This window comes from Pseudoalteromonas sp. L1 (assembly GCF_021728095.1).
Classification (GTDB): domain Bacteria; phylum Pseudomonadota; class Gammaproteobacteria; order Enterobacterales; family Alteromonadaceae; genus Pseudoalteromonas.
Window position 1 is genome coordinate 173015 of sequence record NZ_JAKKCT010000001.1, and the last position, 115343, is coordinate 288357.

General features: G+C 41.3%; 99 protein-coding genes and 1 tRNA gene (2 of these 100 running past the window's edge). 69 read left to right on the forward strand and 31 right to left on the reverse strand.

Annotated features, from left to right (window positions below):
• The 6 genes from L3V38_RS00775 to L3V38_RS00800 form a co-directional block, all read left to right on the forward strand.
• On the forward strand, positions 1 to 1934 hold the 3' portion of the coding sequence (locus L3V38_RS00775; RefSeq protein WP_237118084.1) for an MMPL family transporter. It extends 697 nt beyond the left edge of the window; only the last 1934 of its 2631 coding nucleotides appear in the window; its start codon lies off the left edge, out of view; the stop codon is at positions 1932 to 1934.
• Between the two features lie 401 nt (positions 1935 to 2335).
• Positions 2336 to 2926, forward strand: coding sequence for a transcriptional regulator BetI (gene betI, locus L3V38_RS00780; protein WP_237118085.1), 591 nt, complete (start codon positions 2336 to 2338; stop codon positions 2924 to 2926).
• A 1-nt stretch (position 2927) separates the two neighbouring features.
• Complete coding sequence (gene betB, locus L3V38_RS00785; RefSeq protein ID WP_237118086.1) at positions 2928 to 4391, forward strand: betaine-aldehyde dehydrogenase; 1464 nt, start codon at positions 2928 to 2930, stop codon at positions 4389 to 4391.
• Complete coding sequence (betA, locus tag L3V38_RS00790; RefSeq protein ID WP_237118087.1) at positions 4391 to 6061, forward strand: choline dehydrogenase; 1671 nt, start codon at positions 4391 to 4393, stop codon at positions 6059 to 6061. The genes betB and betA overlap by 1 nt, the downstream gene beginning before the upstream one ends.
• A 129-nt stretch (positions 6062 to 6190) precedes the next feature.
• Positions 6191 to 7408, forward strand: a complete 1218-nt coding sequence (locus L3V38_RS00795) for a BCCT family transporter (RefSeq protein ID WP_130150399.1) — start codon at positions 6191 to 6193, stop codon at positions 7406 to 7408.
• Positions 7409 to 7420: 12 nt separating this feature from the next.
• On the forward strand, positions 7421 to 8128 hold the full coding sequence (locus tag L3V38_RS00800) for a TorF family putative porin (RefSeq protein WP_237118088.1): 708 nt from the start codon (positions 7421 to 7423) through the stop codon (positions 8126 to 8128).
• 70 nt (positions 8129 to 8198) lie between these two features.
• Here the strand turns inward: L3V38_RS00800 and L3V38_RS00805 are convergent, their stop codons facing one another.
• The 3 genes from L3V38_RS00805 to L3V38_RS00815 are packed head-to-tail and all read right to left on the reverse strand — an operon-like array spanning position 8199 to position 10550.
• Complete coding sequence (locus L3V38_RS00805; RefSeq protein ID WP_237118089.1) at positions 8199 to 8414, reverse strand: hypothetical protein; 216 nt, start codon at positions 8412 to 8414, stop codon at positions 8199 to 8201.
• 49 nt (positions 8415 to 8463) lie between these two features.
• A complete protein-coding gene (locus L3V38_RS00810) occupies positions 8464 to 9354 on the reverse strand; it encodes a dienelactone hydrolase family protein (RefSeq protein ID WP_237118090.1) in 891 nt (296 codons plus the stop codon).
• A gap of 47 nt (positions 9355 to 9401) precedes the next feature.
• On the reverse strand, positions 9402 to 10550 hold the full coding sequence (locus L3V38_RS00815) for a hypothetical protein (RefSeq protein WP_237118091.1): 1149 nt from the start codon (positions 10548 to 10550) through the stop codon (positions 9402 to 9404).
• 111 nt (positions 10551 to 10661) lie between these two features.
• Between L3V38_RS00815 and L3V38_RS00820 the strand changes: the two genes are divergently transcribed.
• Both L3V38_RS00820 and L3V38_RS00825 read left to right on the forward strand, forming a co-directional pair.
• Positions 10662 to 11126 carry a MarR family transcriptional regulator gene (locus tag L3V38_RS00820; protein WP_130150404.1) on the forward strand — a complete coding sequence of 155 codons (465 nt, stop codon included), beginning with the start codon at positions 10662 to 10664 and terminating at the stop codon, positions 11124 to 11126.
• A gap of 87 nt (positions 11127 to 11213) precedes the next feature.
• A complete protein-coding gene (locus L3V38_RS00825; RefSeq protein WP_130150405.1) occupies positions 11214 to 11963 on the forward strand; it encodes an RIO1 family regulatory kinase/ATPase in 750 nt (249 codons plus the stop codon).
• Positions 11964 to 11995: 32 nt separating this feature from the next.
• Here the strand turns inward: L3V38_RS00825 and L3V38_RS00830 are convergent, their stop codons facing one another.
• From L3V38_RS00830 to L3V38_RS00860, 7 genes are all read right to left on the reverse strand, one after another.
• Entirely contained in the window at positions 11996 to 13408 is a 1413-nt protein-coding gene (locus tag L3V38_RS00830; protein ID WP_237118092.1) for a family 43 glycosylhydrolase, read from the reverse strand.
• 246 nt (positions 13409 to 13654) lie between these two features.
• Positions 13655 to 14125: a hypothetical protein gene (locus tag L3V38_RS00835; protein WP_237118093.1), complete on the reverse strand. Its 471-nt coding sequence runs from the start codon at positions 14123 to 14125 to the stop codon at positions 13655 to 13657.
• Positions 14125 to 15276, reverse strand: coding sequence for a PepSY-associated TM helix domain-containing protein (locus tag L3V38_RS00840; protein ID WP_237118743.1), 1152 nt, complete (start codon positions 15274 to 15276; stop codon positions 14125 to 14127). Before L3V38_RS00840 ends, L3V38_RS00835 begins: the two co-directional genes overlap by 1 nt.
• Positions 15277 to 15376: 100 nt before the next feature.
• Positions 15377 to 16216, reverse strand: coding sequence for a mechanosensitive ion channel domain-containing protein (locus L3V38_RS00845; protein WP_237118094.1), 840 nt, complete (start codon positions 16214 to 16216; stop codon positions 15377 to 15379).
• 34 nt (positions 16217 to 16250) lie between these two features.
• Entirely contained in the window at positions 16251 to 16958 is a 708-nt protein-coding gene (locus L3V38_RS00850) for an LrgB family protein (protein ID WP_237118095.1), read from the reverse strand.
• On the reverse strand, positions 16948 to 17301 hold the full coding sequence (locus tag L3V38_RS00855) for a CidA/LrgA family protein (RefSeq protein ID WP_237118096.1): 354 nt from the start codon (positions 17299 to 17301) through the stop codon (positions 16948 to 16950). Before L3V38_RS00855 ends, L3V38_RS00850 begins: the two co-directional genes overlap by 11 nt.
• A gap of 69 nt (positions 17302 to 17370) precedes the next feature.
• On the reverse strand, positions 17371 to 18162 hold the full coding sequence (locus L3V38_RS00860; RefSeq protein ID WP_130150412.1) for a crotonase/enoyl-CoA hydratase family protein: 792 nt from the start codon (positions 18160 to 18162) through the stop codon (positions 17371 to 17373).
• 269 nt (positions 18163 to 18431) lie between these two features.
• On the opposite strand from L3V38_RS00860, the gene L3V38_RS00865 reads away from it, so the two are divergent.
• The 5 genes from L3V38_RS00865 (at position 18432) to L3V38_RS00885 (ending at position 24526) form a co-directional block, all read left to right on the forward strand.
• Positions 18432 to 19634, forward strand: coding sequence for an efflux RND transporter periplasmic adaptor subunit (locus L3V38_RS00865; protein ID WP_237118097.1), 1203 nt, complete (start codon positions 18432 to 18434; stop codon positions 19632 to 19634).
• 9 nt (positions 19635 to 19643) lie between these two features.
• A complete protein-coding gene (locus L3V38_RS00870) occupies positions 19644 to 22754 on the forward strand; it encodes a multidrug efflux RND transporter permease subunit (protein ID WP_237118098.1) in 3111 nt (1036 codons plus the stop codon).
• Positions 22755 to 22860: 106 nt separating this feature from the next.
• Positions 22861 to 23181: an HI1450 family dsDNA-mimic protein gene (locus L3V38_RS00875; protein ID WP_130150414.1), complete on the forward strand. Its 321-nt coding sequence runs from the start codon at positions 22861 to 22863 to the stop codon at positions 23179 to 23181.
• A gap of 71 nt (positions 23182 to 23252) precedes the next feature.
• On the forward strand, positions 23253 to 24035 hold the full coding sequence (locus tag L3V38_RS00880) for a DUF481 domain-containing protein (protein WP_237118744.1): 783 nt from the start codon (positions 23253 to 23255) through the stop codon (positions 24033 to 24035).
• Positions 24036 to 24049: 14 nt separating this feature from the next.
• Positions 24050 to 24526 carry a hypothetical protein gene (locus tag L3V38_RS00885; RefSeq protein WP_130150416.1) on the forward strand — a complete coding sequence of 159 codons (477 nt, stop codon included), beginning with the start codon at positions 24050 to 24052 and terminating at the stop codon, positions 24524 to 24526.
• A 70-nt stretch (positions 24527 to 24596) separates the two neighbouring features.
• On the opposite strand, the gene L3V38_RS00890 is transcribed toward L3V38_RS00885, so the two are convergent.
• Both L3V38_RS00890 and ygfZ read right to left on the reverse strand, forming a co-directional pair.
• Positions 24597 to 25082 carry a peptidylprolyl isomerase gene (locus tag L3V38_RS00890; RefSeq protein WP_054554327.1) on the reverse strand — a complete coding sequence of 162 codons (486 nt, stop codon included), beginning with the start codon at positions 25080 to 25082 and terminating at the stop codon, positions 24597 to 24599.
• A gap of 12 nt (positions 25083 to 25094) precedes the next feature.
• On the reverse strand, positions 25095 to 26006 hold the full coding sequence (gene ygfZ, locus L3V38_RS00895; protein WP_237118099.1) for a tRNA-modifying protein YgfZ: 912 nt from the start codon (positions 26004 to 26006) through the stop codon (positions 25095 to 25097).
• 120 nt (positions 26007 to 26126) lie between these two features.
• Here ygfZ and L3V38_RS00900 point away from each other — a divergent pair, with 120 nt between their 5' ends.
• Entirely contained in the window at positions 26127 to 26378 is a 252-nt protein-coding gene (locus tag L3V38_RS00900; RefSeq protein WP_237118100.1) for a succinate dehydrogenase assembly factor 2, read from the forward strand.
• A gap of 374 nt (positions 26379 to 26752) precedes the next feature.
• On the opposite strand, the gene nadB is transcribed toward L3V38_RS00900, so the two are convergent.
• Complete coding sequence (nadB, locus tag L3V38_RS00905; RefSeq protein ID WP_237118101.1) at positions 26753 to 28375, reverse strand: L-aspartate oxidase; 1623 nt, start codon at positions 28373 to 28375, stop codon at positions 26753 to 26755.
• Between the two features lie 400 nt (positions 28376 to 28775).
• Between nadB and rpoE the strand changes: the two genes are divergently transcribed.
• From rpoE to pdxJ, 10 genes are all read left to right on the forward strand, one after another.
• Positions 28776 to 29357 (forward strand): RNA polymerase sigma factor RpoE, encoded by a 582-nt coding sequence (rpoE, locus tag L3V38_RS00910; protein WP_036969086.1) that lies wholly within the window; start codon positions 28776 to 28778, stop codon positions 29355 to 29357.
• A 1-nt stretch (position 29358) separates the two neighbouring features.
• Positions 29359 to 29985, forward strand: coding sequence for an RseA family anti-sigma factor (locus tag L3V38_RS00915; protein ID WP_237118102.1), 627 nt, complete (start codon positions 29359 to 29361; stop codon positions 29983 to 29985).
• Between the two features lie 4 nt (positions 29986 to 29989).
• Positions 29990 to 30946 carry a MucB/RseB C-terminal domain-containing protein gene (locus L3V38_RS00920; RefSeq protein WP_130150421.1) on the forward strand — a complete coding sequence of 319 codons (957 nt, stop codon included), beginning with the start codon at positions 29990 to 29992 and terminating at the stop codon, positions 30944 to 30946.
• 3 nt (positions 30947 to 30949) lie between these two features.
• On the forward strand, positions 30950 to 31399 hold the full coding sequence (locus L3V38_RS00925) for a SoxR reducing system RseC family protein (RefSeq protein WP_130150422.1): 450 nt from the start codon (positions 30950 to 30952) through the stop codon (positions 31397 to 31399).
• Positions 31400 to 31469: 70 nt separating this feature from the next.
• Positions 31470 to 33257, forward strand: coding sequence for a translation elongation factor 4 (gene lepA / locus L3V38_RS00930; protein ID WP_237118103.1), 1788 nt, complete (start codon positions 31470 to 31472; stop codon positions 33255 to 33257).
• A gap of 25 nt (positions 33258 to 33282) precedes the next feature.
• Positions 33283 to 34218 (forward strand): signal peptidase I, encoded by a 936-nt coding sequence (gene lepB / locus L3V38_RS00935; RefSeq protein ID WP_062569659.1) that lies wholly within the window; start codon positions 33283 to 33285, stop codon positions 34216 to 34218.
• A gap of 2 nt (positions 34219 to 34220) precedes the next feature.
• The gene (rnc, locus tag L3V38_RS00940) at positions 34221 to 34898 is read left to right on the forward strand and encodes a ribonuclease III (RefSeq protein ID WP_062569660.1); all 678 of its coding nucleotides are present in this window, start codon (positions 34221 to 34223) and stop codon (positions 34896 to 34898) included.
• Positions 34888 to 35820 (forward strand): GTPase Era, encoded by a 933-nt coding sequence (gene era, locus L3V38_RS00945; protein WP_130150424.1) that lies wholly within the window; start codon positions 34888 to 34890, stop codon positions 35818 to 35820. Before rnc ends, era begins: the two co-directional genes overlap by 11 nt.
• 16 nt (positions 35821 to 35836) lie before the next feature.
• Positions 35837 to 36523 carry a DNA repair protein RecO gene (gene recO, locus L3V38_RS00950; protein ID WP_237118104.1) on the forward strand — a complete coding sequence of 229 codons (687 nt, stop codon included), beginning with the start codon at positions 35837 to 35839 and terminating at the stop codon, positions 36521 to 36523.
• Positions 36524 to 36566: 43 nt separating this feature from the next.
• A complete protein-coding gene (pdxJ, locus tag L3V38_RS00955; protein WP_062569663.1) occupies positions 36567 to 37298 on the forward strand; it encodes a pyridoxine 5'-phosphate synthase in 732 nt (243 codons plus the stop codon).
• A 220-nt stretch (positions 37299 to 37518) separates the two neighbouring features.
• Here pdxJ and L3V38_RS00960 read toward each other — a convergent pair whose 3' ends face one another.
• Together L3V38_RS00960 and barA are read right to left on the reverse strand one after the other, a co-directional pair.
• On the reverse strand, positions 37519 to 37845 hold the full coding sequence (locus L3V38_RS00960) for a hypothetical protein (RefSeq protein ID WP_237118105.1): 327 nt from the start codon (positions 37843 to 37845) through the stop codon (positions 37519 to 37521).
• A 48-nt stretch (positions 37846 to 37893) separates the two neighbouring features.
• The gene (gene barA / locus L3V38_RS00965) at positions 37894 to 40662 is read right to left on the reverse strand and encodes a two-component sensor histidine kinase BarA (RefSeq protein ID WP_237118745.1); all 2769 of its coding nucleotides are present in this window, start codon (positions 40660 to 40662) and stop codon (positions 37894 to 37896) included.
• Positions 40663 to 40742: 80 nt separating this feature from the next.
• Here barA and rlmD point away from each other — a divergent pair, with 80 nt between their 5' ends.
• The 5 genes from rlmD (at position 40743) to eno (ending at position 48216) form a co-directional block, all read left to right on the forward strand.
• Positions 40743 to 42068, forward strand: coding sequence for a 23S rRNA (uracil(1939)-C(5))-methyltransferase RlmD (gene rlmD, locus L3V38_RS00970; RefSeq protein WP_237118106.1), 1326 nt, complete (start codon positions 40743 to 40745; stop codon positions 42066 to 42068).
• 8 nt (positions 42069 to 42076) lie between these two features.
• Positions 42077 to 44236: a GTP diphosphokinase gene (gene relA, locus L3V38_RS00975; RefSeq protein WP_237118107.1), complete on the forward strand. Its 2160-nt coding sequence runs from the start codon at positions 42077 to 42079 to the stop codon at positions 44234 to 44236.
• Positions 44236 to 45036 carry a nucleoside triphosphate pyrophosphohydrolase gene (gene mazG, locus L3V38_RS00980; RefSeq protein WP_130150429.1) on the forward strand — a complete coding sequence of 267 codons (801 nt, stop codon included), beginning with the start codon at positions 44236 to 44238 and terminating at the stop codon, positions 45034 to 45036. The genes relA and mazG overlap by 1 nt, the downstream gene beginning before the upstream one ends.
• A gap of 146 nt (positions 45037 to 45182) precedes the next feature.
• A complete protein-coding gene (locus L3V38_RS00985; protein ID WP_062569668.1) occupies positions 45183 to 46817 on the forward strand; it encodes a CTP synthase in 1635 nt (544 codons plus the stop codon).
• A 100-nt stretch (positions 46818 to 46917) separates the two neighbouring features.
• Positions 46918 to 48216: a phosphopyruvate hydratase gene (gene eno, locus L3V38_RS00990; RefSeq protein WP_062569669.1), complete on the forward strand. Its 1299-nt coding sequence runs from the start codon at positions 46918 to 46920 to the stop codon at positions 48214 to 48216.
• A 49-nt stretch (positions 48217 to 48265) separates the two neighbouring features.
• Here eno and mutH read toward each other — a convergent pair whose 3' ends face one another.
• Positions 48266 to 48937 (reverse strand): DNA mismatch repair endonuclease MutH, encoded by a 672-nt coding sequence (gene mutH, locus L3V38_RS00995; protein WP_237118108.1) that lies wholly within the window; start codon positions 48935 to 48937, stop codon positions 48266 to 48268.
• A 541-nt stretch (positions 48938 to 49478) separates the two neighbouring features.
• Between mutH and rppH the strand changes: the two genes are divergently transcribed.
• The 17 genes from rppH to L3V38_RS01080 all read left to right on the forward strand — a co-directional run bounded on the left by rppH (position 49479) and on the right by L3V38_RS01080 (position 65529).
• Positions 49479 to 49997 (forward strand): RNA pyrophosphohydrolase, encoded by a 519-nt coding sequence (gene rppH / locus L3V38_RS01000; protein ID WP_062569670.1) that lies wholly within the window; start codon positions 49479 to 49481, stop codon positions 49995 to 49997.
• A gap of 33 nt (positions 49998 to 50030) precedes the next feature.
• Positions 50031 to 52307, forward strand: a complete 2277-nt coding sequence (ptsP, locus tag L3V38_RS01005) for a phosphoenolpyruvate--protein phosphotransferase (RefSeq protein WP_130150432.1) — start codon at positions 50031 to 50033, stop codon at positions 52305 to 52307.
• Between the two features lie 338 nt (positions 52308 to 52645).
• Positions 52646 to 53455 carry a sulfite exporter TauE/SafE family protein gene (locus L3V38_RS01010; RefSeq protein ID WP_193987656.1) on the forward strand — a complete coding sequence of 270 codons (810 nt, stop codon included), beginning with the start codon at positions 52646 to 52648 and terminating at the stop codon, positions 53453 to 53455.
• Positions 53456 to 53469: 14 nt separating this feature from the next.
• Positions 53470 to 54273, forward strand: coding sequence for a prolipoprotein diacylglyceryl transferase (lgt, locus tag L3V38_RS01015; protein ID WP_237118109.1), 804 nt, complete (start codon positions 53470 to 53472; stop codon positions 54271 to 54273).
• Between the two features lie 13 nt (positions 54274 to 54286).
• On the forward strand, positions 54287 to 55138 hold the full coding sequence (locus tag L3V38_RS01020; RefSeq protein WP_237118110.1) for a thymidylate synthase: 852 nt from the start codon (positions 54287 to 54289) through the stop codon (positions 55136 to 55138).
• Positions 55139 to 55162: 24 nt separating this feature from the next.
• Positions 55163 to 56044: a UTP--glucose-1-phosphate uridylyltransferase GalU gene (galU, locus tag L3V38_RS01025; RefSeq protein ID WP_130150436.1), complete on the forward strand. Its 882-nt coding sequence runs from the start codon at positions 55163 to 55165 to the stop codon at positions 56042 to 56044.
• A gap of 432 nt (positions 56045 to 56476) precedes the next feature.
• Complete coding sequence (locus tag L3V38_RS01030; protein WP_237118111.1) at positions 56477 to 57040, forward strand: SPOR domain-containing protein; 564 nt, start codon at positions 56477 to 56479, stop codon at positions 57038 to 57040.
• Positions 57041 to 57146: 106 nt separating this feature from the next.
• Positions 57147 to 57734 carry an SPOR domain-containing protein gene (locus L3V38_RS01035; RefSeq protein WP_237118112.1) on the forward strand — a complete coding sequence of 196 codons (588 nt, stop codon included), beginning with the start codon at positions 57147 to 57149 and terminating at the stop codon, positions 57732 to 57734.
• 134 nt (positions 57735 to 57868) lie between these two features.
• The gene (locus L3V38_RS01040) at positions 57869 to 58459 is read left to right on the forward strand and encodes a DUF4402 domain-containing protein (RefSeq protein ID WP_062569678.1); all 591 of its coding nucleotides are present in this window, start codon (positions 57869 to 57871) and stop codon (positions 58457 to 58459) included.
• Positions 58460 to 58495: 36 nt separating this feature from the next.
• Positions 58496 to 58954 carry a DUF4402 domain-containing protein gene (locus L3V38_RS01045; protein WP_130150439.1) on the forward strand — a complete coding sequence of 153 codons (459 nt, stop codon included), beginning with the start codon at positions 58496 to 58498 and terminating at the stop codon, positions 58952 to 58954.
• A gap of 9 nt (positions 58955 to 58963) precedes the next feature.
• A complete protein-coding gene (locus tag L3V38_RS01050) occupies positions 58964 to 59791 on the forward strand; it encodes a fimbria/pilus periplasmic chaperone (RefSeq protein WP_237118113.1) in 828 nt (275 codons plus the stop codon).
• Positions 59792 to 62785, forward strand: coding sequence for a hypothetical protein (locus L3V38_RS01055; RefSeq protein ID WP_237118114.1), 2994 nt, complete (start codon positions 59792 to 59794; stop codon positions 62783 to 62785). It begins immediately after the preceding gene.
• Between the two features lie 16 nt (positions 62786 to 62801).
• Complete coding sequence (locus L3V38_RS01060; protein ID WP_237118115.1) at positions 62802 to 63401, forward strand: SPOR domain-containing protein; 600 nt, start codon at positions 62802 to 62804, stop codon at positions 63399 to 63401.
• A gap of 57 nt (positions 63402 to 63458) precedes the next feature.
• Positions 63459 to 64052: a FlgO family outer membrane protein gene (locus tag L3V38_RS01065; RefSeq protein WP_193987650.1), complete on the forward strand. Its 594-nt coding sequence runs from the start codon at positions 63459 to 63461 to the stop codon at positions 64050 to 64052.
• Positions 64053 to 64064: 12 nt separating this feature from the next.
• Positions 64065 to 64745 (forward strand): FlgO family outer membrane protein, encoded by a 681-nt coding sequence (locus tag L3V38_RS01070; protein ID WP_062569684.1) that lies wholly within the window; start codon positions 64065 to 64067, stop codon positions 64743 to 64745.
• Between the two features lie 3 nt (positions 64746 to 64748).
• On the forward strand, positions 64749 to 65390 hold the full coding sequence (locus L3V38_RS01075; protein WP_062569685.1) for a FlgO family outer membrane protein: 642 nt from the start codon (positions 64749 to 64751) through the stop codon (positions 65388 to 65390).
• A gap of 64 nt (positions 65391 to 65454) precedes the next feature.
• Positions 65455 to 65529: transfer RNA gene (locus L3V38_RS01080), tRNA-Arg, on the forward strand.
• 87 nt (positions 65530 to 65616) lie between these two features.
• On the opposite strand, the gene L3V38_RS01085 is transcribed toward L3V38_RS01080, so the two are convergent.
• From L3V38_RS01085 to L3V38_RS01105, 5 genes are all read right to left on the reverse strand, one after another.
• Entirely contained in the window at positions 65617 to 66126 is a 510-nt protein-coding gene (locus L3V38_RS01085) for a hypothetical protein (RefSeq protein WP_237118116.1), read from the reverse strand.
• A 52-nt stretch (positions 66127 to 66178) separates the two neighbouring features.
• A complete protein-coding gene (locus tag L3V38_RS01090; RefSeq protein WP_237118117.1) occupies positions 66179 to 66736 on the reverse strand; it encodes a hypothetical protein in 558 nt (185 codons plus the stop codon).
• A 230-nt stretch (positions 66737 to 66966) separates the two neighbouring features.
• Entirely contained in the window at positions 66967 to 68034 is a 1068-nt protein-coding gene (locus L3V38_RS01095) for a zinc-binding dehydrogenase (protein WP_205989523.1), read from the reverse strand.
• Between the two features lie 199 nt (positions 68035 to 68233).
• Entirely contained in the window at positions 68234 to 69655 is a 1422-nt protein-coding gene (gene nhaD, locus L3V38_RS01100) for a sodium:proton antiporter NhaD (RefSeq protein WP_237118746.1), read from the reverse strand.
• A gap of 240 nt (positions 69656 to 69895) precedes the next feature.
• On the reverse strand, positions 69896 to 70624 hold the full coding sequence (locus L3V38_RS01105) for a glutathione peroxidase (RefSeq protein ID WP_237118118.1): 729 nt from the start codon (positions 70622 to 70624) through the stop codon (positions 69896 to 69898).
• Positions 70625 to 70739: 115 nt separating this feature from the next.
• Between L3V38_RS01105 and L3V38_RS01110 the strand changes: the two genes are divergently transcribed.
• Positions 70740 to 71639, forward strand: a complete 900-nt coding sequence (locus tag L3V38_RS01110; RefSeq protein ID WP_237118119.1) for a LysR substrate-binding domain-containing protein — start codon at positions 70740 to 70742, stop codon at positions 71637 to 71639.
• Here L3V38_RS01110 and L3V38_RS01115 read toward each other — a convergent pair.
• Positions 71622 to 72779 carry a flagellar assembly protein FlgT gene (locus L3V38_RS01115; RefSeq protein WP_237118747.1) on the reverse strand — a complete coding sequence of 386 codons (1158 nt, stop codon included), beginning with the start codon at positions 72777 to 72779 and terminating at the stop codon, positions 71622 to 71624. The genes L3V38_RS01110 and L3V38_RS01115 overlap by 18 nt on opposite strands.
• 144 nt (positions 72780 to 72923) lie before the next feature.
• Here L3V38_RS01115 and L3V38_RS01120 point away from each other — a divergent pair, with 144 nt between their 5' ends.
• The 3 genes from L3V38_RS01120 to L3V38_RS01130 all read left to right on the forward strand — a co-directional run bounded on the left by L3V38_RS01120 (position 72924) and on the right by L3V38_RS01130 (position 76171).
• Positions 72924 to 73382: an LPP20 family lipoprotein gene (locus L3V38_RS01120; protein ID WP_062569692.1), complete on the forward strand. Its 459-nt coding sequence runs from the start codon at positions 72924 to 72926 to the stop codon at positions 73380 to 73382.
• A 120-nt stretch (positions 73383 to 73502) separates the two neighbouring features.
• Positions 73503 to 74210, forward strand: coding sequence for a transglutaminase-like cysteine peptidase (locus tag L3V38_RS01125; protein ID WP_237118120.1), 708 nt, complete (start codon positions 73503 to 73505; stop codon positions 74208 to 74210).
• The gene (locus L3V38_RS01130; RefSeq protein ID WP_237118121.1) at positions 74204 to 76171 is read left to right on the forward strand and encodes a LapD/MoxY N-terminal periplasmic domain-containing protein; all 1968 of its coding nucleotides are present in this window, start codon (positions 74204 to 74206) and stop codon (positions 76169 to 76171) included. Before L3V38_RS01125 ends, L3V38_RS01130 begins: the two co-directional genes overlap by 7 nt.
• On the opposite strand, the gene L3V38_RS01135 is transcribed toward L3V38_RS01130, so the two are convergent.
• From L3V38_RS01135 to L3V38_RS01150, 4 genes are read right to left on the reverse strand one after another with little or no spacing between them, the layout of a single operon-like run.
• Complete coding sequence (locus L3V38_RS01135; protein WP_130150451.1) at positions 76168 to 76755, reverse strand: response regulator transcription factor; 588 nt, start codon at positions 76753 to 76755, stop codon at positions 76168 to 76170. The genes L3V38_RS01130 and L3V38_RS01135 overlap by 4 nt on opposite strands.
• A gap of 38 nt (positions 76756 to 76793) precedes the next feature.
• Positions 76794 to 78215, reverse strand: coding sequence for an HlyD family type I secretion periplasmic adaptor subunit (locus L3V38_RS01140; RefSeq protein WP_130150452.1), 1422 nt, complete (start codon positions 78213 to 78215; stop codon positions 76794 to 76796).
• A complete protein-coding gene (locus L3V38_RS01145) occupies positions 78212 to 80350 on the reverse strand; it encodes a type I secretion system permease/ATPase (protein ID WP_237118122.1) in 2139 nt (712 codons plus the stop codon). Before L3V38_RS01145 ends, L3V38_RS01140 begins: the two co-directional genes overlap by 4 nt.
• Positions 80351 to 80381: 31 nt before the next feature.
• Positions 80382 to 82400, reverse strand: coding sequence for a TolC family outer membrane protein (locus tag L3V38_RS01150; protein ID WP_237118123.1), 2019 nt, complete (start codon positions 82398 to 82400; stop codon positions 80382 to 80384).
• 242 nt (positions 82401 to 82642) lie between these two features.
• Here L3V38_RS01150 and L3V38_RS01155 point away from each other — a divergent pair, with 242 nt between their 5' ends.
• Positions 82643 to 93364: an Ig-like domain-containing protein gene (locus L3V38_RS01155; RefSeq protein WP_237118124.1), complete on the forward strand. Its 10722-nt coding sequence runs from the start codon at positions 82643 to 82645 to the stop codon at positions 93362 to 93364.
• A 277-nt stretch (positions 93365 to 93641) separates the two neighbouring features.
• On the opposite strand, the gene L3V38_RS01160 is transcribed toward L3V38_RS01155, so the two are convergent.
• The 3 genes from L3V38_RS01160 to flgA form a co-directional block, all read right to left on the reverse strand.
• Positions 93642 to 94073: a flagellar protein FlgN gene (locus tag L3V38_RS01160; protein WP_130150455.1), complete on the reverse strand. Its 432-nt coding sequence runs from the start codon at positions 94071 to 94073 to the stop codon at positions 93642 to 93644.
• Complete coding sequence (gene flgM, locus L3V38_RS01165; RefSeq protein WP_130150456.1) at positions 94066 to 94386, reverse strand: flagellar biosynthesis anti-sigma factor FlgM; 321 nt, start codon at positions 94384 to 94386, stop codon at positions 94066 to 94068. Before flgM ends, L3V38_RS01160 begins: the two co-directional genes overlap by 8 nt.
• Positions 94387 to 94464: 78 nt before the next feature.
• Entirely contained in the window at positions 94465 to 95169 is a 705-nt protein-coding gene (gene flgA / locus L3V38_RS01170; RefSeq protein ID WP_130150575.1) for a flagellar basal body P-ring formation chaperone FlgA, read from the reverse strand.
• A 142-nt stretch (positions 95170 to 95311) separates the two neighbouring features.
• Between flgA and L3V38_RS01175 the strand changes: the two genes are divergently transcribed.
• The 17 genes from L3V38_RS01175 (at position 95312) to fliD (ending at position 113666) form a co-directional block, all read left to right on the forward strand.
• Positions 95312 to 96244, forward strand: coding sequence for a chemotaxis protein (locus L3V38_RS01175; RefSeq protein ID WP_130150457.1), 933 nt, complete (start codon positions 95312 to 95314; stop codon positions 96242 to 96244).
• 21 nt (positions 96245 to 96265) lie between these two features.
• Positions 96266 to 97096 (forward strand): protein-glutamate O-methyltransferase CheR, encoded by an 831-nt coding sequence (locus L3V38_RS01180; protein ID WP_130150458.1) that lies wholly within the window; start codon positions 96266 to 96268, stop codon positions 97094 to 97096.
• Positions 97097 to 97232: 136 nt separating this feature from the next.
• On the forward strand, positions 97233 to 97643 hold the full coding sequence (gene flgB, locus L3V38_RS01185) for a flagellar basal body rod protein FlgB (protein ID WP_062569702.1): 411 nt from the start codon (positions 97233 to 97235) through the stop codon (positions 97641 to 97643).
• A gap of 2 nt (positions 97644 to 97645) precedes the next feature.
• Positions 97646 to 98077, forward strand: a complete 432-nt coding sequence (gene flgC / locus L3V38_RS01190; RefSeq protein ID WP_062569703.1) for a flagellar basal body rod protein FlgC — start codon at positions 97646 to 97648, stop codon at positions 98075 to 98077.
• 13 nt (positions 98078 to 98090) lie between these two features.
• Entirely contained in the window at positions 98091 to 98771 is a 681-nt protein-coding gene (locus tag L3V38_RS01195) for a flagellar hook assembly protein FlgD (RefSeq protein WP_130150459.1), read from the forward strand.
• A 56-nt stretch (positions 98772 to 98827) separates the two neighbouring features.
• A complete protein-coding gene (gene flgE / locus L3V38_RS01200) occupies positions 98828 to 100195 on the forward strand; it encodes a flagellar hook protein FlgE (RefSeq protein ID WP_130150460.1) in 1368 nt (455 codons plus the stop codon).
• A 193-nt stretch (positions 100196 to 100388) separates the two neighbouring features.
• Positions 100389 to 101153, forward strand: a complete 765-nt coding sequence (locus tag L3V38_RS01205; protein ID WP_062569706.1) for a flagellar basal body rod protein FlgF — start codon at positions 100389 to 100391, stop codon at positions 101151 to 101153.
• A gap of 21 nt (positions 101154 to 101174) precedes the next feature.
• On the forward strand, positions 101175 to 101963 hold the full coding sequence (flgG, locus tag L3V38_RS01210) for a flagellar basal-body rod protein FlgG (protein ID WP_062569707.1): 789 nt from the start codon (positions 101175 to 101177) through the stop codon (positions 101961 to 101963).
• Between the two features lie 15 nt (positions 101964 to 101978).
• Positions 101979 to 102662, forward strand: a complete 684-nt coding sequence (flgH, locus tag L3V38_RS01215) for a flagellar basal body L-ring protein FlgH (RefSeq protein WP_130150461.1) — start codon at positions 101979 to 101981, stop codon at positions 102660 to 102662.
• A gap of 12 nt (positions 102663 to 102674) precedes the next feature.
• Entirely contained in the window at positions 102675 to 103769 is a 1095-nt protein-coding gene (locus tag L3V38_RS01220; RefSeq protein ID WP_130150462.1) for a flagellar basal body P-ring protein FlgI, read from the forward strand.
• A gap of 125 nt (positions 103770 to 103894) precedes the next feature.
• Positions 103895 to 104851, forward strand: a complete 957-nt coding sequence (gene flgJ / locus L3V38_RS01225) for a flagellar assembly peptidoglycan hydrolase FlgJ (protein ID WP_237118125.1) — start codon at positions 103895 to 103897, stop codon at positions 104849 to 104851.
• A 13-nt stretch (positions 104852 to 104864) separates the two neighbouring features.
• Positions 104865 to 106862 (forward strand): flagellar hook-associated protein FlgK, encoded by a 1998-nt coding sequence (flgK, locus tag L3V38_RS01230; RefSeq protein WP_237118126.1) that lies wholly within the window; start codon positions 104865 to 104867, stop codon positions 106860 to 106862.
• 2 nt (positions 106863 to 106864) lie between these two features.
• Positions 106865 to 108118, forward strand: a complete 1254-nt coding sequence (gene flgL, locus L3V38_RS01235) for a flagellar hook-associated protein FlgL (protein ID WP_130150465.1) — start codon at positions 106865 to 106867, stop codon at positions 108116 to 108118.
• A 234-nt stretch (positions 108119 to 108352) separates the two neighbouring features.
• A complete protein-coding gene (locus L3V38_RS20240) occupies positions 108353 to 109759 on the forward strand; it encodes a flagellin (protein ID WP_130150466.1) in 1407 nt (468 codons plus the stop codon).
• Positions 109760 to 110227: 468 nt separating this feature from the next.
• Positions 110228 to 111646 (forward strand): flagellin, encoded by a 1419-nt coding sequence (locus L3V38_RS01250; protein WP_237118127.1) that lies wholly within the window; start codon positions 110228 to 110230, stop codon positions 111644 to 111646.
• 125 nt (positions 111647 to 111771) lie between these two features.
• Positions 111772 to 112182, forward strand: coding sequence for a flagellar protein FlaG (locus L3V38_RS01255; RefSeq protein WP_237118128.1), 411 nt, complete (start codon positions 111772 to 111774; stop codon positions 112180 to 112182).
• A 44-nt stretch (positions 112183 to 112226) separates the two neighbouring features.
• Positions 112227 to 113666 carry a flagellar filament capping protein FliD gene (gene fliD, locus L3V38_RS01260; protein ID WP_237118129.1) on the forward strand — a complete coding sequence of 480 codons (1440 nt, stop codon included), beginning with the start codon at positions 112227 to 112229 and terminating at the stop codon, positions 113664 to 113666.
• A 280-nt stretch (positions 113667 to 113946) separates the two neighbouring features.
• On the opposite strand, the gene L3V38_RS01265 is transcribed toward fliD, so the two are convergent.
• Together L3V38_RS01265 and fliS are read right to left on the reverse strand one after the other, a co-directional pair.
• Positions 113947 to 114279 carry a hypothetical protein gene (locus L3V38_RS01265; RefSeq protein WP_237118774.1) on the reverse strand — a complete coding sequence of 111 codons (333 nt, stop codon included), beginning with the start codon at positions 114277 to 114279 and terminating at the stop codon, positions 113947 to 113949.
• Complete coding sequence (fliS, locus tag L3V38_RS01270; protein WP_062569718.1) at positions 114236 to 114637, reverse strand: flagellar export chaperone FliS; 402 nt, start codon at positions 114635 to 114637, stop codon at positions 114236 to 114238. Before fliS ends, L3V38_RS01265 begins: the two co-directional genes overlap by 44 nt.
• A gap of 307 nt (positions 114638 to 114944) precedes the next feature.
• On the opposite strand from fliS, the gene L3V38_RS01275 reads away from it, so the two are divergent.
• Positions 114945 to 115343 carry the 5' end (the start) of a sigma-54 dependent transcriptional regulator gene (locus L3V38_RS01275; RefSeq protein WP_237118130.1) on the forward strand. Its footprint extends 1041 nt past the window's final position, so the window shows 399 of its 1440 coding nt (coding positions 1–399); the start codon lies at positions 114945 to 114947; the stop codon falls past the right edge of the window.

Genomic DNA, 115343 nt, shown 5'->3' on the forward strand with positions numbered 1-115343 from the left:
AGTTAAGTATTTTAGAAGACGATGCAACAGGGCAAGTGCGCGCCTATGAGGCATTCAAGCAACTGGTTGCAGATTATCAAATTGCTCACCCAGAGTTAAAAGACGATATTTATATTAGTGGTGTGCCAGTCTTTTTTGCAGCTCAAAAGCAGGTAATAGACCATGATTTTGCGACCTTGCTACCCATTGTTCTACTGTTGATAACCGTTATTTTAGCTGTATTTTTCAGAACTATTTTAGGGGTTATTATCCCGTTAATTAATGTTGTGATGTGTACCATATGGACCATGGGTATGATGGCTGTGGTAAACGCTCCATTGGATGTAATTACGGCTATTTTACCTGTTTTTCTAATCACGATTTGTTTATCGGATGCCATTCATGTCATGGCTGAGTATTATCATCAGAAAAAGATTGTTAAATCACGCTTAGTTGCAATTCGCAGTGCAATGATACTCATGGCTTCTCCTGTTGTTTTAACGACAATTACAACGTGTTTAACGTTTATTGTGTCAACCTCATCAAGTATCGAGAGCCTCAGAAACTTTGGGTTATTCATTTCATTCGGTATGTTTGTAGCCTTAATTATTTCACTCTTATTAATCCCTGCATTACTGGCTCTTTTTCCGAAAAAAGACATTTTTAAACAGCAGCACGCGCAAAGTAGTAGTGACGTTAGTAAAAAGTACTTTATAAGTCGATTATTAGTCGCTGCACTGACGCCTGTCATGGCAAATAGAAAAATGTTTACAGTCATTTTCATTGGCTTATTTATTGGGTCTGGCTTTTTAGCGTCAAAGGTTCGAGTTGACGACATGGGTTCTGGTTATTTTCCAAAACAAAGTGATTTTCGTATCTCAGATGATTTTATAAATAATCATATAGCAGGCACGAGCCCTGGTTGGATCGAAGTAGATACCGGCAAAGATAATGGCGCTTTAACAGTTGAAATCAGTCACTTCATTGACCGTTTAGAGCAGCATATCCATCAGCATGAAACAGTGAACTATAGTTATTCTCTGGCACGTTATGTGAGACGAATAAACTACACGCTTAATGATTTTAACCCTGAATATAACCGTCTACCAGAAGATGTTGAACGCTTTATTGAGATTGATGAAGACACACAAGAGCCCTATGAGATCAGCATTTCAGGGAGCGACATTATTAGGCAGTCTATTCTTATGTTTGAAAATAGTGGTGGTTCAGATGTAACGAATGTATTGAGTGAAGATTTCTCTAAAACAGTATTACTCTATACGCTAGGGACCACGGTGGCTAATGATTATCAAGCATTTTTAGATCATACCTTACCGTGGATCGAAGCAAATAAACCAGAGGGTGTCACCATTACCCACGCGGGCTCCCCTATTATTTGGACCGCGGTGTTAGATGCCTTGGTTAAGAGTCAAACGGTCAGTGCATCGATAGCATTATTAACTGTTTTACTTGTGATGATGGCTTGGTTTAGATCGATACGTCTTGGTTTAGCTGGAACACTACCGTTATTATCAACGGTGATGATCTACTTTGCGCTTATGACGCTGTTAAATATTGAGCTAAATATTGGTACTGCCATTATTTCATTCTTAGTACTGGGGATTGTTGATTATTCAGTGCATTATATATTAAGAATTCAGCATGAAATTAAGAATGGTTTTACAATCAATCATGCGCTGGTAAATGCAATGAGAGTAAGTGGTCGCGCAATTATTGCAAATGTCTTAGTGTTTAGTATTGGCTTTATCGCGTTATTATTTTCACAGCATCAAGCCCTTATCGACCTAGGAGCCTTAGTTGGTTTATCGCTGCTCATTAGTGGCTTAGTCACGCTGTTTGTTATTACTTTATTTGCGCCGTGGTTCTTTAAAGACCAGTTAAACGCATCGCAATTGAGCAGGACAATGGCCGTAATGAATGAGGCCAGAACATAAGTTTTTAATCTACCCACGTACTTTGTCGTTGCGCTTTCGTTTAATAATAGCGAAAGCGCATCGATGGAGTACTTTTTTGAGTGCATTGTGCATACCTCTGGCACAGCAACTACACTTACCAAATTAGCCTAATTTAGCAACATACAAAGTGCTATCTCATAGTGTCTGCGAAAAGAATAAAAATCTCGTTATTAACATGATTTGGCCATAATTCATGCTTTTTAATCTTAATTTTGAAAAAATTTAGAACTTTTTTATATCCCGAATAATAAGCCTAATAACAATCGCTTAGCTGAAGTGAGTGATGCCGTTTTGTTGTTGTTTACAATTTGTCAACCTTGAATTGCCAAGATGATTACCTTAACCTTTATTTTAATTGAACGTTCAATCAATAAAAAATTATGCCGAAAGTTGGAATGGAACCTGTTCGTCGTCAGCAGTTAATTGACGCCACAATAGAGTCGGTTGCAGAGCTTGGTTTGCAAGGCACCACCATAAATAGCATTAGTAAAAAGGCAGGCTTGTCGTCTGGCATTATCAGTCATTATTTTGGTGGTAAGCAGGGCTTAATTGAAGCCACTGTGCGTTATTTATTGACGAGTTTAAAGCAAGCTCTGATGAATCAAGTAACGGCGCAGACCAGCCCAGAGCAACGATTAATGTTTATCGTTGAAGCAAACTTTTCGCGCATTCAGCAGCAAAGCAATAACACCAAAACCTGGTTGAGCTTTTGGGCGCATTCAATGCACGACGCCCAGTTGCATCGCTTACAAAACGTAAATAGTAAACGTTTATTTAGTAACTTATTAAGTTCATTCAAACAGTTAATGAGCGATAGCGATGCCAACTTAGCTGCTGAGTTAAGTGCAGCCATGATCGATGGTTTATGGCTAAGAGCCGTATTAAGTAAGTCAGACCAAGATCAATTCGAACATTGTGAGCAATTAGCTAAAGACTACATTCGTTCACTGATAAAACAGTATGGAGCCTAAAATGACCACACCTGTTTACGAAAATTTTATTAATGGCCATTTTCTAAAGAATCAAACTGGCGATACCTTTGCAGTTAAGAATCCTGCAACGGATGAAGTGATTTATCACGTTGAAATCGCTGATGAGTTTATTCAAAACGCGGCAATCGAAAGCGCAAAACAAGGGTTTGCAGCATGGTCTGCAATGACGCCAATTGAGCGTAGCCGTATTTTATTAAAAGCCGTGGCAATCTTACGCGAACGTAACGATGAACTGGCAAAAGTAGAAGTACTTGATACGGGTAAGCCTTGGCAAGAAGCTGAGTGTGTCGATGTTGAAACAGGTGCTGATGTTATCGAATATTTTGCTGGTCTTGCTCCTGCGCAAGTGGGTCAGCAGCAAATGGTTGGCAATGATTTTTACTACACACGTAAAGAGCCTTTAGGTATTTGTGCCGGTATTGGCGCATGGAACTACCCACTACAAATTGCGTGTTGGAAATCAGGCCCTGCACTGGCTGCGGGTAATGCGGTTATTTTCAAACCTTCTGAAGAAACACCACTTGGTGCAATTAAACTTGCAGAGATTTTCATCGAAGCGGGTGTACCTGCTGGCGTATTCAACGTTGTGCAAGGTGCTGCTGAAGTAGGGCAATGGTTAACAGCAAACCCAAATATTGAAAAAGTGTCGTTCACTGGTGAAGTGGGCACAGGCAAAAAAGTAATGGCAAGTGCTGCTGGTTCACTGAAAGATGTGACCATGGAGCTTGGCGGTAAGTCACCGTTATTAGTTTTTGATGATGCTGATGTATCACAAGCTGTTAGTGCGGCAATGCTAGGTAATTTTTATACGCAAGGCGAAATCTGCACTAACTGTACGCGCATTTATGTGCACAAAAATGTTTATCAGCAGTTTATTGATGAGCTGAAAACACGCACTGAGCAAAATATTATTGCTGGCGATCCAATGGATCCTGAGGTGAATTTAGGGGCGCTTATCTCTAAAAAGCACCAAGAGCTTGTACTTAGCTATATCGATAAAGGTATTCAAGAAGGTGCAACCTTATTAACCGGCGGTAAGGCTCTGTCACCTGCATCAGCACCTAGTGGCTACTTTGTTGAACCGACTGTTTTTGTCGACTGTAAAGACGACATGACCATAGTGAAAGAAGAGATCTTTGGCCCAGTAATGAGCGTGTTGGTGTTTGATGATGAAGATGACGTTATTCAGCGTGCAAACGATACCCACCTAGGCTTAGCCGCAGGTGTGTTCACTAAAGATATTCAGCGCGCACACCGCGTGATCCACCAATTACAAGCCGGTATTTGTTGGATAAACAGCTATGGTAATTCACCTGCAGAAATGCCAGTAGGCGGTTATAAGCAATCAGGTATCGGCCGTGAAAACGGTATCGAAACCTTGGATCACTATACCCAAACTAAATCGATTTATGTGGGTATGAGCAATATAGAGAGTCCATTTTAATGAGTACACAGAACTATGATTACATCATAGTCGGTGCTGGCTCAGCAGGCTGCGTGTTGGCAAACCGACTATCAGCAGACCCTTCTAATAAGGTGTTACTACTTGAAACGGGTGGTAGCGATAAAAGCATTTTTATAAAGATGCCTACCGCGCTATCAATCCCAATGAATACCGACAAATATGCATGGCAATTTCATACTGAGCCAGAGCCATATTTAGATAACCGCCAGATGCACTGCCCACGAGGTAAGGTGTTAGGTGGCTCGTCATCGATTAACGGCATGGTGTATGTTCGTGGTCATGCCAAAGATTTTGATGAGTGGCAGCAACACGGTGCTAAGGGTTGGGATTACCAAGCATGCTTACCGTACTTTAAACGTGCTGAATCATTCTACTTAGGTGGTAACAGTTACCGTGGCGATAGCGGCCCATTGGGGGTTAATAACGGTAATGAAATGGCTAACCCGCTTTATAAAGCCTTTATCAAAGCGGGCCAACAAGCAGGTTATGCGCAGACTGATGACTACAATGCAGCCCAGCAAGAAGGCTTTGGGCCAATGCATATGACAGTTAAAGATGGCGTAAGAAGCTCTGCCAGCCGTGAGTATTTAGACCCAGTTAAGTCACGTAAAAACTTAACGCTAGTCACTGGTGCTTTAGCTGAAAAAGTTTTGCTAGAAGGCAAAAAAGCCGTTGGTGTTGAGTATTCAGTATCTGGCTCTAAGCAGCAAGCACTTGCAGCAAAAGACGTTATTTTAAGTGCGGGCCCAATTGGCTCACCGCATATTCTGCAATTATCAGGGATTGGTGATAAAGACATCCTGAGTGAAGCGGGTGTTGAGGTTAAACATCACTTACCAGGTGTTGGCCAAAACTTACAAGATCACTTGGAGTTTTACTTCCAATATAAGTGTAAGCAACCAATTACTTTAAACGGCAAATTAGGTCTTGTTTCAAAAGGGCTCATAGGTGCGCGTTGGTTATTAAACCGCTCAGGTTTAGGGGCAACGAATCACTTTGAATCATGTGCATTTATTCGCTCAAAACCGGGCGTTGAATGGCCAGATATTCAGTATCACTTTTTACCAGCTGCAATTCGTTATGACGGTAAGAGTGCCTTTGATGGGCATGGCTTCCAAGTTCATGTTGGTCATAACAAACCAAAAAGCCGTGGTGCAGTAACGATTAAGTCTGCGGATCCACAGGTTGCACCAAAGATCCAATTTAACTACTTACAGCATCAAGATGACATTGAAGGCTTTAGAGCTTGCGTACGTCTAACTCGTGAGATTATCGAACAAAGTGCGTTTGATGAGTATCGCGATGATGAAATTCAACCAGGTAAAGATGTTCAAAGCGATGCACAAATCGATGCCTTTGTTCGTCAAGCGGTTGAGAGTGCTTACCATCCGTCTTGTTCGTGCAAGATGGGTGAAGACGAGATGGCCGTGGTTAACTCGCAAACTCAAGTACACGGTATCGAAGGTTTACGGGTTGTGGATTCATCTATCTTCCCAACCGTTCCAAACGGTAATTTAAATGCGCCAACCATTATGGTGGCAGAAAAAGCGGCTGACCACATTTTAGGTAAGCCTGTGTTATCGGCATCAACTGCAGATGTTGCTATGGAAAAACAATGGCAATCAACGCAGCGTAGTTCGGAGATCTAATAAGGCCACCCGCAGTTTCGGCTGTGGGGCTTGCAGTGGCGCGCATCACGAGTTGTTTGTGATGCGTTAATGCGAGGAATAAAACTGGAGAAACAATGAAGTATTATTACTTATTTTGGGGGGGTAACTATGACCTTTTGGCTTAGTGCTGGCATCATTTTTACCCTGTTAGCAATTGCGGTTATTTTATTTAAATGGGGTACGGTAAGGTGTGTTGGCGTCACACCAGTTAGAACGTTTACGTTCATTGCAATTTTATTTACATCGGGCCTAGATGTTGGCTTGATTATGTTTCCACTGACAGAGTTTGCAGGTTATGCAGACATAAAAGCAAGCCCAGAGTATGCGTTTGCCAATCCATTAGCCATCGAGTTTGGTTTTTGGGGCTTCTTGATCTGGGGATTTTATTTCCTTACGTGCTTTTATTTCTGTGTAATAGAACCCAAAGTAAAGTTCTTCGAAATTGCTTGGGTAAAACTAATTAATAACATCGTTATTATTGGTACATGCGCATTTACTGCATTTTTACTGCTGTCGAATTTACCTTGGTATTTACCGTCGCTTGGTGATGGTGAGTCAATTATTCCGACATTTTACTTAATGGTGTTTGCAGCAATTTGCTTTGCTGTGTATTCGAGCACGGACATTAAGTATGTACGCTTTTTAAGTATTTCTACTACTTGGTTGTTTATCGCTTTAATTGCCTTTATGTGGTTTGGTGCCTTTGTGGGTTCTGATGCACAAACATCAGCGTTTGTTGATAACCTTGCGTTGATTGGTGGCTATTTTGGTAATATTGATGAATTTGTATTACCGCTGAATGATTACCATGCCTTTTATCTATTTTGGTGGTTTGCTTGGAGTATCATGATTGGTCAATTTACCTCGCGTTTTGTGGGTGGCCTAAAGACTTACCAAGTTCTGGCAGCCATGCTGATTTTCCCATCTATTCCAATCGCAATTTGGTTTAGCGTTTTATATCAATATCATGAAGCGGGTATTGCTACAGCAGGCCTGAAAAACATCGCTATGGTGTTTGTCGGTGTGGTGTTTGTGATCAACTCACTTGATTCTTTGATCCGTTTATACACAGATAACCTAAACTTAACGGTGAAACGTTTTGGTAAGTTTAATTATATTGCCTTAAATGTGGTGGCGCTTTCATTGTTGACCCTGTTGTTTAAGTTCGACTTTTTACAAATCCAATGGGTTGGTGCGTTAGTGATTGCGTTATTTTTTGGCTGCGCTGTGTTTATTGGCTACAGCAAGTTAAAAACGGTGAAAAATATCGAGGGTTCACCAAAAGACAACAAATTAGATTACACAAAAATAGAAACAGTTAGCTAAGGGGAAATCAACATGACAACAAGACAAACACTACTCGCAACAGCGTTGCCATTGGCATTATTATCGACATCAGCGATGGCTGATTTATCAACTACAGTGACACTTGCATCAGATTACACCTTTAATGGCGTGAGCCAAACGCAAAATGATCCTGCTATTCAAGGAAGTCTAGACTATGCGTTTGCAGACTCGGGTATGTATGTGGGGACGTGGGCCTCAAATGTGGATTTTGGTGAGGGGACAGATATCGAATGGGATGCGTATTTTGGTAACTACGCGCAGATTAATCAAGCATTGAGCGTTGATTATGGTATTGCCTACTATTCATATCATGGTGAAGGTCATTCAAGCGATGGTAACTACCCTGAGGTTTATACTAAATTTGGTTATGCCAGTAGCTTAGGACAAACTGAGCTTAACTTTTGGTATAGCTGGGATTACTTTGGTTCTGGCGCAGGGCATGTAATTTCTATGCTTGCGCATACCTTTGAAATTGCACCAAATCACGCAATCCGTGCAAGCTTTGATATTTCAAATTCACTTGATGGTGATAAGTACACATGGGATGGCAGTGATAAGTCATATAACCACTATCGTATAGCTTATCAAACAAGCTTTGCAGGTTTTGACTTTGAGCTTGCCGGTGAAAATACCAGCCTTGATTGGGATACCGCAGACGAGCGCATTGTTGCGTCTATCTCGCGTAGCTTTGATTTATAAATACAGTTTTATAAGTAAAGCTTTAGTAACGAAACGGCTAACCTTGGTTAGCCGTTTTTCTACTTGATAACTAGATTTCTTCGCCTTCATGCTGCATCGCTAAATCATCAAGCTCAGCAAGGGTGTAGTCAAAGCCGCTATTATCGACTTCGTAGCGTATTTTTACACCGAAACCACCTTGGCAGAGACTTGCGGTGACTTTAGCCACTGACCAGTGTTTAAGCTTGTTTAAAAACCGATTAGCGGTTTGCTGTGAGTCAAAGCGGTAACTGATTTGCGATTCCATCTTTTTACTAGCCTACAAATTTTTCCGAGAGTGTATGAAATTGCCTCGATTAAATCAATTGCTCGTTAAAGAATGCAAGTGTACGTTGCCATGAAAGCTCAGCTTGTTTTTCATCGTAACGCGATGTGGAGTCATTATGAAAACCATGATTCGCTTTTTCGTACATGTGCATAGTATAAGGTACTTGGTGGGCTTTTAAGTCACTTTCATATTCTGGCCAAGTATCATTCACGCGTTTATCGAATTCAGCTAAGTGGACAAGTAATGGTGCTTTTATGTTTTCTCTAAGCTCTTTAACAGCAGGGGTGCCGTAATAGGGGACGCCTGCATTAATGAGCTTGCTCTCAACAGCAGCGAGGTAGTTAACCATATAACCGCCAAAGCAAAAGCCTACCGCACCTAGTTTGCCATTACTGTTTGGATGTTCTTTTAAGTACTTCGCGGCGGCCACGAAATCTTGTTGGATTTTTTCTCTGTCCATTGAGCGCTGCATAGCACGCCCTTCATCGTCATTACCTGGATAACCGCCAAGTGGGTGCAATGCATCTGGGGCAAAGGCAATAAAACCCGCTTTAGCAAGGCGGCGTGCAACATCTTTAATGTAAGGGTTTAAACCTCTATTCTCATGGATGACTAATACGATAGGATGCTTGTCAGATAAGTTGGCGGGCTCAACTAAATAGCCTTTACCTTCACCGTGACCTTTGAATGAATTGAAGGTTTTGTAACTGGCTTTGATATCAGGATCATTAAAGGAGACCTGTTCAGCTAATGCATAGTTTGGCAACAAGGCACTACTGAGAACAGCCATTGAATAACCTAGTGCAACTAGGCCGCCTAGTTTTTTCATAAAGGTACGGCGGTCTATCAAGCCATGGGCGTATTCATCGTACCAATCAAATGCTTCTTGAGGAATGTGACGACTATGTTGGTTACTCATTGTTAGCTCCTTTATAATTGTGAGTATCAACATAGCTCAAAAAACAATCAATTAATAGCGCGATTTTTTGTTTCAATTAATACATCAATGAAATGGCGATGCCAAATTGCTTTAAACGCTTTATTGAATAAATACAAAAAGATGAGTGGCATTAACAATAACTTGAGAATGAGTAATGATAATAGGTTAAGAAAGTCGATAAAAAGATCTTCAACGGCTGCTACCATATTTCCTATCCCTGTGGTAACGGTGTCGATAATTTTACTCACTTTACTCGCATCATTTGTGTTGAGTTGCTCATTTATTTCCACGAGTTGCTGGTTTAGCGCATCTTTTTCTTGATTAAGTGTCCCTTGTTGAGCGGATAAAGCGTGTAGCTTAGTTGTTATTTGCTGTTTTTTGGCGAGCAGCGGCTTAGCTTGTTCAAGTTCAGTAAACGTTAAACGCTCAGAAAGGCTGCGTGTAGACTGAATAGTGTCAATCTGGGAATCCAGTTCTGCCAGTTGCAGTTTTAACTCAGTCGCTTGCTGGTGGTTTGTTATCTGTTGTTGATTCAAGACATCGAGTTTATCGAACACGGCTTGCTTTTGACTATCAACTTTAGCTTTGAGTTGTGCTGATAATGCAGAAGTTTGTGTAGCATTAGCGCTGACAGTATCAACTTTTTCACTGACCAGTTGGCTTTGTGAGTTAATTTGTTCATCTAAAAAAACTTGGCTGATAAGTCCTGTGCTTAAGACGATAGCGGGAACGAGAAAGCGAATTAAAATAAGGCTTGCCAGAAGTTTGTGGCGAAGATTTGGATAGATATTGCGCCATTCACAAAAAAGGTAAGCAATGACTGAAATAGTAAATACGCTATTAAAAATCACACCAGATGAGATCGTGTATAAAATTCGCTGTAAAAATAGTGAACCTATTGCAAGGCGCATAGCATCTGACATGTACTCAGCCAGATCATTAACAGGATCAAGTAGTTGTGCTGGCTGAATACTCGCAATACCAATGCCCACTTCGGCAGATTGTAATAACGAAATAGCGGCGTTAATTGTACGAGACGAGGCATACACCACGGTTGACTGCACTAAAGCGCTATCGATAAAACTCATTATATAATGTTGGAACTGCTCTAACCAGCACAGTAACAAGAGTACAAAAAGACCTAAATACTTTATAATGTGCTGTTTACTAAGCATACTACCCCCGAAGTTTAAATACCTGACTCACGCTACACCAATTATGACTAAGATTGAATTATTTTAGGTATTAACTGTCAATGAATTGCTATTAATCTTTGTTGAGGAAATATGAAAGAATCTGCATCAATTGGACAGTGCCGCGCTGAAGATTTAGACCCAGTCCAAGACTTAGGGCGTTTAGTGTCTTATTTACGCTCCAACTTAGTTACGCATCTTGATAACGCTCTTGAAGATAAAGAGCTAACATCAGCTCAATATATTGTGGTGGTATTACTTGCACGAGGTAAAGTAAACACTTTAGCTGAGCTATGTGAGCACATGGTGTACGACCGTGGGGCCATGAGTCGTTTAATCACTCGCCTAGAAGATAAAGGGTTGGTCGCTAAAAAACAGTCAGTTGAAGATAGGCGTTCAACTCTTTTATGTCTTACAGAGAAAGGCCAACAGCTTTACCCTGAAATTTTACCCGCAGTTAATGAGATATATCGAAAAGCGCTCGCTGGCTTCTCTGAACTAGAGCAAAATCAACTTGCTAGCTTGTTGTTTAGAGCAATTCATAATTTAAAAGCATAAATTTCTCTAAGCGGTACATTGTCGCCGCTGACGCATTTTGATAATATAGTTGCCTAGGCATTTAATTTTAACAAGTGACAGGTTGCTATGTTCGAATCATCTTTGCTCGCGCAGCTTCAGGCTCAATTCCCTACTCATCAATTTAGCCATGAAAGCTTGTCTATTGTTCATACCGGTCGGTTCGCTAATGCCATAGTTTATCGTTACAAAGACTCGCAGTTTGATTTCATTATCAAAGACTTTCAGCATAGTCCTTGGTGGGTAAGAAAAACCATTGCGCCGCTTTTTATTAATCAAGAGTACAAGGGACTCGCACGCCTGCAAGATGTAGACGGAGTAGTAGATAATTTTTGCCGTTTATCGCCAATTGCTATTGCTTATGACTTTATTGAGGGCACACCACTTAAGCAGCTTGCCCAACAGCAAGCACATTTGCCAGCTCGTTTTTTCAAAGACTTCGAACGTATGGTAGCGAAAATGCACCGTCGTGGCGTGGTACACCTTGATTTACGTAATCTGGGTAATGTGATTTGTTCAAAAGAGGGTAAGCCTTATATTATTGATTTTCAGTCGGCGATTCGTTTTTCACGCTTTCCGCGTTGGTTACAGCGTTTTATGCGTGGTGCTGATATGAGTGGGGTTTATAAAGCGTGGCAAAAACTGGCAGGTGACTCATTACCACAGGCGAAGGCTGATTATTTGCATGACTTTAATCATGTGCGTAAACGTTGGATTTTTAAAGGCTACCCTTTGCATCGTGCGTATGTGTGGTGCGGTGGCGTGGTGACACAGATATTAAATTCTGAGTTTATTCGCAGTATTTTAGAACGATTTTAAAAAGCGCGTTTGCACGCGCTTAGTGGGGAGAACTAGTATTTAGGCCAGCCATTCGCATCCCAATTAAGGGTGCTGATGAGCAATTTGGGTGTGCCATTATCGCCTGCATCATAAGCATGACGAACAATTACATCGGTATTTAGAATGTCCTGTCCACCAGGCCCTACCCATTGGCTATTACCCGCATCAAGAATGCTACCGCCGCTGGCTAACATGTCGGTGCCATTTTTATCTAGATACGGACCTCGAATGTCGGTAGAGCGCCCGTAAGCAATACGGTATGTGCTATTTGTGCCATCACAGCATTTGCCAACCGACACAAACAAATAGTAGTAGCCTTGGCGATACACTATGGTCGGCGCTTCAATACCACCTGAGCGACTTGCTAATGAGTAGATTTGACCAAATGGTTTCATTGTCATTGGGTTAATACGCGTTAGTTTAATACCCGAATTCCATGAGCCAAATGCAAGCCAAGGTGCACCATCTTTTGCCACCACAAGATCAGGGTCAATCGCGTTGTAATCATTGCTATTAGTCGTGTTAATGACTAAACCATCATCACGCCAATCACCGGTTGCTACACTGCTTGCTGAGGTAAGGCCAATTGCACTGACACGTGAACCAAAGGTCGAAATAGCATAATAGAGCCAGCTGCGGCCATTGTAGCTTTTTAATTCAGGCGCCCAGACATCAATTCCATCATGATCTGGCACATAGTTACTCCACCAACTCAAACCATTTGAAAAAATTGGCAGCGCATCATTCCAATCCACGCCATTGCTTGAATATTTACCGTAAATACCTGGGCCTGTTTGAAATATCCACCAAGTACCATTCTCGTAACCAATGGTAGGATCGTGGGTAACTAAATTGCCTGTGAGTGGCCAATGATCAGCAGCACCATTGGTGGTCGATGGATCAAAGGGAGTGGATTCAACATTGGCAAGTTTGGTGAGTTGCCATTGCTGCGCATCGCTGCCGTTGTAGCTCCACTGACTAATGTTCGCGCCATCGTTACCATCGAATCCATATAAGTCGAGAGCCTTACCACTGTTTAAGTTAATAAAGCTAACATAACCGCTGCCTTCATCATTAATTTGCCAGTGTTGGCTAGCAATGTTTGCATATTCATACTGCACCACATTACCGCCATCGGCCGTTGAAAAATCAAACACTTCGAGGGCTTTACCACTGTTTAAGTTAATAACCGAATAGTTGCTGCCACCTATGTTGGTAATTAACCAGCGCTGCGTGTCGTGATTTGTGTCAGCCCACTGACTGACATTCGCACCATCATTGGTTTGCGCGCTAGCTACTTCTACAAACTTAGCGCTGTACTTTGATTTAATCGTGTATACGCCATTATCAATCGCATAAGCACTGGGAAGTATGAGTGTTGTTGCAAAGCTGAGCGCTGCAAGCGCTTTTCTTGAAAGTATCATTGTGTCTCCAAATCATTGTTATTGAGCTTTCCTTGTGTGTTTAGCTCCTTGGATGAGTTCTGACCAACATCAATTGAAGGCATTGATGTTGATAAAAAACTATTTATAATACTTTATTATATTATTACTTTTGTAAAGGTGTTGAATGAAAATAATTAACAAAAATTTTACTTTTGATTGTTTTGGAGGAGATAAAGGTTTTTTCAGAGATATAAAAAAGCCACTCGGTGAGTGGCCTTTCAGATATTATTGACTAATAAACTGGCTGGGAATATCCCATTTGAGGGTATGCAGTTGGCCTTGCCAAGTTTGTATGGTGATCCACAGTTTATCATCTGCTGAGATGGTTTTAGGAGCTATCGCGTGGGCATGCTGACCGTGACTGGTGCCATGCATTATGCCTTCTTCATCTTTTGCAAATACTGTTAGTGGTAAAGGTGCTTGGCCAATATTTAAATATGCCTGACGAACATTGCTTATGTCACCTTGATTAAAGGCGATAAAGAAATCTTTAACATACTCATTGTGGTGTGAGTAAGGAGCATCTTCATTCAGTGGCATTGGCGCGATTTTAAATTCGCCCACTTGTTGCTCTTGCCAAAGTGCAGGAAACTGAGGGTTTAATGACTGATAAATAAACCACACAGGCAAAGCGAGTACCACAGCATGTAAAACATACTTTTTACGTTGCCACCAAGTCGCTTGTAAACGAGCCATTAGTTTGCCTCCTGAACGTTATTTACTGGCGCAGCCTGACGCGCTTTTACTGGTTTATTATTAACTAATTTAGCGGCATACATCATAAAGCCAGTGATTGACATACCACTTAAAATCAAACCAAAGATAAACCAAATAACCTTTGTCCACAGGCCGCCAATATTACCGTAATGAAGTGGATCAGTTATATGCGAAATGGTTTGTAGCCCCGACATTGTTTCAGGACTTTTACTTGCTGCAATTTCACCCGTCCAAGGATTGATTGACGTTGAGTAAGCGTAGTTATCGTAGAAGATAGTATCGCCACTGCCCATAATATTAAACATGCCGCGGTTATGCTCTGGTAGCATCACATAGCTAGGTTTGAAATCTGGGTATTTCTCTTTGGTAATAGCCAGTGCCGCTTTTAAATCGGTAGGCGGTGTTTGTTTGTCCGCAGGTAAAGTTGAAACCGCCACTAGCGGCGCGTGCTCTTCTATGTCTATTTCGTTATGCCACATGATGGCTTGTACTAAATACCACAGGCCTGTGAGTGCCATTACTGCCATAAACCAAATTGACCACACGCCACTTAGGGTATGTAAATCTTTAAGAAAGGTTTTTTTACCTTGATTAAAACGCAGCTTAGGTTGACTGAATGCACGCCAAAAGTTTTTATAAATCACTAAGCCTGTTACTAGTGCACCTAAAATGACAAACGCCATGGCGCTGACTAAGTAGTAACCTATGCTGTAGCCTTCTTGCCAAGGAAAGAATAGCCAGCCGTGTAGGGTACGCATAAATTCGATGAATGAGATAGTGTCATTAACCGCTTGTACTTCGCCTGTGTATTGATTGACGTAAGCCACAGCATAAGGTTTGTCGGTATCAGTGAAAATAACCGCATTAACCAAGTAAGGCTCATAGGTGAGCACACTCATTACATCGGCGGTCGGGTAGGCTTTCTCAACGCTATTAATAACTTGATCAACCCCCAGTGCAGGTAAGTCATTTGGGTTGTTTGCACGTGCTTCACTGTTAGTAAGCCAAGTAAGCTCATGGCTTATCACAGACACAGTGCCTGTGACACAGATAAAGCAAAATAGCACCCATACTGGGAGCGAAAACCAACCATGTAGTTGGAACCAAAGACGTTTACTCATGGTAAAAATAGCCCGACGTTAATTGATGATAGTAATTGTTATCATTTAAATTGTACTACAATCTTTTGAACAAACACAATCTCTGTCGACAAGCTGCAAAAAAGGCGCCTTAAGCGCCTTTATCATTAGTTTGATTGAGAGTAACAATCCGTTGTGGGAAAGGTATTTCGATATCCGCCCCTTGGATTGCCTTAAATACATTACGATTTATCGCTAATTTAGTCTCAATAATTTTGGTGGTTGGTACCCAAAAACGATAGCTCAAGGTGACACCGCTTTCGGCAAAGCGCTCAATACCGACTTGTGAGTGTGGTGTATCGGCAACCAGCTCATGATCGTTTAAAACGGTCTCGATCAGCTCAATAGCCAAGTCAGCATTTGCATCATAAGCTATATCAATTTCGCCTTTTACGAGTGAATAGCTAAACGAGTTATGCAGAATTTCGCCAACAATATGTTTGTTAGGAATGGTGATTTCGACTTTTTCTTCGTTAATCAAAATAGTGTAGCCGAGCTCAATTGTTTTAACTTGTCCGCTCACCCCTTTTACTTCAATTGTATCGCCTACTACAAAAGGCCGCGTTGCAATAATTGCAAGCCCTGCACCATAATTTGAAAGCATTCCTTGCAGTGCTAAACCTGCACCTAATGAGGCGGCACCTATAGCAGCCACAAAAGGAGTAACACTGATGCCTATTTTACCCAGCGCAATAATGAGGAACATGATGATCAGCAAGACTTTTATAACATTGCTGATAAAGTTTGTGAGGGTAATATCTATATTATGGCGCTGCATTAAGGCTGCCACCATATTTGATACTTTTTGTGAAATCCACAAGCCAAATACCAAAATTAAGATCGCACCCACTATTTGCATGCTGTAGGTCACTAAATATTCGGTGATCAGGTTATAGTATTTTTCCACTTGTTGTAATTCTGCGTCAATCATGGCTTTTCCTAACAAGGTTTACTGCTGGTCATTACTATATCAGATGTTGAATGGCGGGGTAGAGTAAGGGGACGATTAAAGCGCTTAATAGCGCACTCAATGCCATAGCTACAGATGCAAAAGCGCCAGCCTTCGGTTGCTCTGTTATAAGAGAAGCAGTGCCAATAGCATGACAAGCAGTGCCAATTGCGACACCTTTAGCTTGTGCATTATGTATATTTATTAGCGAGAAAATTAAATTACCGAAAATTGCCCCAAGTACACCAATAAAAATCACCATAGCCGCTGCTAAAGAAGGAATACCGCCAAGTGCATCGGTAACCAGTAAAGTGATAGGTGTGGTTACTGACAAACTAGCCAAGGATGCACTAAGTTCTGCAGGCGCGGAAAACAAAGCGCAAATAATCGATGCAACCAGCGTGGCATTGATTACCCCTAAACTGCAACTTATCAGAATTAACAGTAGATTCTTTTTAACATGTATAAACTGCTGATAAAGCGGTAGAGCTAAAGCCACAATAGCGGGTTCAAGTAACCAACTTAGCACATTAGTGTGCTCAGCGAATGGAGCGTAGGGGAGTTTGAGTATCATTAAACACGCTGCAATTAGCACAATTGCCCAGCAAACTGGGTTGGTAAGTGCTTTTGCAATAGCATGGTGTGTTTTAGTGTTTAAAAAACGCAGTGCTAGGAAAAGAGCAATAACTAATGGAACGCTTAACCACCAAAAGCTAGCTGTCATTTTCACGCCCCTTAAAGTAAGCGATAACAGAGCCAATCAATACAACGCTTGTCAGTGGCACAACAATAAAGATAGTCAGTAATAAAGGCCAGTGCTCAGCAATTAAACCTAAGTGTTCAATAATCCCGACCCCCGCAGGAATAAAAAACAATGGCATATAATTGAGTAAAGGGCTGGCTGTCGGCTTTAAATGGTGCTCTTTTACTATACCTGTTAAAAGTAATACGAGTAACAAGACCATACCGAGTAATGGAGCTGGAAAACTGCTTTCAAACAAAGCCGTTAAATACTTAGCAACGGCTAAACAAGCAAGAATAATGGCGCTACTGATTAGGTATTTCATGAGTCAGGATAATTGCGAATAAAGTACAACTACATCATACCCTTGTCAGCTGTACTATGCGACTTTAGCTTACCATGATTTAGCATTATTAAATTGGACATCTTCAGCGCCTTTGGCTTTCGCAATTGCCTTTTTGGTATTCGGATTCATTAGTAAGCGAATTTGGCTCCAAGTTTCTTTAGCAAGAATTTTACGTTGCTGTGAGCGATAGCTTTGCTGAGTAATGCGTTTAATTGCTGCGAGTGTATCGGGTGAGCGGGCCATCAATGTTTCAAGTACAGCATCGGTTTGTTTATCGACATCATCAGTCAGTTGCGTAACCAAGCCATATTCTTTAGCGTCTTCAGCCGAAACGGGCCCTGCATGGCTTGCAAGCCAAAGTGCTTGGTCACGCTTCATTAAGCCTGCAAGCACAACGTTAGCCCCCATATCAGGACACAAACCCCAGCGAGCCTCCATAATTGCTAACTTTGCGTTTTTATCGACAATACGGTAATCAGCCCCGAGCGCGATTTGCATACCGCCGCCAAAGCAATGCCCGGTAATTTTAGCTATCACCGGGATACTTAAGTCTTGCCAACCTAACACCACTTTTTGCGCGAGGTTTTGGTTTCCTGGTAACCACTTGAATAATAGTTTGATGATATTACTCGGCTTTTTCATCACCGCAGCAACATCAAGCCCAGAGCAAAAGTGCTCGCCTTCGCCAGAGATCACCACAGCACGCAAACTACGATCGTTTTTAATTTTTTTGATTACATTTGAAAGCTCCACAAACATAGCAAAACTGAGTGCATTTTGTTTCTCGGCACGGGCAAGGCTAACCCAAGCGACCTGTTGTTTTATTTCTAGTTTTATCATGGTAACTCCTCTGACCTGTTTGCTAGAGCTTACGAACTAATCACATGTATGTAAAGAAATGCTGATGTGTGACAAAGAATTAGGTGATTTATTAAAAAAGAGTAACTTCGTCATATATTTGGTTACAAATTGATGTATATTTTTAAAACAAAGATGCTGGTTTACAGCTAGTTCGGTTTTGCGATTAATAAGATACTGCTTCAAATTTTCGCAAAATCCCATGACACGACTAGACTTAGCTTTAAGTCGCGCTACAAGGAGTAAAAAATATGCTGATGCGCAATACACAACGCATGCAAAAGCTATCAACTGAATCTATAACAACAACAGTATATGCATTGGCATTAAGTGTCTTACTTACAGGTTGTTCAGATGACAAGTCTCAGCAGCAAGCAACACCACCCCCTGCTGTCTCTGTATACAATGTAAATACACAAGAGGTCGGTAACTACCGCGAATTTGTAGCACGAACCGAGGCATTTCAAGAGGTTAAAATTAGAGCGCGAGTTGAAGGTGAGCTTATTGAGCGTCACTTTGACGAAGGTTCGTCTGTTGAAAAAGATCAGTTATTACTTCGTATTGACCCTTCAGAGTATCGTTCAACGGTCACTGAAGTTGAAGCTGATTTAAAAAGCCGTATCGCAGCGGCCAGTGCAGCTGAGCGAGATTTAAAGCGCGGCAAAGATGTTGCGTCACAAGGGTTTATTTCTCAATCTGACCTCGACAAATTAACGACCAATTTTGAGCAAGCAACTGCGGCGGTTAAAGCGGCAGAAGCAGAGCTTGAGAAAGCGAAGTTAAATTTAAGCTATACCGAAATTAAAGCGCCATTCAGTGGGCGCATTGGTAAAGTAAATTATGATGTTGGCAATATTGTTGGGCCATCATCAAATGAACTTGCAGAGCTGACAGATGTTAACCCTATCTATGTGAGTTTTCAGGTAGAAGAGGCAGATTACATTAGTTATCGTCAACAGCACCAGACACCGTCAGGTCGCGACCCGCGAGATGTACCAATAGATTTAACACTACGCTTACCGAATAATTCGACCTTTCCTGCAAAGGGTGTATTAGATTTTGCTGATACTAAAATTAACCGTAATACTGGTACGGTTGAACTTAGAGCCTCGTTTGATAATCCCGATGGTATTGTGATGCCAGGGTTATTTGTCACTTTAATCGTAGAGAGTACCAATAAAAAAGAACTTGCACTGATCCCACAAGTCGCCGTGCAAGAAAATCAACAGGGTAAATTTGTACTGGTTGTTGGTGATGATAATAAAGTCGCCATGCGTATTGTTGAACTTGGCCGCCGTATCAATGCCATGTGGGTGGTTGAATCAGGTCTTGAAGCTGGGGAAAAGGTGATTATTGAAGGCCTGCAAAAAGTACGGCAAGGTGCAGAAGTTAAGGCTGTGGAAAAGAAAGTAGATGCCACAACAGGCACTATTTCTAATAAAGCAAACTCTTAGGAGTATGAGATGATTAGCAAAACATTTATATCTCGCCCTAAGTTTGCACTGGTTATATCTATTGTTATTACGATTGCGGGCTTAATATCGATGGCTTTATTGCCGGTTAATATGTACCCGCAAATCACCCCGCCACAAGTACAAATTACAGCCAGTTATCCTGGTGCGAGTGCGCAAATAGTCGAAGAGTCCGTTATTAGACCTATTGAAGAACAGGTCAATGGGGTTGAAGATATGATGTATATCGAGTCAACTTCATCTAATAACGGTACTGCGAATATAACCGTTTACTTTAAAGTCGGCACTGATACGGACATAGCACAGGTTAATGTGCAAAATCGTGTCGCACTGGCTGAGTCAGGTTTGCCTGAAGAAGTGAAGCGTCAAGGGGTGTCGGTTAAGAAAAAATCAAGCTCAATGCTTTTAGGTATTAACCTTTATTCAAGCAAAGATAATATTGATGCTATTTTTCTAAGTAACTACGCGACAAATTATTTAACTGAGCCTTTAGGGCGTATCAATGGTGTGGCCTCAGCAGAGGTTATGGGGGAGCAGACGTACTCGATGCGATTATGGCTGCGTCCCGATAGAATGGCTTCTTTAGAGTTTACGGTGGCGGAAGTACAAGCTGCGTTACAAGAGCAAAACACCATAGTGGCGGCCGGTAAGTTGGGTGCGGCACCAACAGGGCCTAGCCAGCAATTTGAATACTCAATTCAGGCGAAGGGGCGTTTAAAGACACCAGAGGAGTTTGGTCAAACTATTATTCGCGCAAATAAAGATGGTAATTTTGTGCGTTTAAATGATATCGCGCGCATTGAAATGGGAGCCGCGAGCTACAGTACGACCGCCAAATTAAACCAGCAAGATACTGCGTTTATTGTTATTTATCAGCTAACTGAGGCGAATGCGACACAAGTTGCTACCGATGTTAAAGCGCGTATGGAGGAGCTAGCAAAGCAGCTACCTGATGGTATTGAGTACTCAATTCCTTATGATACAACTGAATTTATTAACCGTTCAATTGAAGAAGTGGTAATAACACTTGTACAAGCCGTTGGTTTGGTTATTTTAGTGGTGTTTTTGTTTTTGCAAAATTGGCGCGCAACACTGATTCCTACCGTTGCGATTCCGGTGTCTTTGGTGGGTACCTTCGCATTTATGATGATGATGGGTTATTCCATCAACCTAATTACGCTTTTTGGTTTGGTGCTGGCAATCGGGATTGTGGTTGATGATGCTATTATCGTTATCGAAAATGTTGAGCGGATCCTAAAAGAAGAAAAACTACCAATAAAAGAAGCCGTTACTAAAGCAATGGAGCAGGTATCAGGCCCCATTGTTGCAACCACCCTTGTGTTATTAGCGGTATTTGTGCCTGTTGGATTTATGCCAGGGATCACCGGAGAGCTTTATAAACAATTCTCCGTAACGATTTCATTCGCTGTACTTATTTCATCTGTTAATGCACTTACTTTAAGTCCTGCGCTGTGTGCTTTGCTATTAAATGAAAAAGCTATGAAACCAATAAAGTGGTTGGCTCCTTTCGAAAATGTGATCACACGCTCAACCAGCGGGTATAGCAAAGTAATTAATTTTATCTTAAAGCGCTCTGCGCGAATGGCACTTTTCGCTGTGGTGATTTTTGCTGCCGCAGGGTGGCTTGTAAAAACGGTTCCTACAGGATTTGTACCAGCAGAAGATCAAGGCTTTTTGTTCGTTGATGTGCAGTTGCCAGACGCAGCAGCAAGTAATCGTACTCAAGAGGTGATGCATAAATTAGGGGATATTGTAAAAAATGAACCCGCAGCGACTGATTTTATAGCTGTGTCTGGGTTTTCCTTACTAGGTGGTGCAGGTTCAAATAATGCATTAGGGATTGTGGTGTTAAAAGACTGGGAAGAGCGAACTAGCTCTGAGCTTGGTTTGCGTGCGGTACTAACACGTTTAATGGGGCAGTTTTGGGCGATGCCAGATGCACAGATAATGGCATTTAACCCCCCATCAATCCCAGGGCTAGGTACCAGTGCTGGTTTTGAATTTAGGTTGCAAGATAGTGAAGGGCGTGAGCCCGCTGAGCTTGCCCAGGTATTAAATGGACTTATTTATGAGGCAAATCAGCGTCCAGAGCTTTCTAATGTATACAGCACATTTAGAGCAAATGTGCCGCAATACTTTTTAGAGATTGACCGCAATAAGGCCAAGGCCCAAGGGGTGGCACTTAGCGATATTTTCTTAACTTTACAGGCACAATTAGGATCATTGTATATTAATGACTTTAATCAATTTAGTCGCACATACAGAGTGATCATGCAGGCGGAGAGTCGTTTTCGTCAAAACCCTGCCGACTTACAATATTACTATGTGCGTAATGATGAAGGTGCAATGGTGCCGCTTACCACGCTTGCTAAGCTTGAGCCAATCCTTGGCCCAACCAGCTTAACGCACTTTAATTTATACCGCAGTGCGAGTATTAGCGGGCAGCCCGCAGCGGGTTACTCAAGTGGTGATGCGATAAAAGTCATGCAAGAATTAGCTGAGCAGCTGCCAACGGGTTATGTTTATGAATGGGCTGGGCAATCTAAACAAGAAATAGAAGCAGGTAATGTTGCACCGATTCTATTTGGTTTAGCGGTTGTTTTTGTTTATTTATTCTTAGTCGCACAATATGAAAGTTGGACGATTCCATTTTCGGTCATTGCGGCCGTACCACTGGCGTTATTTGGTGCAATGCTTGCGTTATATGTAATTGGTATGGAAAACAATATCTATGCACAAGTGGGTCTTGTGTTGTTAATTGGCCTATCAACTAAAACTGCTATTCTGATCGTTGAGTTTGCTATGGAAGAACGCTCAGCGGGTAAAGGAATTCTCGAAGCAGCATTAAATGCGGCGAAAATGCGTTTTAGAGCGGTGCTAATGACAGCCCTCTCGTTTGTGCTTGGCGTATTACCTTTAGTATTTGCAAGCGGTGCAGGCGCTGGAAGTCGAATATCACTGGGTGTAACTGTGCTGTTCGGTATGTTAGCTGCTACGATATTTGGTACATTGTTGGTGCCATTATTTTATACCCTTGTGCAGGGGATGCGTGAAAAAATAAAAGGGCAAGCATCTTCATAGCCTTCAGCGAAAAATAAAAAAGTCAGGGTAACCTGGCTTTTTTTTTGGTAAAACTCAAAAGAGGTTTGTTATCATAGCTTAATTCAAATATCAGAGGGTTTTGGTCATGGCTGGTCCACGCTTATACAGTGAAGAAGAAGTAACACATCAGGCGTATGATATATTTTTAGAATTAGCACCTGACAACTTAAGCGAGCAAGATATTGCTGACTTTAATGAACACCGCGAAGAGCTCGGTTTTATTGAAGAAGGTGAACCGGATAATCAATGGCAAGATTTTGTTGCATTAGAGATTGAACCTGAGCTGTTTGTGCAAGTCTTAGTAGGACTTGAGTTTGATAATCAAGATATTCTGTTTGCCAAAATTTTAATTAGCCGAGATAAAGATGCGCCTTTTTGTCATATTCTTTGGAAAGATAGCGAATAAATTTTCCGCCGATGTTTGATTTAATCCCGAGTTGCTTTTATACACTAAAACGTGCGCTTTTAGTCGCTTTTATGCTGACTAGCTGGCAGGTTGCCGCTGTTGATCCATTTGAAGATTTTCATGAGTATGGTCAGCTATCTGAAGAAGAAATCCATAAAATCCATAAGGGCGAGATGCTTTATGGGGATATGGAATTTGGCTTTATGATTAGTAGTGGTAATACACATTCAACCAGCTTTAAATATAAAGGTAACCTGTATCAGGATTTTGAAAAATGGCGTAACCAATTCAAAATAGACACCCTATATAAACGAGACCGTAATGACGAAACTGGTGATGATGAAGTTTCAGCTGATCGAATCTTTATATCAGGGCAGGGTAACTACAAGCTAAACGTTAAAAATGAATCTTTCTTTATTTATGCTGATTATGAAGAAGATGAGTTTAGTGGCTTAGAGTTTAAAAGCACTGTGGCTACAGGTTATGGTAATCGCATATACCAAGGTAGCAAGAACAAGGTTGATATAGATGTTGGGCCCGGCCTTTACCGCTCAGTTGCCGATGAAGATATGGCAACCGAAGAGGATGAAACTAAAACCGGCTACTTATTGCGCTTAGCTCTGCAGTGGGAGCGCACGGTATCTGCACGCACACGTTTTAACCAAGATGTAAGTTATGAGCAATCTATGTCTGGGTTAAACTCGCGACTAAAATCAGAAACCTCGCTGATCAGCAAAATCATGGGTGATGTATCGCTTAAATTTACCTATATGTACCGTTATAACTCAAAACCAGAGGAAGACAAGCTTAAGTATGATTCAGAGCTCAGTGCAACCTTTGTTTATAGCTTTTAATTAGAGAATTCTTTATGTATCAACATAAGCAATATGCACTATTTATCTTTATTGTTTTAGGCTGGATAGGCGCTTTTATTGCCTTAGCTTGGAATTTAATTGGCGCCGATATACCTCTTATGGTGTTTAGCGCAATTCTAGTGCTGGTGGGCTTTTTGTTCCATGGCTTAACAATAAAAGTAAGTGATAAAACGGTAAGTTGGGCATTTGGGCCAGGTGTGTTTGGTAAAACCGTTAGCTTTGATGAGATTGAGTCTGTTCGAGCGGTAAGTAACTCATTTCGGCATGGTGTAGGTCTGCGCATTACGCATGATGGGTGGGTTTATAGTGTTTCAGGGTTCAGTGCAGTCGAACTGGCAATGAAAGATGGTACATATTACCGTTTAGGCACCAATGATCAAGCTGGTTTACTTGCTGCGCTTAAAACGCATATAACTCAGCCTGAAGCTATGCCAAAAGCAAAGGAAGAAGTGAGCGCAGAACCTGAGTAAGTGATACGCTTCTGTAGGGCATAGTGTAGATATAAAAAAAGCGCCAATGGCGCTTTTTTTATAGTCAGGTTTAGTGGCTGTGACCACAACCACCTTCGCCGTGCACATGACCGTGTGCAAGCTCCTCTTCTGTGGCATCGCGTACTTCGAGTACTTCAACATCAAAGTGAAGCGTAATACCTGAAAGAGGATGATTACCATCGACAATCACGTCTTCATCTTGGATTTCAATGATCATGACTGATTGATCGCCTGCATCAGTTGTTGCTCTAAATTGCATACCTACTTCAATTTCCATGCCTTCGAACATCGACTTTGGCACTGCTTGCATTAGGTCGTCGTGACGCTCACCATAGCCTTGTTCTGGCTCTACAGTCACACTGAATGTATCACCGGCTTCTTTACCGAGTAGCGCGTTTTCAAGACCTGGGATTAAAAATCCTGTGCCCACGATAAACACCAGTGGTTCACCATCGAAAGAATTGTCGATGGTATTTTTGTTATTATCCAATACTGAATAATGCATTTTTACCACTTTGTTTGCTGCTACGATCATAGTCATTCCTATTTATTCATCTTCGAGAGAGTAAGGTAGAGCTTGAATTGATAGCTCAACCTGAGGGAGGTGTTTTGCACGTAATACGTGGCCTGTTTCATTGTCATTTGGTAAGACTACAAGGCCCACAAGAGTGTGCGTTTGTTGATTATAACTTTGGCTGATAAGCTTGCCTGCACGGCGCCAGTTTTCGCCCATTTGTGTTTCAAGCTCTAGTTCATCGAGTAAACCATCGGCTTTACCTGCGACGATATACATGGCGCGTTTATTTTTTCCGAGATACTTCATACGGGCGACGGTTTCTTGCCCTGTATAACAGCCTTTTCTGAAGCTAATACCACCTATAGCCTGTAAATTAACCATTTGCGGTACATATTCGCCAATAGCATCTTCATTTAAAGAGGGTTCAGCGGCAGTGATTGCTGCTTCTTGCCACATGCTGTCATTATCAAGTGCGGTGATATCGTCAGGTAAGCTAAAGTCATTATTTACCATCAATAATACGCGGTTTTCTGCAAGCTTTAGTGCTTTGCCTCCTGCAAAATCAACAGCAGTCTGAGTATCATTAAAATGGATATTCAATAACGCGAGGGTTGAGGTAAGATCTTCACCGGTTAAGCCAATAAGCGGTTTATCAGATTGCTCAATCTCAACTTGAGAGAATACAGCATACTTTTTTAATTCGACCAAAGATTGTGCTACCTCAGGTTTAGAGCCAACTAGGTAGTAGCTATCTTGGTATGTAAATAGCTTGAACACACCCCAAAGTTTACCTTTGGCATTACAGTGTCCTGCCCATAAGAAGTTATCGTTACTTAGCTTATTGATATCTTGAGTAACTTGCCCGTGAAGGTATGACAGCTTATCTTTACCTGAAAGGCTAATAAGCGTATGAGATAATGGGCATGCGTAAACAGTCGACATAAAAACCTTCTTTACGATATAAGTGAACCCTAATGATAACTTAGTTAGGGTGGCAATTTAAATAGCTGTTTATTCGATTGCAATTTGTTAAACTGCAGACAAATAAGTACGAGGTTTAAAATGACTGAAATTCACAGTAAAGAACGCATTCGTTGGGCGTGCCGCCGTGGTATGCTCGAACTTGATGTTTTATTCATGCCATTCGTTGAACAAGCGTTTGACTCACTATCTACAGAGCAGCAAGCTGTATTTCAACGCCTACTTGAGTGCGATGATCCTGATTTATTTGCATGGTTTATGGGTCACGAAGAATGTAAAGATGCAGAGCTCAAGAGCATGGTGACGCTTATTTTAGACCGAGTTCGTGTATAGGTTTACCGTCAAAAATAACTTCCCAGACCACAAACCTTTTGTGGTCTTCTTTTGTTTTCTAGCCCTATTATTATACTTTTCTTATAGTCATATCTTATCAGAGCTTTTAGCCTGTTTTGCTTGCCTTGTGATTGGTGTTGTTTGTTTTAAAAAAGTAAAACAAGCACAGCCCAGTGAGGGAGTTATTATTTTGCAGCAATCGCAGTTAGGTTTTTTTAATGAACAATTACAACTGCAAGGTAAAATAAGTCCCAAGAGCTATGTATTTGCAAATCATGTAGTTATAAGATTAATTGGCTTTTATCAATCACACTGGCTGATTATCTCGTCAGCCAGTGTTGATGAGCTAAGTTTTTCTCGTTTGCGACGAGCGGTTATTGCAGTGCAGCAACCAGCTTAGGTGTTAATATAGTCGGTGTGGGGTTTTCAGTTTGATTTGGGTAGTCGATTGTATAATGAAGCCCGCGGCTTTCTTTACGCTCAAGGGCACTACGAATAATCAGCTCCGCAACTTGTACCAAGTTACGAAGTTCTAGTAAGTTATTTGTAACCCTAAAGTTTGCATAGTAATCATGGATTTCTTGCTGCAGTAATTCAACGCGATGCAGTGCGCGTTCTAAGCGCTTGGTTGAGCGCACAATGCCCACGTAATCCCACATAAATAACCTTAGCTCATGCCAGTTGTGGGTTATAACGATTTCTTCATCTGAGTTAGTGACACGACTTTCATCCCATAAAGGTAATGGTTCTGGCGCAGGTGAGGTGTCAATTTTGCTTAAAATGTCTTTTGCCGCAGCATGGGCAAACACAATACACTCAAGTAATGAGTTACTCGCCATTCGGTTTGCACCGTGAAGACCTGTATAAGCGACTTCACCCACGGCATATAAATTATCGAGATCTGTTCGACCATTAAAGTCAGTCATGACACCACCGCACGTATAATGCGCGGCAGGGACGACTGGAATCGCTTCTTTCGTTATATCAAGACCAACACTTAAGCACTTTGCGTAGATAGTTGGGAAGTGCTCAATAATAAAATCTTTATCTTTGTGGCTGATATCTAAATAGACACAGTTTGCACCAAGGCGTTTCATTTCAAAGTCGATAGCGCGAGCGACAATATCACGAGGCGCAAGCTCTTCGCGCTCGTCAAAATCTTTCATAAAGCGTGTGCCATCAGGGCGTTTTAAATACGCACCCTCACCGCGCATTGCTTCTGTGATCAAAAAGTTTTGCAGCTCTGGGTGATATAAACTCGTCGGGTGGAATTGGTTAAATTCCATATTCGCCACTCGACAACCAGAGCGCCACGCCATCGCAATACCATCACCACTCGATACATCTGGGTTAGAGGTATATAAGTACACTTTGCTTGCACCGCCAGTTGCAAGCGCGACGAACTTAGCAGCAATCGTTTCTACTTTTTTATCTTCACAATTCCAGACATATAAGCCATGGATATGCTTTCCTTTTTTGCCAAGGCTTTTATCGCTGATCAAATCAATCGCATTGTAGTTTTCTAATAACGTGATGTTAGGGTGTGCTTGTACTTGGCTGATAAGTGTTGTTTGTACAGCACGACCCGTTGCATCAGCAGCGTGCAGAATGCGGCGATGACTATGGCCGCCTTCACGGGTTAGGTGAAAACGTTCTTTGCCCTTTGAGTCAAATTCCATGTCAAAAGGCACACCTTGCTCAATAAGCCACTTTAAACACTTTTTAGCGTTGCTTGCAGTGTAGTGAACCGCATCACGGTCACACAGGCCACCACCTGCATCAAGTGTATCCTCAACATGAGATTCAATGCTGTCATTTTTCTTATCAAAAACCGCCGCAATACCGCCTTGTGCATACAATGTAGAGCCTTCTGTAAGTGCCCCTTTACTTAATACGGTTACTTTACAGTGATTAGCGAGTGATAAGGCAAGGGAAAGGCCTGCGGCGCCGCTGCCAATGATAGCGACATCAGTAATGTGATGTTTATTTTGGTTCATGTCTGTGGTCTTAGCGGTTACAATGCTCAGCTGATAGTGCAAAAGTTTGAGCAAAAATATTTTGATATGATATATGTATATGTACCATATTTGCTGTAGCACTATTAGTTATTTTAAATGTTATACCAATCTTATTAGATTTTTTGTCATATAAACAGTGTACTATCAACTGTTTTGCACAAATGTAGAATAGCTTTGAATTAGAATAGCTGTTGATTTTAAAGCTATTTTTGAAGTTTTACGCAAATAAGAACGGTATAACTCAATATATTTGCATGCTATCTTATAAAAAAAACATTTTAAACTGAACTTTTATATTCATCGTGCAGTCAGAGTTTGTGTAAACAATGGCGAGTATATGAATAGCAAGCAAGAATCAAACAGAGGAGTACCGGCTCGAATGAGCGAGCAGGATTTGGATTTAGCGCTAGTTAAAAGGGTCCAGCAAGGAGATAAAAACGCCTTCAACCTATTAGTTAGAAAATATCAGAATAAAATCGCAGGCTTGATCTCACGTTATGTGTCGAATCAAGGTGATGTTGCTGATGTCGCTCAAGAAGCTTTTATTAAAGCTTATCGGGCGTTACCTAACTTTAGAGGGGACAGCGCCTTTTATACTTGGTTATACCGTATCGCCGTAAATTGTGCTAAAAATTACTTAGTTGCTCAGGGCCGAAAGCCCCCAGCGAACGATGTTGATGCAGAAGAAGCTGAGTTTTATGACAGTGCAGATGCAATGCGTTCTAACGCATCGCCAGAGAATCTGTTACTCAGTGACGAAGTACGTGCTGTAATTTTTAATACAATTGATAGTTTGCCTGAAGATCTGAAAACTGCGATTACCCTTCGAGAGATAGAAGGGATGAGCTATGAAGAAATAGCCGTGGTTATGGATTGCCCCGTGGGAACTGTACGTTCACGTATATTCCGTGCCCGCGAAGCGATTGATAATAAATTAAATCCATTAATAGGTGAGTCTTAGTATGACAAAAGCAGACGTTAACAAGTTGGATAACGAGCAGCTATCCGCGTTACTTGACGGCGAACAGCAACTAACCGATGAAGCGATAACAAAAGATGATGTCGCGACATTTGGTCGTTATGCGATGATCGGTGATGCAATGCGTGCTGAGGCAAATAACAGCGCTTTTAACTTTGATATTGCCGACGCCGTTGCAGATGCACTTGAACACGAACCTGTCTATGCCGATTTCGCGAATAAAACAAATACACCAAAAAGCGAAGAAATCGTGGCAGCAACAGGTACTGACAATGTTGTCGCATTTAACTGGCGCCGCCCATTTGCACAAGTTGCTATCGCAGCAAGCGTTGCAATGTTCGCGATAGTGGGCGTACAAACATTGCCGCAAAACAGTGAGTCACCTGAAAGTGACATTCCATTGCTACAAACAACCCCATTGACTGGCGTGGCATCACCGGTGAGCTACTCATCTGAACAGCCAGCGCTTGAAAATGCACAGCAAGGTTTGCGTGAGTTACAGCAGCAGCGAATTGGTGCACTTGTTCTAGAGCACCATAGACAAGCACGTGTTGCTTATTCATTAGAAAAGTCGCAAACTGAGGCCAAAGCCGAAGAGGAAAATCACTAATTTAATGAAAGTTATTACTTTTATTTTATCGCTGGTAATAAGTGCATCCGCTTTTGCCAGCGACGAAAACCCCGCCAAAGCATTATTATTAGATATGGCTAAAGCCGTTCATACCCGTAACTTTGATGCATCCTTTGTGGTCGTTAAAGGTCAAGCAATGGAGCCTTATCGCTGGTTACACGCAAAACAAGGTGATATTGAGCTTGAGCATTTAAGTTTATTGAATGGTGCTGGTCTTGAGATGGCTCGTGTGAACGATCAAGTTACTTATTTTGAGCCTCACTCAGAGCCTTACTCTGTCAAAACTGACTCAATTGCAGGACCTATTCCAGAGGTTTTGTTTAAAGATATTGAGCGTTTAAGTGCTCATTATGATTTCGTTCTTGGCGGAAAAGGCCGTATAGCTGGGCGTTCAGCGCAATTAGTTCGAATAGAATCAAAGGACGAGTTTAAGTTTAATTACTGGATTTGGCTTGATACTGAGTCATCATTATTACTTAAATCTGCTTACGTTAACCACAAAGGCGAAATGTTGGAACAATTACAGCTTACTCATATCAGTGTGACGGAGCAGCCAGCTCCCTTATTGCTTGAGATGCAAAACCGTGACTTTCCAACTCCCTTACCAGTGAGTGAAATTGACAATGAAAGCACAGGTACGGCGGTTAATAATTGGAAGATAGGCTGGTTACCTGATGGATTTAAACTGTTAAAATCTGATCGCCATAAGCTTGATTTAAACAATGAGCTAACAGATTATTACTTGTATTCAGATGGCTTTGTTGAAGTCTCTGTATTTGTTCAAAGACCATTGCCAGGCAAACGCCCCAGTGGTGCGCTTTCATCGGGTGCTACTACAGTCTATGTTCATAACAGTGGTAGCTTTGATGTGTCAGTTGTTGGTAATATTCCCGCTATGACAGCCAAAGCCATTGCAGAGTCGGTAGCGCGACCTCTTTAAACCATGATTGAACAAACACTCACTGTCGTGTCTGTAAAAGGCACGACAGCAAATTTAGAAGCAGAGCAAAAACAAGCCTGTGCAGGGTGTAATGGCCGTTGTGGCTCACAAGTCTTTGCCAAGTTATTTGGTACCGCTAAAAAAACATTTCCATATACATTCGATAATGAGCTAAAAGTAGGGCAAAAAGTGACCTTAGCATTGGATGATAGTCATTTAGTAAAACATGCAATGGCTGTGTATATGTTGCCACTATTACTTAGTTTAGGGTTCGCTTTAGCTGCTTTTGCAGTATTTTCGCTTGCTGAAGGGTGGCAAATTTTAGCGGCCTTGTTGGGGGGCTTAATTGGCTATGCAATAGCTAAATCAAGGGTTAAGAGCCTAAAACATGATATAAAAGTAATAAAAATTCACCCAATTACTATTCCTTTCACTCAAATAGATGGTGATTAAAGCCAATTAAATGTAAAATTGTCGCTTTATACACTTAGTCCATTTTATATAGAAGTTTAGAATCCAGTTTATGAAGCATATCCGTAATTTTTCGATCATCGCCCATATTGACCATGGTAAATCGACTCTCTCTGACCGTCTTATCCAAGTTTGTGGTGGTTTAACAGACCGTGAAATGCAGCAGCAGGTGTTAGACTCAATGGACATTGAGCGTGAGCGTGGTATTACCATCAAAGCGCAAAGTGTAACGCTAAATTATAAAGCGAAAGATGGCGAAACATACCAGTTAAACTTTATCGACACGCCAGGACACGTTGATTTCACATACGAAGTATCGCGTTCACTTGCAGCCTGTGAAGGTGCGCTTTTAGTTGTTGATGCGGGTCAAGGTGTAGAAGCACAAACCTTAGCTAACTGTTACACAGCAATCGAAATGGACTTAGAAGTTATTCCCGTTCTAAACAAAATCGACTTACCGCAAGCTGATCCACTTCGCGTTGCCGAAGAAATCGAAGACATCATTGGTATCGACGCCTTAGAAGCTGTTCGTTGTAGTGCGAAAACCGGTATTGGTATTGAAGAAGTGTTAGAGGTTATCGTTAAAGATATTCCGCCACCAGAAGGTGATAAAGACAAGCCTCTACAAGCATTAATTATCGATTCATGGTTTGACCCATACCAAGGCGTTGTATCATTAGTACGTATTAAGCACGGTGAGCTACGCGCAGGCGATAAAATTAAGATCATGTCGAATGACCAAGTTCACATTGCTGATAAAGTGGGTATTTTCACACCAAAGCAAACTAACACGGGCATCTTAAAAACCGGTGAAGTAGGCTTTGTCATTGCGGGTATTAAAGAAATCCATGGTGCACCAGTAGGTGATACCATTACTTTGCAACGTAATTCTGCTCCAGAGCGCTTACCGGGCTTCCAGCGTATTAAACCACAGGTTTATGCAGGTATGTTCCCAATTTCATCTGATGATTATGAGTCATTCCGTGATGCGCTTGATAAACTGAGCTTGAACGATGCGTCGTTGTTCTTTGAACCAGAGAACTCAACAGCATTAGGTTTTGGTTTCCGTTGTGGCTTCTTAGGTATGCTACACATGGAAATCATTCAAGAGCGCCTTGAACGTGAATACGATATTGATCTTATTACCACGGCACCTACGGTAATCTACGAAGTAGAAACTAAAGACGGCGTTAAGCAGATTGATAACCCATCGGATCTTCCTCCGGTAAATAATATTCTTGAGATCCGTGAGCCAATTGTTGAAGCTAACATATTAGTTCCACAAGAATTTTTAGGTAACGTAATTACGCTTTGTGTTGAAAAGCGCGGCGTACAAACTAAAATGAACTACCATGGTAAGCAAGTGGCGGTAACGTACGAATTACCAATGGCTGAAGTAGTCATGGACTTCTTCGATAAGTTAAAATCAACAAGCCGTGGTTTTGCGTCACTTGATTATAACTTTAAGCACTTCCAAGCGTCAGACATGGTACGTGTGGACGTACTAATTAATGGTGAACGTGTCGATGCATTAGCCATAATCGTACACCGTGATATCGCACAATCACGTGGTCGCCTATTAGCTGAGGCACTGAAAGATCTGATTCCACGTCAACAGTTTGATATTGCAATTCAAGCGGCAATTGGTCAGCATGTTATTGCGCGTACGACTGTTAAACAGTTACGTAAAAACGTAATTGCAAAGTGTTACGGTGGTGACGTAAGCCGTAAGAAAAAGCTTCTACAGAAGCAAAAAGAAGGTAAAAAGCGAATGAAGCAACTAGGTAACGTCGAAGTGCCGCAAGATGCGTTCTTAGCTATCCTTAAAGTTGGTAAATAATAGAAGTTAATAAAGGAATTAATGCATGGCGGGTTATTTTTCGATTTTTTTAGTGTTGTTAACGCTTGGCTCAGGGCTAATCTGGTTAATTGACCATTTTATGTTTGCACCAAAGCGTCAACAACGCATCGCCCTTGCTCAAAATGCGTCGGGCGGTGAGCTAGACGAAGAAACTGCCGCATTAATTGCGCCAGAACCAAGTATTACTGAAACGGCAAAATCAATCTTCCCGATGATCGCCGCAATTACAATTTTTCGTTCATTTATTTTTGAGCCGTTTCAGATACCATCAGGTTCGATGATGCCAACGCTATTGGTTGGTGACTTTATATTGGTTCAGAAGTACTCATATGGTATTAAAGATCCAGTATGGCGCACTCAACTCGTTGATGTTGATGAGCCAGAGCGTGGTGATATAGTTGTATTTAAATATCCTTTGGATGAACGTGTTGATTATATTAAACGCGCTGTTGGTTTACCTGGGGATAAAATAGTTTATCGCAATAAGCACCTTTATATCCAACCTAAGTGTGAGGATGGAGCAACGCAGCAAGGTGAGTTGTTGTGTAATGAATACAATAAAATTGATATGGAAATTCTCAATAGTGACGAATTCAAGCAAGGGTCTATGAATTTAGTTCGCTTAGATGAAAATCTAGGCACAGTGAATCATAACATCTTGATTAACCCTGAAGCGCTTGAAATGAAAGGCCGTTATTATCAACAACCAGGTACACGCTCAGATGAGTGGGTTGTTCCTGCTGATCATTACTTTATGATGGGTGATAATCGTGATAACAGCCAAGACAGTCGCTTTTGGGGCTTTGTGCCAAAAGAAAACCTGGTAGGTAAAGCCGTCTTTATATGGATGAGTTTTGAATTTGAAAATGGCCCAGATGACTTCTTACCAAGCTGGGTTCCAACTGGTGTTCGTTTTGAACGCCTAGGTAATATTCAGTAACGATGAAAAAAAACGTAACAGAGTTATACAAAAAAATAGGTTATACATTCACTGATCAAGCCTTGCTTGAACAGGCAATGACGCACCGTAGCCACAAAGGTCAACATAACGAACGCTTAGAGTTTTTAGGTGATTCTATATTGAGCTTTGTGATTGCGAATGCGCTTTACAGCAAATTCCCTAAAGCGCGAGAAGGTGACTTAAGTCGCATGCGCTCAACCTTAGTGCGTGGTCAAACACTGGCTGAATTTGGCCTTGAGTTTGGCTTAGGTGATTACTTGCGTTTGGGCCCTGGTGAGCTTAAAAGCGGTGGTTTTCGCCGTGAGTCGACTTTAGCCGACGCAGTCGAGGCCATTATTGGTGCCGTGTTCCTTGATTCAAACATTGAACAATGTGGTGAGTTGATTTTAAGCTGGTATGAATCGCGACTTGATGCAATTTCACCGGGGTTAAATCAGAAAGATCCAAAGACATTACTTCAAGAATACTTACAAGCGCGCAAGTTATCGTTACCAGGCTACACTGTTATTGATACAAAAGGTCAAGCGCACAATCAAACATTCACGGTTGAATGTATTGTTGAAGGGATGGATAGCATTATCTCAGTAGGTAGCTCGCGTCGTAAAGCGGAGCAAAAAGCTGCTGAAAAAGCCTTAAAGATACTTAAAAATGAATCTTGATGATTTAATTAGCAAAGAGCCTGCAGAGCTTGATACGCACTGCGGGATGATTGCCATTGTTGGCCGTCCAAATGTGGGTAAATCAACTTTACTTAACTACATTGTTGAGCAAAAGGTGAGTATTACCTCGCGTAAACCACAAACCACACGTCATCGTATTATGGGTATTCATACAGAAGGCAAATACCAAGCCGTGTATGTAGATACGCCAGGCTTACACGTTGACGAAAAACGTGCCATTAACCGTTTAATGAATCGTGCAGCATCAAGCTCAATTGGTGATGTGGAGCTAATCATTTTTGTGGTTGAAGGCACACACTGGAATGACGACGATGAGATGGTACTTAATAAAGTACGTCAAAGCGGTCGCCCAGTGTTATTGGTTATGAATAAAATTGACCAAGTTAAAGATCGTGATTTAGTACTGCCGCACATGCAGTTTTTGGGCGGTAAATTTGACTTCGTTGGTATCATGCCTGTCTCTGCAAAGCAGGGAAAAAATATTGAACTCATCAAAGATGAAGTGAAAAAGCGCTTACCGCTTTGTGAATTTTATTTCCCTGAAGACTATGTCACAGACCGTTCAATGCGCTTTATGGCGGCAGAAGTGATCCGTGAAAAGCTGATGCGTTTTATGGGTGATGAGCTTCCATATTCAGTGACGGTTGAAATCGAGCAATTTAAATGGCAAGAAAACGGTGTTTGGCAAATTAATGGTCTGATCCTCGTTGAGCGTGAAACGCAAAAGCGCATGGTCATTGGCAATAAAGGCGAAAAGCTTAAAGTGATTGGCCGTGAAGCTCGTAAGGACCTTGAAGACATGCTTGATAATAAAGTGTTCTTAGAGCTTTGGGTAAAAGTGAAATCAGGCTGGGCTGACGATGAGCGTGCACTACGTAGCCTTGGCTATGGTGAAGACTAAGTAAAGCCTACACGCCATGGATAGCGAATTCTACACAGCATACTTGCTGCATCGACGTCCTTTTAGTGACTCGCAAGTCATGCTAGATATGCTGGTAGAAGGCGTTGGTCAGCTCAGAATGCTGGCTCGTATTAGTGGCCGCTTGGCCACTAAACACAAAGCACAACTGCAACCCTTCCAATCACTGCTGGTTAAGTACAGCGGCAAATCAGATTTAAAATACATTAATCACTTTGAACCCCATGACGCCCAAACTATGCTTACTGGCACCGAGCTCTATTGCGGTTTCTATTTGAACGAATTAACTAATCGTATCGTACCAATCAATGAGCCGATGGAAAGTGTTTATCATCTTTATAAGCAGCATTTAGACGAGTTATCGACAACTAAAAACCTACAAGCTGTGCTGCGCTCCTACGAGTTTCAGTTACTTGAAATGCTTGGTTATGGCGTTGATTTCAGTGTGGATGCGCAAGGGGATGAAATTAACGATGCAGCAAATTACCAGTACTTTGCTGAATACGGCTTTTTGTTGCATGACGACCCCCACAGTGGCTTTTCTGGAAAGCAATTAAATGCTATTGCTGCCCATGACTTTAGCGCGCCAGATGTGTTATATATGGCAAAGCAATTAAGCCGATATCTACTTAAGCCTTTACTTGGCAAAAAGCCATTAAAAAGCCGTGAGTTATTTATTAAGTAGGCTGAAACTCAGCCATGAATCGTTGTTTTAAACAGGTAAAAAAATGAAAGATATTCTTCTTGGTGTAAACGTTGATCATATTGCCACTTTACGTCAAGCGCGTGGCACAAGCTACCCAGATCCAGCCCATGCGGCCGCGGTTGCTGAACATGCAGGTGCAGATGGCATTACCATTCATTTACGTGAAGACCGTCGTCATATTCAAGATCGTGACGTGTATGTAATGGCAAAGACGATTCAAACACGTATGAACCTTGAAATTGCCGTGACTGATGAAATGATTGATATTGCCCTTGAAGTGAAACCAGCTTATGTGTGTTTGGTGCCGGAAAAGCGTGAAGAGCTTACTACCGAAGGCGGCCTTGACGTAGTGGGTAACTTTGAAAAAGTAAAAACAGCGACAGAAAAACTAACAGCAGCGGGTATTAAGGTGTCGTTATTCATTGATGCCGACAACGCGCAACTTGATGCTGCAAAAGCCTGTAATGCGCCTTATGTTGAAATTCATACCGGTGCTTATGCTGATGCAGAAAATGACCAAGCGCTTCACACAGAGCTTGAGCGCATTCGTAGTGGCGTACAATATGCCGATAGCCTTGGCTTAATCGTCAATGCGGGTCATGGCCTTCATTACCACAACGTAAAACCGATTGCAGCAATGCCAGAAATCTACGAGTTGAATATTGGTCATGCAATTATTGCTCGTGCAGCAATTGATGGTTTAGAAAAAGCAGTGAGCGATATGAAGCGTTTAATGATTGAGGCGCGTTTATAATTGAGCTTTAGTCACTGAGTTTTAAAACGCGGAGCATGTTATACCAATCCGCAATAATACTTAATCATTTTGAGGGATTAAACCTGTTGCTACCAGCGTTAAAAATTTCTGATTTAGAACAACTAAATAACGAAATTTTTGCCTTGTTATCAACGAGGTTTTATTGCCTCAAAATAGACCACTTAATTAAGCGAATTGGTATTAAAACTGCTCCGCGTTTTTATTTGAGCAAATAAATGATCAACTGTGCAAGCACTGATGATAACAAGGGAGAAAGACATAGCAGGGTGGTTAAATACTGGTGCTTTTTCTTATAGTTCTGCAATACTTCGTCACCCAATGTCGATAGCTCTCCCTTTCTAATTGAATGAAAAATAATGGAGTTTGGTTTCTCCTTCGTTAACCTTGCTTTATTGTTATAGTTTTGCCATTGCTGTGTGTAGTTAGTCTTTACGTAATTATTAGCGACTTTGCTTAGCTTAGTATAAAGATGAAAAAACCAAGTGAGCGAAATCGCACTAAAGACGATAAGTAAAACAAAATACACAACAGGTTCCTTATAAAATTCACATTTAGAGCATACAGCCGCATGCTGTTAGCTTTGCTGCTCAGTCATTCCTGCATCATTCAACAAGTTATTTAGCTCATCAATCAACTCAAATAACTCAGGCTCAATGTAACTTAGGTCACAATCACTTTTAAGTGAGGTTTCTAGCGTTTCAGCAAGTGATTTTAGCTTAGGTACACCGGTGTAGCAGCATGCACCATGGAACTTATGAACAATGCTAAGTACATGTTCACAGTCTTCTTTTTCAATTGCTTCATTAAGAAGGCGCAGAGTTTCCGGCACACTTAGTAGCAGCATATTAAGCATTTCAAGTGCGAGCTCTTCTTTGCCTCCTGCACGTTGTAGCGCGAGCTGCCAATCTAGGCGTGTACTTTCAAACGGAGGCTCCGATTGAGCTGTAACTGTTTTGCTCCGCTCTCTATTAATAGGTGACTGCGGACTGTGATCGCTGATTATTTGTTTTAACATGTCTTCATCAATTGGCTTGGTTAAATAACCCTTAAAGCCATCTTTGAGAAGTTGCTCTTTTTCACCGCTCAAAGCATGCGCTGTGACAGCAATGATTGGGGTATCTTCATTGAGTGAAGATTCACGAATAAGTTTGCATGCTGTAATGCCATCCATAATAGGCATTTGGATGTCCATAAATATTAAGTCGTACTTATGGCTTTTACTCAAGCTATAAGCTTGCGAACCGTTATGCGCTGTATCTATAAGTTCTATTTGCTCTTCAAGCAGGGTGCAAATAAGTTTTAAGTTAGCGTCGTTATCGTCAACAACCAGTACTTTTAGCGGCAATAACTTTTCATCGCCTTGTTCGATATTATGCACAGGGTGATCAAGCCGGTAAGGTGCAGCAAGCACTTCACATAGCTTACGGTGATTAAGCGGCTTACTTAAACAGGCGTCAGCACCGCTACCAACAAAAGCCTCACGCATATTGTGAGATACAGTGTTGAGCATAATGTATAAGTAGTCGGTTACAGGGCGTACAGCCTTTACATAACTCTTAAGTTGCTGCATATCGTCAATTGTTGCTGTGTGGCCAATGATACAAATGTCGTAGCTAAAGTCCTTGTTGATTTCATTGAGAAAGCTTTCTTCATCGGTACAAGGTGTGACCTGTGTTTGCCATTCATTTAACAATGATAATGTTGCTTGGTGAGTATGCTCGTGAGGTTCTAAATAAAGAATACGCTTGTTGATCAATGACTGTGTTGGTAAATCACTGGTAATCGAATTGCTTGGTGTTCTAAATACAGCATTAAAGGTAAAGCAGGTGCCATTTCCGGGTGCTGAGTTTAAGGTTATTCGACCATTCATGGCTTCAACAATGTGTTTAGTAATAATTAAACCAAGGCCTGTGCCGCCAAACTTACGCGTAATACTTGAATCAGCTTGGCCAAATGGGGTGAATAGGGCGTCTTGTTTATCCATTGGAATGCCCACCCCTGTATCGGTGACTGATACCAAGATAGATGCGCGTTCTTCATCTAATAAACGATGACCAACATCCACTTTTATAGAACCTTTTTCGGTGAATTTTATAGCGTTGCTTAAAAGATTAATCAAAACTTGTTTAAAGCGGGTTGGGTCACCGGTGAGGTTATCAGGCACGTGCGGATGGATAAATATTGATAACTCTAGCTGCTTTTCATGCGCACTAGGCGCAAGTAAGGTCAGCACCTCATTAATTGTATCGCGAAGTTGAAATTGCATTGATTCCAACTCCATCGCACCCGCTTCTAACTTAGAGAAATCTAAAATATCACTGATAATCGTCATTAAGCTATTTGCAGAGAGCTCTATGGTATCTAAGTAATCTTTTTGATGCTTATTTAGCGGTGTTTTGTATAACTGGCGAGTAAAGCCAATTACTCCATTTAGAGGGGTTCTGAGTTCATGACTCATTTTTGCTAAAAAGTCAGACTTAACACGGTTAGCATCTTGTGCGTCTTTTTTAGCAATACTTAACTGAATATTTTGTGTTTCATATTGTTCAAGGGTTTCGCGGTAATCAGAGGTTGCCTGGTCAATATGCTTTTGCATTTCGTCTCGTTGCATCACCATGGTGTGCGAAATTGTATTGAGCCCTTCTCGAAGTAGTTCAAATTCGCCAAACATTTTCTTGTCGAGGCCGGTATCAACTTTACCTTCAATTAACTTATCGGTAGCGAGTACTAACTTATTAAGAGGCTGAACAAACATGCGAGTTAGCCTAAATGCTAAAATTGTGGCAAGTACCAAGGCTAAAATAATAACAATTCCACTTACAAGTAGTGCGCGTTGCTGGCCGATAATTGCTTGCTGCTTGTTAAGCATAATGACGACAGTGCCAAGTGATGCTTGGTAACTATGATGATTCCAAATCATATCTTGGCGACTATGATTAATAATAGCCGTTGAGAAGGTTAAATAATGCTTAGAGCTTTTGACATTGATACCCTCAAGTGCTGCCGAGTTGTTTGTATCGATATCTTTAAATTCATTTTGATACTTACTAAAAATAACCAGTTCGTTATTTTCATCAAATATGGCGATCGACTGTATAGCAGGGGCGTGTTTGTTATGGGTATGACTTACCAAGCGTGTAAGTAAAGTTTTATTACGCTTTAGCAGAGGTTGCTCTACGGCAATGGCAAGTGGCTCGATAATTGTTACACCTTGTTGATATAAAATTTCATCGAGCTCAATGTAACGATTTATTGTAAAATAACCGCCCAGCAACAAGCCTATGATTACAGTCGGTATCAAGGTTAGGGTTAAGACTGAATCACGTAAGCCAAATTTAGTCATAAAATAGGTTGTTGTCATTATTATCGTTGTTTAAGAGTATATACTTACTCCCGCTTTATCAATAATTAAGGTGTTGTCCGATGGCACAGATTTTCAAAGCCAAGAAGAAATCCGTTTCACAAAAAATGATCATGTTATCGGTTACAGCAATGGATCATCAAGGGCGTGGGGTTGCAAAACATAATAATAAAGTGTGTTTTGTAAATGGTGCGCTGCCAAGTGAAGAGGTTAAAGCGCAACTTGTTGAAGACAAAGCTCGTTTTGCCAGCGCAGATTGTAAAAAAGTGCTTCATGCATCTGAATATCGAGTTAAACCATTTTGTGAACATTATCAGGTGTGTGGGGGATGTCAGTTACAGCACTTAGATGCTTCTCAACAATTAGTTGAGAAGCAAGCTGCTGTGAGTCAGCTGTTTGCGAAGTTTGCTAAGGTCACTAGCTTAAACTGGGAAAAGCCACTGACCAGTGATATGCAGCATTACAGGCGTTCGGCTCGCATTGCTGTAATGCATGATAAAGCAGCTAAAAAAATGCGTGTAGGTTATCGTGCACAAGGCTCGAAGCAACTGGTGAGTATTAATCAATGTGACGTGTTAACTAGCACATTTAGTGATTTATTTACCCTATTTGATTTACTTATCAATACGCACAAAGGCTTACAAAGTATAACTCACTTGCAATTGTGTGAGGCTGATAATGCTGCTTTTGTGGTTATCCGGCATACAAAACCAATAAGTGAAGAGCTTAAGTCATTAGTTGCTCAAGCTTGCCAAGAACAACAATGGTTAATTGTTTGGCAATCAGAAAGTGGGCAGATTGATCAGTCACACTATCCGATGCCGTACTACACTATACCTAAATATGATTTAACCTTTGAATTTGGCCTTGAAAACTTTATTCAAGTTAATCCACAAGTGAATCAAGCTATGCTTAATCAAGCAAAAGAGTGGTTAGATTTGCAAGGTCATGAACAAGTGTTGGATTTGTTTTGTGGAATTGGTAATTTTTCATTGCTGCTTGCAAAGTATGCAAAACACGTTATTGGTGTCGAAGGAGTAGATTCTGCGGTTGCATTAGCGAAACAAAATGCGCACACTAACTCATTATCGAATACTGATTTTTACTGCTTTGATTTAACTCAATCGATGCAATCTGCTGCTTGGTTTAGTGCTGAACTTGATGTGTTAGTACTTGACCCATCACGCACAGGTGCGATGGCTATTTTAGAGCAATTACCGCTTACTCAGTTTAAAACGATTTTATATGTCTCTTGTGATCCTGTTACTTTAGCCCGTGACAGTGCAATTATGTTACAAGCAGGCTTTAGCATTAAAAAAATTGGGCTTATGAATATGTTTCCACATACGGGGCATATCGAAACAATGGCGTTATTTCACAGGAGGTAAAGCGCACTATGGTAGCTACTAGACAATCACATCAGCTTACAAAGCAGAGTGATTTTGCCAGCCGTATCGAGCTGTTAGCGCTAACAGAAGACAAAACTACCTTATTAGAACAGGCTCATGAGCTGTGCCTACATTGTGACGATACGAAACGTCAGAATACCGCCATTGAAATGGTGGAGATTTTAGCTGAACTGAATTTAGATGCGGACTCATTGGCTACGGCATTTTTAACGCCTTATTTCTTAGCTGAAAAAATTTCGATAGAGACAGTCACAGAAAAGCTAGGTAATCACGTTGCGTTATTACTTACAGGCGTAAGCCAAATGGCGACGATCAGTACCTTGGCTCACCAAGGTAAGGGCACAGTGCAAATCGACAATATCCGCCGTATGTTGTTAGCCATGGTTGAAGATGTGCGTGCCGTGGTGATTAAGTTAGCGGAACAAGTATGCCACTTACGTGATGTGAAAGACGCCAGTGAAGAAGAGCGTGTCATTGCCGCTAAGGAAACACGCGATATCTTTGCGCCTCTTGCTAACCGCTTAGGAATTGGTCAGCTTAAATGGGAGCTTGAAGATCTTTCGTTCCGTTACCTGCACCCAGACACCTATAAAAACATCGCAAAACAGCTTGATGATAAGCGCCTTGCTCGTGAAGCTTACATGGAAAACATGGTTGCTTTAGTAAAATCACGCTTGGCTGAAGCGGGTATTGAAGGTGAAGTATATGGTCGACCTAAACATATCTACAGTATTTACAAAAAAATGGCGCAAAAGAACTACGAGTTCGACCAGCTTTTTGATATTCGCGCTATGCGCATAGTGGTAGAGCGCCTGCAAGATTGTTACGCGGCATTAGGTATCGTGCATACTAATTGGCGCCATTTAAATAAAGAATTTGACGATTATATTGCAACGCCAAAACAAAATGGCTATCAGTCAATCCATACCGTGGTATTTGGCCCTGAAGGCAAAACTGTTGAAATTCAAATTCGCACAAGCGAAATGCATCAAGATGCCGAGTTGGGTGTGGCTGCGCACTGGATGTATAAAGAAGGGGCATTGCCAGGACGTGGTTCGGGCTACGAGCAAAAAATTAGTTGGTTACGTAAATTACTACAATGGCAAGAAGAGGTTGTTGATGGTAGTGACTTAGCTGAAGAGCTTAAAAACCAAGTAGTTGAAGACCGTGTTTATGTGTTCACGCCAAAAGGCGATATTTTCGATTTACCACTGGGTGCAACACCGCTTGATTTTGCTTACTACATTCATTCAAATGTGGGACATCGCTGTATAGGTGCGAAAATTTTCGGCAAAATAGTGCCGTTTACCCATCAGCTTAGCACCGGCGATCAAGTTGAAATTTTAACGCAAAAACAAGCTAATCCAAGTCGAGATTGGTTAAATCCATCCCTAGGTTATATTAAGTCGTCACGCGCTCGCTCAAAAATACATCATTGGTTTAAACAGCTTGATCGCGACAAAAACTTAAGTGCAGGTAAAGAGATTCTTGAAACTGAGCTGCAAAAACTGGAGCTGACAACAAAAGATTTAACTCCTGCAATTGAGCGTTTTAACTTGCGTGGCTTAGAGGACTTAATGGTGGCTGTTGGCGCTGGGGATGTGCGTCTCAATCAACTTCTCAACTTTATCAGTGATCGTGATGACGATGAGCCACAAATAAAACTCAAAAAGCCAAAAAGTGTTAATGGTGATAAAAACGGCATTGTGGTGGATGGCGTCGGTAGCTTAATGAGCCACGTTGCTAAGTGCTGTCGACCAGTACCTGGTGATGAAATCATCGGTTACATTACCCAAGGCCGTGGTATTGCCGTACACCGTGAAGATTGTGATTCATTTAATAAACTAAAAGAGAAACACCCAGAGCGAGTGATTTCTGTGAGTTGGTCTGATGATGTTAACGGCTCATATGCGTTGACGATTAAAGTTGAAGCAACCGATAGATCAGGACTTATTAGAGACATTAGTTCTGTGCTTGCGAATGAAAAAGTGAATGTGCTCAATATGAATGTCAACACCGTTGAAGATAAGCAATTAGCGCTATTCTCAATGCAAGTTGAAGTGCACGACTTATCGAGCACGAACCGCTTATTGTCTAAATTACATCAAATTGAAGGTGTGCATGATGCAAAGCGTGGACACGCATAATGTCAGATAAACAGATTATTGAGCAGTCATTAGCGATAATGGAAAAACTACGGGACCCAGAATCAGGGTGCCCGTGGGATTTAAAACAAGACTTTAAATCAATAGTGCCGCACACCCTTGAAGAAGCTTACGAAGTTGCAGACTGCATTGAAAAAGGTGAGCTTAGCGAGCTTAAAAGTGAGCTTGGTGATTTACTGTTTCAAGTCATTTTTTATGCGCAACTTGCTAAAGAGCAGGGCTTATTTGATTTTGCCGATGTGGCAAATACGCTTAATGAGAAATTAGTTCGTCGTCATCCACATGTCTTTGCAGAGCAAAGTGAGCTGACCGACGCTGAACTTTCGGCGCAGTGGCAGGCTATAAAAGCTCAGGAGCGAGCAGAAAAAACAGCTTCACCGCAAATGAGCCTTTGGCAAGATATTCCAGATGCTATGCCTGGGCTTTCTAAAGCAAAAAAAATTCAACAACGCGTGGCGAGCTTAGGGTTTGATTGGCCAAGTTATCATGGTGCGTTAGATAAAGTTGCTGAAGAAATTGATGAAGTTAAAGAAGCCCTTGAACAGGACCCATATTCTGAGCACAGCGCAGAAGAGTTAGGTGATTTATTATTTGCAACGGTCAATGTTGCCCGTCATCTAAAACGCGATCCTGAGCAATTGCTTCGAAATGCCAATAGAAAGTTTACATCACGTTTTGAAAAAGTTGAGGCTTATTTAAGTACGCGAGGGCAAAGCCTAGAAACAGCAACACTAGAGCAAATGGATGAGGCGTGGGAAGCAATTAAACTGCCTACGAAGTAACATGCTTCGAAGTGGTTTTTCCCGCGCTCGTTTTTTGTGCACTAATTTGCTAATTTTATCTGGATTGATAGCAGTCCCTTTGCTATAATATCGCCCCGTCTTGATTCTATATTATTCCTTTTAATTCCTGATATTCTAGGGTTCGCATGAGTACAAAATTTATCTTCGTTACTGGCGGGGTTGTTTCTTCGTTGGGTAAAGGTATTGCAGCAGCGTCATTAGCCGCTATTTTAGAAGCACGTGGTCTAAACGTGACTATTTTAAAGCTGGATCCTTATATCAACGTTGACCCAGGCACTATGAGCCCAATTCAGCACGGTGAAGTATATGTTACTGAAGACGGTGCAGAAACTGACCTTGATTTAGGTCACTATGAGCGTTTCATCCGTACCAAGATGACTAGCCGCAACAACTTCACACAAGGTCGTGTTTATGAAGATGTGCTACGACGTGAGCGTCGTGGTGAGTACCTTGGTGCAACTATTCAGGTTATCCCACACATCACAAACGATATTAAGCAACGTGTATACGACGGTGCAGAAGGTAGCGATGTCGCTATCGTTGAAATCGGTGGTACAGTGGGTGACATTGAGTCACAACCGTTCTTAGAAGCAATTCGTCAGCTTGGCACTGAAATCGGCCGTGAGCGCGCATTGTTTATCCACCTGACGCTTGTGCCATTCTTAGGCCCTGCAGGTGAAGTGAAAACGAAACCAACGCAACATTCAGTTAAAGAGTTGCGTTCGATTGGTATTCAGCCAGATATCTTAATCTGTCGTTCTGATCGTAAATTACCGAATAACGAGCGTGCAAAAATCGCACTTTTCACTAACGTTGAAGAGAAAGCGGTTATTTCATTACCTGACGTAGAAAGCATCTATAAGATCCCTGCGTTACTTAAGTCACAAGAACTTGATAACTTCGTATGTCGTCGTTTCTACCTTGAGTGCCCTGAAGCAGATTTATCTGAGTGGGAGCAAGTGTTATATCAAGAGTCTAACCCAACAGGTGAAGTGACAATTGGTATGGTAGGTAAATACATCGAACTACCAGATGCGTATAAATCAGTAAACGAAGCATTAAAGCATGCGGGTCTTAAAAATCGCTTAACGGTGAACATCGAGTACGTTGATTCACAAGACTTAGAAAGCAAAGGGACTGAGTTACTGTCTCACCTTGACGCTATCTTAGTACCAGGAGGCTTCGGCGGCCGTGGTGTTGAAGGTAAGATTTTAGCGGCTAAATATGCACGTGAAAACAAAGTTCCTTATTTAGGCATTTGTTTAGGTATGCAAGTGGCGCTTATTGAATATGCGCGTAACGTTGCTGGCCTTGAAGGTGCAAACTCAACCGAGTTCAATGCTAAATCAGCACACCCTGTGGTTGGTTTAATCACTGAGTGGCAAGATGCTGACGGTAACGTTGAAATTCGTGATGAGCAATCTGACTTAGGTGGCACTATGCGTTTAGGTGCACAGAAGTGTCATTTAATCGCAGGTTCTAAAGTAAGTGAAGTATATGGTAGTGACGAAATTGTAGAACGTCACCGTCACCGTTACGAAGTAAACAACCACTATGTAGAGCAGCTTGAGAAAGCTGGTTTGAGTTTCACTGGTTTATCTGAAGATAAGAAACTAGTCGAAATCATCGAGAATAAAGATCATCCTTGGTTTATTGCCGCGCAATTCCACCCGGAATTCACGTCAACACCACGTGATGGTCACCCGCTGTTTGAAGGGTTTGTTGCAGCTGCACACACTCACCAAAAAGCGTCATCGTAATTTAAATAGGCCGTGCTATATGCACGGCTTATTTGTTTTAAAAAGCCAGCAGGAATAAAGCTGGCACAAACTCACCATTTTCGGGAAAAGAGGAATCAAGATGTCAGAAATCGTAAAAGTGATTGGTCGCGAAATCATGGACTCGCGTGGTAACCCAACTGTTGAAGCTGATGTACATTTAGCTGATGGTTCATGGGGCCGTGCTGCAGCACCCTCTGGTGCATCAACAGGTACTCGCGAAGCGCTTGAATTACGTGATGGTGATAAAGCACGTTACCTAGGTAAAGGTGTTTTAAAAGCGGTAGGCTATATCAATAACGAAATCGCTGAAGCGCTTAAAGGTCAAAACGCAGTTGATCAACAAGCTGTTGACCAAGTAATGTTAGATTTAGACGGCACTGAAAACAAAGAAAAATTAGGTGCTAACGCTATCTTAGCAGTATCTTTAGCAACGGCTAAAGCAGCTGCAAACTCTAAAGGCGTAGAGCTTTATGAGCACATTGCAGACCTAAACGGCACACCAGGTGTTTACTCAATGCCATTACCTATGATGAACATCATCAACGGTGGTGAGCACGCAGATAACTCTGTTGATATTCAAGAGTTTATGATTCAGCCAGTGGGCGCAACAAACTTCCGCGAAGCGTTACGTATGGGCGCTGAAGTATTCCACAGCTTAGCTAAAGTGCTTAAAGCCGAAGGCCATTCTACATCAGTAGGTGATGAAGGTGGTTTTGCACCGAACCTTGAATCAAACGAAGCGGCGCTTGCTGCAATCAAGGTGGCTGTTGCAAATGCAGGTTATGAGCTTGGTAAAGATATCACACTCGCTCTAGACTGCGCAGCATCTGAGTTCTACGACAAAGAAGCAAATATCTACGACCTTAAAGGCGAAGGTAAAAAATTCACTTCTGAAGAATTCAACCACTTCCTTAAAGGCCTTACTGAGCAATACCCAATTGTGTCAATTGAAGACGGCTTAGATGAGTCTGATTGGGATGGTTTCGCACACCAAACACAACTAATTGGCGACAAAGTACAATTAGTAGGTGACGACCTTTTCGTTACTAACACGAAGATCTTAAAGCGTGGTATTGATAACGGTATTGCTAACTCAATCCTAATCAAGTTCAACCAAATCGGTTCATTAACTGAAACGCTTGCTGCTATCAAAATGGCTAAAGACGCAGGCTTCACAGCTGTTATCTCACACCGTTCAGGTGAAACTGAAGATGCAACAATTGCTGATTTAGCAGTAGGTACTGCAGCTGGTCAAATCAAAACGGGTTCATTAAGCCGTTCTGACCGTATTGCTAAGTACAACCAATTACTTCGCATTGAAGAAGTATTAGGTGAAAAAGCACCTTATAACGGTCTTAAAGAAGTGAAAGGTCAGTAGTCTGGCTTAGCTCATTAAGACTTTAGAAAACCTCCTTCGGGAGGTTTTTTTATAGCTGAAATTGCTGTTTTAGGATCTCGCCAGTAAAGCTGGTTTTTAAGTAAAAACCACGGGGTAAGGTTTGTATTACTTGGCCATTCGGGCCAATTGCATCGGTCAGTGCTTTGCTATTAGCAGCTTTTGGCCGTATTTGCATAACATCGCCCAAATGACCCGAAATTTCATCCACGCGACCAAGGGCGATTAGCTCCATTTGTTCTTCCCAATCACGTTGTAAAAGAGCATCTTGCTCTGCGCTTGGCTGCCATAAAAAGCCACTGCCGATAGTACGGTGAAAAGGCAGTATTTCGCGCTCGCCTAAAATCGGTAGCCATAAAACATGATTGAGCTTTTTACGTACCGTACTTTGCTGCCAAATCATGCCTGTTACATTCAGTAGCGGTGTTACAGAAACAAAGGTTGTTTCGAGCGGCTTTCCTTTAAATGAGATTGGCAGAGTTTTAAGCTCAATGCCTAATTCTTCAAAATCAGGTGTTGGCTTTGAACCTGCTGTTGCGCCAAGAACATATTCAATAAGTTGCCCAGTCCAGCCCTTTTCACGTAGTAAATCGTCAGGAGTTTTAAACTGATATTGCTCGGCTAGCTGCCCTAGGGTGAGGCCAGCAATAGCATCAACACGTTGCATTAATTCGTTTATAGAAGCGGGTTTTATTGGTCGCATAAGGCGTTTATTTGATTGTCTAATTAACCATATCATGATAGCAAATACGCGTCTTAGTGGATATCTTTGTGTTTGGGTGTTTTTTGCTCATGGTTGAGTTGAACTAAAAATAAGCACTAATAAAAACGCTTGTTAACTTTTAACTTATTGAAATTTATAATTTTTAGTTTCTTTGAGTCTCATGTGGGATTAAGAAACGAAAAAGTTGTCTGTATAAATACAGATATATAAACACGTTTATCCACAGTTTCTGTGGAGAAACTGCAATTTAAAATGCACTATTGTGGATTTGTTTGCAAAATAGCCATGTTTTATAAAAGTTATGCACAAGCTGTGGGTAAGCTGGTTGAAATACTGTTGTAAATAGCTATTTTGTGTAAAAGACCTATTTTTACAAGAATAGAATTGTAAGGTATTGATTATGTGGATTTGTTAAAAACATTATTTTATATCTTGCAGGATGTTAGATGTAATAGTGTTTGCTGTATCGCAGGTTATGTGGAACAATCAATAAAAATCGACTTACAAATGAGGCACTAAGGTGATTGATGCCGAAGGTTTTCGTGCCAATGTCGGAATTGTGATTTGCAATAATCAGGGACAAGTATTTTGGGCTCGTCGCTACGGTCAGCACTCTTGGCAATTTCCCCAAGGTGGTGTGGACGACGGTGAAACTGCCGAGCAAACCATGTACAGAGAATTACACGAAGAAGTAGGCTTGCTTCCTGAAGATGTTGAAATCGTTGCAAGTTCAAAACATTGGTTACGTTATAAATTACCCAAACGTTTAATTCGCAGAGACTCAAGTCCTGTGTGTATTGGACAAAAGCAAAAATGGTTTTTACTTAAACTACGTTGCAAAGATGAAGATGTAGACTTGCTTAAAACACATCATCCTGAGTTTGATGATTGGCGTTGGGTGAGTTATTGGTATCCTGTGCGACAAGTTGTATCATTTAAGCGCGATGTTTATCGCCGTGTAATGAAAGAGTTTGCACCATTAGCGATGCCATTTAATAAACGAGAACAACATAAAGAGAATTGGCGACAGAGACGATAAAGGTCACTTTATTTAAATACAAGGAGCAGCATCATGTTAGCCACGCTCAGATCCATTGCTGAGGCTGTGTCGCAACAAGCGGACTTAGACAGTGCGCTGGCGTGTTTTGTGAAAATGGTAAAAGAAGCCATGCAAACACAGTGCTGCTCAATTTATTTTGCCGATTACAGCCAAGACAACTTTGTATTAATGGCCACGCAAGGTCTTAACCCTGATGCAGTCGGTAAGTTTCGTATCGGTTTTACAGAAGGGCTCGTTGGCCTTGTTGCTCAGCGTGAAGAGCCTATAAATATCGCGTTTGCAAAGTCTCATCCCCGCTTTAAACTCTCTCCAGAGGTCAATGAAGAAGGTTACAATGCTTTCTTGTCAGTGCCTGTAGTGCATCAAAAAAAGGTGCTGGGCGTCATTGTTGTACAGCAAAAGCTTGCCCGTGTATTTAGTCCAGATGAAGAGTCCTTTTTAATTACTTTGTCTGCGCAACTGGCCTCACAACTTGCTCATGCTGAAATTAAGGAAGTGCTAAGGCTCGACGAGTTTTCACATCAAACCTCCGTATTAAAAGGGGTTTCGAGCGCTCCTGGGATCGCTATAGGCCAAGCGTTTGTTGTTTTACCCAAGCTCGATTTTACTTCAATAGAGTTACAAAAAGACGAGGACGTAAGCACACAACGCAAACTTTTCACACAAGCTGTTGCCGCTACTCGCAATGAATTTAATACGTTGTCTATGACGTTAAGCGATTCAATTCCTAAAGAAGCGTTAGCAGTCTTTGATGTTTACCAACAATTACTTGATGCCAAAAGCTTAGGGCAGAATGTTGAAGCCCAGTTACAACAGGGCTGGAGTGCAAAAAGCGCGTTGAAAATTGTGATTGAAAAGTTAGTTGCACAGTTTAATGCTATGCAAGATCCTTACATCAAAGAACGAGCAATTGATGTAAAAGACATAGGTTTACGTGTGCTACATCATCTAGTCAATACAGAATATGCAGCTAAACCATACCCTAAAGATACAATTTTAATTGCCAGTACATTAACACCCGCTATGCTTGCCGAAGTACCAAAAGGGCATTTGGCAGGGGTTGTGAGTGTTAATGGGGCTGCAAATAGTCATGCCTCTATTTTGACTCGTGCAATGGGGATCCCTGCTATTTGGGGCATTGAAGATCTACCATTATTGCAGTTTGATGGAAAACCTATGATTTTAGATGCTTACGCAGGGCGTTTATATATCTCTCCATCACAATCGCTGCACGATAAATACAGTCAGCTTAAATACCAAGAAGCCCTTTTAAATGATCGCTTTTTAGCTGAGCAAGATCTTGAGGCCATTACCTTAGACGGTGAACATATCAGCTTGCTTTTAAACGCGGGCCTTGAGATGAATACTGAGCATGATAATAAACGCTTGTGTGACGGTGTTGGCTTATATCGAACTGAAGCTTGGTTTATGCAAAAAGGCCAATTCCCGTCTCAATCAGATCAAGAACATTGGTATCGAGAGGTGCTAACATGTTATCACCCCAATCCTGTGGTGATGCGTACGTTAGATATTGGCGGCGATAAAGTTTTAGACTACTTCAATATCAGTGAAGAAAACCCATTCTTAGGCTGGCGTGGTATTCGCGTAACGCTTGATCACCCTGAGCTCTTTTTAGATCAACTCAAAGCTATGCTTAAAGCGAATATAGGTTTGGGTAATTTAAAAATAATGTTGCCTATGATTAGCGGAACAGAAGAGGTTGAAGAGTCACTTAAGCTTTTAGAGCAGGCTTATTTTGAGCTTGAAGAGCAATTTCCAGAGCAAGCAATTGAGCGCCCAGAAATAGGCGTGATGTTAGAAGTACCCTCTAGTGTCTTTATGCTTGAAGAGTGGTCGCAAAAAGTCGATTTTTGCTCTGTGGGCAGCAACGACTTAACGCAATATATGCTCGCAGTTGATCGTTCAAATGCGCGTGTTGCAGAGTTATTTAACCCGTATCATCCAAGTGTGCTCAGAGTATTGCTTAAAGTAGCGCAAGAGTGTCAAAACCATGAATTGCCATTTAGTTTGTGTGGTGAACTTGGAGGAGACCCCGAAGGCGCTTTATTACTAATAGCAATGGGCTATCGTCGTTTAAGTATGAACTATGCATCGATTAGTAAAATTAAGTTTGTATTACGGCGTCTTAAAGTCAGTGATATGGAACACTTACTTCAGCAGTGTCTTATTCAACCTACCGCCAAGCACGTATTACGTCTAACCCGAAATTTTATGATTGAACATCAACTCGGTGAGTTATTTTACACACCTAGCCAAGAGCATACCTGATCGGAAATTGTGCTGTGAAGCACCTATACCCAAGCTACCTCAAGATGTAGAATTCAGCGTTTCACAGGTGCTTAATATCAAGGCGTTACTTTGCAACAATGGCAGTCCCTTTTAAGAAGTAACAACGATGAGAGTAAGTGCCTGTGAAATGCCCAAAGGGTTGGTTTAAAAGCGATTTATACTGCGTTATTGATTTTAACAATAGAACCACTATTACTTGCAATCAATGCCTTGCCTAAATCGCTTTTAATTCCAACTGAAACTCGCATCTTGAGGTGGTTTGGGTATATATATTAGTTTAATATATGTATATAACAAAGTGAATATATGAGTGTTTTATGCATGATGTAATACTTTTGATGGCTTACTGCGCAATTTTAGGCAGTGTTGTTGGCTTTTTAGCAGGACTGCTTGGTATCGGCGGTGGTTTAATTATTGTGCCTGCGCTGAGCGCATTACTTGTGGCTTTTAATGTAGCTGATTCTGAGCATGTATTAGTGATTGCCATTGCGACATCGCTTGCTTCTATTATTTTTACATCAACCTCTTCAGCGTTTGCTCATCATCGCAATGCTAACGTCCCTTGGGAAATAGCGCCTTGGGTTATGACAGGAGTTGGCATTGGTGCCCTTATCAGTGGGTTTGCAGCGAGTTTAATTCCCGAGCAATTATTACGTTTTGTGTTTGCAGGAAGTGTTGTGTTTATTGCACTGCGTATGGTGCTATCAACACGAAAAAAAGCGGCAAGTGAAAAACCTTTACCACAGGGTCCTATTCTTGGTTTTTTATGTGCCATAATGGGCGCGCTATCGGGTTTAATCGGTATTGGTGGTGGCGCACTCATTGTGCCGTTACTGCATTATTTCTCTGTAGATATAAAAAAGGCCATCGGTTGTGCTGCGGCTTGTGGTATTGTCATTGCGTTATTTGGCTCAGTTGGTTATGTATCAGCAGGTTGGCAGGTAACTTCTTTGAGTGATGGTTTTGCGGGATTTGTATATCTGCCTGCGTTACTAGGCATCGTAGTTACTTCGTCGCTAATAGCGCCAATAGGTGCTAAAGCCACTCATTACTTGCCGGTGACAACAATAAAAAAAGTATTCGCGTTATTACTTGTAATAATTGCACTTAAAATGGTGTTTAGTTAAAGGTTTTTATTTTTATGGCTCTTCAATTTCCAGATATTGATCCGGTTATTTTTTCAGTAGGACCCCTCAGCGTGCGTTGGTACGGCTTAATGTACTTAATTGGTTTTGCGTTAGCGATGTGGCTTGCTAATCGTCAAGCTGCAAAACCAAACTCAGGGTGGACCAAAGAACAGGTTAGCGATTTACTTTTTTACGGGATGTTAGGGGTTATTCTTGGTGGCCGAATAGGTTATGTATTGTTTTACCAGTTTAGCTACTTTATTGAAAATCCACTTTATTTATTTAGAATCGATCAAGGGGGCATGTCTTTTCATGGCGGAACCCTTGGTGTTATCAGCGCAATAGCAATATTTGCATGGACGCGTAAAAAGTCAGTGTTCGAGGTAGGTGATTTTGTAGTACCACTGGTGCCGTTAGGCTTATTAGCAGGGCGCATTGGTAACTTTATAAATGGTGAGCTTTGGGGCCGTGTAACAGATGTCCCTTGGGCATTTGTATTCCCAACAGGTGGACCAGAGCCGCGTCACCCGTCACAACTTTACGAAGCGTTTTTAGAAGGCTTGGTGTTATTTTTAATCCTGCAGTGGTTTATTAAAAAGCCACGTCCAGCAGGCAGTGTTGCCGGTCTTTTCTTATTGGGTTACGGCACATTTAGGTTCATTGTTGAATATTTCCGTGAGCCAGATGCTCACTTAGGTTTATTTGCTGGTGTGATTTCGATGGGCCAAATACTCTCGCTTCCCATGGTAATTGGTGGGCTAGGTTTGATAATATGGGCCTATAAAAAGCCGCAGCAACGCGTCTCTAGCAAAGCATAATAAGAGCATAGCAATGAAACAGTATTTAGATTTATGTCAACGCATTGTTGATGAAGGTGTGTGGGTAGAAAATAAGCGCACAGGCACTAAGTGTTTAACCGTAATTAATGCCGACCTTGAATATGATGTGGCAAATAATAAGTTTCCGCTTATCACAACGCGTAAAAGTTTTTATAAAGCGGCTATTGCTGAGCTTTTAGGTTATTTACGCGGTTATGACAGTGCCGCGCAGTTTCGTGACATCGGCTGTATGACGTGGAACGCGAATGCGAACGAAAACAAAGCGTGGCTTGATAACCCACATCGTCGTGGCGAAGACGACATGGGGCGTGTTTACGGTGTTCAAGGCCGCAGTTGGCAACGCCCTGATGGTAGCCACCTTGATCAGCTTAAAAAGGTCATCGATAATTTATCAAAAGGCATTGACGACCGTGGTGAAATTATCACCTTTTATAACCCAGGTGAGTTTGAACTTGGCTGTTTACGTCCTTGTATGCATACCCATACCTTTTCTTTGTTAGGTGATACTCTATACTTAACCTCATACCAACGTAGCTGTGATGTGCCGCTTGGATTGAATTTCAATCAAATTCAATGCTTTGTATTGTTAGCTTTGGTTGCGCAAATTACCGGTCATAAAGCTGGTAAGGCGTATCATAAAATTGCCAATGCGCACATCTATGAGAACCAGTTAGAGTTGATGCGTGATGTACAGCTTAAGCGTGAGCCTTTTGCATCGCCAGAACTGAAGATTAACCCAAATATAAAATCGCTGGACGATATAGAAACATGGGTTACAAAAGATGATTTTGAAGTCGTTGGCTATCAGTGCCATGATGCGATTAAATATCCGTTTTCAGTTTAAGAATAATAAATTTAAGGAGAAATCATGAAAGCAGTGATCCCAGTTGCTGGACTTGGTACGCGCATGTTACCGGCAACGAAAGCCATACCGAAAGAAATGTTGCCTATTGTTGACCGTCCTTTAATTCAATACGTTGTAAATGAAGCTATTTCAGCAGGGATTACAGAAATTGTTCTTGTTACGCATTCGAGTAAAAACTCGATCGAGAACCATTTTGACACCAGCTTTGAATTAGAGGCAACCCTTGAAAAACGTGTAAAACGTCAGCTACTTGCCGAGGTACAGTCTATTTGTCCAAAAGGCGTTACTATTATTCAAGTACGTCAAGGGGAAGCGAAGGGGTTAGGACACGCAATTAACTGTGCTGCGCCTATTATTGGTGATGAGCCATTTGTTGTTATATTGCCTGATGTCATTATTGACGATGTGGCGAGTGACCTTAAAAAAGACAACTTAGCTGAAATGATCAACCGCTTTGAAAGTACCGGTGAAAGCCAAATAATGGTTGAGCCAGTACCGCATAATGAAGTTGATAAATTTGGTGTTGTTGACTTAGGTGATGCAAAAATTAAGCAAGGTGAAAGTGCTGCAATTCTTAATATGGTTGAAAAGCCGCCTGTCGACCAAGCCCCATCAAATTTAGCAGTGGTTGGTCGTTACGTGCTAAGCAAGAATATTTGGCCATTACTTGCCAAAACGCCTGCAGGGGCAGGCGATGAAATCCAGTTAACGGATGCCATTGCTATGCTTATGGAAAAAGAGACTGTGGATGCTTACTCAATGAAAGGCAAAAGCCATGATTGCGGCAGCAAAATTGGTTATTTGAAAGCAATTGTTGAATTTGCCTTACGCCGTGATGAATTTAAAGGCGAGTTGACTGAGTTTATAAAGTCGCTAGCTAAATAACTGTTTACCATAAAGTAATTAAAGTTAATAAAAAAGTGCCTATATGGCACTTTTTTATTATTTACATAACAGATGTAATTGTTGATTATTACTCAATTGGGGACTTTTCTGATATATCTTTATCTTAACGTGTTGTTAATATGAAAGTTAAGTAAAGCACTTACCAAACAGCCAAGGGTAGCTAAATTAAGCTATACTTTGTAAAAATACCTTTAACGAAATTAATTTTTATTGCTTTAGGTCATCTAATATGAAAACTTAAGCAATAAGTTTTTGTTATGGCTAATAAAGTACAGTACTAAAAATATAACAAAAAATAGTACGTGAGATTCTTTAAATTAAGTTTAACTTTTAGTGCACTTAAAGGTGAAAAACACATGCGCGCAGTCAGCCCTGTGAACAAGCAAATTGACAATGGTATATTTTAGAATCATGTTTATGAAACATTGCATCAAGCCTTTGCAACATAGTGTGTGTTTGTTGGCATTACTATTTGTGTCTGGTTGCAGCAGTGATTCTTTAGTATCTCTTCAAAATAATAAATTAGCCGCATTGAGTGCCTCTATCAAGGTGGTTACTTTTGTTGGTGAGCAATTTGATTCGCCTTTTTTTCTAAACGCAAATATGCACACCAGCGGTTCAGCTCCGATTGATCCCCCAACACATTTATCAGCAGTCAAGACGAGGGATGTTCAGAGCTCAGGATCAATAAGCGCCCAGCATAACTACTTATTTGCTCTTCAACTCGCGTCAGTTAATAGCGAAAAAAGCTTAGCGATTGCACTTAGAAAAATGCAAAGACTTGCCCCCCATATTTTTCAGGGCTCCCCAATTTTGAATATGGAAGTTGCAGATATAGATCAGCACACCTACTACCGTTTGAAATTTGGCGGTTATAAATATTTGAAGAACGCGAAAGCTGACTGTGAAGCTATTAAGCGCCAAGGGATTGATTGCTGGGTAAGTAGCTATACAGATAACCGAGTGAACTTTTAGCTTTTATTCAAAGAATGGTTTTTCTATCTGAAATTCGACAGGTACAAGTGCTATAATGGCATTTTTTTTGCTTGGAAGTAGAGTCGTTTTTTAGGGTGAGCTTTTAATGAGTCGGTTTATTGTCTTTACACTTTTTATTTTACTGCAGGCGTGTAGTTTCTCAGATCCAAACTCTTATAAAGAGTCAGATATTAATCGTGAGGAGCTTCAACAACTTTTAGTTGAGTGGGATACTAAAAAAGAACAAATAGATCATTTAAATACCATTGAAGCTGATTTGTTGATGCTAATACAAGCACTTGCTGTACAAGTTGACGTTGATAAACTGCCTAAAAAGCTGCAAAGCGATCCTAAAGTTGTGAGCTATGGTAGTACTGAGCAGGTGTCTACAACGGTAAATCAAAATTTGAATGAAACCACAAACACAGAATCACCTACTCATGGTGTGAAAATTGGCAGTTACTTAGTTGAGCGGGGAGTGAGAGCCCAATTAGGTCAACTTAAGAATCGTTATCCTAATCTTTATAATATGCTTCGTTATAAAATGAGTACGCAATCATCAACTTCTAAAACACTTTATAGCCTTGTCGCTGGGCCGCTACAAACAGAGCAAGAGGCGAACAAACTCTGCCAAGTTTTTGAACTTATTTATAGCCATTGTGAGACTACTGAATTTAAAGGCGTTGATTTGTAATTTATCGTTTTACTCTTTTTGATTTTAAACAATAAAAAAAGTACATTTTTTCCTAATAAAATAATGCATTTTGCCGATACTTAATTTAACCTGAATAAAAGGTTGAAACTTTTTATCATATCTTAGGAATGCATATGAAAAACTCAATAAAGATAGCAGCACTAATGACCTCATCAGCACTTTTAACGTTTAACGTTGTTGCTGAGCAAACTACTTTTCAAGCTGGTGTAACGGTACAAAACGCGTTTACATTGCAAAAAGACAGCGACCTAGATTTTGGTACAATTCGCGCCAAAGCAGATACAGCGTCGACAGAAACAGCAACGCTAGTGTTATCAGCTAACCCTGCAACATCTGCGACGACAGCCAGCACAAATGCAGCTTTAGCTGAAATTGCTATCCTAGTACCTGGTACACCAGCGTCATTCAGTGTTTCAGGTGTATCACCTTTTGCAACCTTAAATATCACAAACCCAACTGAGACGGCCATCGCACCTGACTCAGCGCCAGCTGGCACCGCAGGCTTTGTGTTAGCTTCGCCTACTTATTATGTATTAACTGGTGCAAACCCTAACTCTGCAGCCACAACAACAATCCAAGTAGATGCTAATGGTGAGGCAACATTCAATGTGGGTGGAACACTAACAACAGATGCCACAACTCCGGCTCTCGATTATATTGATGGTACTTATAGCGGTACATTCACACTGCAATTAGATTACTAACATAGAGTGCCTGCTAAGTGTTAGCAGGCATAACTTATGCGTACGCATTTTTGTCTATTAAGTGCTCTTTTATTGAGCGCAGGCTCTGTTGCACAACAAACAATAACTGAGCTTGAACCACTTAGCTTTGGTCTACTGGCTATTACAGACAACTCAAGTGTTAGCTCTGTCACTGTTTTGCCAAGCAATACTAGCGCGAGTAGCAACAGTATTTATGTTGTTAAACAGGGTCGCGCCGCCGAGTTATTGTTTGAAGGCTATGGAGCAAGAATACAAGTTACCATTAGTGATAATGTGAATAACCAACCACTTAGTAATTTACACAATAACCAACGCTTTTATCTCAATCGATTGATTTACAACCCTACCTTGGTCACTGACTCATACGGCAGTGCTGTATTAACGGTGGGTGGGCAGATAAGCACAAGTGGTGATGGTAGCACCTATAATGATGGTTATTATGATGCAACCGTCTCATTAACCGTAGACTTTTAATGGAATTTTATGAAGTACAGATACTTTCTATACTGCTTTATTGTTTTACTAACCTTTCATAGTGCTGCTGTATATGCAAACTTATTGATCTCGCCAACACGTATTGCATTTGATGACAGGCAACGAGTCGCTAAAGTTATTGTGGTAAATAACTCTAATGAGAGCAAAACTTACCGCCTTGAGTGGCAAGAGAAAATAGCGAAGCCGCAAGGTGGCTATATAACGCTGACCGATGATCAGGTTAACCCTAATTCACTGGCCAGTATGATGCGTTTGAGTCCTTCTCAGGTGAGATTAGCGCCGGGAGAAAGGCAGGTTGTGAAAATAGCTCTTCGTAGAGCTAAAGGTCTGGCAGATAAAGAATATCGTTCTCACTTGGTCTTTCAAGCGCTACCCAATGAACATAAAAGTAATAATAAAAGCTTTGGTATTCGTTTAGACATGGTTTTAAGTTATTCAATTCCTGTGATCTTAAGACAGGGAACTGCGTTACCTGAGGTTGATATTGCTTCAGTAAAGTACTTAACAAATGATGCTAAACCATCACTTGGCATTAGCCTTAATCATTCTGGCGATTATAGTTCATTCGGAAAAGTTGAAGTTTTTCAAACTCTATCAGGAAGTAAAGAAGAGCAAAAAATTGCCATGGTAAATGACTTCAGCATTTATCCTGAGCTTGATAACGTTACTTTAACTCTGCCCTTATTTGATAATATGAAGCTACAAGAAAATAGCCAAATACGCATTACTTACTCGGGGTTAAAAGAGTATCAAGGGCAAGTTTTTTCTACTAAAACGACGACCTTCACGTCTCAGCATTTTAATTCTTTGCAGTAAATGAAACGTCTCTTATTTTGTCTTTTAATGTTTGCCACTGGCGCTCCCGTCGCAGCTGAAAAAAATTATCAGGCTGTATTTGCTTCATTAAAGAAAATGCAGCAGCAGTTACAGCAGTTAAAAGCTTCTGAAAGAGAAAGCGCTGATTCTCAGGCAACAGCAACAGACCTTAATAAAAAAGTGAATGGGGAAGGGATCCCTGTGGGGGAGTTGTTGTTTTTTTCAGCTTACTTAAAGCATACCTACTTAGGAGAAGTGTTAGCTGTTAAAAGTCAGCAAGGAATATGGGTCGACTTGCTGAGCTTCTCTGAAACCGTAGAGTTTGTAATTGATGTAAATGGTAATACCGGTATTGCGAAGGGCTGGTTTATTAATCCAGAAAACACCTTTGTGCTTGATACAACAAAAATGACCATAACCGTCAAAGGTCGGACATTTTCAATAGCCCAAGAACAGTTACACGTTGATCAGCAAGATATTTTTGTTGCTTCAACATTACTTGAGCAAGTGTTTGATTTAACAATGGCTGTAGACTACTCAACACTTGAACTTTACATAAACTCTGACGCACGATTACCCATAGAAGCACGCTTAGCTCGGCAGAAAAGAGAGCTAAGCCAAACAGCACGTTACTCTGAACCAACACTACCGTGGAAAGAAAGCCCATATCAAGCTGTGTCCTCTCCTATGGCAGATATCCAAATTAGCATGACAGCAGATGATCAACAAAGCTCTGCGGGATACTCTATTCTTGGTGCTAATGATCTTGCTTACTTAAATGCTGAATACTACTTTGCGGGTCGTGATGGTGACTTACTTACTGATTCAAGACTCACATTTAGCCGCGAAGACTTAAATTCAGAGCTACTTGGTCCTTTAGCAGCAAACAGAATTGAGTTTGGTGATGTACTGGCAACGCAAATAGGGAACCGTTTTAATAGCAATTATGCTCGCGGTGCAAAAGTAACTAATAAACCACTATTTAAGCCTGTTAATACTAATCAGGTTAACATCATTGGTAATATCCAACCCGGCTGGGATGTAGAGCTGTATCAAAATGGTGTTTTAATTAATCAGCTACTTAGTCTTAATGACGGTCGGTATATATTTGAAAATGTAGACTTGCTGTATGGTGCCAATAACTTTGAGCTCATTTTTTATGGACCGCAAGGTCAAGTGGAGCGAAAGACTGAACAATACTTGATTGATGGCACTAGCTTGTCTGCGGGAGAGTCGTTTTATGAATTCTCAATCACAGAGCAAGGGCACCAGCTATTTAACCAATCGAATTATTATGTTGAAAACCCAGGCTGGTTGTTTTCTGGTCGTTACGATACAGCATTAACAGATAATATCTCAGTGTATGGCGGTATAGCGGGTTTAAAAAGTGAGTATAAAGATGACACTCAAAACCTAGCGATCGGTAGTAATGTGAGCCTTTTCGACCGCCTGTTAATTAACCTAGATTACGAGCAAAACAATGAAGATGAAAGCGAGCTTGAGTTTACCGCAAGAGGGCAAATTGCCGAGCAAGCGTTAAGGTTTCGTGCATCAGAACGAGAGCGTTTAATTAATCGTCAAAGCAGCCAGCAAAGAATGAGTTCATCAAGCAATTATGAATTTAATATCTCTGGAGAGGTCTTTCAAAATCAATACGGTCGACTCAACTACCAAAACAACGCTTATTACACTGATATTGATAGCCGATACGACAGCCTAAAGCTCGAGAATATCATGAACTATGCTTACTCAGGCTTTTCTTTTAATCACCGCTTGAGTTGGCAAAAAGACAGCAGGCTCGATGACTCTACCTTATTGGGTAACGTTCGACTCCAAGGGCGATTTGGCCAAGTTTTTAGCCGTTTTAGTCTGGATTACAGTATGAGTCCTCACCACTCTATTCAGTCATATGAGGCCCAATTTAATCGTAGTTTAACATCACAGTTGCAAGGTGAATTGACACTTCGTAACTCGCTTATTGATGATGTAAAGTCAGCGGAGATTGGACTTAATTGGCAATCTGATAGATTTAGCCTAAATAGTAATCTTAACTACGACAGTGAAGATCGTTGGCGAGTAGGGTTATTTAGCCGCTTTAGCCTAGGTTATGCTAGCCAAGGCACTGGTATATTTTCTAGCAAACGAAGTTTAGCACGCTCAGGTACTCTGATGGCTCACGTTTACTTAGATGCCAATAATAATGGAATCAAGGATGAAAGTGAGCATGGTATTGCAGGTGTTAAAGTCAAAGGTGTGCAAAATTATCGTCAAGCAGTCACTGATGAAAACGGCATTGCATTGCTAACCAGTATGCCTGCGAATAGAACGACCGATATTGTTATTGATCCTGATAGTTTTCCAGATCCATTTTTGGTCGCTGCTAATGATGGTTTTTCTGTTACTCCCAGAGCCGGATTCATAGAATATATTGATATAGCGCTTAACAACAGCAGCGAAGTTGAGGGGGTTGTGTATGTTGCGCAAGATGAAAATATGAAAGTGCAACCGTTTGCGAACATCTCACTCATTGATAAAACAGGGAAAAAGGTGTCGCAAACCCAAGCTGCGTATGATGGCTATTACTTGTTTACAGACCTTCGCCCAGGCGAATATAAAGCAGTGATCGATGATGAATATAAAGACAAAAAATCATTAAAAGATAACCAACATGTGACCCTTAACTTATCTGCTGGTGGCGAAGTTGTTGTTGGCGCTGATCTGGTATTAAAGCCTAAACAAGTAAAAGATGGCTACATTGCTAAGTTAGGGCAGTTTTCATCACTCGCTATCTTAAAAACATATCTTTATCTTGTGAAAAAACCATTATCAGAACTCGCTATTTTAGATCCTTTTTATATCAAAAAAAGTGATAAAGAGTTTGTTCTCTCAGCCGCGTTTTCTGAAACTCAAAGCGATGAACTTACACAAGTTTGCAGCGTATTAAAGAGCTATAAGCTTAACTGTGATGTTGAGCCATATACGGTTAGTTATTAATTTAGGGAAAATTATAATGTTAAAGCGTCATTTTAGTGTTGTTTTACTTTGTTTACTGGCATCTGCGTGTCAATCAACAAATAGCGAACACTCTTCCACACCGCAAAATAGTGTGCAAATTACTCAACAAGAACTCGATAGCCTAAAAGAAAGTGCAGCGCAGTGGCAACAAGCTAAACCTAGCATTGATCGCCTTATCGCAATTGAAAATGATCTAAACCTACTAATTACCCAGCTAAATGATCTTGCCAAGTCGCAAACAGAAAACCAAGCTAAAAGCTCACCCGTTAGTGAGCAAGTTGTCGAACCTGTTGATGTTAAAAGCAATGCTTATACTGAGCTGCCATTATTTGCATTACAAGTTGCCTCTGTCACAGAAACAGCGCGATTAACGCGAAGTTTAGAAGAGTTAAAAAGTAAAGCCCCAAGTATGTTTACAGGTCAATTTGCGGTTAATGTTGAGGCTGTTGAGGTTAACAATGTTGTTTATCATCGATTAAAAATAGGCGCTTATAAAGAGAAGCAAATGGCTGAAAAGGATTGCCAGTTATTAAAGCAAAAAGAAGTCAATTGCCTTGTCACTCAATACACCAATAAACCCTTTTCAGGCATGTAAATATTATTAGGCATAATCCTTGCTAGTACATTGCTATGTTCATAGAGGGTGGCAATTATGCGACTTTTACATTGTTTTATATTTTTTATACTGACTGGTTGTAGTCTCACAGAAGAGGCAAAACCAGTTGTATCAACCGATGCGCCTACAGCTCGCATGGCAGCATACACTGTTAATCAATATGTTGCAGATTTAAGCAGTCAATTAAGCCGCATTCAAGGCTCTTACAAAGGCAATGCTCGCATTGCTGTAACCAGTTTTTATATGGCTGATGGCTTAGGTACTCGCTTGGCAAGCAATCAAGGCAATGGCTTGAGCCAACAAATTCAAGAGAGTTTAATGACTCAGTTCACACAACTGGGTTTTCATACCATTGAATACCGTTTAGAAAACACTTTAAATTTACAGCCTACGGCCGATAGTATATTAAGTCGTGATGTGAGTAAGTTACGTCAACGTCAGAATATTGACTTTGTCATCACAGGCACATTAACACGGCAACAACATGCCTACATAGTTAATGCGCGCCTAGTTAATACAAAAGATCAGCGAATAGTGTCGGCTGCCAGTACTGAAATTCCTATTAATGTTATGTGGGGAAATGAGAAAGTGCAGCAGCGTGATGGTCAGCTATACCGTAGTGAATATTAAGAGGAATTATCAATGAAACGTTTATTTTTAAGTTTATGCCTTCCTTTAGGCTTTGGTTGTTCTTCGATGCTGACAGCGGATAACGAAAAGACATACAGTGATGAGCCTCAGCTTGTTAGCGCACAGCGTGAAGTTGCTGCGCCGCAAACAAGCACAAGCGTATTTCAAAGCAACCAAGTGGTAATGAACGACAGTACGTTTACTGCAGCGCCAACACGAAAGAACATTAATCACTATGTTCGAGGCATCATGCAGGATATGGTTGAAAACCTGCAATACGTTAACGATAAAACACCACTTGCGGTGTCTAGCTTTATATACCTAGACGCTGATTACAATGCAGGTTCATTACTTGGTAATCAAATTGCCGAAAGTTTTATGCACGAATTACATACCTTTGGCGTGCCAGTTATCGACTTTAAAACAACAGATTATATGCGTGTTACCCCCACTGGTGACTTCGTGTTTAGTCGAGACTACTTAGAGTTAAGCCAGCAGCAAAACTTTAATTATGTACTGGCGGGCACTTTAGTCAATCACCAAGGTGGTGTGCTTGTGAATGCGCGTATTGTTGGCATTACCAGTAAAGCGGTCGTTGGCTCTGCTCAAGGGTTTATTCCACAGTCGGTTGTTGATGCACTCGACAGTACTAACCGTAGTGACGGTATTATGCTAAAGCAGGCAAGTGAGTAAATTATGAAACGTTTTCTTTCAATCGCTTTATGCTTAGCCCTAACAGGTTGTGAAATGCTTGCACAGCAGCCACAGCCAGAGCCAAAAGCGAATACCTCAACAACGCAAATAGATTATGCCGCTTTATTGCAAGAGCAACAAAATCAAGCGCAGCAAGTCAATACGAACGATAGACTATTTGTGCCGTATCAACATCATAAAACACTCGTTAACTATGTTGAGCAAATGGCGTTAGAGTTAGTTGATACAATGCAACAAGAGGCTGAGCTTGGTATCGCAATTACCACATTCGTTGAATTAGATGCCAGCCTTGATACAAGCTCTCAGCTTGGTAACCAGATTGCAGAATCGATGATGTATCAGTTACAAAAGTTCGGCTTTGGTGTGGTTGATTTTAAAGCGATGGATGTGATTAAAGTGACTCCTCGTGGCGATTTTGTCATGACACGTAAAGTGGAAGAGCTAGCAGAGCGTCAAATTGCCAGTCATGTACTGTCGGGCACCTTGATCTACCGTAACACCGGCGTAGAAGTGAATGCCAGAGTGATAAACTTAAATTCAAAACAAGTCACTGCAAGCGCACAAAAAGTCATCCCTTATTTTGTGTTGCAAAATGAATCAATTCAAACCGCTAGTATCAAATAAAATTAGCCAAAACTAAAGGCTTGATTATAAAAGGGTTAGCCCGTTATAATTTTCTTAGCTAAGTGGCCTCTTAGTTAAATGGATATAACGGCCCCCTCCTAAGGGGCAGTTACAGGTTCGATTCCTGTAGGGGCTACCAATTAAATCAATGATTACATTCCTGTAGCCTCTCTTTGCAGGCCATTAGAGTAAAATCAAAGCTCAGAAAAAATAGCAATAAATAAGCCTAACACATATCTTCGAATAGTTTTTTATCAATGTTTTTAACTTTGATGGCTTCATATATAGTTAAAAGTATACCTTCATTAATTCGCTCTTCTTTTACACCAACAATAAAATTTTGGTTCAATATCTTACACCCGTAAACAGGGCCAGAGTAACCTAAACCTGCAAAGTACACAGCTCTTTTGTTGTCAGGGGTACTTTCTGATACTTCACTAATTGGTTTTCTATCGCCATTGGTACTGACAGAAAAAAACTGAATTTTATTACTTTCTATCCAACCTTCATTGGCATCCATCTGTGTCACAAGTACACCTGATGGAGGAATATTGTATACCCGAGAATCACCTTCATATTTAGGAGGTTCACCATTTGGTGCATTGAATACAATATATAAAGACCCTACGTATCCTTCTGGTATAAGGTAAATTGTGGGCTCACTTTCTTTTACTTCTGTACAGGCTGACAGTAACGCAACTATTAAACCTATAAGCAATATTTTTAGATACTTCATAGAGTTACCTTTTGAAATTGTAGAGCTCCACAGAAATTACAACGAGCAAGCCTTAACACATGCCTTCAAATAGTTTTTTATCAATATTTTTTACTTTGATCGCTTCAAAAATCGTGAGTAACTTTTTGGTATTTCTTTGCTCAGCATCTGTACCAACCGTAAAGTTTTTATTTATTACTGTGCAGCCGTATATTGGACCTGAATGCCCTAAGCCACCGACATAAACGGTTCGTTCAGTTTTTGGTGTATTTTCTGACGATTCATACATAGGAGTTCGCTTGCCGGACTTACTCACAGAGAAGTACTTAATTTCACTGCTTTCACTCCAACCCTCATTGGCATCCATTTGTGTTACAAGCACACCTGATGGGGGAATATGATACACCCTTGAGTTACCCTCGTATTTGGGAGGTTTACCATTTGGTGCGTTGAATACAATATACAAAGACCCTACGTATTCTTCTGGTATCAGGTAAATTGCAGGCTCTCTTTTTTTTACCTCTGTACAGGAAGATAAAAACGAGATCATGAACCCGATTGTTAGGGTTTTAAAAAAGTGAGTATACAAGGGGACTTTATTAATTTCATAGTCTGCTAATTGGAGAGTCATGCGATAATTCCATTTATCAATAAGTTAAAGTCCGTTTCGATTAGGGTAACACCGAGCTTGGTTAAAAACAAACCAAAAAACAACGTGTAGCATCTCGGTAAAGGGTGATAAAACTGAATGTAGGCAACTTGCTTAGTTTGTCGTTATGTTTAGTGAGAAACCTGATGGTTGTATGGCTTTAAGCTATTCAAGCAGTATCAACAGCTTGAATAGATTTTAAAGTAAGCGGCTTAGTTTGTTACTCTCTCTAATGCACCAGCACGCCATGGTTCAATGATGATTTTGATATGATCATTGGGTTTGAACAAAGTATCAAACGCCCCTTGTACACCGTCGATACCCACTTTTCCTGTGCGCATTTTTTGCCATGCAATTTTACCTGAAGCGATGTTCTCAAGTGATTCTGCAAATTCTTCTGGTTGATAGTAATAAGAGAAAATAAGGTCGAGCTCTTTTACTGTTGCATAGGCAAAGTTAACGTTAAGTGGGGCGGTATGAACGCCAGTAACAACAATTTTTGCTTTTGCGGGAGCACGTAAAATGTAGTCGTTTAATAAACGGCTTACACCTGCGCATTCAAAAATAACCACTTTGTTGCTACCTGCAAGTGCTGTGGCTCTAGCTACTTCGTCATCAGCCATTGGGTTAACATATTCTGTGGCGCCAAATTCAAGGGCAATTTGTTTTTTGCTCTCTTGCGGATCAGAAGCAATAATATGCTTAACGCCTTGTAGTTTTAGCGCGGCGATAGCGGCAAGGCCAATCGGACCACAGCCTACGACTATGGCAGCGTCGTCAGTATTTATCTGCGCACGATTTACAGCATGTAGGCCAACAGCGAGTGGCTCTGTAATTGCTGCCGCTTCTGAAGGAACAGCATCTGGAATAGGCAGTAGTAGGGCTTCATCAACAATGAAATACTCAGAATAAGCGCCGTATAAACCGGGTGTGACGCCAACCCCAGCACCACCAGCCGAGAGTAAAATAGGGACTGATGTAACGCGAGTGCCTATGGCCAGCTCTTTTTTTGTTTCAGGGCCGTAGCTCACAATTTCTGCGGCATATTCATGGCCGAGTAAAACTTCCTGCTCATTACTTGCTTCCTGCTCCATAATACCTAGGTTCTTATAGATATCGAATACATCTGCTGTGTGTCGAGTAATATGAATATCAGAACCACAAATACCGCAAGCCAAGCTCTTTACGAGCACTTGACCTGCACTTGGTGTTGGAATATCAATTTGTTTTACATGTAGTTGACCGTTTTGCATAGCAACAGAATTCATTTTGTTCATCATGTGTATCCTCAATTAGGCAGGGAAGGGGTCTTCTCTTTAGGATCTACATTAAGGGAAATAGCCTGAGGATATCTTTACTTTTTGCGACAAAAACATGACAAATTACGACATGGGAATGTATAGGCGGATAAACCTGTAAGCGCGGCTGTTATTCGTTTTTAAGACAAGCCCTAGGCATATAGCTTAGGGCTTGGTTAACTTAGTTAAAGTAAGACGTGTTTAAATATAAATGGGTGAAAACCCCAGCAAAGTAGCCAAGTAATATTACCGGAGACCATTTTAAATGACTGTTAAAGGTGTAAATACCTCTTGCTTGGCCCATTAATGCAACGCCTGCAGCAGAGCCAATAGACAATAAACTACCGCCAATGCCTGCTGTGAGGGTAATTAAAAGCCATTGCCCATGAGACATGTCTGGCATCATTTGCAGCACAGCAAACATGACAGGAATATTATCAACAACAGCAGACATTAACCCTAAGATGATATTTGCCCCTGTTGCTGACCAGTTTGTGTAAAGTAGATCAGACAAGAGCGCTAAATAACCTATAAAGCCTAAACCGCCTACACAGATAACGATGCCATAGAAGAATAATAAGGTATCCCACTCGGCACGAGATACGCGACTAAATACATCAAAAGGAACCACATTACCTAAGCGACTGAGGCGTTCTTTGTCGCCTTCTCGTTCAGCCATGGCACGCTTTCTGGCAAGGGAGCCTGGTAGAGTAACACGAAGAAAATAGCCAAAAAATTGTAAGTAACCAAGGCCCATCATCATACCTACAACAGGCGGCAAGCCAAAGGCTGTTTTTAGGACGACAGCAGTTAAAATAGTCAGTAAAAATAAGCATAAAATGCGGATAGCACCGCGCTTAAGTTCAACCTCATCATCCACTGTTTTAGGGTGTTTATTATTAATGAAAAAAGACATGACAAACGCGGGAATAATATAGCTGACTAATGCCGGTAAAAATAATACAAAAAATCCGGTGAATTCTATGACATCAGCCTGCCAAACCATCAAAGTGGTAATATCGCCGAAGGGACTAAACGCACCGCCAGCATTAGCAGCAATCACGATATTAATACACGACATAGCAATAAAGCGATTATCGTCGGCGGCTACCTTCATAACCACGGCACATAAAAGCAAAGCGGTTGTTAAGTTATCTGCCACAGGAGAGATACAAAAGGCCAAAACGCCACTTATCCAAAATAGTTGTTTATAGCTAAAACCTCGTACTACCAGCCAACTACGCAGGCTATCGAATAATCTTCGCTCTTCAAGTGCATTGATATAAGTCATCGCGACTAATAAAAATAGCATTAACTCAGAGAATTCGAGTAAAGCATGACGAAATGCATCTGTACTTAACTCAGACATATTTTGCGCGCTGTACTGCCACGCAATGAGTGTCCAAATAATCCCTGCCGCGACAAGCACGGGTTTTGATTTACGTAAATGGATTTTTTCTTCAAGAATAACTAATACATAGGCAAAGATAAAAATAACGACACAGATGATGCCGACAGGGTGGGTAAGTAGGTCAATGGCACCGACTGATTCAGCTTGTGCATAACCGCTAAACCCCACTAAGGAAAGTAGAAATCCTAGCATTAGTTTATTCATTTATATGTTCCATTTAGTTCATTTTTAATTTCATCACAAAGGCTGTGAATGTAGCTGGTGGCTATTTTAGATTTATTCTGGAATTTATGTAATAAACAAGTAATAAAAATGTAGGTATATTGAATATAAATGGGAGTAATGTTGAATATGCTTGGTGCTAAAGGCGTTTTAAGGTTATTTGTAGGGCACCAAGAGAGCTATATATTAGCCCTCTTAGTGTCAGTTTGCTTATGCGAAGTGTTTCTCTAAATCATCAGAGCCACCAATGTGCTCTCCACCGATAAATACTTGTGGTACCGTTTCGCGGCCAGAGATTGCTTTTAAGCTGGTAAGTGAAGCGTCTCTTCCTAAAATAATTTCCTCATACACATAGCCTTTACTTTCTAACAATGCTTTTGCCTTTGTGCAATATGGGCAGTTAGGCTTGGTAAAAAGACTAACAGGTTTTGGTTTTACCTGCGCTGGGTTAATGTACTCAAGCATGGTATCAGCATCAGAGACTTCAAATGGGTCACCTGGCTTTTGTGGCTCAATAAACATTTTTTCGATAATGCCGTCTTTTACTAGCATAGAATAACGCCAGCTACGTTTACCAAAGCCTAAATCATTTTTATCGACTAGCATGCCCATGCCATCGGTGAATTCGCCGTTACCATCGGGTAGTAGCGTGATATTTTGCGCTTCTTGATTTTGTGCCCATGCGTTCATAACAAAAGTATCGTTAACCGAAATACAAACGATGTCATCGACACCATTTTGCTTAAATACCGGCGCAAGTTCGTTATAGCGTGGTAAGTGTGTTGATGAACAAGTTGGTGTAAATGCGCCAGGTAATGCAAACAGTACAACGGTTTTACCTTTGAAAATATCATCACTGGTCAGTGATTGCCATTGCTCATCAATGCGTGTTGCAAATGTAACGTTAGGGACTTTTTGACCTTCAATATTGTTTAACATAGTTTTAATTCCTCTTGATTAGTTGAGTGTTATTATGGGGTTATATAAATAATAGTTCCAATCGTTTGTTTTTATTACTATGATAGTTAAAAGCTATTGATTGTTGGTGAGTACTATGAACTTAAAAGATTTGGAATATGCAAAAGCGGTGGCTCAGTTTAAGCACTTTCGAAAGGCTGCTGATGCCTGTTATGTGAGCCAACCAACCTTGAGTGGTCAAGTTAAAAAGCTTGAACAAGAGCTTGGGGTAACTATTTTTGATCGCTCCACTAAACAAGTGACAGTGACTGTACAAGGTCAACGGTTACTTGAACAAATTAACGTAATCCTTGAGCAAACCCAAGTATTAAAGGAAATTGCCGCAAGCTCCCATGATCCCCTTAAAGGCAAAATAAACGTAGGTATTATTCCCACTATTGCACCTTACTTATTGCCAACCTTGCTCACGTCAATGAAACAAGCCTTTAACGACACTCATTTTTCATTTATTGAAATGCAAACCGCGCAAACACTTATCGCCCTTGATAACGGAGAAATCGATATTGCAATTGTCGCTGATGTGCCAGATCTTGCTAATTACCATGTATCAGCATTATACAAAGAAGACTTTTTAGTGGCTGTATCTGAGCAGCATGCATTAGCTAATAAAGAGAAAGTCGCACTTACTCAGCTTAGTGATTGTGACTTACTTATGTTAAACGAAGGGCATTGCTTTAAAGAACAAGCTGAGCAATTTTGCTTTTCGGCAGGGGTTGAAGTTTCAAACCAATACAAGGGCAATAGTATCGAAACCTTACTTGCTTTGGTCGCGATGAATGATGGTATTACATTTGTTCCCAAACTTGCTTGCACGACGCGAGAGGGAATTAATTATTTGGCAATAACACCTAATCAACAGCGACAAGTTGTTATTGCAACCCGTAAGCACTACCCACATATTGCGGGAGTAGAGCAATTAGCCGCTTGGCTAAATGCTCATAAAGGGTTACAGCAACATTTACTCGCCAGCAGCTAATTCAACAATATCGTTTATTTGAATGTTGGGTAATGGCTGCTCATCAATACTCATGGCAACAGCCGACTGCTGATAGAGTTGGGTAATTTTCACTTGATTAAGGGTGGTGATCTTATGTGGCAGTTTATTACCTTGCGCATCTGTCATGTAGTTGTGATGAGCAATATTTAATAACTCCCCTTGCTGTAAACCATGCGCTTTACCTAGGTTGATTATTAATTTGCCATTTTCAATATGCAAAATTTTGCCTTGCGTAGGTAAACAAGCCATAGCCGCTTGTAAGTCATAGGTGAGGGTTTGGTTTACCTCACTGATGGCTTGGCCATAATCGGTTTCCCAAAAGCGGTCGCTATACACATCAATGATATCGGTTTTTTTGTATGGCCAAATTCCCTCAGTTTGGTAACTTTTCTGCCATAGCTTTTCGTAAGTGGTGCCATCAAATAAAACATAATCGGCTTTATAAGCACGTTTAAAGCTATCATCTTGCCAAAATGCATAATCGTTATTGAGTTTACGGTTTACCGATAAATCGCGGATACGACTGAGTAATACATATTGTGAGTTACTACGACTGGTTATCTCTTCGAGTAATGCATCGCTGTAGTCATATTGTTGGGTGAAAAAATGGTCCACGCGTAACGGCACATTGTAATATGCTGTCGGTTTTGCGGCCATCTGCGTATTACTTAAGCGAGTATAAAGCTGTTCACTAATCGCTTTATTGACGTCAAAAATTTGGCCCATTCTCGCTTGCTCTCTGTTGGCCAACTGACTTTGTGTTATTGCGATGAATTTAGCATACTTATTTGCAGGGCATTCTTCAGCTTCTGGAAAAATATCTAAGCGAAGTGTAATTGCATAGGTATCGTTATGACGATCTTCGCTAATAAGCTCAATTTTTTGGATCTCACCATGGCTACTAATTTTAAGCTGATCTTGCGTCAAAACTCCGTCTACTAAGGTTTGTACAGAGCTAACACGCGCCCCTGAAAACACTAATGCTTGGGTTATCGCATCTTTCATTGCGGCAGATTTGGCTTGACTTGTATCACCATCTTTAATCACTGCATGGCCTGTAGATTCAAACCATTGAGCTAAACTATTGTTAGAAAAAACAAGAGTAAAGGCCAGCCCCATGCTGTATAAACTCGTTTTTAATAGACACTTCATGCAAATACCTAGCGATACTGTTCATTGATACCAAGTACCGAGCAAGTAATGTACCAGATTGGCACTAAACGTGCATATTTGTAGAAAATGAGTTTTTAACGGAAACAAGTTATGCGAGCAATGTTAGTTTGTGGCCTAGCTGCCTGTATTGCACTAAGTGGTTGCAGTAGTATTTTTGATAAACACGTAGAGTACACTTATATCGAGCCTGATGACTACCCGATTTTAAAAGCCGTTGGTTATGCACCCATTAGTGCTCAACCGAGTGATAACAAATCACAACGAACTTTACTTGCAATTAAAGCCTCAAAACTTGAAGCATATCGTGAGTTAGCTGAACAGGTTTATGGGCAAAAGATTTCCGCAGGGACGACGGTACAAAACAGCATTGCACATAACGATCAGCTACAAAGCAAAGTGCAGGGTGTTATCAAAGGTGCTCAGGTCATTAAAACGTATGCGGTGGGCGACACTTACGCCACAGAGTTGCAACTCGACATGAAACGAGTACATGACTTATATATTGGCGAAATCAAACCGCGTGAAGTAAAAAAAGTGACTTATTATTAAGTACTAAATTCTCATAGTTGCAGCTTGGGTGCTATGCTTTTAAGACTGTTAGTTTTAACAAAAGCATAATGGCATTAACATATCATTTTAACCAAGCTTTTCTCCTTTTAGGAATTGTCTATGCTGTTTAGAGCATATGCGATTGCCTTTAATCAAACTTGGCGCACTCATGCCTGCTGGTTAACCGTTGTCATTATTCTATGCTTAAGTCACTCTGCAATAGCTGATCGCTTAGTTATTGAATTTACCACTTTTATTCAACAGATGCAGCAGCGTTTCGGTGCCAATAGGGTCACAGTTGCAAGGCAGTGGCAAGGGATGTTGCTGCAGGCTTCTAATTTACCTGAACAACAACAGGTACTTGTTGTTAACGAGTTTTTTGCCCGTAGTCTGCGTTATCAAACTGATATTCAATTATGGAAGCAAGAAGACTATTGGGCGACCCCTCTTGAAACGCTTGGTAAAGGATTAGGTGATTGTGAAGATTACGCGATTGCCAAGTATATAAGCCTCAGAGCACTTGGTGTGAGTGACGATAAATTACGGCTTATCTATGTAAAAGCTCAACTACCTGGTACGCGAAAAACACAAGCGCACATGGTACTTGGCTACTTTACACACCCGAATGCACAACCACTTATTTTAGATAGTTTAATTGTAAAGGTATTGCCTGCTGCTAAGCGGACCGATCTTAGTCCTGTTTTTAGCTTTAACAGCAAAGGCTTGTGGGCCAATAATTCAACAAAGAGTGTGGCCGATCCTACTGCTAGGCTATCACGGTGGCGTCATATATTAGAGCAATCACGCAAAGAAGGAGTGCGATGGTGAAGGTATTTAATCTATTTAGACTCAAACGAAATAAAACCATTACCTTAAAGCAAGAGCTATGGATTGCTATTTTGCTATTAATCATTATTGGTTTTGTGAGTAGTTTGTTGATCAGTACTAATTCTGCAAAAGAGTACTTTACGACTGAGTTGCGAATGAAAAATATAGATAATGCCAACTCACTCGCCTTGATGTTGAGTCAAATGAGTAAAGACCCTGTTGAAATAGAGCTTTTAGTATCCGCCTCATTTGATACCGGTTATTACCACCGAATTGAGTTACAAGACCCACAAGGTAAAACAATAATTAAACGCCTTTATACGGGGGAGCTTACTTTAAACGCACCGAGTTGGTTTAGGCACTTTTATAAGTTAGAGGTTGCGCCGGGTGTTGCTCAAGTGAGTGATGGCTGGCAACAATTTGGTACTTTGTATGTTGAAAGCCATAGCCAGTATACGCAAGATGCTCTGTGGAAAAGTGCTGTACATTTATTCTTTAGCTTTTTAGTTGTTGCAGTGGCGGCTTGTATTGCAGGGGCTTATTTTCTATCTAAAATTTTGAGTCCACTCAATGATGTAATGAAACAAGCGGTGGCATTAAGTGAAAAACGCTTTATAAAGTCAAAAGTACCGCGCACCTATGAGTTTGCCAAGCTTGTATCATCAATGAATTTGTTGTCGACACGTTTTAATCGCATTACCAAAGAAGATAATCGTCGCTTAGAAGAAATTCGTTTTAAAAGTCAACACGATGACTTAACAGGCCTTGCTAATCGAGAATACTTTAATGCAACTCTTGATACCTTTTTAGAAAACTCACAAGGACATGGGGGGCTCTTTTTATTCAGAGTGATAAATTTGGATACATTAACAGAGCAAGTTGGTCGCGTTGAAATGGTGGACTTTTTACGTCGTTTTTCAGAGTCATTAGTTTCTTTTTTAGAGTCGAATGAAGACAGCTTTAGGCAAAGCCAAATTGCACGTATGTCCCATGTTGATTTTTTAGTGTTATTTAGCGATGTGAGTAATCTCACAGCCTTGAGTGAGCAGATTTTAAAGTCCCATGAGCAACTTGTTGCAGATCATAAATCAGTAGAGCTTGCGGTATCACACAGTTGTACACACATTGAAGTTGATGACACCCGTGCCACACTTTTAAAACGAGTCGACCAGTGTTTGAAGGTTGCCGTTGCAAAACCAGGTTGCTGTGCTTATGTAGATGAAAAACAACAAACGCAAGACAACCATAATGATATTGATACTTGGCGAGAAAGATTAGAGTTTGCGCTGAAAGAAAACCAATTAGAAATCGCGTTATTTCCCGTAACAACTTTTGATGAGCGCTTAATACAACAACAAATTTCTTTAAGTTTATTAATTGAAGGCGAAAAATATCGCTTTGGCTTTTACTTTCAATGGGCTCAGCGTTTGCATTTATTAGCTCGCCTTGATTGGAGTTTAATGAAACTAATGATTAACGAGTATGGCCAAATTCAAGGGGATACGCTTTTAGGAATGGAAGTTTCAGCTGAAACTTTACAAGATGATATGGCGGTGGCGTCCATTTTAACAGGGTTATCTGCGTATCCTGCACTTGCTAAGCGTATATGCTTTGAGGTGCGAGCAAATTTCGCAATTAAAGAATTTGCCTTGTTTAGAAGCTTTTGTTCACAAGTTCATAGCATTGGCGCTAAAGTCGCGCTTAAGCGTGTGGGGGCTGAGTTTACTAAATTAAATAAAATCCAAGAGCTTGGTTTAGAGTTAATAAAAATAGACAGTGTTTATTGTCATAACATAAGCTTTAATGAAGATAACCAAAGTTTTCTTCGCGGTGTGTGTTCACTTGCGCACTCTTTAGGCATTAAAGTGGTAGCAGAAGGGGTTAAAAACCCAAGTGATCAAACTATACTGAAGGGGCTAGGCTTCGATGGGCTTGTTGCGGTTGAAGGCAAGAAAGATTAATGGCCTTTAACCGCTAACATTAACTGCATGCGGTCTCGCACATGTAGCTTATTGAAAATAGAACTCATATGTTCTTTTACGGTGCGCTCTGTGATATTCAACTTTTGTGCGACCTGTTTGTTTGTTGCCCCCGTCACAACTTCATCAACGACCTGTTTTTCTCGATTTGTTAGGCATGTTAAATCGCAATTGTGTTGGTAGTGAATTTGCTGATTAGACAGCACCCCAACTAAGTTTGATAACAGTTGCCCAGGTAGCCAAATACCTCCTTTACTCACTGTTTCAGCAACTTGCTCAATAATTGCTTTACTGGCGTATGCTTCTATATAGCCACGAGCACCGTGTTCTAATGCTTTACATAGCTGAGAAATATTAAGCTCAGTTGTCATCACTATCACAGGAATTCTTTGCTCGGTGAGTTTCGACAGAAGATTGAGCCAATCAGGTGTCTCTGCAAGTAGCCAAATTAGGCTATCAGCCATTAGCCGTTTAGGCACTGATGTTTGTACGCTACAGTCAGCAAATGCAGATTGCCAATGTGGAGAGACAAGTTCATCTTGTGTAATAAAAACACTCCTGCGCATAGTTACTCCATTACACTGGCGTGAAGGGCATTCATAGTTTACCTCTCGGTCATGGCTAATGAGGTTGCTCTTAAAATGGGTTTAAATAAATACTCAAGCACGGTTTTTTTTCCGGTAATAATATCGACCTGAGTTGTCATGCCAGGGATAATCGTTAGATTGTCGGCAAAGTGGTTTCGGTTCGTTTTCAATTGCACTAAATAAAAAGTGTTATCTCTATCATCGGTGATAGTATCAGCACTGATGTGAGTTACCTGGGCTTCAAGGCCACCATAAATAGCAAAGTCATAAGCACTGAACTTGATCATAGCCTCTTGCCCTGGCTGCAAAAACGCAATATCTTTTGGTAAGATTTTCGCTTCAACAACGAGCTGGTCATCTAAGGGAATAATTTCCACAGCATCACTACCAGGTTGTAAAATGCCGCCAACTGTATTTACTAATAAGCGTTGAACGGTCCCATTGACGGGGGAGCGGATCTCAGTTTGCGTAACCTTATCTGCCAGTCCTGACTCTGTTTCTTTAATGGCATCAAGGCGAAGGAGTGCTTCTGAAAGTTCATTACTCCAACGGTTAATCATCGCAAGCTCTACTTCAGTCACTTTATTTTTTGCTTCATTGATAGCCGATAAACTTCGGTTTATTGCTGCTTTTGTTCGGTTTATCTCACCTGTGTGCTCTACAACTTGGCGCTCCAAACGGATTATATCTATATCAGATACGGCACCTGAACGAAGTAATGGCCGTGTCACAGAAAGTTCTCTGTTCGCTAAACTGAGAGAGTTAGTGTGTTGTTGCAGTGCGGCTCTCGCTTCGGCATAGTCTTGGCGACGTTGCTCTAGTTGGCGCTTATGGATTGTAACTTGTTGTGTCAGCTCTTGATTACTGCTCTCAAACATGGCTTGTTCGTGTGCAACGGCATCCGGCGCTTTTTCGATTAAGTCGGGAGTAAACTCAAGTGGCTTTTTTTTCGTGAGCGCTTTAAGTCGCTCAACTTTCGCTGTTAGAGATAAAATTTTTGCTTGGTTTTCTCTAAATGAAGAGATAAAACGAGTTGGATCTATCTTCACCAATACATCACCCGCATTGACGATTTGTCCTTCTCGAACAAAAATTTGCTCTACCATGCCACCGTCGTATGATTGTACAACTTGTAGTTTATGAGAGGGGATCACTCTGCCTTCACCACGTGCAACTTCATCTAAGTGGGCAAACGCTGACCAAACAAGTAAGGCGACGATAGTTAAGCAAATTAAATACAATAATACTCTGGCACTGGCTGGCTGTTGTTGCATTTTCTCCCATTGCGCGTCAACAACCCAATCTTGAGTATTCGGCGGTGATAACCAACGAGAAAACAAATATGAAAATATAGATGGACGCTTTGCTTTTTGCTTATCCATCGCTTTATTCAAACGTTCGAATGAGCGTTGTTCAATTGGTAAGTCTTTTTTACTCATGATACTTTTCCAACCGTATGAGTCGACAAAGCAGATAAAACTTGGGATTTAGGTCCATCGGCTACAACTTTACCGTTATCTAATACGATGACCCGATCAACAAGCTCTAGCAGTGATGTTCTATGTGTAACAACAATCAGAGTCTTTTCTTGGCAGTTACGTTTTATGTTATTAATGATCTTAGATTCACTATTATGATCCAGTGCTGAGGTAGGCTCATCCATTAATAAAATCGGTGGATTGTTTAGTAAGGCTCTGGCGATCCCAACCGCTTGGCGTTGACCACCAGAGAGTAGGCGACCCTGTTCACCTACTTGCATATCAAATCCGTCAGGGTGTGAATTAATTAACTCAAATAACTGGCTTTGCTGGCACGCAGATAAAATTTGCTCGTCTTTTGCATGCCATGCACTTAGCGTTATATTGTCTTTTAAGGTGCCAAAGAATAGTGAAATTGTTTGGGGAACATACCCAATATTATGACGAAGCTCTGCAGGGTCAATTTGGTGAATATCATTGTTATCAATTAAAATTGATCCAGAATTGGGTTCATAAAGACCTAAAATAAGTTTTTCTACAGTGCTTTTTCCTGAGCCATTACGCCCTAAAATAGCGACTTTTTCACCTGCCTTTATTTTGAAACTTACACCGCATAACGCTTCATTGCTTTCATCTGAGTATTTGAATCGTACATCGTTAAACTCAATATCTCCGAGTAATACAGGGTGGCTTAGCCAGTGTTTACCAGGGGGGCGTTCGACTTCTTTTTCCATTATTTCATTTAATGAATGCATAGCAATTGCTGCATGATGGAACTGGGCAAGTACCGCCGCTGATTGGCTAATGGGTGCCATAGTTCGAGACGACAATAAATAGGCTGCAATTAGCCCGCCTTGGGTTAAGTCGCCTTCTATAATGAGATGCACACCAATCATCATGATCACCACACCGACACATTGCTGTACCCACGCGCCTGCATTGCTGATTGAAGATGAAATGAGCCGACTTTGAGCATTAACTCTAGCGATGTAAATTGTTGATTTTTCCCAATTAGATTGAGTTTTACATTCACTGTGAAAGCTTTTTACATCTTCAATGTTTGTTAAACTTTCTACTAGGACTGCATTTCGCATTGAACTGGCTTTCATTGTTTGCTCAGATAAGCTTTCAAGCTTTCTGTGTGCTGCTAATGCATAGCTCAGCAAAAGCACTGCGCCGATGATAATTGGCAGGCTAAGCTCTACCCCAATAATGGCAATAACAACAAGAAATAAAAGCACGAAGGGAAGATCAACGAGCGCAATTAAAGTGATCGAGCTAAAAAAGCTGCGAACGGCCTCGAAAGACTGAATATTACTCGCAAAGGAACCGGCTGATGTAGGGCGGTTCTTTAGTTTCATACCCAAAACTCGCTCCATGATTACCGCCGACACTTTTACATCAATTCTACTTGCGGCAAGCTCGACAAAATAACTGCGCACCAGTCTTAGTATGAAATCTGCGGTCAGAGCCAGCAGCACACCGATTGCTAACACCCACAGTGTTTCTGTCGCATGGTTTGGTACAACACGGTCGTAGACGTTCATCACAAACAGTGGCATAGCAATAGAAAGTACGCCAAGTGCGATAGCGGAGATAATGACATCTTTATAAAGGGTTCGGCATTCTTTTATCACACCCCAAAACCAGCCATCTTTTGATAGCTTTTGCAGTACCGGTGAGCGTGCATCGAAGGCAAATTCAGGTTGTGCATAAATGATCATACCTGAACTTGTTTCATTCAATTCATCAAGGCTTATCGTGACGGCAGAATCACTTAATTCTGGGTATATTACTTGCGCGGTATTATCTGTCAGGTTCAGCTTAGTGATTACACATGCTTGATTGTTCTGTAAAATTAATACAGCGGGTAATAAAGCCACATTGAGATCGCAAAGTGCTTTATGAACAACTTTGGTTTTAAAGCCTATCCGTTTCGCTGCACGTGAAAATCCGGAGGGATTTAATAAACCATTTTCCAGAGGCAAGCCGCTTAATAACGTTTCTCGGGAAAATTCGCGATCATGATAACGGCATAAAATCTCAAGGCAGTCTACAAGGCTACCACCATGGTTGAGTGCGTCATTTTCTTGCATACACTATCCATACATTAATTTACTGCTTAGCCTAAGACCAACCATTTTGTGCTGTAGCTGAGCGATTGCCAGCCTCCGTAATGACAGCTTCTATGCGACGATTTGCTGCATTTGCGCGAACGGAAATTTCGTTAATTCTTGGCTGATCTATTCCATAGCCTAAAGATGTGACGCGATTAGGCGCAATACCATATTGCTGGATAAGTAGCTCTGCGACAGAGAAAGCGCGCTTTTCTGATAGCTTGCGATTGTAAAGGGCAGGGCCTTCTAATGATGCATGCCCTTGAATTTCCACATGCTTAGTAGGGTGCTCCTTCAAAAATTCAGCTAATCTGGCGATTTCTTGCATATATTCAGGGCGCACTACACTTGAATCAGCGAGAAAAGGAATACCAATTTCGACATTACTGGTATTACTGCGGTATTTTGTGCAACCTCTGTCATCGACTTCTGTAAATGCTGGGGTCGATGGGCAGTCATCTTGCTCATTTGCAATACCATCATTGTCATCATCAGCAAAGGTTGTTATGGGTGCCTGTGGTGCTGGTGTGGCAGGAATGTTCAAATAACTTGGCATCGCAGTCACACTCATATATGCGTTATCTTGCTTCTTTTTTTCTTGCAAAAACGCTTGTCGTCCCAATGTTGCTGCAACATCGTATTTAGGGCAAACATACTCAGCATTATGCGCAATTGGATCATCGGTAAGTTCACTTATTGATGGGAACTTGTCAGATTTTACATTCAATGTTTCTAGTAACTTACCCATCTCTGCAAGCATGGTTAAGATCGCAGTTTGACGGTCGTAAAGTGCCGCTGTATAGGCTCTATTTGACTGAAATGATTCGTTCTCTGCGTCAAGTACATCAAGTAAGGTGCGCTGACCAATATCAAACTGATCTTTATACGCAAATTTTACCTTATTAGAAGAATTTTTATGGTTTTCTAAAGAAGGGATTTTACTTTGCAGCACGAGTACATTGTTGTAAGCCACTTGAAGATTTTGTCTTATTTCGATACAGGTTTGATCACGTTGGTATTTCGCAACATTAACCTCTTGGTACGCTTGATCTAAGTTAGCACTATCACGACCACCACTGTAGAGATTATAGCTAATATCAATACCCACTCGTGCTTCAGATTGTGTTTCATCTAACCCCAGCTCGTTTCGGTCTTGCATACCGTAACGTGCTGATAAATCGACATTAGGATGAAAAGCGGCGCGTTGTGAGTCGGCGTTAGCTTGTTGCGCTTCTATATTATATAAAGAAGCATAAAAGTTAGGGCTGTTTTTATAAGCCAGATCCAGTGCTTGATTGATAGAAATAGGGATAGCATCGTCACTGAGTTTTGCTTTAACAACTCCTTTGGTCGGCAATTCGCCAACAATACGTAAATAGCGAGCGCTTACATCATGTAAGTTTGCATATTCGGTCATGACATTTGATTGAGCAAGTGATAAACGACCACTAATTTGTTCTAAGTCAGCGGCACGTGCCACACCGGCCCCAACACTTTGTTCAATTTGTTGGTACACCGATTGGTGTTCTTGTAGGTTGTTTTCTGCAAGTTGCACCAGTTCGGTAAATTTTTGTACATCTAAGTATGCGACACTAGCTTCAAGTGCTGTTTGCTCAGCTTGAGTAAGGAGCTCAAAGTAACGAATTAGCTGAATGCGTTCAAAGCGTCTTACCGTGTTCGAAGTTCGAAAGCCATCATAAAGCATCTGTCCTAGCGTTAATTCAGCTGTATTACGATTAAACTCCTCATCAATACCATAATTTCGCTTTTCATATCCTGCACTTGCAGATACATCTACCGTTGGTAAGTAGCCTGAGCGTGCTGCATCAATGCCATGCATCGACGCTTTAAATGCATGCCATGCTTGTTGGACTTCTGGGTTGCTTGCAATGGCTTTATCGGCGACATAATTAAGTGGCATAGATGAGGTTTGCTCTGCTTGAGCATTTAAAATACATCCGTTTGCAACAAAAAATAAAGCGATAGCACTGGTGAGTTTTCTATTAGTGAACTGTTTATTTATAGCCATATTATCCTCTTTTTTGACTAAATTTTATTCACGCTAAGTTAAGGTTTAGCTAACATTTTGAAATACTGCAACTACTACTATTGTTTAAATTTAAACTTTTATTTTGAATTTATGTCCCTGTTTTAATGGTTAAATAGTATTAAATAAGTGGCTGACCTGTACCATAGTCCAGTAACTAAGTACTGATTGTTTACTAGGCTTTACTTATATAAAAGTATTACTGGTACGTTGGGGAACAGCAAATGGATGCAAATCAGTTATTAGTTATCGATGTTCAAGGGTCTGCGGGGGTTATCCAAGCCGATGGCTCTATCAAGGCACTTGAAGTGGGTGATGTGATCACCGTGGGTGACACTGTTGTAACGGCTGAAAAGTCGACTTTAACAATAGATGTACAGGGCGAATCATTATCAATACCGGCCAGTAAAAGAATCACAATTACTCCCGATTTAGTTGCTAAAGGCAATCAAGATAGTTCTGAAAATACGGTGTTTGATGAGTCTATAGATGATGCGATTGCAAGTTTAAACCAAGCAAACTCAACGCCACCTCAGCAACAAGCAACTGGCGATATCAGCGACTTTCTACAAGCCTTAGAAGGTGATGGAGACATTCTTGAGAATTTAGAAGCAACCGCAGCGGGCGGCACTGGTGGTGCTACGTCAGGTGGTGGCACGTCCTTTGTTGAGCTTGCTCGTATTGCAGAAGGAATAGATCCCTCAGGTTTAACATTTGATGACAGCCTAAATGCAAGTAGTGATGGCATTTTTACGCCAAGGGATACCACCGATGGTGTTGTACCTAATGACGCTTTGGCAACATTAAGCGTTAATGAAATCGGCAATTCGAACAATCCTCAACCGGTTATTTCGGGTATAACAGAGAATCTTGTAGGTGAGACATTAACTGTCACAGTCACTGATGTGAATGGCAACACTCAAGTTGTTACTGTGATTGTCCAGCCTGATGGTACCTTTACGACTACACCGCTAGACCCCTTACCAGACGGACCCATTGTGATTGATGTGGATGTGATCGATCCTAACGGTAATCCACTGAATGATAATATCTTGGCAAATATAGATACAACGGGCCCTCAAGTGCAGCTCAATGCGCTTAATGACTCTGCTTCACCTAATGTTGAGATTTCGGGCACTGTTTCAGGCATTGAAGTGGGTGGAGATGTCACAATCACTGTGACTGATAGCCAAGGACGAGTACAAACCATTGTGACTCAAGTTGATGAACAGGGTAATTGGAGCATAACAGCGCAAGATCTTTCTGAAGGGCTATACAATGTTGTCGCCTCAGCAATTGACGAAGTAGGTAATGAGGGAGTTGATACTGATAGCAGCCTCATTGATTTAACGCCGCCTGATATTACGCTTATCGCGATTGCCGACACTAACGATACCACACCTACATTTGTAGGACGGGTTGATGATGTGCCAGAAGGAACTCAAGTACGTATTCAAGTGGTTGATAGTAATGGTCAGTCACAGATATTTACGGCTATTGTTGGCGCTGATGGTAGTTACACGGTAGATGCGACGGCGGGATTTCCTGAAGGTGCATTTACCGCTATCGCGACAGTGGTGGATCCTGTGGGTAATAGTGCGTCGGCCAATGCCAATGGAGAAATCGCATTTTCTCCAATTTCAATAACAATCAACTCAATTGCTGATAGCAATGACCCAACGCCATTTCTTAGCGGCCAAACCGAAGGAGTTGCGGCGGGCACAACCATCATGCTGATGATCACCGCCAGTAATGGACAAGTCATTAACTTGCTTGCAGTTACTCAAGCTGATGGTAGCTGGTCACTGCAAATGACAGAAGCGCTTCCTGAGGGGGACTTTACTATTGTAGCAACTGTTCTGGATCCTCAGGGCAATGAAGCACAGGCGACAGCGGTTGGGAATGTCGATTTAACGGTTAGCATTAACTTTATTATTGATACAAACGATACGACCCCTGTAGTGACAGGCTCAACTCAAGATGTTGATGCAGGTACAGTGGTTACCGTTACGTTCATTGGTAGTGATGGGGCTACAGAAACACTACAAGTGATTACCGATGCAAACGGGGATTGGTCAGTAGAAGCAACAACACCGCTGGTTGAAGGAACGTTCACTGTTACAGCAACAGTGACGGATGCGGTTGGTAATACGGCAACCGCGACTGAAATAGGCGAAATAGACTTAACTGATCCTATTATTTTTATAGACACATTAAATGATACTAATGACACGACGCCGACTATCTCAGGCTCCGTTTTAGATGTTCCTGCAGGAACAACAGTGACATTACTGGTCACAGACAGTGGCGGTAATGCACAAACACTCACAACAACAACGGATGCAGATGGTAATTGGCAAGTTGATGTTATAAATGATTTAGCTGAAGGGGACTACACCGTTACTGCGAGTGTTAGCGATGAGGCTGGTAATAATAGTACGGCCACAGCAACGGGTACAGTTGATTTAACACCGCCAATAATAACAATTAATACCATAGGTGATGTTAATGATTTAACGCCTACTATAGATGGCACAACACAAACCCTAGATGCCGGCACTGAAGTCACGATTACTGTGACCGATAGTAGCGGAGCGCAGCAGACTTTCATAACCACGACAAATGCTGATGGTAGTTGGTCAATAACCCTAACCGAGCCCCTTGCTGAGGGAGAGTTTACTGTTGTAGCCCAAACGCAAGATGCAGCTGGTAATACTGCGCAGGATACCGAAGTCGGTGTGATTGATTTAACTGGACCAACTATAGAAATTAATGATTTTACCCCGTCAAATGACGTAACGCCTATTATTTCTGGGGTGGTGAGTGGTGTTGATGTTGGTACGCAAGTAACAGTAACTTTAGTGGATAGTAACGGCAATCAACAAACATTAACTGCCACCGTTAATGCTGATAATAGTTGGCAAGTTGGTGCCAACCAAGCCATTGTTGAAGGGCCGTTTACAATTACGGCTACGGTAAACGATCTGGCTGGTAATCAAGCAACAGATACTGCACAAGGCATTATAGATTTAACCGCACCGATAATTACATTAGACGATCCTGGCAGTAGCGCTGATACAACTCCGACTATTTCAGGTGTCGTTGAAGGTGTTGACGAAGGCACTGCGGTGACCATTGTTGTGGTTGATGCAAATGGTAATAGTCAAGAATTAAGCGCAGTGACAAACATCAATGGTGGTTTTTCAGTTGATGCTGCTACAGAGCTTAGTGAAGGTCAGTATACCGTCACCGCAACAGTTGCAGATGCAGCTGGAAACCAAGCTTCTGCAACTGCAAATGGGTTAATTGATTCATCATTACTCACCATTACTATTGATGCAATCGGTGAAACAAATGATACCACCCCAACCATTTCAGGGACGACAATCAATGCTGCTCCAGGGAACGTAATCACGGTTGTTGTTACGCCTGCCTCGGGACCTGTGCAGAGCTTTGTGACTCAAGTCGGCCCTGATGGATCATGGAGTATTGAGGTGCCTACCGCGCTTGCTGAAGGTGAAGTTTCGATTGATGCGACTGTGACAAACTCTGTTGGAAATACGGCTAACGAAGTTATTAGCGGTATTATTGATATCACTGCGCCTGTGGTTTCTATTGATGAAATTGGTGTCACAAACGATAGTACGCCAATCATCACAGGTTCAGCAGAAGGTGCCTTAGCGGGAAGTACAGTGACAGTAACCGTGTTTGATTCTGTGAATAACAGCCAAACTTACACAACAACGCTGGATGCACAAGGTAATTGGGTTGTACAAGTTACAACACCTGTCAGCGAAGGTAATTTTTCAGTAACTGCAAGCGTGACTGATAACGCAGGTAATACAGGGCTCGATACTGAGATAGGCACATTAGATTCTACAGCACCACTAATAACAATTGATAACCTTGGCACAGTCAATGACCCTACACCAATTATCAGTGGTACAACAAATGAACCTGCTGGCAGTGTTGTACAACTGACGGTAAGTAACGGGGTTGATAGTTATGTTTTTACTGCCATTGTCAGTGGCGGTGGCACGTGGGCTGCTGAGGTACCTGAAGAATTACAAAATGGTACATTTGATATTGTAGCGTCGATTACTGATGCGCAGGGCAATGAAGCTGTAGCAACAAGTTCGTTTGTTTTAAATGCCAGTGCGCCAAGTCTTTCAATTGATACAATTAACGATACCAATGACACTACACCAACCATCAGTGGTACATCGGATGCGCCTAACGGTACCGTGGTGTCTATTATTGTCGAAGACAGTAACAGTAATTTGCAAGCCTTATCCGCCGTCGTTCAAAATGGAATTTGGGTAGCCAATGTCACATCGCCATTAAGTGAAGGGGCATTTTCTGTATCAGCTTCCGTTACTGTTAATGGTATAACTGGTGATGCAACAGCCCAAGGTCTTGTTGACATAACGCCACCAACAGTCAGTATTGATGCACTGGCTGATACTACGGATATTACCCCACTTATATCTGGACAAGCTTCAGGCTTGGCTATTGGTAGTGTTGTTACTTTACAAGTGACTGATAGCGCTGGAAATACTCAATCATTAGCAGCGGTTGTTGGTGCCAATGGTAATTGGTCTGTTGAAGTAGAGACAGGGTTAGCTGAAGGTACTTTCACCGTTGAAGCCACTGTCGCAGACACGGCAGGCAATACAGCTTCAGACACTGCCACAGGCGTTGTCGACTTAACTGCACCTCTTGTCTCAGTTAATGGTCCTTTCCTAACAAATGATGATACGCCACTTGTAACTGGTACCTCTGATTTAGCGAATGCAAGTGTTGAAGTAACATTTACGGATGTGAATGGCGATAGTCATATTGTTGTCGTGCAAACGGACAGTAACGGAAACTGGAGTGCAGAGGCTTCGCAGTCACTCGCAGATGGTCGTTATAATGTTTCAGCAAGCGTAACGGATGCTGCCGGTAATACAGGTACTGATACTGATAGCGGTGTGATTGATACAATTCCTCCACAGCTTGCCTTTGAACCTACCTTATTATTAGGTCAATTGATTACTTTGAGTGGTACATCAGATTTACCGGCAGGAAGTGTGGTTACGGTTACTCAAAATTTAATTGGTGCACCAGCAGTCACAACAACCGTGACAACAGATGCTAATGGGAATTGGTCATTAACGGGGTTGAGTGTGCCTATTGTTAATTTGGCATCTATTACAGCAACCGCGTCAGATGCTGCAGGTAATGTCACAACAATTACTACAACTGACTTTGATGATACACCGCCGATTTTAACTGTCAGTGTAGATGCTTTAACTAATGATAATACTCCCCTTATTTCGGGCACCACTGATGCTGACCAAGGCGCGCAAGTAACCGTTGTTGTTACTGACCAAGCAGGTAATAGTCAAACACTCAATGCGACTGTGAATGCAAATGGTGAATGGTCAATCAGTCCGAATGTGATACTGGCAGATGGCACATTTACTGTCAGTGCCAGTGTACAAAATAGTTTTGGTAATACCACAACAGAAACAGCCAGTGGCGTTATTGATACTGTAGCACCGAGTTTAACGCTTGATGGCGTTGGGAGTGGCAATGATGTAACACCTGTACTGAGTGGCACCAGTGACGAAATAGGTGCGACCATTAATATAGAAGTAACTGATAGCAATGGGACACAGCAAATTAGTGCAACAGTGGCAAGCGATGGCACATGGTCTGTAGAAGTGCCAAATGGTTTAGCTGAAGGAAGTTACACTGTTACTGCATCAGTCAGTGACGATGCAGGTAATACGACAACCCAAAACGCGACAGGTGATATTGATATTACCTTGCCTATAGTCACTGTGAATAATAACGGATTAGGAAACGATAGCACGCCATTATTAAGCGGCACATCTGGTGAGGCAGCAGGAACAGTTGTCAACCTTACAGTGACCGATATCAATGGTGATACGTATGATTTAACCGCAACGGTTGATGCAAATGGTGATTGGCAAGTAGAGGCGCCTTCACTCCCTGATGGTAATTACACCGTTTCAGCGAGCATAACCGATGATGCCGGCAATATTGGCACAGCATCAGGCACCGGTAATATAGACACTGTTGCCCCTGCGATTTCGATTAACAGTCTTGGTACTGTAAACACAAACACACCTACAATTAGTGGTACCTCAACAGAGCCGCAAGGCACACAAATATCTCTGATTGTGACTGATTCTAATAACGTTGATGTGTCTTTAACGGCTGTCGTTGATAGCAATGGAGATTGGTCGGTTACATCTATGGTATTAGCTGATGATGACTATACTGTTGTAGCCACAGTCGCAGATCCTGCAGGTAATACTGCCAGCGCCTCAAGTGACTTCACTGTTAACATCAGCGCGCCGAGTATGTCAGTTGATGCGATAGCCGATACGAATGACACAACTCCTACAATCACAGGTACTACTTCGGCGCCAAACGGCTCGACAGTGACCGTAGTGATTGATGATGGTACTAACCCGCCACAAACATTAACTGCGACTCTTCTTGATGGCATTTGGTCTGTGACACCACCTACAGCATTAGCAGAGGGTAATTTCACAGTGACGGCAACGGTTACCGTTGGAGGTGTTGATGGTGAGGCGTCAGCGATAGGCGCTGTTGATTTAACAGCACCTACTATCAGTATTAACAATATAGGCAGTACAAATGACGATACACCAACAATTAGTGGGATCACTGATGCAAGTGCTGGCAGTACCGTTACATTAGAAGTCACGGATTCACTTGGCGGCATCCAAACGATCACCGCGACTGTGCAGGCTAATGGCACATGGTCGGTTTCGCCGAGCATAGCATTAGCAGAGGGCAGTTTTACAGTTAACGCCAGTGTATTTGATGTTGCAGGTAACGAAGGTACGGCAACTGAAACAGGCTTAATAGATACGACTGTGCCAACAATCGTGATTGATCCACTCTCTGATACAACAGACGTAACACCACTGATCAGTGGGCAAAGTAGCGGCGCTTCAGTAGGTACGCTTGTTACACTAACCATTACAGATGGTGCAGGGCAAGAGCAAATCGTTACCACGCAAATACAACCTGGCGGTATGTGGTCGGTTGAGGTAACCACACCATTGGCTGAGGGTGAATACACTGTTAATGCGACACTCGAGGATGCTGCTGGTAATCAAGGCACGGATACAGAAACAGGAAATGTAGACCTTACTGCGCCTAATATCACTATTGATGCACCTGAATTAACTAACGATAATACACCGACAGTAACCGGTACGTCTGATTTAGCAAACACGCAACTAGACGTGACCTTTTTAGATGCTAACAGTGTTAGTCATATTGTTACCGTAACCACAGATGCATCAGGTAACTGGAGTGCAGATGCAGGTCAAGCGCTTGCCGACGGTAGCTATACCGTATCAGCGACAGTTCAAGATAATGCGGGCAACACCGGCACAGCATCTGATAGTGGTGTTGTTGATACTATTGCACCTGATATTCGCATTATACCTTCGTTCCTATTAGGTAATTTAGTAGGGCTATCTGGCACATCTGATTTACCTCAAGGCAGTGTCATTACCATTACTGAGCAGTTAGTAGGCGGCTTAGTGGGCGCAACTTATACGGCTACCACTGATGCGAATGGCGATTGGGAGGTTGCAAATATCACTGTACCGCTACTTAACTTAGCTTACGTAACGGCCACTGCCACGGATGAAGCAGGGAACACCGCCACTGTGAGTACATTAAATTTTGATAATGTTGCTCCTGTATTAACACTTAATGTTGATTCTTTAACAAATGACACGACGCCGACTATCTCAGGAACAACTGATATGGGAGAAGGTACTGTTATTAACATTACCGTCACTGATAGTGCAGGTGGATCGCAAAGCTTTACAGCGACAGTATTAAATGACCAAACATGGTCTGTTGATGTCCCTTCAGCGCTTGCAGAAGGTGGCTTCACGGTGACAGCGTCGGTTAGCGATGAAGTAGGTAATTTAACCACGGAGCAGGCTTCGGGTGTGCTAGACAGTGTAACCCCAAGCCTAGTTATTAACGATATTGGCGCTACTTCAGATGTTCGACCAACGATTTCAGGCAGTAGTAATGAAATTGGCGGTACGGTCGTTGTCGAAGTGGCAGGGCAAACAATTACAACGACAGTGGCAAGTGATGGAACGTGGCAGTTTGTTGTTCCCCTTGATATTAGCGATGGCAGCTACACAATTACTGCCACAATTACGGATGATGCTAATAATACGCAAACAGTAACAACCCCCATTACTGTCGATACGGTTGATCCTGTTGTCACACTGGATCCGCTTGTATTAGGTAACTCAAGTACGCCAGTTATTTCTGGAACATCGACAGAACCACAAGGTACGCTTGTCGATATTAACGTTACTGATAGTAATGGCGATACTCAAACATTGACGGCAACAGTACAAATCGATGGTACTTGGCAAGTAACGCCTAGTGATTTGCCTGATGGTAACTATAGTGTGACCGCGAGTATTATCGACTCTGCGGGCAATTCAGGTAGTGCCTCAGATACCGGTGCAATTGACACCTTCGCGCCAATCCTTGTCATTAATGGTCTTGGCACAATAAACGACACTACACCAACCATTAGTGGGACAACGAGTGAACCACAGGGAAGCACGGTGAACATAACCGTTGAAAATGACGGCAATACTTATCCACTTACTGCAACAGTGCAAGCAGATGGTAGTTGGTCTGTCGATGTATCACCTGCTTTAACAGATGGGGCAGTCAGTATTACTGCAAGCATTACTGATGCAGCCAGTAATACGACAACGGCCACTGAAACAGCGACTCTTGATAGTAATGCACCTACTATCGCTGTTGACGCACTAACAGTGACGAACAATACAACACCGACTATTTCTGGCACCAGTGATGCCACAGACACCACGCAGGTGACTGTGAATGTAGAAGATGCACTTGGCAACATTCAGACCGTCTTGGCCACCGTAACAGGGGGGGTATGGAGTGTGCAATTATCGACACCATTAAGCGAAGGTAGTTTTAGTATTACAGCGAGTGTGACCGAAGGCGGGTTAACAGGCACTGCCACACGCAGTGGTGAAATCGACCTAACGGCACCTCTATTTAGTGTTAATACGCCAGATGTAACAAATGATACAACTCCTACGATCAGTGGCACGAGTGATGCTCCGCAAGGTACCCTGGTATCAATAACCGTAACAGATGCGCTTAATAATGAAGTCACAGCGAGTGCAATTGTTGGTGCAAGTGGTAATTGGTCTGTTGCACTTGCTTCCCCCCTTGCTGAGGGAGCTTATACAATTGATGCAAGTATTACAGATGCTGCGGGTAATACAGCAACAGATTCGGCATCGGGCAGCATAGACATAACACCTGCAGATGTCACGATTGATCCAATCGCTGTGACAAGTGATTTAACACCAAGCGTGACAGGTAGTGCAACAGGGGCTGCTGCGGGGAGTTTGGTTATTGTCACATTTGTCGATGCTGTGGGAGTAAGTCACAGTGTTGAAACAACATTAGATGCAAACCTTGAATGGCAGGTTGAGGCAACACAAAACCTTGCTGAAGGGGCATACACAGTAACAGCTGTTGTGAGAGACAGTGCTGGTAACAATGGTTCTATCTCAACAACGGCGGTGATTGATACGATTGCACCTATTATCAGTATCAACGCGAGTAGTTTGATACTCACAAATGATTCAACACCCACAGTGAATGGTACGTCTGATCTCGCTAACAGCAATATTATTGTTACTTTCACCGCAGCTGGTGGCGTAACGCACAGTGTTGCAGCTGTGACAGATGTGAACGGCGACTGGCAAGCAACAGCGACTCAAGCACTTGCTGATGGCACTTATTCTGTTGCTGTAAGTATCACTGATGAAGCTGGAAATACTGGAACAGACAGTAAAACTGGCGGAGAAGTTGATACGGTTGCACCTGAGCTATCTATCACGCCATCCTTTTTATTGGGTAACCTTGTGTCGCTTTCTGGCACCTCTGATTTACCTGAGGGCAGTGTTATCTCAATTACTAATCACTTGGTTGGAGGAGGCGTCAGCGCACCCTATACAGCCACGGTTGATGCAAATGGGGATTGGCAAGTCCTCAACTTATCAGTCTCGTTACTGACGCTTGCGTATGTTGAGGCATCTGCAACCGATGCCGCAGGCAATACTACAACCATATCTAGCATTGACTACAGTAACGACCCCAGTTTAGATGCGTTTAATGTAACTAATTATAATCCAGGTGTTTTAGGACTTCTTCTCCCATCAGCTTCCGGGGAGGCAGAACCAGGCACAGAAGTTTATGTTATTGGTTCTAATTTACTTGGGCTTAATTTACTAAATATTGTTGATTTATCTTTACTTAATTCAGCACCCACTGTAACCGCAGATAGTAATGGTGATTGGTTTATTAGCTTGTCAGTATTAGACTTAGGTAATGAATATTACTTTGCAATTGTTGACCCTGTAACAGGTGACTTCATTGTTAAAAATACTGAAAATGATTTAGTGGGCACTGGGGTACTCGATACTGAGCCAGATGGGGGACTTATTGGTTTAGGCAGTGAACCTTTGTTAGCTGATTTTGATGAGAGTGAAGAGCAAGTGGCACAAGGAACTGAGCCTCAACCACTTGGCGAAAGTATTGATTTGAGTTTGGTTATGACTGACACAAGTACAGATTCTACAATTGCTGAGGGGGCGACACCACTTGAACTGAGTATTGATGATGTACTCACCGATAGTGAGCAAACAGATGTACTTGCTCTTGATACTGAGAGCGAAAGTCAAAGTTTGGCATTTAATGGTGAGCCCGAAGTGACATCAGATGCAGCAAATGATATTCAAAATGACTCTGAGGAGTTAATTAAGAAACTCATCGAAGGAGGTAATAACTCTATCGATATTTAGAACGAGTTACTAAATACAAATAAAGCGCGATGAATCGCGCTTTATTTTTGACCCTAGCCAGCTGATTTTAGTAGATATAGCGTTAGGTTTTGCATAGGATACTAACGAGCAAATCTTATCTTGTAGTCGCGACTTAACGTCGCGTTATTTATAAGTAATAACTTGGGTTAATAATCAGGTTTACAGAGCTATCTTTTCGGCAAATAGCAAAGTGGTTTCTCAGAGGGGCTATCAATTTGTGGGATTGTTGTAATAAAGGAGAGATAACCTAAACGCATTACGCTTTAAGGTTATGTACAATTTTATTCTCGCCCTGAATAACACTGCCACCTTGGTCATAGGTCATAGACGATGGTGCACCAATTAAAATATCTTTTAATTGTTTTACACTTAGTTGGGCTTGATGTGCGGCATGTGCATTGACATCGTTTTTCTTTTTACAATTTGTAAGAAGCTCATTCACCTGCGTGATAAGTGAAGAAACGTCTTCATCTTGAGCATCATTTTTACTCACAAGCACCTGAACTTCTTTATCAAGCGTTTGAATTTTTTGTAATAAGGAGATTTTTTGTTGGGCAATCTCTTTTAAACCTTCACCTCGTTTTGAGGCAATGGCTGTTAGCTCATCATCTAAAAGCGCAGCAATAGACTCTAAACAAGAGACTTGCTGTGTTAATTTGCTGGCAATTAAATGATTATGATCAGCCATAGACGTCAAACTCGAATGCTGCGATGTTCTTTGCTAGTTTATCAGTATCAATTTGATACTTTCCTTCGCTGATTGCTTTTTTCAACTCAGCGACTTTTGCACTGTCAAAACCAGATGACTGCTCAGCCTTTTCTTGCAAAGATTTTAATTGCTTTGCTTGCGGTGTTAAACTCACTGAATCTGCACTGGCTTTAGGCGCAGCTGATTTAGCCGTTTGCGTGTTAAGGTTATCTTTTTGTAAATCAAGCTGTTTTTGCTTGGTATTCGTCAACACAGATGTTTGCTGACTATTATTATTGACGTTGCTTACCATTATTTTGACCTATACATTACCCAACATATGCCTTTGTATCGGCAGGCACACAAGATACTTTAACATAAATATTAAAAATTAAATATTCACCTGTACAGACTCGACACCATCCACGCGTGCATTTAATACTTTACCTGATTTTTTGTTTTTTACACGTACTAATTCATCAAGCGTACCATCTTCTAAAGCAACACCTGTTGTTTTGATTCTAAGCCCACGTATCGCTGCAATGATGGTTACATTATCCCCTTTGCACACCATACAAATATGGCTCATGACAATCGGAAGACCACTGCGGATATTACGTTTGCTCCGACTTCCTATTAGCACTGACTCATCTTGAATATATTGCGTACGAACAAATTGTTTAGGCTTCATCTCAAGGCGTAAATGTTCAGCTTTAATGACCTCTCCACGAGTTAAATTGGTTGTTACTACCACCACAGGCTCAAGTTCAATAATTCTGACATGTACATATTGCGTCCAACTATTTAAGTCTTCGCATTTAAGTTGTACGGTTACCTGCCGATTAAAAGGAGGTTCAGTCGGAACGGTTTTACTCAGCGGTAACTGGCAAGGCCTATCTGGAATTCGGCTATCAAGAGGCAGCGCGCTGACTTGTGGTGTTGAATCCAGATCAGTAATTTGTTCGCTGATAAAATCGATAGCGATTTGTTGAAGTTGCTGGTGATTATAGACTTCAGCTTGAAGTTGCGTACTAAGCAACAGGCTAGCAAGAAAATAAAAAACACTGTATCTTCGGCTTTTTTTTAACAAACTCATCATGTTTCGACTATGCTTATGGTTGAAAACAAGGTATAAATATTTTGCGTCAAAAAACAGACGCTTTGTAACCTTATGTAGCTTTAACACAAAGAAAGCAATTATTGTTCCGACTCTGGTTGTTTATCTTTAGGAGATTGAAATGGCAGGCATTTTAGACTCAGTTAACCAGCGTACTCAGTTGGTTGGGCAAAACCGCCTTGAATTACTATTATTCAAACTCAGAGGGCGTCAACGCTTTGGTATTAACGTGTTTAAAGTAAGAGAGGTTTTACAATGCCCACCGCTTACAAACATGCCAAAATCAAACGCCTATATCCGTGGTGTGGCCCATATTCGAGGTCAAACTATCTCAGTTATCGATTTATCTATGGCTGTTGGTGGCCCTGCAATCGAGAATTTAAAGGATAGTTTTATTATCATTGCGGAATACAATCGCTCAGTTCAAGGCTTTTTAGTCGGTGGTGTTGAACGTATTGTAAATATGAACTGGGAAAAAATTATGCCTCCGCCATCGGGCGCTGGCCGTTATTCGTATTTGACAGCCGTCACCGAAATAGAGAACGAGCTGGTAGAGATCCTTGATGTTGAAAAGATTCTTAACGAGATCTGCCCTGTTAATACTGAGGTCAGTGCTGAGGTCGTGGGCGAGGGCGAAATTCAAAAAGACTTAGGTGAACGCATCGTCTTTATTGCTGATGATTCTGCGGTAGCAAGAAATCAAGTTAAGCGTGCACTTGAGCCACTAGGTGTGCAAACTGAGCTTGCTAAAAATGGTAAAGAAGCATTGCTGAGGCTACGTGAAATTGCTGAACTTGATTGTCAAAACAATATTACCGAACGCGTTGGTTTACTGATATCTGATGTTGAAATGCCAGAAATGGATGGCTATACCCTAACAGCAGAAATAAAAGCCGATCCAAAATTATCGCCGCTACATGTAATTTTACATACATCACTGAGTGGTGTATTTAATCAAGCAATGATTGAAAAAGTGGGTGCGGATGATTTTATTGCAAAGTTTAACCCTGATGAATTAGCGACAGCTGTTAAAAAATGGGTTCACTGTGATTAATAATTTATAGGTGGTATTACTTTGGAAAATAAGCACTTACAACAAAGCGAATACGATCAATTTCGCTCTTTTTTAGAGCAACAATGTGGGATTGTGTTAGGTGATAACAAACTTTATTTAGTTAAAAGTCGCCTCGCACCATTGATGGCTCGCTTTAGTGTGGAATCGTTATCACAATTAGTGAGCAAAACGCTAAGTCCTCATGAGAGGCAGTTACGTGCCGCAGTTGTTGATGCGATGACGACAAACGAAACGCTTTGGTTCCGTGACCAATACCCCTTTGAGTTACTTAAAACTAAATTGTTTCCTGAATTTAAAGACTTGCATAGACCAGTGAAAATCTGGTCTGCGGCAAGTTCTTCTGGTCAGGAACCATACTCGATAGCCATGTCGGTTGCCGAGTTTCAATCTAAGCAGCCAGGTGTTTTAAAAATGGGTGCGCAGATTATTGGTACTGATATTTCAAATACCATGCTTGATATGTGTAAGAATGCTGAGTACGACTCACTTGCACTCGCTCGAGGCTTGTCTATGGAAAGGCGGCAAAAGTTCTTTAAGGATAGTGGCAATGGTATGGCACAGGTGGTTGATCCAATAAGAAAAATGGTCAGTTTTAGGCATCTCAACTTATTAGATTCTTATGCCTTGATGGGCAAGTTTGATATCATTTTTTGCCGCAATGTACTGATTTACTTTTCACCAGAGGTTAAGGCAAAAATTATTGCGCAATTTGCTCAGGCACTTAACCCTAAAGGCTATTTATTTTTAGGCGCATCTGAGTCAATGGCGGGCTTAAGTGATAGCTTTGATATGGTACGTTGTAATCCAGGTATCATCTACCAGAAGAAATAATTCCCTTCTAGCAACCTAACTATTAGGTTGCTATATCTTATTTATTTTCAATTAGTTATAACCTTATTGATAGGCTCTTTATTTTTGGCTTGTCTTTTGCATTGTCCAATGCAGAGTCAAATTTTTGGAGATGGTTATGGCTATCAGTTTTGATAAAGCATTCGGTGTTCACCCCCATGCAATGTTGATCCGTTCACAACGTGCTGAGTTATTAGCGACTAATATCGCTAATGCTGATACGCCGGGCTACAAGGCAAAAGATGTGGATTTTGCATCTGCATTAAAAGCGGCAAAAAGCAACCAACAAAGCGGCAACACTATGGTACGTACAAACGAGAAACACCTTGCGGGTGGTAGTCGTTTTGTTGGTAACTCAGAAATGTTTCGCACGCCAAATCAAGCAGATACAGGTGATGGTAACTCTGTTGATATACAAGTGGAACGAAACTTGTATGTACAAAACTCATTAGAGTATCAGGCAAGCCTGCAATTTATGAGTAGTAAAATTAAAGGCCTTAAAAAAGCCCTCGGTAGTCAAGGAGCTTAATCATGAGTTTATATAATGTTTTTGATATTTCAGGTACGGGTATGAGTGCACAAAATGTGCGTTTAAATACCACGGCGAGTAATATCTCAAATGCAAATACGATTAGCTCTAGTCAAAATGAGACTTACCGAGCGCGCCACCCTGTGTTTGCCGCTGAGCTTACAAAAGCGTCAGCATCACAAAGCAATCCTCAGGGTTCTTCTGTTGGCGTTAAAGTACTGGGTATTGTAGAGAGCGACAAGCCTCTGCAAATTGAATATAACCCGAATCATCCAAGTGCAGATGAAAACGGTTATATCTACAAACCAAATGTTAACGTCGTAGAAGAAATGGCTAATATGATTTCTGCCTCTCGCTCTTATCAAACAAATGTGCAAGTTGCTGATGCAGCAAAGCAAATGTTAAGTAAAACACTGTTGCTTGGGCAGCGGTAACCGAGGATAAGTTATGAGTAACGACATCAGCAGTGCGTCATCCACGTATTTAGATAACTTACGTTGGCAAGACAATCAAACGAAAACAGAAGAGAAAGATGACACTTTAACACAAGAAGATTTCTTCTCGTTGTTAACTCAACAGTTATCGTTTCAAGACCCGAGTAAGCCCGCTGACAATGATCAAATGATTGCTCAGATGACAAACTTTACTATGGCAGAAGGTATTTCAAATCTTAATAGTAAATTTGAATCCCTTACGGCTTCAATGACATCTAACTCGGCGCTACAAGCATCTACTTTAGTAGGTAAGCAAGCGTTGCTTGAGTCAGATATGTTGGATTTAAACGAAACGGGTGTATCTAAAGGCTCTGTTGTTGCAGAAAATCCGGTAGATGAGTTAACGCTGCGTATTGAAGATGAATCAGGGCAACTAGTTAGAACCATTGAGCTAGGGGCGCAATCTGCTGGTGCAATTCGTTTTGAATGGGATGGCGAAAATGAAGATGGCGAACGTTTGCCACCTGGCGAGTACAAAATCAAAGCCGAGGGTAACGTTAATGGTGACTACACCAGCTTACCGATTGCGACTTTCAAGAATATTGAGAGTGTGAACATTAATGGTTCGAACGGCATCATTATAAATACAAAAGAAGGCGCGGTTAGGCTAACTGATGTAGCAGAAATCGCTTAATTATACAGATTAATTAGTTAGCCAAGTGCTACAGATTGACACTTTAGAGGTGACTTATGAGCTTCAATATTGCATTAACCGGACTTGCTGCCGCGCAAAAAGATTTAGATGTAACAGCAAATAATATTGCCAACGTTAATACGACAGGCTTTAAAGAATCACGAGCTGAATTTGCGGATGTATATGCATCTTCAGTGTTTAGCTCTGGTCGAACTAAGAATGGTGATGGTGTGCAAACAACCATGGTGGCTCAACAGTTCCATCAGGGTTCACTACAGTTTACCAATAACTCGCTTGATTTAGCCATCACCGGTGAAGGTTACTTCGCGATGAGCCAAGAGCTAGGAGCTCAAGACTTTACTTATACGCGCGCTGGTGCATTTAAGTTAAATAAAGATAACTTTGTTGTTGATGCTAAAGGAAACTACTTACAAGGCTTTCCAGTCGATCCTGCTACAGGTGACACAACGTCAGTGAGCTTAAGTACCTCTTCAGCTATTCAAATTCCAGACTCATCAGGCTCGCCGCGTTCAACCAATAACGTGTATTCATCGTTCAATCTTGATTCACGTTCTACTACGCCAACGGTCACGCCTTTTGACCCTGAAACTAGTGCGTCTTATAACAGTTCGACATCGACAACGATATATGACTCACTGGGTGAGCCGCACGTTTTACAGCTTTACTTTGTGAAAACAGATGCGACCGTAACGGGTAATGACAATGAATGGCAAGTGTATGCTACGCTCGATGAAAAACCATTTAGCCCAGCAGGTGTTGAAGAAACAGCTGCGCCTTACACGCCATTATCAACATTTCAGTTTGATTCAAGTGGTTTACCATTAAATACAAATGGTGCGCCAAATACAGATGCTACCTTCAACCCACTTTCTATCCCAAATGGTGCGGGTGCAGGGGTTGGTTTATCTGACTTATTATCAAATGGTGCGAGTTTCCCTGAAGACGTTAATATTAACTGGCGTGATGAAGCAGGTACTACAAATAAAATACCAACCCAGTATGCCAGCCGCTTTGAAGTTAAAGCACTTGAACAAGATGGCGCAACAGTGGGCCGCTTAGCAGGTATTGATATTGGCACAGATGGTAAGGTTGTTGCTTCGTACAGTAATGGTGATACCTCATTCCTAGGGCAAGTTGCCATGGTTCGTTTTTCTAATTCACAAGGCTTACAACAAGTGGGTGATACATCGTGGAAGAAAAGCTTAACCTCAGGTGAGCCTATTGCCGGGGAGCCAGGTTCAGGTACGCTTGGTACTGTGAATTCTTCTGCTCTTGAGCAGTCAAACGTAAACTTAACGTCTGAGTTAGTTGATTTGATTAGTGCACAGCGTAACTTCCAAGCAAACTCGCGTGCGCTTGAAGTGAACTCTACGCTGCAACAAAATATCTTACAGATCCGTTAATAATAGCGGATCTTCAACTTAATCCGACACAAGGGCTGCTCTTTAACAGGCAGCCTTTTTCATTTTAGTCATCTAGACCCACACCTGCTACAACACAGAACTCTACACTTCATAAGCGCTAAATAAGGCGTCAATTTTACTTTGGCACTGTTATTGCATTTATCAAATATCGTATTTTTAATGAGTCAATGTTATGGACAAAATGGTCTACATTGCCATGTCGGGTGCTAAGCAAAGTATGCGAGGTCTGGCCCTAAAGGCTAATAACCTTGCTAATGCTAACACCACTGGCTTTAAAGCTGATTTTGCACAAGCCCGCTCTATGCAAGCGTTTGGTGAAGGCATGCCTACACGCGTGTTTTCTATGCAAGAGCGACCTGGCTCAAATATGGAGTCGGGTGGGTATGTTGAGACTGGACGCGATCTTGATGTTGCATTGAGTGATAGAGGTTGGCTAAGTGTTCAAGATGCCTCAGGTAACGAAGCTTATACAAAAGCCGGTACATTAAACATTACTCCCGATGGCGCATTAATGACCAGCCATGGACGTCAAGTTATTGGCGAAGGTGGTCCGATTATTTTGCCACTGCCCATTGAAAAAGTTGAATTTAGTTCAGATGGTTCTATTCAAGTTCGACCTCAAGGTGCGCCAGCAAACTTTTTAGAAGTCGTTGACAGACTTAAGGTTATTGAGGCTGATAACACGCAACTTGAAAAAGGTAATGATGGCTTATTTCGGCCAAAACCAGAGACCTTAGTGAATGGTCAATGTACCTTTTGTGATGTGTCAGAAAATGTAGAGGTGTTATCAGGCACACTTGAAATGTCCAATGTGAATCCTGTACATGAAATGGTCGATATGATCAGCCATCAACGCCAATTTGAATTACAAGTTAAATTGATGAAAACAGCGGAAGAGATTGATGAACGTCAAGATCAGCTGTTACGCATCGTTTAATAGCACTGAGAGGGTAGAATTATGAATCCTGCATTGTGGATCAGTAAAACAGGGCTTGATGCCCAACAAACCGATATTTCGGTGATTTCAAATAATCTCGCGAATGCCAGCACAGTAGGCTATAAAAAAAGCCGTGCTGTATTCGAAGATTTACTATATCAAAATATCAATCAGCCTGGTGGTCGCTCATCACAAGATACTGAAATGCCATCAGGTTTAATGCTTGGTGCGGGTGCAAAAGTAGTTGCAAACCAAAAGAACTTTTCGCAAGGTAATATGCTTACCACCGAAAACTCACTCGATTGGATGATTTCAGGACCTGGCTTTTTCGAAGTACAACTGCCAGATGGAAATATTGCTTACTCACGTAATGGTCAATTTACAACCGATGAAGATGGCCGAATTGTAACCTCTGGTGCGGGTTTCCCTATTCAGCCTGAAATGAATGTCCCTGACGATGCGCAATCAATCACTGTTTCACAAGATGGTGAAGTATCTGTGCGGGTGGCAGGACAAGCAGAAAATGTCGTGATTGGTCAGCTTACAATCAGTGATTTTATTAATCCGTCGGGTTTAGAGCCGATGGGGCAAAACCTTTATACAGAAACCGCTGTAAGTGGTGCGCCTGTGCAAGGTAATCCAGGAATTGATGGCCTAGGTACTGTGGTTCAAGGATCACTTGAAACGTCGAACGTTAATGTAACTGAAGAGCTTGTTAATCTGATTGAAACGCAACGAATTTATGAAATGAATTCAAAAGTGATTTCAGCCGTTGATGAAATGCTTAGCTACATTAATCAGCAGCTTTAATGGGTAGGAGGTCGCATGCGTAATATTATCTTAGTCACATCGGCAGCACTTATGTTAGGTGGTTGTATGTCAACACAGAACCACCATGTGGTTCAGGATGACCCTTACTATGCACCTATGTATCCAGAGCCTTCTGCTGAACAAATGGTACCAACAGGTTCATTGTTTGATAGTTACCTGTCAAATGATCTGTATTCAGATAAAAAAGCACTCAGAACAGGCGATATTATTACTGTTAAGTTGCAAGAGTCTACGCAAGCATCGAAAGCGGCAAAAACTGAAACAGATAAAGAAACGGATGCGAGCTTAGATCCGGTTATCGGCTTAGGTGGAAACCCAGTTAATATAGGCGGAGATAGCATCCAGTTTGGTATTGGCTCAGGTTCATCATTTAAAGGCGATTCAAAGTCAAACCAGTCTAATAGCTTATTTGGTGATATATCCGTCAATGTAATGCGCGTTTTGCCTAATGGCAACCTAGTGATCCGCGGTGAAAAGTGGCTAACCTTAAATACAGGCGAAGAATTTATTCGTTTAGAAGGCTTAGTTCGCCCTGAAGATGTGACCGCAGATAATACAGTCACATCGAATCGCATTGCGAATGCACGAATTCAATATTCAGGAAAAGGGCAAATGCAAGAGTCGCAAAGTGCTGGATGGCTTTCACGATTCTTCAGTAGTTCACTTTTTCCTTTTTAGAGGTAACACATCATGAATGGGGTTAAATGCATCATCGCACTTTGCTTACTTAGTTTGCAGTTTAGTGTGCAGGCTGAGCGGGTTAAAGATGTTTCTATGGTCGAAGGTGTTCGCTCTAACCAATTAGTTGGCTATGGTCTGGTGGTTGGTTTGCCAGGTACTGGTGAACAAAGCCGTTTTACTGAACAAAGCTTTAAAGCCATGCTTAATGGTTTTGGCATAACTTTGCCGGCGAGTTTAAAGCCAAAAATTAAAAATGTTGCCGCCGTTGCTGTGCATGCAGAACTGCCTGCATTTAGAAAGCCTGGCCAAACAATTGACATCACTGTCTCTTCAATTGGTAGTGCAGGAAGCTTACGTGGCGGTACATTACTGCAAACCTTCTTAAAAGGGGTTGATGGCAACACCTATGCGATTGCCCAAGGTAGCCTTGTCGTTGGTGGGTTAGGCGCAGAAGGTGCTGACGGTAGCCGTGTTATTATCAACACACCCACTGTTGGGCGTATTCCTAATGGCGCAACGGTTGAGAGAGCAGTTAAAAGCCCGTTTATGCAAGGCGACTACATTACCTTTAACTTGAATCGTCCTGATTTCACAACAGCAAAAAGATTAGAGCAAACAATTAATGACTTAGTTGGTCCAAATAGTGCGCAAGCAATTGATGCGGCGTCAGTAAGAGTACTTGCACCTCGTGATGCATCGCAGCGTGTTGCTTATTTATCAACGCTTGAAAATTTGGAGTTCAAACCCGCTGACACAGCAGCAAAAATTATTGTTAACTCACGTACAGGCACGATAGTGATTGGTAAGAATGTTAAATTGCAACCGGCGGCGATTACGCATGGTGGATTAACCGTTACCATCGCTGAGCAGCAAAATGTTTCGCAGCCAAACGCATTTAGCGAGGGTGAAACAGTTGTGACTAATCAAAGCATTATCGATGTTGACCAAGATGATTCTCGTGCATTTGTATTTAATCCAGGAATTAGTCTTGATGATCTGGTGCGTGCTATTAACGAAGTGGGGGCAGCGCCAGGTGACTTAATGGCCATTCTTGAAGCACTTAAGCAAGCAGGGGCCATAAACGGACAACTTGTGATTATCTAATTAATTAAAAACGCGCGAAAGCGCGTTTTTAGTCTCTGCGTTATTATTCTAAATTCTTTTCTCTTATTTGTTGGCTCATTTTTTGCATTTAATCGGGTATTAATAATTATTGTGTCAAAAAGCTGATGGATACTAATCATCTCGACAAGCAAAACTTTTTTGATTTAGGTAACTTAGACTCATTACGTCAAAGTGCCCTAAAAAGTGATGCCTCTAGCGATGCGTCAAAAGAGGCGTTAAAAAAGGCGGCGGCACAATTTGAATCTATCTTCACACAAATGCTCTTAAAGAGTATGCGTAAAGCGAATGAAGCGTTCGAAGATAAAGACAGTCCTTTTAACACCAGTGGCGTAAAGTTTTTTGAAGAAATGCATGATCAGCAACTATCAGTCGAGCTGTCTTCAAATGGCTCATTGGGTTTAGCAGATCTTATTGTTCAGCAGTTATCGCCTGATGGCAAAAAATTTATGCCAGGCTCTGTGCTTAGGACTACAACTGAGTTTAACAGTGATAGACGTGTAAGTGGTGTTGAACAGTCAGATACGACGACTAAAACTGTCGAGACTACGTCAGCCAATGAACAAACTGAAAATCGCTTTGATGATGCTGAATCATTTATCAGCACGGTGTGGGAACATGCTAAAAATGCAGCTGAGAAAATTGGTTTAAACCCTGCTGTCATGGTTGCGCAAGCTGCCCTTGAGACAGGTTGGGGGAAACACATTATTAGCAAAGCAGACGGCACCAGTAGTAACAACTTATTCAATATTAAATCTGATAAAAGCTGGCAAGGTGACAAAGCAAGCAAACTTACTTTGGAGTTTGAGCAAGGTGTGCCTGTTAAGAAACAAGCCAGTTTTCGTTCTTATCAATCGATTAAAGAAAGTGTTCATGATTTTGTGGATTTCCTCAATGAGAATCCTCGTTATCAAGAAGCACTTGAAAACACCGCAGAGCCTGCAGCATTTTTAGATTCTTTACAAAAAGCAGGTTATGCAACAGACCCAAATTATGCCGATAAAATAAAGCAGGTACTAAAGCGTGTTGAGCTTCAAAGTGTTGCTGCTTCATTGGTACGTTAAGGAGTAAGCCCTCATGTCATTTAATATTTATGACATTGCAAATGCTGGTATAAGAGCAAACTCACAGTTGCTGCAAACCACCAGTAAAAACATAGCCAATGTTAATACAGAAGGCTATGTACGTGAGCGAACAGAATTTACTACCATGATCGACAATCAAGTTGGTCGTGGTGAAACTTATCGTTTACTCAATGAGTTTGCGCAAAAACAGCTCAATCGTGACACTTCAAGTAAAGCATTTTTTGACCAATTTGTTACAGAAGCAAGCCGCATGGATAGCTTATTCTCAGAAGAATCAAATAGCGTATCAACTAGTGTTAATTCGTTTTTTAATAATATTCAAGAAAGCCTAAATCAGCCATCGTCAAATGTTGCGCGTTCTTTAGTGATGACAGATGCACAGAATCTAATTGATCAGATGGATAGACTATCGGGGATTGTTTCAGAGCAAAAAGCGGTTGTGAATGAGCAGCTAGAAATCTTTTCCGAAGAAGCGAATAATTTAATTCAAAGTATAAGTGAACTGAATTCACAAATTGTTGCTGTTGATGGCACTGACCGTGAGTCACTTTCAAGTAGCCTTTATAATGAACGTGATAAAGCGATTCGTGATTTATCTGAATTAATTGATATTGAAACGCTTGATGGCAGTAACGGTGAAAAGCAAGTTTATTTAGGCACAGGCGAAGCCTTAGTTATGGAAAATGGTACATTTAATTTATTTTCTTTAACAGGCGATCCTGATCCGAGTTTTCAAGAACTTAAGTTAGATGTCAATGGTGGCAAAGCTGTGCCGCTTGAGGTGGATACGGGTAAATTAAAAGGCAAAATTGGTGGTCTTTTATCATTTCGTGATGACATCCTCGTGCCGGCACACAACCAGCTTGGTCAAATGGGGTTGGCGCTTGCTGATGCATTTAACCAACAGAATCACCTAGGTATGACTGCGAATGGTGAAATGGGCGGAGATATTTTTGCTATCCCTTCAACCAATGGCCTTGCGTATCAGGCAAATACGGGTAACGCATCAATGACGGCAACTGTTGAAGCTGGGTTTGGTAGTTCACTACCAGCCAGTGATTTTGTGATTAGTTATACCAGCCCTACGACAGTGGAAATCCAAGCAGTTGATAATAAAGGTGAGCCAATTGGTGCAGTAACAACCGCAGATGTCGTGGGGGGGGTTATTGACTCTTCAACTATTACACCTGCCGGTGGTGAGTCATTTGGTTTAGAGCTCAATGTTTCTGGCACGGCGAATGTCGGTGATAAGTTTATGGTTAAATTAAACTCTCAAGCTTCTGGCAATTTAGAGCTAGCTACAAACAGACCCGAAGACTTAGCGCTTGCATCGCCTATTCGAACAGCTAATGATATCAACAACACCAGTGATGCCAGTATTACTGCTGGAACAGTAACCGATGCAGGCTATTTCGGTTCTCCAGTCAGTTTACCTAATGGCAGTATTACGATTTCTAAAACTGCAGAGCCAGATGAATATACAGTGTCTGATGGGGTTAATACTGAAACATTCAACGGAACACCGCCATTAAAAAATGTGCTTTCAGCAGCAGGCGGTAACTTTGTAAATTACGGTTTTGATTTCGATATAGAAGGTACGCCTGCTTTAGGTGATACATTTACTGTGGAAGCAAATGAAGGCGGAATTGACGATAACCGTAATGGTTTATTGCTAGCTGATATTCAGAATTCAAATATCGTGAGACGAAATGTTGACGGCTCAGCAGATAATAACCATCAAACCGTTAATCAAGCCTATACTGGTTTAGTGTCTGATATTGGTGTGGTTACAGGGCAAGCTCAAACGAATGGCGCAGCTTTTACAGCGTTGGCTGAGCAATCTGAAGCATGGTATGAGTCTTTGTCAGGTGTAAACCTAGATGAAGAAGCAGCTAATTTGCTTCGTTTTCAACAATCTTATGCGGCGTCTGCACAAGTGCTTGCGACTGCCCGTTCAGTTTTTGATACCTTATTAAGTGCGGCGAGGTAATTATGCGTTTATCTAATAATTTAATGTACCAAAGCAGTATCAACAAAATTCTTGAAGGGCAGCAAGGTGTTGCGAATGCACAAGAGCGCGTGAATACTGGGCAAAAATATTTATCGACGTCAGAAAGCCCATCTGCCTACTCGCAAGCATCTTTATTTACAAATAAAATCCAGACAAACGAGCAGTATACTAAAAATATTAATCAACTGAATGGCCGATTAGAAACAGAAGAAAGTGTACTACAAAATATCAATACCACCATTCAGGCTGCGCAAGAGCTAGCAATTCGTGCCGGTAATGGGGCGATGAGCCAGACAGACTTACAAACCATTGCCAGTGAGCTGGAGGAGCTGCAAAAGTCTTTGCTCAGCTCAATGAATAGTCAATCTGAAGATGGCAAGTATATTTTTTCTGGTTATCAAGATAGCACGCAAACATACAGCCTGAATACGCTAACTGGCCTATATGAATATCAAGGCGATCAGGGACAGCATAAAGTAACAATAGCTAAAGGTGTTGATGTTCGCTCAAGTGATAATGGTTTTACTGCGTTCGAAAAAGTGAATGCCCGCCTTGATGTAGTATCAAATGAGGGAACAGCGGCAGGCGGTGTTACATCGGGTACTGTGTATGTCAAAAAACAAGCTGATTTTGATAAGTTCCATCAAGCGAATTACGACTTGAACCCGACGGCATTGCCTGCAGATAATACATTTCAAGTCGAACTTGTTCCAGGTGTTAACCCTGGTGACCCTGATACCTATGTTATTAATGACGGCTATGGTAATCCAATCACCCCAGCAGTGACTGGTGAATACACAGGTGAGCCAATTGAATATGCTGGTATGGAGTTTAAGCTAGAGGGCGCAGCCCCTGGTACGTTTGACTTTTCGTTGCAGCAACCGCAAAAAGAAAATGTACTCAATACCATGCAAAACCTGATCACTAGCCTTAATAGTGGCCTTGAAGGTGATGAGCTGCACGATGCACTCGCTGATGGTTTGGTGCAATTACAAAATGCCAGTGATCAAGTTGTGTTTACTCAAGCAAGTTTAGGTGCACGTATGAACTTGGTTGAACAAGTGACTGACTCAAATAGCGCGTTAGATATTAATAATAAAGAGAGTAAAGCAAACTTAGTTGAAGTTGATATGGCCGAAGCGATTAGCGATTTAACGAAACATGAAACAGCGTTGCAGGCATCACAAGCAACCTTTGGACGCTTAGCCAACTTAACATTGTTTGATTATTTATAGTGACAAAACATCGGAAATAGTTTGCCTATTTCTAAAAAAGCCAGTGGCAATAAATTGTCACTGGCTTTTTTATTATGAGCTTTATCATAAGGAGTGAATTAAAAACGCTTATAAAACATGATCTTAAAATTTATTTTTGAGCTGGCACGCTTCCTGCTTTATGTGTTTTACAAAGCGCGTGGTTCCTCACATTATCATTGGACCACAGCCTAATTAAAACTAGGAGATGGTAAAATGGCATTAACAGTCAATACTAATGTGTCGTCACTAAACGCACAGCGTAATCTGAATAAATCAAGTCAAGGTTTAACAACCTCAATGGAACGCTTAGCGTCAGGTATGCGTATTAATAGCGCCAAAGACGATGCAGCGGGCCTACAAATTTCAAACCGTTTAACATCACAAATAAACGGTCTTGCAGTCGCACAGCGTAACGCAAATGATGGTATCTCAATGGCGCAAACAGCTGAAGGTGCGATGCAAGAGTCTACAAGTATCTTACAACGTATGCGTGAGCTTGCGCTTCAAGCTGCAAATGGTTCAAACTCAGCAGAAGATAGAGACGCGCTACAGCAAGAAGTTACAGCATTACAAACAGAATTAACTCGTATCTCTGATACAACAACGTTCGGTGGTGTACAGCTACTCGATGGAACCTTTGGCACTAAGCAATTCCAAGTGGGCTCAGATGCGAACCAAACGATAGATGTAACACTTGAGAGCACAGCTGCGGGTGATATCGGCTCACATGAAGTGAAAGGTGGTGGTACAGTTTTTGGTGAGTTTAATAACTCAACACTTGCAACAGAGTTTGCTAATGGTACTGGTGGCAGCGTAACTTTCTCTGGTTATAAGGGTGCTTATACACATACCTATGCAAATACACAATCAGCAGTGGATGTTGCTGAGGCAATTAATGCAGAGAATACAGGTATTGAAGCAAAAGCTTATGTAAATGTAACAATCGACAATTTAGGTGTTGATGATGATGGTACTTTAAACGTTGGTACTAAATCTTATGATTTAGCAACGTTTGCGGGTAACGCGGAACGTTTATCTGAAGAGCTTGCTAAAGATGGCTTTAATGTAAAATTTGATGCAGATACAGGCTCTATTGATCTAACTGCTGAAGGTGTGAATGGGGTTGAAATCACAGGTTCAACGCTACCAGGTGCTACGGTGCAGTTAGATGGTAATGCAACAGCAGCTGATGTGAGTAAAACGTCTGAACTAAGACTTACCTCAACTCAACAGTTTACAGTGGGTGATGATGGTACGGCAGACGCGGCAGAACTTGTTGCAGGAACTGCCTCTACGTTATCTACTGTTAAAGATATTGATATTGCATCGTCTCAAGATGGTGCGCAAAGTGCTATTGATGTTATCGACTCGGCAATTGCACAAATTGACAGTATTCGAGCTGGACTAGGTGCGGTACAAAACCGTTTTGGTCACACAATTAGTAACTTAGCGAATGTTGCTGAAAACGTATCGGCTTCACGTAGCCGTATTCAAGATACTGACTTTGCTACAGAAACAGCGCACATGACGAAAAACCAAATCTTGCAACAAGCGGGTACGTCAATTTTGTCGCAAGCGAATCAAATACCACAAGCAGCAATCAGCCTGTTGGGTGGCTAACATTAGTTGTTACTTTAAAAACGCACTCACTGAGTGCGTTTTTTGTTTTAGGTGTCAGATCTTTTGCTATCCTAGGTGGATATCAACAATTAAATTTTGCCCAGAACTTACGGGCAACTTTATCTTGAAATAGCTATTAATAAGTACGATGAGTAATAGTTGTGGCTATCGGTTGCATAAGCATCACTGCGTTAGTAGAAAACGTAATAATGGCTCTTTTAAGCAATAAATGTAGGGATTGAATGCAAAACATCTTCTTTAAATAGACGTTTTAATGAATAATAAAATTCAATAATTTTAAACAGTTAAATTATTTTCTAATAAAAATATTAATTTTTTTGAAAAAAAGTCTAAAGATAAATCTTCACCTGCCGTTAACTTAACCAGTACAGAGCTTGAACATACAATTGTGAAAGTTCTTGGTTAAATCAAAACAGATATATTACGAAAGTAATCAGGAGTTTTATCATGGCTTTATCAGTAAATACAAATGTATCTTCATTAAATGCTCAACGTAACTTGTCTCGTTCAAGTGAAGGCTTAGCAACTTCAATGGAACGTTTAGCATCAGGTATGCGTATCAACAGCGCAAAAGATGATGCGGCAGGCCTACAAATTTCAAACCGTTTAACTTCACAGGTAAATGGTCTAGCAGTAGCACAACGTAATGCTAACGACGGTATCTCAATGGCACAAACTGCTGAAGGTGCGATGAATGAGTCAACAAGTATCCTTCAACGTATGCGTGAGCTAGCACTACAATCAGCTAACGGTTCAAACTCTGCTGAAGACCGTGATGCACTTCAAGAAGAAGTTGTAGCACTACAAACAGAATTAACACGTATCGCTGATACAACGACATTCGGTGGTGTAAAACTACTAGATGGTAGCTTTGGTACAAAACAGTTCCAAGTTGGTTCAAATGCAAACCAAACAATTGACATCACATTAGATGGTACAAGTTCTAATGACCTTGGTGCAAATGAAATTAAAGGTGCAGGTTCAGTTTATGGTCTAGCTGCAGCAAGCGATCTGGCGACTAACAATGCCGTAACTGCCGGTGATGTAACTTTCTCGGGCTATAAAGGTGCAGCAACAATTTCTGTTGCCGCGACTGATTCAGCTAAAGATGTTGCAGATGCTTTAAATGCTCAAAGCACAGGTATCACAGCGGAGGCTTCTCTTGAAGTGACTCTTGGCAACCTATCAGTTGATGATGATGGTACTTTAGCGATTGGTGGCAAAACATATGATTTAGCTGACTACGCAGGTAACACTGAGCGTCTATCGGATGACCTTGCAAAAGACGGCTTCGATGTAACTTACGACGCAGATGCAAATACAATTGACCTAAAAGCAACTGATGTTGAAGGTATTGAAGTAACAGGTGCTACGGCGGGTACGCTTTCATTCACCGATAGTGCAGGCACTGCGATTGTTGCAGGCGCGACTAATGCTGCGGTTTCTGTTTCATCAGAGCTTAAGCTAACATCGACTCAATCATTTACTGTAGGTGATGACGGTACTGCGGATACAGCTGAGATTTTATCTGGTGCATCGTCACAGTTGAATGATGTTAACAGCATCAATATCTCAACTAGCCAAGCATCTGCTCAAGAAGCAATTGATGTTATTGACTCGGCAATTGCACAGATTGATAGCCAACGTGCGAGCCTAGGTGCGGTTCAAAACCGTTTTGGTCACACAATCAGTAACCTTGCAAACATCTCTGAAAACGTATCTGCTTCACGTAGCCGTATTCAAGATACTGACTTTGCAACAGAAACTGCACACATGACTAAAAACCAAATCTTGCAACAAGCAGGTACATCAATCTTGTCGCAAGCGAACCAATTACCACAAGCAGCGCTTAGCTTAATTGGTTAATAGTGTGATTAGTTACAACAACTAATGGTTAAGTCAGCATTAGTTAACTAAAATAAAAAGGAGATTGGCTTAGCTAATCTCCTTTTGTTGTATTAGCCATAGGGTAAAATGTTTAAGGAGGCGTTATGAGTGCAATAACCCAAAGCCCTGATTTTGCAGTGGCTCCGCAAAAAGCTGACGATAAGTTAGCTGCGAGTCCACAACTGACAGCAACGGCGGTTGATGAATCAAATAAAACGGAAAATACACTTCAACAACAAACAGAGCAAAATTATCAACAAGTGCAACAAAGCGGTGAAAAAGATGAATTGGGCCGCGAGCAGCTTGAGAAAATGGCGCAACAATTGCAAGACTTCATGGGCGAAATGAATCGCAGTTTGCAGTTTCAAGTTGATGAAGAGTCGGGCCGTGATGTTATTAAAGTGGTTGATAAAAACAGTGGTGAGCTAATTAAGCAATACCCATCTGAAGAAGTGTTGAGCCTAGTGGCTAAACTTTCAGAAACCGCTGGTTTTTTAATTGATCAAACAGCTTAGCTTTTTGCTACTTTGATTTAAATAGGTAATTAAGAGGATGTGTTATGGCTATTTCATTTAATGGTTTAGGTTCAGGTTTAGCAGTATCAGATATTGTTGATGCGTTAGTTAATGCTGAGCGCACCCCTTTTACTTCACGTTTAAATAAAAGAGAAGCAACGTTAACAACGGATATTTCAGCAGCTGGTGCACTCAAATCAGCACTTGAAAAACTGCAAACCTCAATGGAAGCATTAGGTGATGTTGAAAACTATCAAAGAAGAAGCATTTCTGGTGGTGATGACTTTCTTTCCGTTGAATCAGATAAAGACGCTCAGCCTGGTGGTTATAATGTAAAGGTTGATGCGCTCGCACAAGCACATAAGTTGTCATCACCAGCCTTTGCTGCGGATGAGCCGATTGGTAGTGGCGTTATTACCATTAGCTCAGGCGAAAATAGTTTTTCTACTGTCTTGTCACCAACAAATACATTAGAGGATTTACGAGACCAAATAAATAATGGTCCATTCACGGGTACTGATAGCAATGACTCTGTGACAGCAACAATAGTTACTACGGACGCTGGACAACATTTAGTATTAACAAGTAAAGAAACCGGTGAAGAAAATGCCATCAGCATTACAGTGCAAGATAATGATGGTAACAACACTGATACAGGTGGCCTTTCTCGCTTAGCATATGATGTATCAGATGCCGATCCTGCTAATCATGTTACTAATTTAACCGAAGTTGATGCTGCGCAGAATGCACAAATTACCATTGATGGCACACTCACCGTGACCAGTAACACGAATGAGTTTAAGAATGTTATCGATGGCGTAGATATTACAGCTAAAAAAGTACACGGTGCAGATGATGATGACAGCTCATTAAAGGTTACTGAGAATAATAGTAACATAAAGGCTGGCTTAAACAGTTTTATTGAAAGCTATAATGAGTTACTTGAGCTAAGCAAAAATCTTGGCCGCTCAGGCGAAGACGGAGCTGGGGTTATGGCCGGTGACTCTATGCTTCGTGGTGTGATGTCAAAGCTTCGCCAACAGCTAACCAATGAAGTTGGCTTGAGTGATGGCAGTAGTTTGTCATTATCCAAGCTTGGGGTTGAAGCAGACCGTTACGGTAAACTGACCTTAGATGCAGAGCGTTTAGATGAGCAAGTAAAAGCAGATGTGGATTTAGTTCAAGAATTCTTTTTAGGTGACAATGAAGACGAGGGCGGCTTTGCGCAGTCTTTTGATGAGCTAATGAGCTTTTATACTGACTCTGATGGTATTGTTCAAAACAGAATTGACAGTAAACAAACTCAGTTAGATGGTTTAGATGATGAGCGCATTGATTTTGCAAGAAAAATGGAATCTTTAGAGTCTCGTTTATATGCACAATATAACAGCATGGATTTACTTGTTGCACAGCTAAACTCAACCAGTAGTTATGTTCAAGCGCAGCTTGATAATATGCCAGGGGTTGTTAAAAAGAGTAATTAGTAAAACTTATCACTTTTCCTTATTTAAGCGCCAACTTCTTTGGCGCTTTTTTGTTTTGGTGTACAAACTATTTTTTATCAAGTATTACGCTTTGCTTGAAAACCCTCACAAACATAATTAGTTTACCCACGTCGACCTTTATGCTGCGAAAATAAATAACAAAAGTGATATTAACTCGTATTGTAGTCGCGACTTATGTCGCGCAATTGATATAGCAAAAGTAATATTAACCCGTGATGTAGTCGCGCAATTGAGGTAATAAAAACAACTAAACGCTTGATTAGCGCTTAGTTGCTTTATATTTAGAGATAGCCTTGTTTGATTTTCGTTGGCTGAGAAGCTCGGCTTGTGTTTTGTCTCTTGCGCTTTTTAGTCTGGCCATGGCGGAAGAAATACGGGTTTGTATTGCTAAGAGCTCTTGTTCGGTTGGAGGTGTGCTACTTTCACACCAAGCCCTTAGCTTTTTATCGATAGCCACTAACGATTGGCTGGCAAGCTCAATCTCAGTTTTATCTATATGCTCTGAAAGGGCAGTGAGTTGCTCGTCCAGAGTCAGATTATTAGGCATTTTATTGATCAGCTTTAGGTGTGCGCTCATCTGCTGGAATTGCATCCCAGCCTTCTTTTATTTCTTTTACGATTCGAATAACGTCATCAATTGCATCAATATCATTATTGATATTTGCTTCTGTTAGACGGCGTTGGCAAAAGTCGTAAAGTGATAAAAGGTTATTAGAAATTTCTCCGCCTTTCTCAAAGTTTAAAGCGTCTTGTAAAGCGCCAAACAATAAAATGCTACTAGAGATATTCTCACCCTTTTTTTCAAGTTCTTTACGTTCAATAAAGCCCTTTGTTGCCGCTAATCTGCCAATGATATTATTGAAGATAAGGTTTATCTGCTCGTACGGTGTCATTTCGTTGATGTTGCTAACGCTAACCTGACTGTACTTTTTTACTGAGATGTGTGCCATGAGAAAATCCTATAATTAAAACACCAATTAATAAAACAAATCTAAGCAATATTAGTGCCATAGATAGTATCGGCAGAATTAACTTTTTCTTTATCTTAGTCTAGATGAATTATACAAATGTGCGTAGCTGCACCAAAGTAAAAACTTCTCTATTGAGTTAAGTTAGTAGTTTAGTATTGCTTTTTCTACTAAGTGACTATTTTTTGGCGTTGATGTCAATAAATTGCCGCTTTGCGCTTGCATCCCGTTCAAACTCGCTTACAATTTAAAAATTAACTAACCGAGTGGTAACTATGGTTCGCCAATAATGATCTTAATTTTAGACAATAATAATAATCGTGCGATAGGTTTACATGCAGCACTTACCTTTATAGGTGAAGCTGTTCAATTGGTTGATGAGTCAACACTGCAAACATTTTGTGAAAAGCACCAACAGCAAGAGTGTATGGTCATTCTTGGGGCTTTACAGCAACTAAGTCATGAAACCGTTATAAAGCAGTTTCCTGCTATCCCATTCTTACTGATAGGTGAAACACTCAAGCCGTTATTGAGTATTGCTAACGTGGTGGGGTTAATTTGTGAACCCTTTAACCATGATGTGACTACCCAGCTTTTGCATGATTGTCAGCAATATCAACGTATGTTGCCAGGCGAGCATAAACAGTCTAAATCGCATAAATCATTTGATGGTTTAGTGGGTGAAACT

Excerpts from the sequence above, each read along its gene's own strand:
- relA (WP_237118107.1), top strand. The coding sequence starts at position 42,077 with ATGGTAGCTACTAGACAATCACATCAGCTTACAAAGCAGAGTGATTTT.
- L3V38_RS00890 (WP_054554327.1), bottom strand. The coding sequence starts at position 25,082 with ATGATCGTAGCAGCAAACAAAGTGGTAAAAATGCATTATTCAGTATTG.
- L3V38_RS01115 (WP_237118747.1), bottom strand. The coding sequence starts at position 72,779 with ATGGGGCTGGCCTTTACTCTTGTTTTTTCTAACAATAGTTTAGCTCAA.
- L3V38_RS01045 (WP_130150439.1), top strand. The coding sequence starts at position 58,496 with ATGCGTACGCATTTTTGTCTATTAAGTGCTCTTTTATTGAGCGCAGGC.
- L3V38_RS01010 (WP_193987656.1), top strand. The coding sequence starts at position 52,646 with ATGCATGATGTAATACTTTTGATGGCTTACTGCGCAATTTTAGGCAGT.
- L3V38_RS00885 (WP_130150416.1), top strand. The coding sequence starts at position 24,050 with ATGTATCAACATAAGCAATATGCACTATTTATCTTTATTGTTTTAGGC.
- L3V38_RS00845 (WP_237118094.1), bottom strand. The coding sequence starts at position 16,216 with ATGATTGACGCAGAATTACAACAAGTGGAAAAATACTATAACCTGATC.
- eno (WP_062569669.1), top strand. The coding sequence starts at position 46,918 with ATGTCAGAAATCGTAAAAGTGATTGGTCGCGAAATCATGGACTCGCGT.
- L3V38_RS00830 (WP_237118092.1), bottom strand. The coding sequence starts at position 13,408 with ATGATACTTTCAAGAAAAGCGCTTGCAGCGCTCAGCTTTGCAACAACA.
- L3V38_RS01195 (WP_130150459.1), top strand. The coding sequence starts at position 98,091 with ATGAGTAACGACATCAGCAGTGCGTCATCCACGTATTTAGATAACTTA.
- L3V38_RS01155 (WP_237118124.1), top strand. The coding sequence starts at position 82,643 with ATGGATGCAAATCAGTTATTAGTTATCGATGTTCAAGGGTCTGCGGGG.
- L3V38_RS00810 (WP_237118090.1), bottom strand. The coding sequence starts at position 9,354 with ATGAGTAACCAACATAGTCGTCACATTCCTCAAGAAGCATTTGATTGG.
- L3V38_RS00835 (WP_237118093.1), bottom strand. The coding sequence starts at position 14,125 with ATGGCTCGTTTACAAGCGACTTGGTGGCAACGTAAAAAGTATGTTTTA.
- rnc (WP_062569660.1), top strand. The coding sequence starts at position 34,221 with ATGAAAAAAAACGTAACAGAGTTATACAAAAAAATAGGTTATACATTC.
- L3V38_RS01125 (WP_237118120.1), top strand. The coding sequence starts at position 73,503 with ATGCTGTTTAGAGCATATGCGATTGCCTTTAATCAAACTTGGCGCACT.
- fliS (WP_062569718.1), bottom strand. The coding sequence starts at position 114,637 with ATGGCACACATCTCAGTAAAAAAGTACAGTCAGGTTAGCGTTAGCAAC.
- L3V38_RS00820 (WP_130150404.1), top strand. The coding sequence starts at position 10,662 with ATGAAAGAATCTGCATCAATTGGACAGTGCCGCGCTGAAGATTTAGAC.
- L3V38_RS00865 (WP_237118097.1), top strand. The coding sequence starts at position 18,432 with ATGCTGATGCGCAATACACAACGCATGCAAAAGCTATCAACTGAATCT.
- L3V38_RS01160 (WP_130150455.1), bottom strand. The coding sequence starts at position 94,073 with ATGGCTGATCATAATCATTTAATTGCCAGCAAATTAACACAGCAAGTC.
- L3V38_RS00870 (WP_237118098.1), top strand. The coding sequence starts at position 19,644 with ATGATTAGCAAAACATTTATATCTCGCCCTAAGTTTGCACTGGTTATA.
- flgL (WP_130150465.1), top strand. The coding sequence starts at position 106,865 with ATGCGTTTATCTAATAATTTAATGTACCAAAGCAGTATCAACAAAATT.
- L3V38_RS00800 (WP_237118088.1), top strand. The coding sequence starts at position 7,421 with ATGACAACAAGACAAACACTACTCGCAACAGCGTTGCCATTGGCATTA.
- L3V38_RS01035 (WP_237118112.1), top strand. The coding sequence starts at position 57,147 with ATGAGTCGGTTTATTGTCTTTACACTTTTTATTTTACTGCAGGCGTGT.
- flgA (WP_130150575.1), bottom strand. The coding sequence starts at position 95,169 with ATGAGTTTGTTAAAAAAAAGCCGAAGATACAGTGTTTTTTATTTTCTT.
- L3V38_RS01110 (WP_237118119.1), top strand. The coding sequence starts at position 70,740 with ATGAACTTAAAAGATTTGGAATATGCAAAAGCGGTGGCTCAGTTTAAG.
- recO (WP_237118104.1), top strand. The coding sequence starts at position 35,837 with ATGGATAGCGAATTCTACACAGCATACTTGCTGCATCGACGTCCTTTT.
- L3V38_RS00855 (WP_237118096.1), bottom strand. The coding sequence starts at position 17,301 with ATGAAATACCTAATCAGTAGCGCCATTATTCTTGCTTGTTTAGCCGTT.
- flgG (WP_062569707.1), top strand. The coding sequence starts at position 101,175 with ATGAATCCTGCATTGTGGATCAGTAAAACAGGGCTTGATGCCCAACAA.
- L3V38_RS01220 (WP_130150462.1), top strand. The coding sequence starts at position 102,675 with ATGAATGGGGTTAAATGCATCATCGCACTTTGCTTACTTAGTTTGCAG.
- L3V38_RS01265 (WP_237118774.1), bottom strand. The coding sequence starts at position 114,279 with ATGCAATTCCAGCAGATGAGCGCACACCTAAAGCTGATCAATAAAATG.
- ygfZ (WP_237118099.1), bottom strand. The coding sequence starts at position 26,006 with ATGTCGACTGTTTACGCATGCCCATTATCTCATACGCTTATTAGCCTT.
- L3V38_RS01030 (WP_237118111.1), top strand. The coding sequence starts at position 56,477 with ATGTTTATGAAACATTGCATCAAGCCTTTGCAACATAGTGTGTGTTTG.
- L3V38_RS01055 (WP_237118114.1), top strand. The coding sequence starts at position 59,792 with ATGAAACGTCTCTTATTTTGTCTTTTAATGTTTGCCACTGGCGCTCCC.
- flgM (WP_130150456.1), bottom strand. The coding sequence starts at position 94,386 with ATGGTAAGCAACGTCAATAATAATAGTCAGCAAACATCTGTGTTGACG.
- L3V38_RS00795 (WP_130150399.1), top strand. The coding sequence starts at position 6,191 with ATGACCTTTTGGCTTAGTGCTGGCATCATTTTTACCCTGTTAGCAATT.
- L3V38_RS00875 (WP_130150414.1), top strand. The coding sequence starts at position 22,861 with ATGGCTGGTCCACGCTTATACAGTGAAGAAGAAGTAACACATCAGGCG.
- lepB (WP_062569659.1), top strand. The coding sequence starts at position 33,283 with ATGGCGGGTTATTTTTCGATTTTTTTAGTGTTGTTAACGCTTGGCTCA.
- L3V38_RS00805 (WP_237118089.1), bottom strand. The coding sequence starts at position 8,414 with ATGGAATCGCAAATCAGTTACCGCTTTGACTCACAGCAAACCGCTAAT.
- betA (WP_237118087.1), top strand. The coding sequence starts at position 4,391 with ATGAGTACACAGAACTATGATTACATCATAGTCGGTGCTGGCTCAGCA.
- betB (WP_237118086.1), top strand. The coding sequence starts at position 2,928 with ATGACCACACCTGTTTACGAAAATTTTATTAATGGCCATTTTCTAAAG.
- rlmD (WP_237118106.1), top strand. The coding sequence starts at position 40,743 with ATGGCACAGATTTTCAAAGCCAAGAAGAAATCCGTTTCACAAAAAATG.
- L3V38_RS00900 (WP_237118100.1), top strand. The coding sequence starts at position 26,127 with ATGACTGAAATTCACAGTAAAGAACGCATTCGTTGGGCGTGCCGCCGT.
- flgB (WP_062569702.1), top strand. The coding sequence starts at position 97,233 with ATGGCTATCAGTTTTGATAAAGCATTCGGTGTTCACCCCCATGCAATG.
- L3V38_RS00825 (WP_130150405.1), top strand. The coding sequence starts at position 11,214 with ATGTTCGAATCATCTTTGCTCGCGCAGCTTCAGGCTCAATTCCCTACT.
- barA (WP_237118745.1), bottom strand. The coding sequence starts at position 40,662 with ATGACTAAATTTGGCTTACGTGATTCAGTCTTAACCCTAACCTTGATA.
- L3V38_RS00985 (WP_062569668.1), top strand. The coding sequence starts at position 45,183 with ATGAGTACAAAATTTATCTTCGTTACTGGCGGGGTTGTTTCTTCGTTG.
- nadB (WP_237118101.1), bottom strand. The coding sequence starts at position 28,375 with ATGAACCAAAATAAACATCACATTACTGATGTCGCTATCATTGGCAGC.
- L3V38_RS01145 (WP_237118122.1), bottom strand. The coding sequence starts at position 80,350 with ATGCAAGAAAATGACGCACTCAACCATGGTGGTAGCCTTGTAGACTGC.
- L3V38_RS01255 (WP_237118128.1), top strand. The coding sequence starts at position 111,772 with ATGAGTGCAATAACCCAAAGCCCTGATTTTGCAGTGGCTCCGCAAAAA.
- L3V38_RS01130 (WP_237118121.1), top strand. The coding sequence starts at position 74,204 with ATGGTGAAGGTATTTAATCTATTTAGACTCAAACGAAATAAAACCATT.
- flgK (WP_237118126.1), top strand. The coding sequence starts at position 104,865 with ATGTCATTTAATATTTATGACATTGCAAATGCTGGTATAAGAGCAAAC.
- L3V38_RS01085 (WP_237118116.1), bottom strand. The coding sequence starts at position 66,126 with ATGAAGTATCTAAAAATATTGCTTATAGGTTTAATAGTTGCGTTACTG.
- mazG (WP_130150429.1), top strand. The coding sequence starts at position 44,236 with ATGTCAGATAAACAGATTATTGAGCAGTCATTAGCGATAATGGAAAAA.
- L3V38_RS01070 (WP_062569684.1), top strand. The coding sequence starts at position 64,065 with ATGAAACGTTTATTTTTAAGTTTATGCCTTCCTTTAGGCTTTGGTTGT.
- lepA (WP_237118103.1), top strand. The coding sequence starts at position 31,470 with ATGAAGCATATCCGTAATTTTTCGATCATCGCCCATATTGACCATGGT.
- flgJ (WP_237118125.1), top strand. The coding sequence starts at position 103,895 with ATGGATACTAATCATCTCGACAAGCAAAACTTTTTTGATTTAGGTAAC.
- betI (WP_237118085.1), top strand. The coding sequence starts at position 2,336 with ATGCCGAAAGTTGGAATGGAACCTGTTCGTCGTCAGCAGTTAATTGAC.
- mutH (WP_237118108.1), bottom strand. The coding sequence starts at position 48,937 with ATGCGACCAATAAAACCCGCTTCTATAAACGAATTAATGCAACGTGTT.
- L3V38_RS01040 (WP_062569678.1), top strand. The coding sequence starts at position 57,869 with ATGAAAAACTCAATAAAGATAGCAGCACTAATGACCTCATCAGCACTT.
- L3V38_RS00815 (WP_237118091.1), bottom strand. The coding sequence starts at position 10,550 with ATGCTTAGTAAACAGCACATTATAAAGTATTTAGGTCTTTTTGTACTC.
- L3V38_RS01095 (WP_205989523.1), bottom strand. The coding sequence starts at position 68,034 with ATGATGAACAAAATGAATTCTGTTGCTATGCAAAACGGTCAACTACAT.
- L3V38_RS01205 (WP_062569706.1), top strand. The coding sequence starts at position 100,389 with ATGGACAAAATGGTCTACATTGCCATGTCGGGTGCTAAGCAAAGTATG.
- fliD (WP_237118129.1), top strand. The coding sequence starts at position 112,227 with ATGGCTATTTCATTTAATGGTTTAGGTTCAGGTTTAGCAGTATCAGAT.
- flgE (WP_130150460.1), top strand. The coding sequence starts at position 98,828 with ATGAGCTTCAATATTGCATTAACCGGACTTGCTGCCGCGCAAAAAGAT.
- L3V38_RS01065 (WP_193987650.1), top strand. The coding sequence starts at position 63,459 with ATGCGACTTTTACATTGTTTTATATTTTTTATACTGACTGGTTGTAGT.
- L3V38_RS00850 (WP_237118095.1), bottom strand. The coding sequence starts at position 16,958 with ATGACAGCTAGCTTTTGGTGGTTAAGCGTTCCATTAGTTATTGCTCTT.
- pdxJ (WP_062569663.1), top strand. The coding sequence starts at position 36,567 with ATGAAAGATATTCTTCTTGGTGTAAACGTTGATCATATTGCCACTTTA.
- L3V38_RS01050 (WP_237118113.1), top strand. The coding sequence starts at position 58,964 with ATGAAGTACAGATACTTTCTATACTGCTTTATTGTTTTACTAACCTTT.
- nhaD (WP_237118746.1), bottom strand. The coding sequence starts at position 69,655 with ATGCTAGGATTTCTACTTTCCTTAGTGGGGTTTAGCGGTTATGCACAA.
- era (WP_130150424.1), top strand. The coding sequence starts at position 34,888 with ATGAATCTTGATGATTTAATTAGCAAAGAGCCTGCAGAGCTTGATACG.
- L3V38_RS00860 (WP_130150412.1), bottom strand. The coding sequence starts at position 18,162 with ATGATAAAACTAGAAATAAAACAACAGGTCGCTTGGGTTAGCCTTGCC.
- lgt (WP_237118109.1), top strand. The coding sequence starts at position 53,470 with ATGGCTCTTCAATTTCCAGATATTGATCCGGTTATTTTTTCAGTAGGA.
- galU (WP_130150436.1), top strand. The coding sequence starts at position 55,163 with ATGAAAGCAGTGATCCCAGTTGCTGGACTTGGTACGCGCATGTTACCG.
- L3V38_RS01060 (WP_237118115.1), top strand. The coding sequence starts at position 62,802 with ATGTTAAAGCGTCATTTTAGTGTTGTTTTACTTTGTTTACTGGCATCT.
- flgC (WP_062569703.1), top strand. The coding sequence starts at position 97,646 with ATGAGTTTATATAATGTTTTTGATATTTCAGGTACGGGTATGAGTGCA.
- L3V38_RS01175 (WP_130150457.1), top strand. The coding sequence starts at position 95,312 with ATGGCAGGCATTTTAGACTCAGTTAACCAGCGTACTCAGTTGGTTGGG.
- rpoE (WP_036969086.1), top strand. The coding sequence starts at position 28,776 with ATGAGCGAGCAGGATTTGGATTTAGCGCTAGTTAAAAGGGTCCAGCAA.
- L3V38_RS01150 (WP_237118123.1), bottom strand. The coding sequence starts at position 82,400 with ATGGCTATAAATAAACAGTTCACTAATAGAAAACTCACCAGTGCTATC.
- flgH (WP_130150461.1), top strand. The coding sequence starts at position 101,979 with ATGCGTAATATTATCTTAGTCACATCGGCAGCACTTATGTTAGGTGGT.
- L3V38_RS01140 (WP_130150452.1), bottom strand. The coding sequence starts at position 78,215 with ATGAGTAAAAAAGACTTACCAATTGAACAACGCTCATTCGAACGTTTG.
- L3V38_RS01120 (WP_062569692.1), top strand. The coding sequence starts at position 72,924 with ATGCGAGCAATGTTAGTTTGTGGCCTAGCTGCCTGTATTGCACTAAGT.
- L3V38_RS01105 (WP_237118118.1), bottom strand. The coding sequence starts at position 70,624 with ATGTTAAACAATATTGAAGGTCAAAAAGTCCCTAACGTTACATTTGCA.
- L3V38_RS01075 (WP_062569685.1), top strand. The coding sequence starts at position 64,749 with ATGAAACGTTTTCTTTCAATCGCTTTATGCTTAGCCCTAACAGGTTGT.
- L3V38_RS01135 (WP_130150451.1), bottom strand. The coding sequence starts at position 76,755 with ATGCGCAGGAGTGTTTTTATTACACAAGATGAACTTGTCTCTCCACAT.
- L3V38_RS01250 (WP_237118127.1), top strand. The coding sequence starts at position 110,228 with ATGGCTTTATCAGTAAATACAAATGTATCTTCATTAAATGCTCAACGT.
- ptsP (WP_130150432.1), top strand. The coding sequence starts at position 50,031 with ATGTTAGCCACGCTCAGATCCATTGCTGAGGCTGTGTCGCAACAAGCG.
- L3V38_RS01020 (WP_237118110.1), top strand. The coding sequence starts at position 54,287 with ATGAAACAGTATTTAGATTTATGTCAACGCATTGTTGATGAAGGTGTG.
- L3V38_RS00880 (WP_237118744.1), top strand. The coding sequence starts at position 23,253 with ATGCTGACTAGCTGGCAGGTTGCCGCTGTTGATCCATTTGAAGATTTT.
- L3V38_RS00920 (WP_130150421.1), top strand. The coding sequence starts at position 29,990 with ATGAAAGTTATTACTTTTATTTTATCGCTGGTAATAAGTGCATCCGCT.
- L3V38_RS00925 (WP_130150422.1), top strand. The coding sequence starts at position 30,950 with ATGATTGAACAAACACTCACTGTCGTGTCTGTAAAAGGCACGACAGCA.
- L3V38_RS01090 (WP_237118117.1), bottom strand. The coding sequence starts at position 66,736 with ATGACTCTCCAATTAGCAGACTATGAAATTAATAAAGTCCCCTTGTAT.
- L3V38_RS00915 (WP_237118102.1), top strand. The coding sequence starts at position 29,359 with ATGACAAAAGCAGACGTTAACAAGTTGGATAACGAGCAGCTATCCGCG.
- L3V38_RS20240 (WP_130150466.1), top strand. The coding sequence starts at position 108,353 with ATGGCATTAACAGTCAATACTAATGTGTCGTCACTAAACGCACAGCGT.